Origin of the sequence: Paenibacillus sp. P13VS (genome assembly GCF_015143645.1) — a bacterium.
Lineage (GTDB): Bacteria > Bacillota > Bacilli > Paenibacillales > Paenibacillaceae > Paenibacillus > Paenibacillus xylanilyticus_A.
Window position 1 is genome coordinate 173,015 of the sequence record NZ_WYEV01000002.1, and the last position, 115,343, is coordinate 288,357.

At 46.6% G+C, this 115,343-nt stretch carries 112 protein-coding genes and 1 pseudogene (2 of these 113 running past the window's edge); 6 read left to right on the plus strand and 107 right to left on the minus strand.

Features of this window, described 5'->3' with window-relative positions; genetic code table 11:
* From pnp to GUA98_RS02240, 66 genes and pseudogenes are all read right to left on the minus strand, one after another.
* Positions 1 to 1,189, minus strand: the 5' portion of a protein-coding gene (pnp, locus tag GUA98_RS01915) for a polyribonucleotide nucleotidyltransferase (protein WP_153978031.1). Its footprint begins 914 nt before the window's first position; the window shows 1,189 of its 2,103 coding nt (coding positions 1-1,189); it begins with the start codon at positions 1,187 to 1,189; its stop codon lies off the left edge, out of view.
* Positions 1,190 to 1,416: 227 nt separating this feature from the next.
* A complete protein-coding gene (gene rpsO / locus GUA98_RS01920; protein ID WP_056700672.1) occupies positions 1,417 to 1,686 on the minus strand; it encodes a 30S ribosomal protein S15 in 270 nt (89 codons plus the stop codon).
* 159 nt (positions 1,687 to 1,845) lie between these two features.
* Positions 1,846 to 2,784 (minus strand): bifunctional riboflavin kinase/FAD synthetase, encoded by a 939-nt coding sequence (locus tag GUA98_RS01925; protein WP_193721904.1) that lies wholly within the window; start codon positions 2,782 to 2,784, stop codon positions 1,846 to 1,848.
* 70 nt (positions 2,785 to 2,854) lie between these two features.
* On the minus strand, positions 2,855 to 3,778 hold the full coding sequence (truB, locus tag GUA98_RS01930; RefSeq protein ID WP_193721905.1) for a tRNA pseudouridine(55) synthase TruB: 924 nt from the start codon (positions 3,776 to 3,778) through the stop codon (positions 2,855 to 2,857).
* The gene (locus GUA98_RS01935) at positions 3,772 to 4,749 is read right to left on the minus strand and encodes a DHH family phosphoesterase (RefSeq protein ID WP_193721906.1); all 978 of its coding nucleotides are present in this window, start codon (positions 4,747 to 4,749) and stop codon (positions 3,772 to 3,774) included. Before GUA98_RS01935 ends, truB begins: the two co-directional genes overlap by 7 nt.
* 19 nt (positions 4,750 to 4,768) lie before the next feature.
* Positions 4,769 to 5,128, minus strand: coding sequence for a 30S ribosome-binding factor RbfA (gene rbfA / locus GUA98_RS01940; RefSeq protein ID WP_095358595.1), 360 nt, complete (start codon positions 5,126 to 5,128; stop codon positions 4,769 to 4,771).
* Positions 5,129 to 5,153: 25 nt separating this feature from the next.
* Complete coding sequence (infB, locus tag GUA98_RS01945; RefSeq protein WP_193721907.1) at positions 5,154 to 7,721, minus strand: translation initiation factor IF-2; 2,568 nt, start codon at positions 7,719 to 7,721, stop codon at positions 5,154 to 5,156.
* On the minus strand, positions 7,714 to 8,043 hold the full coding sequence (locus GUA98_RS01950; protein ID WP_170948040.1) for a L7Ae/L30e/S12e/Gadd45 family ribosomal protein: 330 nt from the start codon (positions 8,041 to 8,043) through the stop codon (positions 7,714 to 7,716). Before GUA98_RS01950 ends, infB begins: the two co-directional genes overlap by 8 nt.
* Positions 8,033 to 8,341 (minus strand): RNase P modulator RnpM, encoded by a 309-nt coding sequence (gene rnpM / locus GUA98_RS01955; RefSeq protein ID WP_095287722.1) that lies wholly within the window; start codon positions 8,339 to 8,341, stop codon positions 8,033 to 8,035. The genes GUA98_RS01950 and rnpM overlap by 11 nt, the downstream gene beginning before the upstream one ends.
* A 26-nt stretch (positions 8,342 to 8,367) precedes the next feature.
* Positions 8,368 to 9,465 (minus strand): transcription termination factor NusA, encoded by a 1,098-nt coding sequence (gene nusA, locus GUA98_RS01960; RefSeq protein ID WP_095287723.1) that lies wholly within the window; start codon positions 9,463 to 9,465, stop codon positions 8,368 to 8,370.
* A gap of 123 nt (positions 9,466 to 9,588) precedes the next feature.
* The gene (gene rimP / locus GUA98_RS01965) at positions 9,589 to 10,050 is read right to left on the minus strand and encodes a ribosome maturation factor RimP (RefSeq protein WP_095287724.1); all 462 of its coding nucleotides are present in this window, start codon (positions 10,048 to 10,050) and stop codon (positions 9,589 to 9,591) included.
* A gap of 256 nt (positions 10,051 to 10,306) precedes the next feature.
* Positions 10,307 to 14,629, minus strand: coding sequence for a PolC-type DNA polymerase III (locus tag GUA98_RS01970; RefSeq protein ID WP_193721908.1), 4,323 nt, complete (start codon positions 14,627 to 14,629; stop codon positions 10,307 to 10,309).
* Positions 14,630 to 14,775: 146 nt separating this feature from the next.
* Complete coding sequence (gene proS, locus GUA98_RS01975) at positions 14,776 to 16,230, minus strand: proline--tRNA ligase (protein WP_193721909.1); 1,455 nt, start codon at positions 16,228 to 16,230, stop codon at positions 14,776 to 14,778.
* A gap of 62 nt (positions 16,231 to 16,292) precedes the next feature.
* Positions 16,293 to 17,564: an RIP metalloprotease RseP gene (gene rseP / locus GUA98_RS01980; RefSeq protein ID WP_153978024.1), complete on the minus strand. Its 1,272-nt coding sequence runs from the start codon at positions 17,562 to 17,564 to the stop codon at positions 16,293 to 16,295.
* 113 nt (positions 17,565 to 17,677) lie between these two features.
* On the minus strand, positions 17,678 to 18,817 hold the full coding sequence (locus tag GUA98_RS01985; RefSeq protein ID WP_193721910.1) for a 1-deoxy-D-xylulose-5-phosphate reductoisomerase: 1,140 nt from the start codon (positions 18,815 to 18,817) through the stop codon (positions 17,678 to 17,680).
* A 77-nt stretch (positions 18,818 to 18,894) separates the two neighbouring features.
* Positions 18,895 to 19,689 (minus strand): phosphatidate cytidylyltransferase, encoded by a 795-nt coding sequence (locus tag GUA98_RS01990; RefSeq protein WP_193721911.1) that lies wholly within the window; start codon positions 19,687 to 19,689, stop codon positions 18,895 to 18,897.
* Between the two features lie 16 nt (positions 19,690 to 19,705).
* Positions 19,706 to 20,473 carry an isoprenyl transferase gene (locus GUA98_RS01995; RefSeq protein WP_095358604.1) on the minus strand — a complete coding sequence of 256 codons (768 nt, stop codon included), beginning with the start codon at positions 20,471 to 20,473 and terminating at the stop codon, positions 19,706 to 19,708.
* A gap of 89 nt (positions 20,474 to 20,562) precedes the next feature.
* Positions 20,563 to 21,117 (minus strand): ribosome recycling factor, encoded by a 555-nt coding sequence (gene frr / locus GUA98_RS02000; RefSeq protein ID WP_095287800.1) that lies wholly within the window; start codon positions 21,115 to 21,117, stop codon positions 20,563 to 20,565.
* Positions 21,117 to 21,845: a UMP kinase gene (gene pyrH / locus GUA98_RS02005; RefSeq protein ID WP_095287801.1), complete on the minus strand. Its 729-nt coding sequence runs from the start codon at positions 21,843 to 21,845 to the stop codon at positions 21,117 to 21,119. The genes frr and pyrH overlap by 1 nt, the downstream gene beginning before the upstream one ends.
* Positions 21,846 to 22,074: 229 nt before the next feature.
* Positions 22,075 to 22,725, minus strand: a complete 651-nt coding sequence (gene tsf / locus GUA98_RS02010) for a translation elongation factor Ts (RefSeq protein ID WP_153978021.1) — start codon at positions 22,723 to 22,725, stop codon at positions 22,075 to 22,077.
* A gap of 120 nt (positions 22,726 to 22,845) precedes the next feature.
* A complete protein-coding gene (gene rpsB, locus GUA98_RS02015) occupies positions 22,846 to 23,544 on the minus strand; it encodes a 30S ribosomal protein S2 (RefSeq protein ID WP_047842496.1) in 699 nt (232 codons plus the stop codon).
* Between the two features lie 272 nt (positions 23,545 to 23,816).
* Entirely contained in the window at positions 23,817 to 24,452 is a 636-nt protein-coding gene (locus GUA98_RS02020; protein ID WP_193721912.1) for an endolytic transglycosylase MltG, read from the minus strand.
* A 3-nt stretch (positions 24,453 to 24,455) separates the two neighbouring features.
* Positions 24,456 to 24,965 carry a DUF6115 domain-containing protein gene (locus GUA98_RS02025; RefSeq protein WP_227779355.1) on the minus strand — a complete coding sequence of 170 codons (510 nt, stop codon included), beginning with the start codon at positions 24,963 to 24,965 and terminating at the stop codon, positions 24,456 to 24,458.
* 126 nt (positions 24,966 to 25,091) lie between these two features.
* A complete protein-coding gene (locus tag GUA98_RS02030; protein WP_193721914.1) occupies positions 25,092 to 25,406 on the minus strand; it encodes a hypothetical protein in 315 nt (104 codons plus the stop codon).
* Between the two features lie 50 nt (positions 25,407 to 25,456).
* Positions 25,457 to 26,865, minus strand: a pseudogene (locus GUA98_RS02035) (DUF342 domain-containing protein).
* A gap of 60 nt (positions 26,866 to 26,925) precedes the next feature.
* Positions 26,926 to 27,714, minus strand: a complete 789-nt coding sequence (locus GUA98_RS02040) for a FliA/WhiG family RNA polymerase sigma factor (RefSeq protein WP_095287807.1) — start codon at positions 27,712 to 27,714, stop codon at positions 26,926 to 26,928.
* Between the two features lie 15 nt (positions 27,715 to 27,729).
* The gene (locus GUA98_RS02045) at positions 27,730 to 28,173 is read right to left on the minus strand and encodes a hypothetical protein (RefSeq protein ID WP_193721915.1); all 444 of its coding nucleotides are present in this window, start codon (positions 28,171 to 28,173) and stop codon (positions 27,730 to 27,732) included.
* A 4-nt stretch (positions 28,174 to 28,177) separates the two neighbouring features.
* A complete protein-coding gene (locus GUA98_RS02050; protein WP_095287809.1) occupies positions 28,178 to 28,675 on the minus strand; it encodes a chemotaxis protein CheD in 498 nt (165 codons plus the stop codon).
* Entirely contained in the window at positions 28,668 to 29,288 is a 621-nt protein-coding gene (locus GUA98_RS02055; RefSeq protein WP_095287977.1) for a chemotaxis protein CheC, read from the minus strand. Before GUA98_RS02055 ends, GUA98_RS02050 begins: the two co-directional genes overlap by 8 nt.
* A 9-nt stretch (positions 29,289 to 29,297) precedes the next feature.
* A complete protein-coding gene (locus tag GUA98_RS02060; RefSeq protein WP_095287810.1) occupies positions 29,298 to 29,756 on the minus strand; it encodes a chemotaxis protein CheW in 459 nt (152 codons plus the stop codon).
* Positions 29,757 to 29,792: 36 nt separating this feature from the next.
* Complete coding sequence (locus tag GUA98_RS02065; protein WP_193721916.1) at positions 29,793 to 31,862, minus strand: chemotaxis protein CheA; 2,070 nt, start codon at positions 31,860 to 31,862, stop codon at positions 29,793 to 29,795.
* 33 nt (positions 31,863 to 31,895) lie between these two features.
* Entirely contained in the window at positions 31,896 to 33,308 is a 1,413-nt protein-coding gene (locus GUA98_RS02070) for a protein-glutamate methylesterase/protein-glutamine glutaminase (protein ID WP_193721917.1), read from the minus strand.
* 33 nt (positions 33,309 to 33,341) lie between these two features.
* On the minus strand, positions 33,342 to 34,229 hold the full coding sequence (locus GUA98_RS02075; protein WP_193721918.1) for a MinD/ParA family protein: 888 nt from the start codon (positions 34,227 to 34,229) through the stop codon (positions 33,342 to 33,344).
* Positions 34,226 to 35,578, minus strand: coding sequence for a flagellar biosynthesis protein FlhF (gene flhF, locus GUA98_RS02080; RefSeq protein ID WP_193721919.1), 1,353 nt, complete (start codon positions 35,576 to 35,578; stop codon positions 34,226 to 34,228). Before flhF ends, GUA98_RS02075 begins: the two co-directional genes overlap by 4 nt.
* The gene (gene flhA / locus GUA98_RS02085; RefSeq protein ID WP_193721920.1) at positions 35,575 to 37,608 is read right to left on the minus strand and encodes a flagellar biosynthesis protein FlhA; all 2,034 of its coding nucleotides are present in this window, start codon (positions 37,606 to 37,608) and stop codon (positions 35,575 to 35,577) included. Before flhA ends, flhF begins: the two co-directional genes overlap by 4 nt.
* 24 nt (positions 37,609 to 37,632) lie before the next feature.
* Complete coding sequence (gene flhB / locus GUA98_RS02090; RefSeq protein ID WP_095287816.1) at positions 37,633 to 38,715, minus strand: flagellar biosynthesis protein FlhB; 1,083 nt, start codon at positions 38,713 to 38,715, stop codon at positions 37,633 to 37,635.
* A gap of 23 nt (positions 38,716 to 38,738) precedes the next feature.
* The gene (gene fliR / locus GUA98_RS02095; RefSeq protein WP_127536254.1) at positions 38,739 to 39,527 is read right to left on the minus strand and encodes a flagellar biosynthetic protein FliR; all 789 of its coding nucleotides are present in this window, start codon (positions 39,525 to 39,527) and stop codon (positions 38,739 to 38,741) included.
* A gap of 10 nt (positions 39,528 to 39,537) precedes the next feature.
* The gene (gene fliQ / locus GUA98_RS02100; protein ID WP_111270016.1) at positions 39,538 to 39,807 is read right to left on the minus strand and encodes a flagellar biosynthesis protein FliQ; all 270 of its coding nucleotides are present in this window, start codon (positions 39,805 to 39,807) and stop codon (positions 39,538 to 39,540) included.
* A gap of 25 nt (positions 39,808 to 39,832) precedes the next feature.
* The gene (gene fliP / locus GUA98_RS02105) at positions 39,833 to 40,588 is read right to left on the minus strand and encodes a flagellar type III secretion system pore protein FliP (RefSeq protein WP_095358618.1); all 756 of its coding nucleotides are present in this window, start codon (positions 40,586 to 40,588) and stop codon (positions 39,833 to 39,835) included.
* Positions 40,585 to 41,121: a flagellar biosynthetic protein FliO gene (locus GUA98_RS02110; RefSeq protein ID WP_227779385.1), complete on the minus strand. Its 537-nt coding sequence runs from the start codon at positions 41,119 to 41,121 to the stop codon at positions 40,585 to 40,587. Before GUA98_RS02110 ends, fliP begins: the two co-directional genes overlap by 4 nt.
* A gap of 11 nt (positions 41,122 to 41,132) precedes the next feature.
* The gene (locus tag GUA98_RS02115; protein ID WP_095287820.1) at positions 41,133 to 41,498 is read right to left on the minus strand and encodes a response regulator; all 366 of its coding nucleotides are present in this window, start codon (positions 41,496 to 41,498) and stop codon (positions 41,133 to 41,135) included.
* 28 nt (positions 41,499 to 41,526) lie between these two features.
* Positions 41,527 to 42,795, minus strand: coding sequence for a flagellar motor switch phosphatase FliY (fliY, locus tag GUA98_RS02120; protein ID WP_193721922.1), 1,269 nt, complete (start codon positions 42,793 to 42,795; stop codon positions 41,527 to 41,529).
* A complete protein-coding gene (fliM, locus tag GUA98_RS02125; RefSeq protein ID WP_183520905.1) occupies positions 42,785 to 43,783 on the minus strand; it encodes a flagellar motor switch protein FliM in 999 nt (332 codons plus the stop codon). Before fliM ends, fliY begins: the two co-directional genes overlap by 11 nt.
* Positions 43,784 to 43,818: 35 nt before the next feature.
* Positions 43,819 to 44,280, minus strand: coding sequence for a flagellar basal body-associated FliL family protein (locus tag GUA98_RS02130; protein WP_193721923.1), 462 nt, complete (start codon positions 44,278 to 44,280; stop codon positions 43,819 to 43,821).
* On the minus strand, positions 44,280 to 44,501 hold the full coding sequence (locus GUA98_RS02135) for a flagellar FlbD family protein (protein WP_193721924.1): 222 nt from the start codon (positions 44,499 to 44,501) through the stop codon (positions 44,280 to 44,282). The genes GUA98_RS02130 and GUA98_RS02135 overlap by 1 nt, the downstream gene beginning before the upstream one ends.
* A gap of 68 nt (positions 44,502 to 44,569) precedes the next feature.
* Positions 44,570 to 45,388 carry a flagellar basal body rod protein FlgG gene (flgG, locus tag GUA98_RS02140; RefSeq protein ID WP_193721925.1) on the minus strand — a complete coding sequence of 273 codons (819 nt, stop codon included), beginning with the start codon at positions 45,386 to 45,388 and terminating at the stop codon, positions 44,570 to 44,572.
* Positions 45,389 to 45,469: 81 nt separating this feature from the next.
* A complete protein-coding gene (locus GUA98_RS02145) occupies positions 45,470 to 45,850 on the minus strand; it encodes a TIGR02530 family flagellar biosynthesis protein (protein ID WP_193721926.1) in 381 nt (126 codons plus the stop codon).
* The gene (locus tag GUA98_RS02150; protein WP_193721927.1) at positions 45,847 to 46,389 is read right to left on the minus strand and encodes a flagellar hook capping FlgD N-terminal domain-containing protein; all 543 of its coding nucleotides are present in this window, start codon (positions 46,387 to 46,389) and stop codon (positions 45,847 to 45,849) included. Before GUA98_RS02150 ends, GUA98_RS02145 begins: the two co-directional genes overlap by 4 nt.
* A gap of 20 nt (positions 46,390 to 46,409) precedes the next feature.
* Complete coding sequence (locus GUA98_RS02155; RefSeq protein WP_193721928.1) at positions 46,410 to 47,798, minus strand: flagellar hook-length control protein FliK; 1,389 nt, start codon at positions 47,796 to 47,798, stop codon at positions 46,410 to 46,412.
* Positions 47,799 to 47,833: 35 nt separating this feature from the next.
* Positions 47,834 to 48,772, minus strand: coding sequence for a MotE family protein (locus GUA98_RS02160; protein WP_193721929.1), 939 nt, complete (start codon positions 48,770 to 48,772; stop codon positions 47,834 to 47,836).
* A 44-nt stretch (positions 48,773 to 48,816) separates the two neighbouring features.
* On the minus strand, positions 48,817 to 49,269 hold the full coding sequence (gene fliJ, locus GUA98_RS02165; protein ID WP_193721930.1) for a flagellar export protein FliJ: 453 nt from the start codon (positions 49,267 to 49,269) through the stop codon (positions 48,817 to 48,819).
* An 11-nt stretch (positions 49,270 to 49,280) separates the two neighbouring features.
* On the minus strand, positions 49,281 to 50,600 hold the full coding sequence (fliI, locus tag GUA98_RS02170) for a flagellar protein export ATPase FliI (protein WP_095287830.1): 1,320 nt from the start codon (positions 50,598 to 50,600) through the stop codon (positions 49,281 to 49,283).
* On the minus strand, positions 50,587 to 51,441 hold the full coding sequence (locus GUA98_RS02175; RefSeq protein ID WP_193721931.1) for a FliH/SctL family protein: 855 nt from the start codon (positions 51,439 to 51,441) through the stop codon (positions 50,587 to 50,589). Before GUA98_RS02175 ends, fliI begins: the two co-directional genes overlap by 14 nt.
* Positions 51,434 to 52,450 (minus strand): flagellar motor switch protein FliG, encoded by a 1,017-nt coding sequence (gene fliG / locus GUA98_RS02180; protein WP_095287832.1) that lies wholly within the window; start codon positions 52,448 to 52,450, stop codon positions 51,434 to 51,436. Before fliG ends, GUA98_RS02175 begins: the two co-directional genes overlap by 8 nt.
* A gap of 11 nt (positions 52,451 to 52,461) precedes the next feature.
* A complete protein-coding gene (gene fliF, locus GUA98_RS02185) occupies positions 52,462 to 54,045 on the minus strand; it encodes a flagellar basal-body MS-ring/collar protein FliF (protein ID WP_193721932.1) in 1,584 nt (527 codons plus the stop codon).
* A gap of 147 nt (positions 54,046 to 54,192) precedes the next feature.
* Complete coding sequence (gene fliE, locus GUA98_RS02190) at positions 54,193 to 54,504, minus strand: flagellar hook-basal body complex protein FliE (RefSeq protein ID WP_127536266.1); 312 nt, start codon at positions 54,502 to 54,504, stop codon at positions 54,193 to 54,195.
* A gap of 58 nt (positions 54,505 to 54,562) precedes the next feature.
* Positions 54,563 to 55,012 (minus strand): flagellar basal body rod protein FlgC, encoded by a 450-nt coding sequence (flgC, locus tag GUA98_RS02195; RefSeq protein WP_193721933.1) that lies wholly within the window; start codon positions 55,010 to 55,012, stop codon positions 54,563 to 54,565.
* Between the two features lie 5 nt (positions 55,013 to 55,017).
* On the minus strand, positions 55,018 to 55,425 hold the full coding sequence (gene flgB / locus GUA98_RS02200; RefSeq protein WP_095287836.1) for a flagellar basal body rod protein FlgB: 408 nt from the start codon (positions 55,423 to 55,425) through the stop codon (positions 55,018 to 55,020).
* A 987-nt stretch (positions 55,426 to 56,412) separates the two neighbouring features.
* Positions 56,413 to 57,813: an ATP-dependent protease ATPase subunit HslU gene (gene hslU, locus GUA98_RS02205; RefSeq protein WP_095287837.1), complete on the minus strand. Its 1,401-nt coding sequence runs from the start codon at positions 57,811 to 57,813 to the stop codon at positions 56,413 to 56,415.
* A gap of 130 nt (positions 57,814 to 57,943) precedes the next feature.
* Positions 57,944 to 58,486, minus strand: coding sequence for an ATP-dependent protease subunit HslV (gene hslV / locus GUA98_RS02210; RefSeq protein ID WP_095287838.1), 543 nt, complete (start codon positions 58,484 to 58,486; stop codon positions 57,944 to 57,946).
* A 27-nt stretch (positions 58,487 to 58,513) separates the two neighbouring features.
* Positions 58,514 to 59,857: an FADH(2)-oxidizing methylenetetrahydrofolate--tRNA-(uracil(54)-C(5))-methyltransferase TrmFO gene (gene trmFO, locus GUA98_RS02215; protein WP_415752988.1), complete on the minus strand. Its 1,344-nt coding sequence runs from the start codon at positions 59,855 to 59,857 to the stop codon at positions 58,514 to 58,516.
* 15 nt (positions 59,858 to 59,872) lie between these two features.
* On the minus strand, positions 59,873 to 61,972 hold the full coding sequence (gene topA, locus GUA98_RS02220; protein ID WP_193721935.1) for a type I DNA topoisomerase: 2,100 nt from the start codon (positions 61,970 to 61,972) through the stop codon (positions 59,873 to 59,875).
* 111 nt (positions 61,973 to 62,083) lie between these two features.
* A complete protein-coding gene (gene dprA, locus GUA98_RS02225; RefSeq protein ID WP_193721936.1) occupies positions 62,084 to 63,214 on the minus strand; it encodes a DNA-processing protein DprA in 1,131 nt (376 codons plus the stop codon).
* A 244-nt stretch (positions 63,215 to 63,458) separates the two neighbouring features.
* Positions 63,459 to 64,388 carry a succinate--CoA ligase subunit alpha gene (gene sucD / locus GUA98_RS02230; RefSeq protein ID WP_095287842.1) on the minus strand — a complete coding sequence of 310 codons (930 nt, stop codon included), beginning with the start codon at positions 64,386 to 64,388 and terminating at the stop codon, positions 63,459 to 63,461.
* Between the two features lie 181 nt (positions 64,389 to 64,569).
* Positions 64,570 to 65,730 carry an ADP-forming succinate--CoA ligase subunit beta gene (gene sucC / locus GUA98_RS02235; protein WP_153977988.1) on the minus strand — a complete coding sequence of 387 codons (1,161 nt, stop codon included), beginning with the start codon at positions 65,728 to 65,730 and terminating at the stop codon, positions 64,570 to 64,572.
* Between the two features lie 258 nt (positions 65,731 to 65,988).
* Positions 65,989 to 66,444, minus strand: a complete 456-nt coding sequence (locus GUA98_RS02240; protein WP_095287844.1) for a MarR family winged helix-turn-helix transcriptional regulator — start codon at positions 66,442 to 66,444, stop codon at positions 65,989 to 65,991.
* A 228-nt stretch (positions 66,445 to 66,672) separates the two neighbouring features.
* On the opposite strand from GUA98_RS02240, the gene GUA98_RS02245 reads away from it, so the two are divergent.
* Both GUA98_RS02245 and GUA98_RS02250 read left to right on the plus strand, forming a co-directional pair.
* The gene (locus GUA98_RS02245; RefSeq protein WP_193721937.1) at positions 66,673 to 67,101 is read left to right on the plus strand and encodes an organic hydroperoxide resistance protein; all 429 of its coding nucleotides are present in this window, start codon (positions 66,673 to 66,675) and stop codon (positions 67,099 to 67,101) included.
* A 274-nt stretch (positions 67,102 to 67,375) separates the two neighbouring features.
* Positions 67,376 to 68,980, plus strand: coding sequence for a YifB family Mg chelatase-like AAA ATPase (locus GUA98_RS02250; protein ID WP_193721938.1), 1,605 nt, complete (start codon positions 67,376 to 67,378; stop codon positions 68,978 to 68,980).
* Positions 68,981 to 69,124: 144 nt separating this feature from the next.
* Here the strand turns inward: GUA98_RS02250 and GUA98_RS02255 are convergent, their stop codons facing one another.
* From GUA98_RS02255 to rplS, 8 genes are all read right to left on the minus strand, one after another.
* Positions 69,125 to 69,682 carry a nitroreductase gene (locus tag GUA98_RS02255; protein ID WP_236146737.1) on the minus strand — a complete coding sequence of 186 codons (558 nt, stop codon included), beginning with the start codon at positions 69,680 to 69,682 and terminating at the stop codon, positions 69,125 to 69,127.
* A gap of 258 nt (positions 69,683 to 69,940) precedes the next feature.
* Entirely contained in the window at positions 69,941 to 70,342 is a 402-nt protein-coding gene (locus GUA98_RS02260) for a YraN family protein (RefSeq protein WP_321573825.1), read from the minus strand.
* Positions 70,339 to 70,647, minus strand: a complete 309-nt coding sequence (locus GUA98_RS02265) for an EscU/YscU/HrcU family type III secretion system export apparatus switch protein (protein ID WP_095287847.1) — start codon at positions 70,645 to 70,647, stop codon at positions 70,339 to 70,341. Before GUA98_RS02265 ends, GUA98_RS02260 begins: the two co-directional genes overlap by 4 nt.
* The gene (locus GUA98_RS02270; protein ID WP_193721940.1) at positions 70,644 to 72,716 is read right to left on the minus strand and encodes a DNA ligase; all 2,073 of its coding nucleotides are present in this window, start codon (positions 72,714 to 72,716) and stop codon (positions 70,644 to 70,646) included. Before GUA98_RS02270 ends, GUA98_RS02265 begins: the two co-directional genes overlap by 4 nt.
* A 30-nt stretch (positions 72,717 to 72,746) precedes the next feature.
* Positions 72,747 to 73,445, minus strand: coding sequence for a ribonuclease HII (locus GUA98_RS02275; RefSeq protein WP_193721941.1), 699 nt, complete (start codon positions 73,443 to 73,445; stop codon positions 72,747 to 72,749).
* Between the two features lie 544 nt (positions 73,446 to 73,989).
* On the minus strand, positions 73,990 to 74,853 hold the full coding sequence (gene ylqF / locus GUA98_RS02280) for a ribosome biogenesis GTPase YlqF (RefSeq protein WP_153977982.1): 864 nt from the start codon (positions 74,851 to 74,853) through the stop codon (positions 73,990 to 73,992).
* Positions 74,854 to 75,015: 162 nt separating this feature from the next.
* Positions 75,016 to 75,633, minus strand: coding sequence for a signal peptidase I (gene lepB, locus GUA98_RS02285; RefSeq protein WP_193721942.1), 618 nt, complete (start codon positions 75,631 to 75,633; stop codon positions 75,016 to 75,018).
* A 301-nt stretch (positions 75,634 to 75,934) separates the two neighbouring features.
* Positions 75,935 to 76,276 carry a 50S ribosomal protein L19 gene (gene rplS / locus GUA98_RS02290; protein ID WP_018883527.1) on the minus strand — a complete coding sequence of 114 codons (342 nt, stop codon included), beginning with the start codon at positions 76,274 to 76,276 and terminating at the stop codon, positions 75,935 to 75,937.
* A 307-nt stretch (positions 76,277 to 76,583) separates the two neighbouring features.
* Between rplS and GUA98_RS02295 the strand changes: the two genes are divergently transcribed.
* On the plus strand, positions 76,584 to 77,549 hold the full coding sequence (locus tag GUA98_RS02295; RefSeq protein WP_153977980.1) for a polysaccharide deacetylase family protein: 966 nt from the start codon (positions 76,584 to 76,586) through the stop codon (positions 77,547 to 77,549).
* 3 nt (positions 77,550 to 77,552) lie between these two features.
* On the opposite strand, the gene GUA98_RS02300 is transcribed toward GUA98_RS02295, so the two are convergent.
* The 21 genes from GUA98_RS02300 to GUA98_RS02400 all read right to left on the minus strand — a co-directional run bounded on the left by GUA98_RS02300 (position 77,553) and on the right by GUA98_RS02400 (position 97,278).
* Positions 77,553 to 78,800 carry a hypothetical protein gene (locus GUA98_RS02300; protein ID WP_193721943.1) on the minus strand — a complete coding sequence of 416 codons (1,248 nt, stop codon included), beginning with the start codon at positions 78,798 to 78,800 and terminating at the stop codon, positions 77,553 to 77,555.
* A gap of 148 nt (positions 78,801 to 78,948) precedes the next feature.
* Positions 78,949 to 79,326 (minus strand): VOC family protein, encoded by a 378-nt coding sequence (locus GUA98_RS02305; protein ID WP_193721944.1) that lies wholly within the window; start codon positions 79,324 to 79,326, stop codon positions 78,949 to 78,951.
* A gap of 223 nt (positions 79,327 to 79,549) precedes the next feature.
* Positions 79,550 to 80,323 carry a tRNA (guanosine(37)-N1)-methyltransferase TrmD gene (gene trmD, locus GUA98_RS02310; RefSeq protein ID WP_153977978.1) on the minus strand — a complete coding sequence of 258 codons (774 nt, stop codon included), beginning with the start codon at positions 80,321 to 80,323 and terminating at the stop codon, positions 79,550 to 79,552.
* Position 80,324: 1 nt separating this feature from the next.
* Positions 80,325 to 80,837: a ribosome maturation factor RimM gene (gene rimM / locus GUA98_RS02315; protein WP_095358712.1), complete on the minus strand. Its 513-nt coding sequence runs from the start codon at positions 80,835 to 80,837 to the stop codon at positions 80,325 to 80,327.
* 249 nt (positions 80,838 to 81,086) lie between these two features.
* Positions 81,087 to 81,317, minus strand: a complete 231-nt coding sequence (locus GUA98_RS02320) for a KH domain-containing protein (protein WP_024630185.1) — start codon at positions 81,315 to 81,317, stop codon at positions 81,087 to 81,089.
* 23 nt (positions 81,318 to 81,340) lie between these two features.
* A complete protein-coding gene (gene rpsP, locus GUA98_RS02325; protein WP_024630184.1) occupies positions 81,341 to 81,613 on the minus strand; it encodes a 30S ribosomal protein S16 in 273 nt (90 codons plus the stop codon).
* 54 nt (positions 81,614 to 81,667) lie between these two features.
* Complete coding sequence (ffh, locus tag GUA98_RS02330) at positions 81,668 to 83,044, minus strand: signal recognition particle protein (protein ID WP_024630183.1); 1,377 nt, start codon at positions 83,042 to 83,044, stop codon at positions 81,668 to 81,670.
* Between the two features lie 60 nt (positions 83,045 to 83,104).
* The gene (locus GUA98_RS02335; protein WP_153977977.1) at positions 83,105 to 83,455 is read right to left on the minus strand and encodes a putative DNA-binding protein; all 351 of its coding nucleotides are present in this window, start codon (positions 83,453 to 83,455) and stop codon (positions 83,105 to 83,107) included.
* Between the two features lie 226 nt (positions 83,456 to 83,681).
* Positions 83,682 to 84,329 carry a PAQR family membrane homeostasis protein TrhA gene (trhA, locus tag GUA98_RS02340; RefSeq protein ID WP_193721945.1) on the minus strand — a complete coding sequence of 216 codons (648 nt, stop codon included), beginning with the start codon at positions 84,327 to 84,329 and terminating at the stop codon, positions 83,682 to 83,684.
* Between the two features lie 123 nt (positions 84,330 to 84,452).
* Complete coding sequence (gene ftsY / locus GUA98_RS02345) at positions 84,453 to 85,466, minus strand: signal recognition particle-docking protein FtsY (protein WP_153977975.1); 1,014 nt, start codon at positions 85,464 to 85,466, stop codon at positions 84,453 to 84,455.
* Positions 85,467 to 85,545: 79 nt separating this feature from the next.
* Positions 85,546 to 89,121, minus strand: coding sequence for a chromosome segregation protein SMC (gene smc / locus GUA98_RS02350; protein WP_193721946.1), 3,576 nt, complete (start codon positions 89,119 to 89,121; stop codon positions 85,546 to 85,548).
* 196 nt (positions 89,122 to 89,317) lie between these two features.
* On the minus strand, positions 89,318 to 90,016 hold the full coding sequence (rnc, locus tag GUA98_RS02355; RefSeq protein ID WP_095287860.1) for a ribonuclease III: 699 nt from the start codon (positions 90,014 to 90,016) through the stop codon (positions 89,318 to 89,320).
* Positions 90,017 to 90,029: 13 nt separating this feature from the next.
* On the minus strand, positions 90,030 to 91,268 hold the full coding sequence (gene fabF, locus GUA98_RS02360) for a beta-ketoacyl-ACP synthase II (RefSeq protein ID WP_095287861.1): 1,239 nt from the start codon (positions 91,266 to 91,268) through the stop codon (positions 90,030 to 90,032).
* Between the two features lie 178 nt (positions 91,269 to 91,446).
* Positions 91,447 to 91,680 carry an acyl carrier protein gene (gene acpP, locus GUA98_RS02365; RefSeq protein ID WP_024630176.1) on the minus strand — a complete coding sequence of 78 codons (234 nt, stop codon included), beginning with the start codon at positions 91,678 to 91,680 and terminating at the stop codon, positions 91,447 to 91,449.
* A 152-nt stretch (positions 91,681 to 91,832) separates the two neighbouring features.
* The gene (gene fabG / locus GUA98_RS02370) at positions 91,833 to 92,582 is read right to left on the minus strand and encodes a 3-oxoacyl-[acyl-carrier-protein] reductase (protein WP_095287862.1); all 750 of its coding nucleotides are present in this window, start codon (positions 92,580 to 92,582) and stop codon (positions 91,833 to 91,835) included.
* 37 nt (positions 92,583 to 92,619) lie between these two features.
* Positions 92,620 to 93,552, minus strand: a complete 933-nt coding sequence (fabD, locus tag GUA98_RS02375) for an ACP S-malonyltransferase (RefSeq protein ID WP_153977973.1) — start codon at positions 93,550 to 93,552, stop codon at positions 92,620 to 92,622.
* Positions 93,553 to 93,579: 27 nt separating this feature from the next.
* A complete protein-coding gene (locus GUA98_RS02380; RefSeq protein WP_153977972.1) occupies positions 93,580 to 94,569 on the minus strand; it encodes a beta-ketoacyl-ACP synthase III in 990 nt (329 codons plus the stop codon).
* A gap of 8 nt (positions 94,570 to 94,577) precedes the next feature.
* Entirely contained in the window at positions 94,578 to 95,573 is a 996-nt protein-coding gene (gene plsX / locus GUA98_RS02385) for a phosphate acyltransferase PlsX (RefSeq protein WP_153977971.1), read from the minus strand.
* The gene (fapR, locus tag GUA98_RS02390) at positions 95,570 to 96,118 is read right to left on the minus strand and encodes a transcription factor FapR (protein WP_221192561.1); all 549 of its coding nucleotides are present in this window, start codon (positions 96,116 to 96,118) and stop codon (positions 95,570 to 95,572) included. Before fapR ends, plsX begins: the two co-directional genes overlap by 4 nt.
* A gap of 416 nt (positions 96,119 to 96,534) precedes the next feature.
* Positions 96,535 to 96,708 carry a 50S ribosomal protein L32 gene (gene rpmF / locus GUA98_RS02395; RefSeq protein WP_090923906.1) on the minus strand — a complete coding sequence of 58 codons (174 nt, stop codon included), beginning with the start codon at positions 96,706 to 96,708 and terminating at the stop codon, positions 96,535 to 96,537.
* 63 nt (positions 96,709 to 96,771) lie between these two features.
* On the minus strand, positions 96,772 to 97,278 hold the full coding sequence (locus tag GUA98_RS02400; RefSeq protein ID WP_153977970.1) for a YceD family protein: 507 nt from the start codon (positions 97,276 to 97,278) through the stop codon (positions 96,772 to 96,774).
* Between the two features lie 454 nt (positions 97,279 to 97,732).
* Between GUA98_RS02400 and hmpA the strand changes: the two genes are divergently transcribed.
* Together hmpA and GUA98_RS02410 are read left to right on the plus strand one after the other, a co-directional pair.
* Entirely contained in the window at positions 97,733 to 98,971 is a 1,239-nt protein-coding gene (gene hmpA / locus GUA98_RS02405) for an NO-inducible flavohemoprotein (RefSeq protein ID WP_193721947.1), read from the plus strand.
* Between the two features lie 256 nt (positions 98,972 to 99,227).
* Positions 99,228 to 100,460, plus strand: a complete 1,233-nt coding sequence (locus GUA98_RS02410) for a nucleotidyltransferase (protein ID WP_193721948.1) — start codon at positions 99,228 to 99,230, stop codon at positions 100,458 to 100,460.
* A gap of 158 nt (positions 100,461 to 100,618) precedes the next feature.
* Here GUA98_RS02410 and GUA98_RS02415 read toward each other — a convergent pair whose 3' ends face one another.
* Positions 100,619 to 101,659, minus strand: coding sequence for a SepM family pheromone-processing serine protease (locus GUA98_RS02415; RefSeq protein WP_193721949.1), 1,041 nt, complete (start codon positions 101,657 to 101,659; stop codon positions 100,619 to 100,621).
* 205 nt (positions 101,660 to 101,864) lie between these two features.
* On the opposite strand from GUA98_RS02415, the gene GUA98_RS02420 reads away from it, so the two are divergent.
* Complete coding sequence (locus tag GUA98_RS02420) at positions 101,865 to 103,115, plus strand: nucleoside recognition domain-containing protein (protein WP_193721950.1); 1,251 nt, start codon at positions 101,865 to 101,867, stop codon at positions 103,113 to 103,115.
* Here the strand turns inward: GUA98_RS02420 and coaD are convergent.
* The 11 genes from coaD to GUA98_RS02475 all read right to left on the minus strand — a co-directional run.
* Entirely contained in the window at positions 103,093 to 103,599 is a 507-nt protein-coding gene (coaD, locus tag GUA98_RS02425; protein WP_095358817.1) for a pantetheine-phosphate adenylyltransferase, read from the minus strand. The two genes, GUA98_RS02420 and coaD, sit on opposite strands and share 23 nt — an antisense overlap.
* A gap of 1 nt (position 103,600) precedes the next feature.
* A complete protein-coding gene (rsmD, locus tag GUA98_RS02430) occupies positions 103,601 to 104,209 on the minus strand; it encodes a 16S rRNA (guanine(966)-N(2))-methyltransferase RsmD (RefSeq protein WP_095287869.1) in 609 nt (202 codons plus the stop codon).
* A gap of 280 nt (positions 104,210 to 104,489) precedes the next feature.
* A complete protein-coding gene (locus GUA98_RS02435; RefSeq protein WP_193721951.1) occupies positions 104,490 to 104,822 on the minus strand; it encodes a hypothetical protein in 333 nt (110 codons plus the stop codon).
* 26 nt (positions 104,823 to 104,848) lie between these two features.
* Positions 104,849 to 105,133 (minus strand): hypothetical protein, encoded by a 285-nt coding sequence (locus GUA98_RS02440; RefSeq protein WP_193721952.1) that lies wholly within the window; start codon positions 105,131 to 105,133, stop codon positions 104,849 to 104,851.
* A 106-nt stretch (positions 105,134 to 105,239) separates the two neighbouring features.
* Positions 105,240 to 105,545, minus strand: coding sequence for a hypothetical protein (locus GUA98_RS02445; RefSeq protein ID WP_193721953.1), 306 nt, complete (start codon positions 105,543 to 105,545; stop codon positions 105,240 to 105,242).
* Between the two features lie 158 nt (positions 105,546 to 105,703).
* Positions 105,704 to 108,751, minus strand: coding sequence for a glycoside hydrolase family 2 TIM barrel-domain containing protein (locus GUA98_RS02450; RefSeq protein ID WP_193721954.1), 3,048 nt, complete (start codon positions 108,749 to 108,751; stop codon positions 105,704 to 105,706).
* A 163-nt stretch (positions 108,752 to 108,914) separates the two neighbouring features.
* Positions 108,915 to 109,745 (minus strand): carbohydrate ABC transporter permease, encoded by an 831-nt coding sequence (locus GUA98_RS02455; protein ID WP_153977960.1) that lies wholly within the window; start codon positions 109,743 to 109,745, stop codon positions 108,915 to 108,917.
* Positions 109,738 to 110,625: a carbohydrate ABC transporter permease gene (locus GUA98_RS02460; protein ID WP_095287984.1), complete on the minus strand. Its 888-nt coding sequence runs from the start codon at positions 110,623 to 110,625 to the stop codon at positions 109,738 to 109,740. Before GUA98_RS02460 ends, GUA98_RS02455 begins: the two co-directional genes overlap by 8 nt.
* A gap of 146 nt (positions 110,626 to 110,771) precedes the next feature.
* Positions 110,772 to 112,055 (minus strand): ABC transporter substrate-binding protein, encoded by a 1,284-nt coding sequence (locus tag GUA98_RS02465; protein WP_390582038.1) that lies wholly within the window; start codon positions 112,053 to 112,055, stop codon positions 110,772 to 110,774.
* A 366-nt stretch (positions 112,056 to 112,421) separates the two neighbouring features.
* Entirely contained in the window at positions 112,422 to 114,194 is a 1,773-nt protein-coding gene (locus GUA98_RS02470) for a sensor histidine kinase (RefSeq protein WP_193721955.1), read from the minus strand.
* Positions 114,195 to 114,212: 18 nt separating this feature from the next.
* On the minus strand, positions 114,213 to 115,343 hold the 3' portion of the coding sequence (locus GUA98_RS02475) for a response regulator transcription factor (protein ID WP_193721956.1). 399 nt of this gene lie beyond the right edge of the window; the window shows 1,131 of its 1,530 coding nt (coding positions 400-1,530); its start codon lies off the right edge, out of view; its stop codon occupies positions 114,213 to 114,215.

Genomic DNA, 115,343 nt, shown 5'->3' on the forward strand with positions numbered 1-115,343 from the left:
GGCCCGGAGCACGCAATGGACGAGCTTCACCTACGCTGAATGGCGGGAAGTTGTAATGATGCATGAAGCGTTTGGTTTCTTCCAAGCTGATTCCGTCCAGAATCTGAACATCACCCAATGCACCCAACGTACAAATGCTAAGCGCTTGTGTTTGACCACGTGTGAACAAACCGGAACCATGTGTACGCGGCAGCAATGATGTATCACACTCAATTGGACGAATTTCAGCAAGTCCACGTCCGTCCGGACGAACCTTATCATGAGTGATCAAGCGGCGCACTTCTTCTTTGACGATGTCGTGCAGCACTTCTTTCACGTCTTTGAGCAGTTCTGGAGTTTCGATGTATTGCTCTTCAAAATGAGCAACAGTTTCGTCATTCACTGCATCAATCGCATCTTGACGAGCATGCTTCTCAGCGATTTTAACCGCTTCTACCAAGCGAGCACTCGCATATTCACGTACAGCACTGTTCACTTCAGCATTTACAGCGTGCAGTTTTACAGCCATTTTTTCTTTGCCGGCCACTTGAACCAGTTCTTCAATGACAGCCACAATGTTCTTGATTTCATCATGTCCGAACATGATGGCTTCAAGCATGACTTCTTCCGGAACTTCGTTTGCTTCTGCCTCTACCATCATGATGGCGTCTTTGGTTCCTGCAACAACGAGTTCAATTTCACTGACTTCAAGCTGGGCAATGGTTGGGTTGATAATGAATTCGCCATCAATACGTCCAACTTTTACGCCACCGATTGGCCCGTTGAATGGTACGTCCGAAATGCTCAGTGCAGCCGATGTACCGATCATGGCAGCAATCTGTGGTTCACAGTCCTGATCAACACTCATAACGATATTAAGAACTTGTACATCATTACGGAAACCTTCAGGGAACAATGGACGAATTGGACGGTCTGTCAGACGACTAGCCAGAATGGCTTTCTCGCTTGGTCTTCCTTCCCGTTTAATGAATCCGCCTGGAATTTTACCTACAGCATACAATCTTTCCTCATAGTTCACCGTGAGTGGGAAAAAGTCCAGATCTTTCGGTTCGCTTGATGCGGTAACGGTACACAAAACAACCGTATCTCCGTATGTTACTTTAACAGCAGCATTTGCCTGTTTAGCCAAACGTCCTGTTTCAAGCACAAGCGTTCTTCCACCAAGCTGCATTTCAACACGCTTTTCCATGAAATCCCTCCTTCTAATCGTTCCTAACACAATGGATTCTGCATTTTCTCAGTATTTCCTGCTTGTCCTGCATTCATTAACTTGCAAAACAAAAGCTCCTTGCGGAGCTGTCATCTACAAATATATGGCAACATGTTCATCTACAAAACAACCCGGCTGTAAACTCCGCTTGTCCATAGAGGAACGACGGAAAACAGCCAGGTTGGTTTTGAAAACATGTACGATAATTAACGACGCAATCCGAGTTTCTCGATCAGTGCGCTGTAACGTTTAACATCTTTGTTTTTCACGTAAGCCAAAAGCTTACGACGTTGACCTACCATTTTCAAAAGTCCACGACGTGAGTGGTGGTCTTTCTTATGCGTACGCAAGTGGTCTGTCAAACTTCTGATGTTTTCCGTAAGGATAGCAACTTGCACCTCAGGTGATCCAGTATCGGACTCATGAGTTTTGTGCTCGTCGATCAGTTGTTGTTTACGTTCTTGAGTCAATGCCATCCTATTCACCTCCTTCATTATAATCGCCATTAGCCTCGTTACCGCCGGTGAGAGCGTGCAACCAAGCCAAGGTTGTCTGTTGTCTCAAACGACAACGTAGTACATTATATCATAGTTGCCTAACCAAAGTAAATGTAAACATACATTTTACTCAGAATTTCAACCTAAGAGTCTTGCTGCAGTCAAGGCATCTTCCCGAATCTGGCTGATCAGAGCGTCGATGGAGTCAAACTTGCGTTCTTCCCGAATATAGTGAACCAGTTCTACCTTCAATTCCTCATCATAGAGATGCCCTTCAAAATCAAGCACATGCACTTCAAATGTAGGCTTCATCCCGCTATCGTGGAACGTAGGCTTCACACCGAGGTTCATTACCCCTCGCAACGACTGCTCCCCATGATATACACGTACAGCATACACACCTTTTGCTGGTGCCACATAATGATCTGTCAATTCGAGATTGGCAGTAGGAAAACCAATGGTCCGGCCGCGTTTCTCTCCGTGGATAACGGTTCCTCTGATACTGTACGGACGTCCAAGCCACTGACTTGCCTCATCCATTTCTCCTCGTTTAAGCAAACCCCGAATTAAAGAACTGCTTACCTTCTCCCCATTAAGCAGGAATGGAGGTACAGTTTCTACAGCCATATCGCTGCCGCCGAGCGAGCGAAGCATCTGTTCATTACCGGCTCCCTTGTGACCAAAGCGGAAGTCAAAGCCAACGACCGCTGTTCGTGTCTGAAGCGGAATCAACAGATCATGTACAAACTGCTCCGGTGTCAAATGTGAAAATTCTTCATTAAACTCCACAACATATAACACGTCAACGCCCATCTCTGCCAAGATATCTTCCTTATCTCTCAGGGGCGTCAAATAACCTTCATAATCACCTTTGCGCATGACTTCCTTCGGATGCGGATGGAATGTCATTACCGCTGACTGCATGCCCTTTTCACGAGCAATACGGACAGCTGACAGAATGACGCTTGCATGTCCGAGATGCATTCCGTCAAATTGGCCAATGGCCAGCACCTGGGGTTGTCTACGCAATTCATCGGAAGTTAATGTCTGCGGATACGTTAGCATTACGGTTTTCATACAATCATTCACCTGCATTTCACTTGATAGACCGAGCTTAACATCACATGAACCTAAACTCAAGGCCTCTTTATTCCGGTAAAAAAACCTTAACAGCTCGAACTGTTGGTTTATGTTCATCCCGTTCGAAAATACCGAGAAATGTGCCATCCTGAGCATATAACCGCAGAAGCCCTGGCTGTTCCACGGGCGGCTCCAATAAACGTGCAGACAATTTCTGACCTTGGAGAGCGCCTTTGGTGTTATCCTCTGGAACTTTATGGGCAGGCATGTAGTCAACGGCATCATCTACTGAAATCAGCACTTCAGCCAGTGTACCTGCGGCCATGTGCTGCTCCACATCCTCAAATCGCAAACACCGATCCGCTGTAATTCCCGCAGAAATGGTACGCTCAAGCTGTACCATGGTAGATGGGTATCCCAGTTCTCGGCCGATATCTACGCACAATGTTCGAATATATGTCCCTTTGGAACATAATGCCCGGAAGGAAATATCTGTCGTATCCCCATGCGTTTCGATTCCGGTCAGTTCAATCTCGTAAATCGTAACCTCACGGCTCTTACGCTCCACTGTTTTGCCTTCACGTGCAAGCTCGTACAGACGTTTACCGTCAACTTTTACCGCTGAATACATGGGTGGAACCTGCGAAATTGTACCCTTAAACTGTTTCAGGACCTCAAGCACCTGTTCTTCGGTAACTTGGACTGGATCTTCCGAACGTTCAACAACCTCACCTGTCAGATCCTCCGTGTCCGTAGACAGGCCCAAGCGTAGTGTTGCCAAGTACTCTTTTGGAAGTTCCTGCATGTATTCGACTACCCGTGTGGCCCGTCCGAGGCAGAGCGGAAGTACACCAGTAACTTGTGGGTCCAACGTTCCGGTGTGTCCAATACGCTTCATTTTCAGAATGCGTCGCATTTTGGCAACAACATCATGCGAGGTGAATCCTGCCGGCTTGTATACAGGCAAAATCCCTTCAAGTGGTTTTACCATTGCGCATTCACCTGCTTCAGCACTTTGGCTACAATCTCTTCCAACTCACCTTCTACACGACACCCGGCAGCCAGTACGTGGCCTCCTCCGCCAAATGTCTGTGCAAGCGCAGCAACATCAACTTTACCTGCCGAACGAAGAGACACTTTTACCGCGTTATTGTTGATGACTTTGAAAAAAATCCCCACTTCTACACCTTGAATATTACGGGGATAGTTTACAACGCCTTCGAGATCCTCGTTAGCCGCTCCACAAGCAATCATATCTTCCGGCGTAATAACCACCCAGGCAATTTTTCCATCCGCTGTCATCTGCAGACTCGAAAGCGCCTGATTCAAAATCCGAACTTGGGGAAGCGTAACCTGTTCAAGCAAAATTTGCGCAAGGTACGGTCCATTTACACCATGCTCAAGCAATTTGGATGCTGTTGTCATTACATTGGGACTGGTATTCGCGTACCGGAACCCGCCTGTATCCGTAAGCAGCCCTGTATAGATAGCCGTTGCAGCATCTTGATTCAACGTCACCGGGAACAAGTTTACAAAATCAAACAGGATCTCGGCAGTAGCTGCTGCATCCGGCTTAATGATATTAACCGTTCCATAAGCATCATTGGTGGGATGGTGATCAATATTTAGAATAACAGCATCTTCTTCGAAATAATGGCGAGTTAGGCCCACTCTTGCAAAGTCTGCACAGTCTACACAAATCACTGCTTTATATTTACGCTGCGGTGGTTGTTCGGTCATGTTCACGATTTCGTCTGCATTCCACAAAAAACGCATACGCTGCGGGATCTCACCTTCATTGATCATCGTGAATGTCTTCCCCAGACATGACAGCAGCCAGCCCACTGTTACCGTCGAGCTGACTGCGTCACCGTCCGGCTGTACATGCGACACGACCAGGTAATCATCATGCTCCAGCAGGAATTGCTTTCCTGCCTGAAGCGCCTGTTCATAAGTGTGCATTGCCGTCTCCTTTATGCTGTTACTGGGATTCGTTCTTGTCGGTACCGATGTCGCCAAGCAGCTTCTCAATCCGGCTACCATAAGCGATCGATTCGTCGATCTTGAATATCAATTCAGGTACATGGCGAAGTCTAATTCGCTTGCCCAGCTCGGAACGCAAAAATCCATTTGCTTTATCCAGTGCTTTAAGCGAGTTATCCTTTTGCTCCTGTTCACCGAAGACACTCAGATAAACTTTGGCTTGCGACAAGTCGTTAGTCACGTCGACACCTGTTACGGTAATGAAGCCGATACGTGGATCTTTCAGTTCGGACTGGATGAGCACGCTCAATTCTTTCTTGATCTGCTCGCCCACTCTACCTGTACGAATCTTGGCCATAATTGTTCACCTCATGCTTCCTTGCTTATCGTTGTACCGTCTCCATAACAAAGGCTTCGATAACGTCGCCTTCTTTGAGATCGTTATAGTTATCAAGAGTAATACCACATTCGTAGCCTTGAGCTACTTCTTTGGCATCATCTTTGTAACGTTTCAGTGAATCAAGCTTACCTTCGTAAAGAACAATGCCATCACGAATCAAGCGTGCTTCAGCAGAACGTGTAATTTTACCAGAGGTAACCATACATCCTGCAATGGTACCCACTTTACTGATTTTGAACGTGCTGCGAACTTCAGCATGACCGATAACATTTTCTTTGTAGATCGGATCAAGCATTCCTTTCATCGCCTGTTCAATCTCTTCGATTACGCTATAGATGACACGGTGAAGACGAATGTCTACCTGCTCTTGATCTGCAGTTACTTTCGCCTGATTATCAGGACGAACGTTGAAACCGATCACGATGGCGTTCGATGCCGCTGCCAAGATAATGTCGGATTCAGTAATTGCACCAGCACCGCTATGAATGATCTTCACGCGTACGCCTTCAACCTCGATTTTGGCAAGTGAACCCTTCAATGCTTCAACAGAACCTTGAACGTCACCTTTGATAATGACATTCAGATCTTTGATTTCGCCATCTTTGATGTGTTGGAACAGATCGTCCAGTGTTACGCGTGTGTTAGTACCCAGATCGGATTCACGCTGCGTAATCGCACGTTTATCAGCGATAGAACGAGCTTTACGCTCATCCTCGAATACCATGAACGGATCTCCCGCACCTGGAACTTCAGTCAAACCTGTAATTTCTACAGGAGTAGAAGGTCCAGCTTCTTTCAGACGACGACCTTTGTCGTTCACCATTGCACGAACGCGACCGAAGCAGTTACCTGCTACAAAGGCATCTCCAACTTTCAACGTACCATGCTGTACCAAAATACGGGCAACTGGGCCGCGTCCTTTGTCCAGCTCGGCTTCAATGACTGTACCACGGGCACGTTTGTCCGGGTTCGCTTTGTACTCGTTCACTTCAGCAACGAGCAGGATCATTTCTAACAAACCTTCCAGACCCATTCTTTGTTTCGCCGAAACGTTAACAAAGATGGTATCTCCGCCCCACTCTTCTGGAACGAGTTCATAGTTGGTCAATTCCTGTTTAACTCTGTCCGGATCTGCACCTGGCTTATCGATTTTGTTAACCGCAACGATAATTGGAAGCCCCGCTGCTTTTGCGTGGTTAATAGCCTCGACAGTCTGTGGCATAACGCCGTCATCAGCTGCAACAACGATGATAGTAATATCCGTTACTTGTGCACCACGAGCACGCATCGCGGTAAACGCTTCGTGACCCGGTGTATCCAGGAACGTAATTTTTTTGTTGTTGATTTCTACCTGATACGCACCGATATGCTGCGTGATACCGCCAGCTTCGCCGCCCGTTACATTCGTGGAACGAATGGCATCAAGCAGGGTTGTTTTACCATGGTCAACGTGACCCATAATCGTTACAACTGGAGGACGGGATTGCAGATCTGCAGGATCATCATTTTCTTCGACAGTCTCGAAGCGATCGTCTTCCACCACAATTTTCACTTCAACCTCAACACCGAATTCGCCTGCAAGCAGAAGAATGGTATCGATATCGAGCTCTTGGTTAATTGTAGCCATAACACCCATACCAATGAGTTTCTTGATAACTTCAGAAGCATCTTTGTGAAGCAGCTTCGCTGTTTCACCCACAGTCATATCACCACGTACGATGATTTTCTTAGGTGTGTTATCAATTTTCTCACGTTGCTGGTACTGCTGCTGGTTTCTGTTACGGTTGTTCTTGCCACCACGGTTACCGCGGAAGTTGCCGCCACGGTTGTCATCGTAACGACGTCCTCCGCCGCCACTGTTTGAACGGTTGCCGTTGTTATTACCGGAATTTCCTTGCCCGCCTCTGCGCTGACCTTGACCTTGGTTCTGTCCTTGGCCACCGCTGCGGTTGCCACTATTGCCAGTGTTGCTTGGTCCAGCACTTCTTACTTGACCGCCACCACTGTTGTTCGTACGCTGTCCTGAACCTTGTGGACGTGAAGCTGTGCTGCTTTGTCCGCCTTGCGAAGGTCTGGAGCGATTACCTGTTTGTCCGCCCTGGCTGGAGCCTTGGGAAGAGTTTGTTCTGTTGCGGCTATCTTGGCCGCTGGGTCTTTGGGAGCCGTTGTTATTGTTTGAATTTGGTCTATTGTTCATACCTACCTGCTTTTCCTGTTGTATTTTTGTTTGTACGGGACTACCGGATGAATTACTGTTGTTCGGCGTGTTCGCTCCGCCGGCCGGCTTGTTGCTGTCCACTGTTTTTTCACTGCGCACGGAAGAAGTAGCGACTGATTTTGCCTCGCTGCTCTGTTTGGATGCTGCAGTGGATTTTATATCTTTAAAAAATTGTTCCACCTTACCCACTGAACCATTCTCCATGACGCTCATATGATTGTTTACGGGAATATCCAGTTTTTTAAGAATGGTTATAATTTCTTTGCTGCTCATATTAAGGGACTTCGCATATTCATAAACTCGCAATTTATCCTTGTTTTCCTGTTTACTCAATATACTCCACCTCCGACATTATACCGACTTGCTTGGAGATCATTTTTGCAAACCCACGGTCCGTTACCGCAAGAACAACCCGCGTTTCTTTACCGATACTTGAACCCAGACTATCCCGGTCAAATCCGATCACTAGCGGAACTTTGTAGGTTCCGCATTTGTCGCGAAATTTCTTCTGTGTATTGGCCGAGGCGTCACCCGCAACAATAACCATCTTAGCTTCGGAAGAACGGATCGCCTTGAGCACGATTTCTTCACCTGTCACCAGTTTGCCTGCGCGCATGGAGAGTCCCAGATAAGACAACGCTTTGTTATTCATCATGATCACGCTCCTGCGCTGCGATGAAATCATCTTCAACCGAAGCGAAATCAGCAGCCAATTGCTCGTAAATTTCAGGTGAAACCTTGCCTTTCAACGCCCGATCCAAAGACCGGTTTTTGAGTGCAAGTTTAAAACAGGATTCCTTGCCGCATAAATAAGCGCCACGTCCGGACTTTTTGCCAGTCAAATCGATCAGCACTTCATCCTCTGGCGTTTTAACGATACGGATCAGTTGCTTTTTGGGCATCATTTCTTGGCACGCCACACATTTGCGCAGCGGCACTTTTTTCTGTTTCATACGTTAGCGCCCCCCCGTGCTTTACTTTAATCGACGGAGACGGAATCTTGGTGCATTTCTGAAGAAGAATCTTTTTCTCTGCCGAATTCCTGTTCCGCCTGGCTCTCGCTCTTAATGTCGATTTTCCAGCCGGTCAGCTTCGCTGCCAGGCGGGCATTTTGCCCCTTGATGCCGATAGCCAGGGACAGTTGATAGTCCGGTACGATGACACGGGCCATCTTCTCTTCTTCAAATACTTGAACTTCCAACACTTTGGAAGGACTCAATGCATTAGCCACATATTCGTCTACCTGTTCGGAGTAACGAACGATGTCAATCTTTTCACCGCGCAGCTCACCCACAATGGTCTGCACGCGCATGCCTTTAGGGCCTACACATGATCCAACCGGGTCAACTTCCTCATTGCGGGAATGTACGGCAATTTTGGAGCGGAAGCCAGCTTCACGTGCAACGGAGCGAATCTCAACGACTCCGTCAAAGATTTCAGGAACTTCCAGTTCAAAGAGACGTTTCAATAGACCCGGGTGTGTACGGGACAAGATGATTTGCGGCCCTTTGGTCGTATTCTCGACCTTGGTGATGTATGCCTTAATGCGGTCACCATGAACAAATTTTTCATTCGGCATTAATTCAGTTAACGGTAATGCCGCTTCGATTTTGCCCAGATCGATGTAGATATTGCGCAAATCCTGACGCTGCACCACTCCCGTAACGATATCCTCTTCCTTGTCCACGAAAGCGTTGTAGATCAGGCCGCGTTCGGCTTCACGAATCCGCTGGGTCACTACCTGTTTGGCAGTCTGTGCGGCGATACGTCCGAAATCGCGCGGCGTAACCTCAATCTCCGCAATATCTTCCAGCTGGAAGTGTGGGTTAATTTCACGTGCAGCAGGCAACGAAATTTCAGTGCGTGAATCGAGTACTTCCTCCACGATTAATTTACGTGCATATACACGAATAACTCCAGTGTTGCGGTTCATATCAACACGCACGTTTTGAGCGGTGTTGAAATTACGTTTGTAGCTGGAGATTAATGCCGCCTCAATCGCTTCAAACAGCACATCCTTGCTGATCCCTTTTTCCCGCTCCAATTCATTCATTGCTTCAATAAAATCCATACTCATGAATGTTGATCCCCCTTTCAAACATGGCATCTCATACGTAAAACGGCGAAAGGCTCAAAACTCATGAGCACCTTGCCGTTATCGTGAGATGTGTCTTTTTCAATAATAAAGTGAACAAGGCACTTAAAACAGAATGGCCAAGCGCGCACTGGCTACCTTATCATAAGGAACCGTGTACTGCTTCTTGCCTGCTTCGATCACAAGTTCCCCGTTATCAAAGGAAAGCAATTTACCTTCAAACTCCTTCATTCCATTCACTGCTTCGTAGGTCGTAACAAATACGTTTTTCCCTACGGATTTTGCAACATCCTCCGCTTTTTTCAGTGGACGTTCAGCTCCCGGAGAAGACACTTCAAGGAAATAGACGGTTGGAATCGGATCGTTCTCATCCAGCTTGGCGCTCAGCTGTTCGCTGATCAAGACACAATCATCGATGTCGATGCCACCCTCTTTGTCGACATACACCCGTAAAAACCAGTTGCTGCCTTCTTTGACGTAATCGATGTCAACCAGCTCGAAGCCTTGTTCATTCAAGTAGGGTTGGATCATTTCTTCCACGGTAGATTTAATCTTCGTTGTGCTCAAAACCGATAACCTCCAACTTAGGTTACGCCGACATGTTAAGCCGACAAATTCGTAATACCCAAGATTCTTGTATACCAAAGACTAAAGAGTGGGTTTCCCCACTCTTCAGAAATTCGTACTATCTCGTTCACTTCAGAAATTATAACATAGTCTGGTAATAGTGACAAGTAAGCGATCTTTCAGGTCAATTGCGTACTAATGAAGAAAAAATTACGCAACCTTCTGACAGGTGCTTTTTTGACGGGTTAAGCTTCCATTAAAACAGGGATAATTGATTGCTTTCCGGCAGCCCCCGGAAACAGCCCATCCCCGACAATAGTTCGACAATCGTTTTACTTGCCTTGGATTTTTGCTGAAAGTCTTCAATCGACAGAAACTCACCATGATCTCTTGCCGCCGCAATATTACGTGCTGCATTATCACCGATTCCCGCAAGTGCGGAAAATGGAGGAATCAGTGCATTTCCGTCCACGATAAATTTTGTAGCTTCAGAACGGTACAAATCAATCGGCTTGAGTGAGAATCCACGAGCTGCCATTTCCAGAGCCATTTCAAGCACAGGAAGCATGTTTTTTTCTTTTGGCGGTGCCTGGAATCCCAATTGTTCAATTTCAACAATTTTCCGATAGATCGCATCGTACCCCTGACACACCAGCTCGATGTCAAACTCATCTGCACGAACTGTAAAATAGGTTGCGTAGAATTCAATCGGATGATACAGCTTGAAGAATGCAGTACGAACTGCCGAAATAACATAAGCGGCCGCGTGGGCCTTCGGGAACATGTACTGGATTTTGAGACAAGAGTCAATGTACCATTGTGGCACTTTACAGTTTTTCATCTCATCAATCCACTCCTGAGGCAACCCCCGCCCTTTACGAACACTCTCTGTAATCTTAAAGGCCAGACTTGCGTCCATCCCTGCTTTATAGATGAGGAATAACATGATATCATCCCGGCAACCAATTACCGTTTTAATGTTACATGTACCATTTTTGATCAGTTCTTGTGCGTTTCCAAGCCATACCCCTGTTCCGTGGGACAACCCCGAAATCTGCAATAAATCGGCAAAGGACGACGGCTGGGATTCGACAAGCATTTGACGCACAAACTTCGTCCCCATCTCCGGCACACCAAAGGTTGCAACAGGTGAACGTATCTGTTCAGGAGTTACTCCCAGTGCTTCCGTAGAGTTGAACATGCTCATGACTTTTGGATCATTCATCGGAATGGTGGTTGGATCGACCCCGGTCAGATCCTGCAGCATACGCATCATGGTCGGATCATCGTGTCCTAGGATATCTAGTTTCAACAAGTTCTCTTCAAATGCGTGATAATCAAAGTGCGTTGTTTTCCACTCTGCAGTAACGTCGTCCGCAGGATATTGAACAGGAGTAACATCTTCCACTTCAATATAATCCGGTACAACGACAATGCCCCCGGGATGCTGTCCCGTGCTCCGCTTGACCCCTGTACAACCTGAAGCCAGTCGATTCAATTCTGCTCCGCGCCATTTCTTATGATGCTCTTCCTCATATTTCTTGGCGAAACCAAAGGCTGTTTTCTCGGCAACGGTACCGATGGTGCCAGCCCGAAACACGCTTTTTTCACTAAAGAGTACTTTCGTGTAGTTGTGAGCATGTGGCTGGTAATCACCCGAAAAGTTCAAGTCGATATCGGGAACCTTGTCCCCCTTGAAGCCAAGGAACGTCTCAAACGGTATATCTTGCCCTTCTCCCTTTAGTCTGCCTCCGCAGTCGGGGCATTCCTTCTCTGGAAGGTCGAATCCACTTGGTACACTTCCGTCCAGGAACCATTCGCTGTGTTTACATTCAGAGTTTACACAGATATAGTGAGCCGGAAGCGGATTAACCTCGGAGATGCCAAGGAAGGTTGCGACAACCGATGATCCTACAGATCCCCGGGAGCCTACCAGATAACCATCCTGATTCGATTTTTTAACCAGACGCTCCGAGATCAGATAGTTGGCAGAGAAACCGTATTTGATGATCGGCTGTAGCTCTTTCTCTAGGCGTGCCACGATGACTTCAGGCAGGTCTTCCCCATATATCGACTTTGCCGTATTGTAGCAGGTGTTCCGAATTTCTTCGTCTGCACCTTCCAATATTGGCGTAAACAGTTTGTCCGGGAACAGCTTGATTTCCTCAAAGCGATCAGCAAGCTCTATCGTATTCGTGACGACAACTTCGTAGGCTTTATCCTGACCCAGGAACTGAAATTCCTCCAGCATTTCTGCTGTGGTTCTAAAATGGGCATCCGGTTTGCGCTGATCTTTCAGCGGACTGAAACCGGTAATTCCGTGGATGGTAATATCCCGATAGATTTTGTCCCTCGGCTCCAAATAGTGCACATTGCCTGTAGCAATAACCGGCTTGTTCAATTTGGCTCCGATATCAACTACTTTGCGAACCGCAAGTTTCAGTTCCTCCGGTGTGGCCACAAGTCCCTTGTCCACGAGATGCATATACATCGTGAGAGGTTGGATCTCCAAAATGTCGTAAAACTCGGCGATTTCTTCGGCCTCTTCCAGTGATTTATTCAGAACTGCCTCGAAGAACTCTCCTTTTTCACAACCGGATATAATAACCAGTCCTTCGCGCAAGCCGACCAGTTTGGACTTCGGAATACATGGGACACGCTTAAAGTATTCCGTATGAGACAAGGAGACCAGCTTGTACAAATTCTTCTTGCCGACATCATTCAATGCGTAAATCCCGCAGTGGAATGGACGTGTATTCGACAGATCAACCCCGACGTAATCGTTCAACCGGTCCAGCATGGTTAAGCCTTTTAACTGGGCTGCATCATTCACGAGTCCATTCAGGATTCCAGCAAGGGCAATCGTATCATCAATCGCCCGGTGATGGCTTTCCAGTGCGACTTTGTATTTATCAGCCAGTGTGTTGAGTCGGTGGTTTTTCATTTTTGGATACAAAAGTCGTGCCAATTCCAGCGTATCCAGTACAGGGTTTGGCAGCTCAGGCATGCCCAAATTTTTAAGGGACGCCTGGATAAAGCCCATATCGAATCGTGCATTGTGCGCGACCAGCACACCATCACCCGCAAACGCAACAAAGTCACGAATGACCGGTTCAAGCTCCGGTGCATCTTTGACCATTTCATCCGTAATGTTGGTCAATTGCTGAATGTTGTACGGAATTCGTTCGTGTGGATTTACAAATGTGGCAAACCGGTCGATCTCTTTGCCCTCTTGCACTTTGACCGCAGCAATCTCAATAATCTTGTTCTGTGTAACGGATAGACCCGTCGTCTCGATATCGAATACGATGTAGGTCGCTGTTTTCAGTTCAATTGGCTGTGGTGCCAGAACAACGGCAACGGAATCATTCACTACATTGGCCTCTAGGCCGTATATCATTTTGATGCCGTTTTTCTTCGCTGCTTTGGCTGCCTCCGGATAGACTTGTACTCCACCGTGATCGGTGACGGCAATTGCCGTGTGTCCCCACTCTGCAGCAGTTTTCACATATTTATCGATGGAGGTTACAGCATCCATGGTACTCAAGGTTGAGTGCAGATGGAATTCCACCCGTTTCTCCTGCGCGGTATCTTTTCGTGATGGAGGTGCCTTGATTTCGGTCAGATCCGAAGGAATCATGGCCAGTTCAGGAATTTGCATAAATCGGTCGTACTCTACGCGTCCACGAACCTTGACCCATTTCCCATTGGCCAGAAGGCTCAAGATTTTAACATCCTCTTTTGTCTTCGCAAACATCTTCATCTGCATCGAATCTGTAAAGTCGGTCAGATAGAAGGTAAACAGCGTATTTCCGTTCCGCAGCTCCTTGCGGTCCAGACCAAAGATCGAGCCCTGAAGCGTAATTTTCTTCTCTTCATCCTGAACGTCCTGCATCGGTACAGCTGGCTCTTTGATCTCATAGCCCATCTGCAAGCGTACATCGCCCTGATCCTCGTCTTCCGGAGCTTCCATTTCGGTCACTTCGCTCATCATCTGTTCAATGACCTGTCGCTCCTCAACCTTCTTCTGCGCCTGGAACTGCTCCATCGCTTCCTTATTGCTTCCCACTTCACCGACTTGTAGTTTAATGCGGAGCGGGAGATGAAAATACTTTTCATAGAATGTTGTAATCGCCTGATCAATCTGTTTCTTGCGCGCCAGCTCCATCGATGTAGAATCACTCATGGTCAATTGCAGCAAATCTGCTTCACATTCAAAGGTAGTCCGGTTCATCCATCCATTTACGGATGGGATCTCGCGAGTGACCCATTCCAGAAACAGATTCCAATATTCACTTACAATATCACTTGGCTGCACTTGCTCTGTATACTTAAAACCAAATGTAATTTTGGCGATATGATTCATTTTCTCCTGAATATGCAGGCTAAACGTACGATAAATCGGTGCAGGAACCAACGTATCCTTACTGATCAGGATATGCCATTCCCGGTTGCTGCGATTCGTCTCTACCTGTTCAATCCATCCATCTAAAAAATAGGGATCGGTCAGACCTGCAGGCAGCTCTGCCTGTTTCATCAACAATTCAAACCGTTTTCGTTTCTCCTCGAATCCACTCATCGTGTTCCTCCTTGTACCCCCTTAAAACATGAAAAGCTTCTGCAATCAAAAATGTCCCCGATCCGAACCCGCACCGACTCATTTTATCCGACAGAAGCCTTCCATTACTTACTCATACGGTGAATAGTCCTGATGTTAATGATGACCTAGTAGGCTCTTGCAAACACGACTGTGTTCTTCGCCTTTTCACCACAAGCCAGGCACGTATGCTTTTCTTCCGCAGGCTGGAACGGAATGTTCCGGCTTGTTGCACCTGTTACTTCTCTTACTTTATCTTCGCAAGCTTCGGAGCCGCACCAGCCGGCCAGCGTGAAGCCACGTTTGTTTTCCATCAATTCCTTCATCTCATCGAGCGTATCTACAGAGTAGAAGTTGTCCGACATAAATGTGCGTGCACGTTCCAGCATATCAGATTGAACCTGATTCAGCATATTCTGAATTTCTTCCACCAGATTCGCCTGCTCTACTACTTTTTTCTCACCAGTAATCCGAGACACAAGCACACATACACCATTTTCCATATCGCGAGGACCAATCTCGAGACGAACTGGAACTCCGCGCATCTCGTATTCATTGAATTTCCAGCCTGGACGAACGTCACTGCGGTCATCCATTTTAACACGAATGCCTGCTTTTTTCAGTTCAGCGAACAGTTCGTCCGCACGACCCACAACGGCATCACGCGTTTTTGGCGGTCCAATCGGAATCATCACGACTTGGGTTGGTGCCACTTTTGGAGGAAGTGCCAGACCACGATCATCACCGTGTACCATGATCAGCGCACCGATCAAGCGTGTACTTACGCCCCACGATGTCGTATAAGCATGCTCAAGTACATTTTCACGGCTGAGATACTGAATCTCAAATGCTTTGGCAAAGTTAGTACCCATGAAGTGAGAAGTTCCGGCCTGTACGGCACGTCCATCTTTCATCATCGCTTCGATGGAGTATGTATCCACCGCACCTGCAAATTTCTCTGAAGGCGTTTTTTGACCACTGATAACCGGGATAGCCAAATACTCTTCCACGACTTCGCGATAGATTTCAAGCATGCGCATCGTTTCCTCACGTGCTTCTTCTTCCGTTTCGTGAGCCGTATGACCTTCCTGCCAGAGGAATTCGCTTGTCCGTAGGAAAGGCAATGTTCTTTTCTCCCAACGAACAACGTTAGCCCACTGGTTGATCAGAACAGGCAGATCACGATAGGATTGAATCCATTTGGAATACATGTGACCAATGATGGTTTCGGAAGTTGGACGAATTGCCAGACGTTCTTCCAGCTTTTCACCACCAGCTTCGGTAACCCAAGGCAATTCCGGGTTGAACCCTTCAACATGCTCTTTTTCTTTTTGGAAAAAGCTCTCTGGAATGAACATCGGGAAATACGCGTTGCGATGGCCCGTTTCGCGGAAACGACGATCAAGTTCATCCTTGATATGTTCCCAGATCTCAAATCCATCCGGCTTGAACACAATACATCCGCGAACCGGTGAATAATCCATCAGATCGGCCTTTTTAATAACATCAATGTACCAACGGGAGAAATCCTCGCCCTGTGGTGTGATTTCAGTCACGAATTGTTTATCATTTTCCTTTGACATAAGACTCCAGCGTCCTCCCATAACGACCCGCTCTGCAAATTCAGAGTGTAGTCAAACCATAATTATCCGTTAATTAAACGTAGTATATCATTATATGTTACAGCCAGCATCAGTACAAACAGCATGGCAAAGCCTATAAAGTGAACCATACCTTCACGGTTAGGATCAACAGGGCGTCCTCTTAGCGCTTCAATTCCAAGGAATACCAATCGACTGCCATCCAGCGCAGGTATTGGCAACAGGTTGAAGATTCCAAGGTACAAACTCAAAATAGCAGCCCATCTTGTTAGCTGTTCAATGCCCTGTTTGGCAATCTGACCTGTTACTTCAAATGTACGTACCGGTCCGCCAATGTCGTCCATGTTAAACTGATTAATCAGATGTTTGAAACCTTCAAAGATGACTTTTGTGGTATCCACCATGGCTAAACCTGATACTTTGAACGTTTCTGCAAATCCAACAGATCGGGTTGGCAGTGTTGGCACGATTCCTACCTTACCACCCTCTTGCCCCTCTACAGTACGGGGGGTAATCGTTATATTGAATGTTTCTTCTCCCCGACGCAGGGTCCATTCCATCGGCTTGTCTTTCGACTCAGCAATCATAGCCACCATTTTTTGCGAATCCGTACCTATAGCCGTACCATTGATAGTCTCAATGATATCTCCTTCTTTCAGGTTGGCCTGGTCGGCAGCGCCGCCCTCAAGTACTTCACCGATTTGCAGATTTTTAGGGTTTTCCACCGGAACTCCGGCCATTTGTGCATACACAGCAAACAAGACAAAAGCCAGAATGAAGTTCATCAATGGTCCAGCAAAAATCGCCATCGCCCGTTGTCCAACCGTCTTGCTGCCAAACTGCCGGTCTTTCGGAGCAATTTGTGTTTGTTTACCGCGACTAACGAGCATTGCTTGTGGATGTATGCGGTATTGTTGTACCTCTCCATCAACATCCAATTGCATTTTCAACGCATTCTCCATATCAATGGAGATCACTTCGCCACGTATTACATTTTTACGATTATCCAATTGGTCCAAATAAATCATTTTCACTTGATCATCCGACGGTCTAACCGCAATGGTCTGACCCTCTTGGATTTCTACAAGCTCGGGGTCTTCACCAGCCATACGTGCATATCCGCCAAATGGAAGCAAACGCAATGTAAACTGGGTCTCGTTTCTTTTATATGAGAACAATTTGGGACCAAAACCGATCGCAAATTCCCTTACAAGAATACCGGCGCGTTTGGCAAAATAATAATGCCCCCATTCATGAACCGTCACGATGACAAAGAACATGAGCACCGTTAGAAATACAACTTGTATGGTTTCCAATCCCTATCCATCCTCCTTCACGGCACGAACCGAAGTCTGTCCCTTTAGATTATCATTATTCCAAGGTGCCGCACAAGAGAATCACTTCTTCCATATTTGTGATGAAAAAAGGATTACAGACTAAAAGCATGTTTACGACTTTCCTGGTCACATCTTGCAATTTCTTCGAGATCAGGATTGTCCACATTGCGGTGTGCATCCAGCACGGAAGCAATAATATCCTCTATTTTAAGGAACGAAATCTCTTTGCGCAAGAAGCGTGCTACAGCAACCTCATTCGCGGCATTAAATGCCGTAGTTGCAGTCCCTCCCATTTTACCACACTCATAAGCGAGTCTTAAACAAGGGAACCGTTCCATATCCATCTCACGGAATTGCAGCTTGCCTGCTTGGGCCAAAGATAGTCGCTGTGCTGGTGAAGGCAGCCGGTCCGGATAAGTTAACGCGTACTGAATCGGAACACGCATGTCCGGATTGCCAAGTTGAGCAATGATGCTCGTATCCTCAAATTCAACATAGGAGTGTATGATACTCTCTGGGTGAAGCAGCACGTCAATCTGGTCATAGGTCAACCCGAACAACCAATGAGCCTCTATCACTTCCAAGCCTTTATTCACCATCGTTGCGGAATCAATCGTGATTTTGGAGCCCATCGACCAATTGGGATGCTTCAGTGCATCTTCAACCGTAACATTCTGCAGCTGTTCACGTGAGTAATCGCGGAAAGAACCCCCTGAGGCCGTAAGGGTAATACCTGCTACCCGGTTACGGTTTTCTCCGTTCAAACATTGAAATATCGCAGAGTGCTCGCTATCGATCGGCAGCAGAGAGACACCCTTTTCCACAGCTCGCGCCGTCACAATATGTCCTGCCGTCACCAGTGTTTCCTTATTAGCAAGCCCTATTTGTTTGCCTGCTTCAATGGCAGCCAGTGTTGATTCGAGCCCTACGCTCCCCATAACAGCTGTCACTACAGTATCTGCGTCTGTCCCGGCTGCTACTTCTACCAAGCCCTCTTTTCCATAGAAGAGCTGCGTTCCCGCAGGTAAGTGCGGGGCGACCGTCTCAGCCAATTCTTTGGTTCCTACCGATACCTTTTTTGGCCGATAGCGATTGGCTTGTTCGATTAAAAGTTCAGTATTTCCTCCGGCAGCCAGACCCTCCACCTGAAAAAGGGCAGGATGCATGTCAACGACATCCAATGTTTGAGTTCCAATCGAACCGGTGGATCCGAGAATTGCTATTTTCTTCATGCTGCACCTCATCTTTATTTATCCATTGCGTGCATAATTTCGAATCCATTTGTTATACACGTCTTATGTTCAAAACATTAGTAAGGCAGAAGCATTAGTATATGTACAAATGGAAACACAACAATCCAGCTGTCGCACCGATCCAGAATACCTCCATGCCCAGGAAGAAGGTTGCCGGAATCCTTAATATTGTACACACGTTTGTAAGCGGATTGGATTAGGTCTCCCATTTGGCCGACTACAGCACAGGCGAGGCCAATCCATATTGCTCTCTGCCAAGATAACAAGCCATCCGATAACATCGCAAACACAACAGATGTTACAACAGCAATCACAATACCGCCCAACGCGCCTTCCACTGTTTTGTTAGGACTTATTGATGGCCATAATTTGTTCTTCCCCATAAGCTTCCCAACAAAGTAGGCACCTGCGTCACTGGCCCAGATCGAGCCTAATAATAGGAATGTCCAAAATAGCCCGTGATGAAGATGTCTGGACTCAGCAATATAATAAAAACCGATGCCTATATACAGCACACCCAAAAAGAGCATGGCTATTGTATTCACAGGAATCCTGTTCTTGGTTATCACCGAGGCCGTCATTAAAACAAGCATAACCAGCCAACTAATCTGGAACAGCGTCAGCGGTCTGCCTTCCCACACCATTTCCCATGGAAAGACAAGTGCAAAAACACCTGCATATCCAATCAGGGCTACACCTGAAAAAGGTTGTACCCCCGTCATTTTCACAAATTCATAATAACCGATGAGAGCCATAAGCAGTACCAGGCCATGATACCATGGTCCGCCCAGCATGCAAAAACCCAAAAACAACACACCTGCTACTATCCCTGTCGTTAATCGCTGTTTCAACGGCTTCATCCTCCATCTATTTCAAACCGCCGTAACGCCTTGTTCTGCGCTGATATTCGGCTACTGCTTCAAGCAAGTGCTGTTTGCCAAATTCGGGCCAGTATATATCCGTAAACCATAGCTCGCTATATGCAAGCTGCCAAAGCATAAAATTACTGAGCCTTAATTCTCCACTTGTCCGGATTAATAGATCCGGATCAGGCATATCCACAGTCAACATATGTTTGTCTATGAGCTCAGGTGTAATGTCTTCTGCCGAGAGTTCCCCCGACTGGACCTGCAGCGCAATCTGCTTCACACAGTCCGTCATTTCTCGTCGACTTCCATAATTCATTGCAAAATTCAGTACAAGCCCCGTATTGTGTTCCGTGAGACGAATTGCTTCACGTAGGGCATTAACGGTATGTGAAGGTAACTTCTCTTCCTGCCCCATCATGCGTATGCGGACATTCTTCTCTATAAGTTCATCTAACTCAATCGCCAGAAATTCTTGTGGAAGTCTCATTAGAAAATCCACTTCTTCTTTTGGACGTGTCCAGTTTTCTGTCGAAAAAGCATACATCGTCAGATATTTGATGCCCAGTTCATCCGCCGCGATGGTTGCACGTTTTACTGCCTTCATGCCATTCTGATGCCCAGCTATGCGTGGCAGACCCAGACGTTTGGCCCATCGACCATTCCCGTCCATAATAATAGCAACGTGCTGCGGGATATTATCCTCGGATATAGTCAGCGTTTCCTGCTTTTCAGCCCCATTCCACCACGACCGAACCCGTTTGATCATTCCTGTTCCTCCAAAATCCCTGAAGTTTCTTCACCTGAAGACTAGAAAAAGAGACAAAACCCCACCGTATTGGAGGGGCTGCGCTTGTCTTACACTTCCATAATTTCTTTTTCTTTGGCAGCGAGTACCTTATCGACTTCAGCAATAAACTTGTCGGTCGATTTTTGGATATCGTCCTGATGTCTCCGGGACTCGTCCTCGGAAATCTCTGACTTCTCCATTTTTTTGATATCATCATTCGCATCACGACGAATGTTACGAATCGCAACTTTTCCTTCTTCGCCGAACTTTTTCGTCAGTTTTACGAGTTCTGTTCTGCGCTCCTCCGTAAGTGGCGGAATGGACAAACGAATCATGTTACCATCGTTGGCCGGTGTTAATCCCAGATCCGACTTCATGATCGCACGTTCGATTTCGCCCATAGAAGATTTATCCCATGGCTGAATCATCAGCGTACGGGAATCTGGTGTGCTAATATTCGCGAGTTGATTAAGTGGTGTCATTGCTCCATAGTACTCTACCTGAACCCGGTCCAGCAGAGCTGGAGTTGCACGTCCTGCACGCAAAGTGGCAAGGTCACGACGTAACGCTTGAATTGCTTTATCCATACGTTCTTCGGCATGTTTTTTAACCGCTTCTGGCATTAATCTACACTCCCTTTAACGATTGTTCCGATACGTTCACCCAGAACTACACGTTTGATGTTACCTTGTTCTGTAATGGCAAATACGATCAACGGAATGTTGTTGTCCATACAGAGTGAGGACGCCGTCGAATCCATTACACCAAGATTTTTGTTAAGTACATCGAGGTAAGTCAATTGCTCATATTTCTCAGCTGTACTATCCTTGAACGGATCGGCCGAGTATACGCCATCAACTTTGTTTTTAGCCATCAGGATGACTTCTGCTTCGATCTCCGCTGCGCGCAGTGCTGCTGTTGTATCCGTGGAGAAGAACGGGTTACCTGTACCTGCTGCAAAAATAACGACACGGCCTTTCTCCAGATGACGAATGGCTCTGCGACGGATATATGGCTCTGCAATTTGCTGCATGGCAATTGAAGTCTGTACACGGGTAGGCACTTCAATCTGTTCCAATGCATCTTGCAGTGCTAGCGAGTTCATTACTGTAGCTAGCATTCCCATATAGTCGGCTGTTGCTCGATCGATGCCGTTTTCGCTGCCGGCGATTCCACGCCAGATGTTTCCGCCACCACATACGATGGCAACCTGCACACCAAGTTCAACAACTTCTTTTACCTGCTGAGCAATCGACGAGATCGTCTCTGCATCAATACCATAGCCGTTTTGACCGGATAGGGACTCCCCACTAACCTTTAAGACAACGCGTTTGAATACTGGCTGTTCCAATTGTTCACCCTCCACTTTAAACTTGAGCACCTTCGGTGTTCAATCAACAAAACTTCTCGCGCATGGCCTCCTGCTTAAAAAGAAAGGAACACGACTGTGTTCCACTCTTTTAGAAAAACGTTTAACCGGTTAGGCACTGTTTTCCTGAGATATAAGGGAGCTCTGCTTCGAAGTTTTATCATTCTTATATCTTCGAAAACCAATTTCTGCTTGCCGGTATAAAACCGTCTTATTTGTTCACTTGGGACATAACTTCTTCTACGAAGTTATCTACTTTTTTCTCCAAACCTTCACCCAGCTCGTAACGAACGAAACGACGGATGGAGATGTTCTCACCGATTTGGCTGATTTTTTCGTTCAGCAATTGGGAGATTGTTTTGTCTGGATCTTTAACGAAGGATTGTTCCATCAGGCAGTACTCTTCGTAGTATTTACCGATACGGCCTTCAACCATTTTCTCAACGATTTTTTCTGGTTTGCCTTCGTTCAGTGCTTGAGCTTTCAAGATTTCTTTTTCTTTTTCCAGCTCTTCTGTAGGAACTTCTTCACGAGTTACGAATTTCGGACTAGCTGCAGCGATTTGCATAGCGATGTCTTTAACGAAATCTTTGAATTGGTCTGTTTTACCTACGAAGTCAGTTTCGCAGTTAACTTCTACCAGGACACCGATACGGCCACCAGCGTGGATATAAGATTCTACAGTACCTTCAGTAGCTGCACGTCCTGCTTTGTTTGCAGCTGCGGAAAGACCTTTTTCACGCAGAATTTCAGCCGCTTTTGTGATATCACCATTTGCTTCTTCCAGTGCTTTTTTGCAATCGAGCATACCAGCGCCCGTTTTTTCACGAAGTTCTTTTACTGCACTCGCGTTAACTGCCATTATTAATTCCCTCCAAAATAAGTATTGTACGTACACGTACACTCTAAAAAAAGGGCAGTGAGAGGTTATCCACCTACCAACCACCCTTTTCATTTAGTTCATTCGTTATGTTCGAATCTATTAAGCGGAAGTTTCTTCGCCTTGGTTAGCTTCGATCACGGCATCAGCCATTTTACCTGTCAACAACTTAACAGCGCGGATTGCATCGTCGTTACCTGGGATAACATAATCGATTTCGTCCGGATCGCAGTTTGTATCAACGATACCTACAATTGGGATACCCAATTTGCGAGCTTCAGCAACAGCGATACGCTCTTTGCGTGGATCGATGATGAACAGGGCGCTTGGCAGGCCTTTCATATTTTTAATACCGCCGAGGAATTTCTCCAGACGATCTTTTTCTTTGCGAAGCAAGATAACTTCTTTTTTAGGCAGTACAGCGAATGTACCGTCTTCTTCCCAAGCTTCCAGTTGTTTCAAACGATCAATACGTTTTTGAATGGTTTGGAAGTTAGTCAGAGTACCGCCCAACCAACGTTGGTTAATGTAAAATTGACCAGCGCGTTCAGCTTCTTCTTTAACAGAATCTTGAGCTTGTTTCTTAGTACCCACGAAAAGAATTGTACCATTCTCTCCTGCGATTCCTTTAACGAAGTTGTAAGCCTCTTCGACTTTTTTCACCGTTTTTTGCAAATCGATGATGTAAATTCCGTTTCTTTCAGTGAAGATATAACGATCCATTTTTGGGTTCCAACGACGAGTTTGGTGACCGAAGTGTACCCCAGCTTCGAGAAGCTGCTTCATGGAGATTACTGCCATCTTCACACACCTCCTAATATGGTTTTTATTGTGTCCTCCGCCGGCATCATTTTTCGCCAAGACTCTCCATCAGGAAAGCACCCTCAACAAAATTAGCACATGCGTGTGTTTTAACACCGTTATCTAATATAGCATAACTGTTTGGCTGATGCAACAGTCTTTGAAAGCAAAAATACCTGGTCGCACAACGTTTTTATGTTATGTGAAATCTGCAACTATAATTATTGCCCAATTAGACTATAAAATAAAAGAACCGTCTTGCCTGAGTGTACTCAGCTTGACGGTTCTTGAGTAATTTTGGCGATGATGGATTCGAAGCTTTCCCCTTTTTCAAGTGTGTACGTTCCCACCTGAATCTTGGTGTTGATTCGCTCTGCCTTTCCCGCCTTAATGAAGGCCTGGGCATCATCTACTATGCCAGCTTTCTCGAGATTTCCAGCGACAATCGCCAAACTGTTACCAGAACGCACTCTAAATGTGACTGTTGCCTTTTGAGGCGTATTCGGTGACGATGGCTCCGATGCTTTTGGCTCGCTCACATTATTCGGACTCTCATTGCCACTTGAAGCGGGCTGCTGAGGCTCCGTGGGAGCTTCCGGATCACTTGTATCCTCTGCCTTCTCCGGAGCAGCAGCTGTTTCCCCTTGCATTTCACTGCTCTCCTGTTTCTTCTTTTGTACCCATTCGGCTTCCGTATACAGTTCTTCCTCTGTACCCACAAGCTTCAAATCCATGCTTTTGGCAGCCAACTCCAACTCTTCCTTCGTCAGATCGGCTGCAGTTGCAGCCGGATCCGTTTCCAAACTGCTGTCAGTTAGGGCGTTTTGTCCCACTGTGGCAAGCTGAAGCAGTACTGCTCCAATGATCATGCCTGTTCCAATTCCAATCCATAGGGAGCGCTTGTCCATCTCTTAGCCTTCCTCCCGTTCTGCCAGCTGAAGAATCAGCTGTACTTCTCCACGTTGTATGCCAGTCTGTTTTGCGATCGCATCCACAGATTTGCCTTCACCATACAGATGAAACACTTCTGAATACCGATCTTTAATTGACTCTCGCTCATTGACAGGCTCTTGGCCACTTGGTGTTGGCTCAGCTACTGAAATCTGCTTTGCGGCGTCATCTCTCACGCTGGCCACAAGAGCCTGAGCCTGCAACGCATTGAATTCATCCTTAGAAATATCTGAAACATGATGGGTTTCGGATTGTTTGCTTTTTTCAAGTTCATTGAGACGCTTCTGCAATTCTTCAAGCTGCATTTGCATGCGTTGATCTGCAGCTGCCGCCTCTCCCTTCATTTCAGCAACACGCTGAATAAGGGCATCATTATCACTTTCGATTTCAGCCATATAATGCTCAAGTGTGGATTCCATCTCTTGCACTAATTGTTGGCTCGGTTCTGGCGTCTTATTTTTCTTGGGCATGATGAATGCATATGCAATGGCACAGGCACCTAATATGACAATAATAACCCATGGTGACAAATTGGTTCCTCTCCTTTGGATATCGCCTTCAAAGCTCAAGTCTTCATTTACGTAACACGGAAAGGGTTACAATGACAGATCCACATGCTTTCCTTTGTACGGATGCTCCGCAGGTTTGACTTGCTCTGACATCTGGATCGTCTCCTGCTCCCGAGAACCCCTTTCGTGCTCTTCATTACTAGATTGACCGTCTCGTACACCTGTATGTGCTGTTTCTTCCATCGCTTCACTGCGCTGTCTTGCCTCTTCTGCTTCCTTGGCCGTCTGCACTGCGAGTAAATTCTGGTCCGTAACCGGCCGCTGCTGATATTCGCTCTGATACCGGCCGGCTTCACTTGTTCGTGGTACTGCAATCTGCAACTCTACTGCCTTAAAACTCATACGCTCACCTCACGGTTTCGAATGGTTTTCTATCTGTGCCTGATGCGTACTTAAACGAATGGAGTCATCGTAATGTCCCCGTCATGATAATAAAATGAAATTCTACTCACAGGATCTTTAATAAATTTGGTGTATCTGCCGATAACTATCTTAGAGCCTCCGTAAATCATCTTGAGAATGTCCACCCGGGCTCTGCTCGTATCTTCCAAAACTTTTTCAATTTCGAATATGCGTGACTTCGTTTCCTCATTAAGACGAAGTGCCGACTTCTGTGTAGCCGTAAGCTTAACTCGCATTGCCATTTTGTCAGGACTCAGTTGTCCAGCAGCAGCTAATTGATCCAGCAGTACCAATGCTTTTTCGTTTTGTCCAAGGAATCCATCTGTTCCCTGAGCCCTTTACGCAATTCACTCAGTTCGTTACGCAGTTTGGGTAGAACACCAACTTCAATCGAGGTTACTGTCGACATGCTGTTCCCCACAATTCGTGCTGAAACATTTTCACCGGCTTGAATGGATCCACCAACAATAAGGCCTTTGGTACCGGCACAAATTACGCTCCTGCCTGCACGGATATTGGAATGCATAATGCTTTGGGAGACGAGAACATCTTCACCTGCATCTACGTTACCTTCCTGAATAAAGGTGCATTTGACATTGTGACCCGCCTGAACAAGCCCTTTGTTATATCCGATAATACCGCCAGTGATCTCAACAGAGCCTCCTGCTTCAAGCTCTGCGCCTTCGACACCGCCGACAACGCGAATGTCACCCGCAGCTTTTATTTTAAAACCAGTCAGTACGTTACCGCGTATGACCACCGTACCTACAAAATCAATATTACCGATATTGTAGTCTACATCACCATTTATTTCGTATACCGGGAACACATTCAGTTTGTTCCCTTCCGTTTTGGTCACCAATCCATCCAAGGCCGCATACATGGCAGATCCATCCGGATTAATAACAACATTTTTCCCCACTTTGAATCGTGCGTCTTTCCCTGGTCGAAAAGGAATTTCCTCACCAGTAACAGCCTTACCTACTGAACCATCCACTGGAGGAATGCGCTCGGCAATGATTTGACCTGATTTTACATTATTCAACCGAGTTACTTCTTTGTAATCCACCTTGCCATCTTCCGCTTCCAGAGGCCGCCGTTCACTCGCATCGTCCATACCAACCAATACCTTGATGTACCCGTCTGTTCCAGGAACAGCCGCGATGCCTTCGGCGATCTTCCACTGCGTATTCATATATGTTTCAGGTTGATTCACAAACACGAGCAGTGCCTCACGCAACACCCCATACTTAATGCCCTGACCCGCAATAAACTGTTCCAGTTCATCCAGCGTGCAGGTGAAACCTTCTTCCTGCTTGGAAAACTCAAGGTAGGCCGTACTTTTATCTTCCGATAAAACAACGCTAAGGCATTGTTCCAAAGCAATTCGCTGTGTCAATGCAGTTCTTCCTCCTTTTAAACTTTCCACTCCCCGAAATCCATGTCATCAAGCTTTCTATTAATCTTTGCGCATTAACAGATCCTTCTGTTTTTCGAGCGTTCCACGAAGTCTCAAAATGGCTTTGGAATGCAGCTGAGATATACGCGATGGTGAAAGAGACATCACTTCAGCGATTTCACTAAGCGATAAGTCTTCATAATACAAGAGGGAAACTACCGTTCTCTCTTTAACTGTCAGCTTATCTAGTCCCTGAACCAAAGCATCTTTCAAATAAAACTCGTTCACTTTGTAATCTGGATTTTTGGCCTTTTCATCGACCATTAAAGAAAGACGAGTCTCTGACTCTTCTTCCCGAATCGGGTCTTCAAGAGAGCACAGTGACATTACCGCTACTTCCTGGAGCATATGCTGGAAGTCCTTTGTCGACACGTCTAGATACTGACTCATTTCTTCATCGCTTACTGACCGTAGATAGGTTTGCTCCAGCTGCTGATAAGCATCTTCGATTCGTTTAGCCTTTTCTCGCACGGAACGGGGAACCCAGTCTCCTTGACGCAAACCATCCAGGATCGCTCCACGAACTCGCCATGAGGCGTATGTCTCAAATTGAAGGCCTCGTTCATAGTCGAATTTCTCAAGAGCATCGATTAGTCCCATAACCCCGTTGCTTTCCAGATCATCTTTTGGGACATTTTTAGGTAATCCTACAGCCAAACGACCGGATACATAATTCACGATGTGAAGATATTTTTCAATTAAAGCTTTTTTGGCTTCAAGATCTCCGTGCTCTTTCCACTTTTCCCACAGATCAGCATGGTTCAAATGTGAAGCTTTACGCTCGTCCAATTGCTTTCACCCTCCTTATTTGTCTGTCAGGTGACGAACGGCCTGCGCCAATTCTTCCGGATCCTTGGTCCGGACCAGTTTAGGCGGATCCAATGGGGCGAAACCCGTTGGAGCTTTCGTCTCAGATGGCGGAATCTCTTCCCCAGAGGAGGCGTTCTGTCCATTCTTGAGCAAGTCGTTCAGCTCTTGTCCATCGTCTTCGAGTTTAATGTCAACCTGCGAACCTCTCATTTCTGGACCAATTTGGGGATCATAATCGAAACCCTTACTTCCTGCGGGAGGGGTCAGCAGCAACCCCAGCCCCCAGCGTAAAGCAAAAGCAAGGGCGTACCAGGCTACGAATCCGATTAACCCGCGAATTAAACTGGTCATCAACAAATTGCTGCTGTATGCTACAAAAAAAGTCAGAATAAATCCGACTATGCCTGCTCCAAGATTAATGCGGTAGTTTCCTATCATAGTTTTATAATTCCTTTACACCCATTTGTACACTTCTAATATTTAAAATCCCTGTTTCACAGTCCATTTCAATGGTCCGACCATAATTTCCACCAGTGTCTTCAGCAAGAAGAGGAATATTAAGCTTTTGCAACCATTCCCGGCATGACTCCGCATTCCTCGGCCCAATACGCATGGTATCTCCAGCTCCTGAAAAAGCAAACATCTGAGCACCACCTGCCATTTTGGACACGATACGTGAACGAGATGCACCGAGTTTTAACATCTTTTCTAATAACTCAGGCAACGCCGTATCGGCATATTTAGCTGTGTTCAATTTCCCTTCTCTTGCAATCTCTGAAGAAGGAAGCATCACATGCGCCATTCCAGCCAGCTTCAAATGCGGATCATACATCGTTAACCCCACACAAGAGCCAAGCCCTGTCGTGCGGATTATGCCAGGAAGGTGAGCAATGTTCAAATCCGCCATACCGACTTTAACGACGCTTTTTTCTTCAATCATGATCCAGAGGCACCCCTAAAGATTCAAATATCTTGGCAAATGACAATGGATCGGGAATCAGGAAAAATTGACCTTCCACCTGATCTTCTCCTTCGAAGAACGATGTGTCAATCAAAAGTGCATCGTCTCCCATTTCTCCAAATTGCAGCAGCCCATAGCTGAGTATTGCCCCTGCCATGTCAATGGCAAGTCCGGGAACCGTTGGATACATCGACAGTTTGGTGAAATCTGCAAGTGATGAAAGATAGGATCCAGCCAGAATATTACCGATTTCCGATAACGCAGACTGTTCCATATCCGTAAACATGAGACCTTCCTTCAGATCAAAACCAGCAAGCCGGTTCAGCAGCATTTTGGCGGCTTCCGGGGTCATCATGAAGAACAGATTACCTGGCGCTTCTCCTTCAACACGTAAAAAGACAGTCACCACGATTCGTTCGTCCCCGCCCACTTTTTCAGCTACTTCTTCAAAAGGGAGCATCTGTACTGTCGGCACGCCCATGTCAATCGGTCTATTTAGAAGTTGAGACAACGCCGTTGCGGCGTTGCCTGCTCCAATGTTACCGACCTCTTTGAGCACATCCATTTGGAATCCCTCAAATCGGTTGAACATCTCCACGTGTTAGCCCTCGACACTTTCCAGCTGCACTACTTCGCTTTTATTCAATACTTCATGCAGATTAAGCATGATCAACAAACGCTCATTTTCCAATTTAGCCACTCCGCGCAGATATCTCGCTTTGACTCCACCCACTACTTCCGGCGGGCTGTCAATTGCGCTGCTCTTAATGTCAATTACGTCATTGGCAGCGTCCACGATGAATCCAACCTGCATGTCACCTACAGCTACAATGACAATTCGGGTTTGATCCGTATATTCTGTTTCTGGCAGAGAGAACCGACCACGCAAGTCGATAACAGGGATAACAACCCCACGAAGATTAATAACCCCTTTTACAAAGGAAAATGTCTTAGGAACACGAGTAATTGGCATCATGCGTTCAATCGTCTGAACTTTTTCAACCTCAATACCGTATTCTTCAGATCCTAGTTTAAAGACGATGACTTTCAATTCTTCCATGAATAAAACCTCCCTATAAGTGTAAGGCTTAGTTGCTTATTTAATAAATGCGTTAGGATCGACGATGAGAGCTACTTGTCCATCTCCCAGGATGGTTGCTCCGGAGATTCCTTCAATGGAAGGAAGATAGGTTCCCATGGATTTGAGAACAATCTCGCTCTGTCCGATAAACTCTTCCACGGAAACCGCTGCTAGACGATCTCCTTTACGGATGACAACGATTTCTGTTTCCGACTCATCCTCATCATTGAAATCAGGTACGCCAAACACTTCGTTTAGCGACAAGTACGGAATGAGGGATTCACGGAACGTAATCATTTTATTACCATGAATATTACGAACTTGTTCACGCTGCACAATGGCCGTCTCCACAATGGAGGACAACGGAATCGCATATTTCTCGGAACCAACTCGTACAAGCATTGCTGCGATAATTGACAACGTCAATGGCAGTTGAACCGAGAAATTAGTGCCTTTGCCTGGTGTGGAATGGATGGTTACATTACCGCCAAGCGAAGTGATTTTGGATTTTACAACGTCCAAACCTACTCCGCGACCAGAGATATCCGAGATTTTGTCAGCTGTACTGAAACCAGGAGCGAATAAAAGCTGATTAACTTCATCGTCGCTCATCTTCGCACCCTGCTCTTCCGTCACGACACCGCGTTTAATGGCTGTTTGTAAAAGCTTCTCACGATAAATTCCTTTGCCGTCATCTTCAATCTCAATGAAAACATGATTGCCACTGTGGAAAGCTCGAAGGTTAACTGTACCCATTTCCGGTTTTCCGGCAGCAACACGTTCTGCGATGGATTCGACACCGTGGTCCACAGCGTTACGCAGCAAATGCACCAGTGGGTCACCGATTTCGTCAATGACCGTACGATCCAGTTCGGTTTCTGCACCTGTAATGACCAGGTCAATTTTTTTGTCCAAGGTTTTGGCTAGGTCACGAATCATTCGTGGGAACCGGTTAAATACGGTATCTACAGGTACCATGCGCAGCTTGAGAACGATATTTTGCAGGTCTGAGCTGACTCTGCTAAGATGAGCAACGGTATCGGATAGATCATTATTACCCGTTTCACTTGCCAACTGCTCCAGGCGCGACCGATCAATCAGCAATTCGCTGAATAAATTCATCAGTACATCCAATCGCTCAATATCCACTCGGATCGTACGCGAAGGCGCGGCTGCCTGTTTAGTTGGTGCAGCAGGTTGCTTGGCTGCTGGTTTTTCTTCAGATTTGACCTCAGTTGCGATCTCTTGTGATACGGCTGTTGCTATGGCGACTGTTTCAGCTTCAACTGCAGCTGCAGCCTGATTGGTCATCTGCTGAAGAGTTTCTTGATCCAGCTGAATGACTTTGGCACTTTCTATCTCTGAAATGCTTAAAATGCTTTTTTCAAGTTCCTGCGCTTCTTTGGTTGTTATGTAATACAACGAGAAACTGCGCTCAAACTTCTCCTGCTCAATATCCTGAACCGTAGGGAAAGACTTCACAACTTCACCCGAACGCTCCAAGAGATCAAAGACCATGTAGGCACGTACACCCTTCAGCTGGCTGTCCTCGCTAACAAGCACATCAATGTAGAAAACTCGATGCCCTTCCGCGATAGACTGATCCAGAACAGAATATTGGAATTCGTCCAGATCAACAGCCGATGAAATGCTTTCTACCGGCTTAGCCGTTGTTGTAGCAGCTGGAGTTTCACCACCTGTCCATTCTCCACTTTCAATGGCTTGAAGGGAAGCGACAATTGCGGAAACATCGGCTTTACCTTCTCCACCACTGGTAATATCCTGAACCATGGATTCAAGCGCGTCCAAACTCTTAAATAAAGTATCAAAAATATAGTCCTGCATTTTCAATTTCTCATTACGCACAAGATCTAACACATTCTCCATTTTGTGTGTCAATGATGCCAAATCCTCAAAGCCCATTGTTGCGGCCATACCTTTCAAAGTATGAGCAGAGCGGAAGATGACTTGGACTATACCCAGATCCTCCGGATTGCCTTCGAGTTGAAGCATGTTGTCGTTAAGGGATTGCAGATGATCATTAGACTCATCAATAAACATGGATAAGTATTGGTTCATGTCCATTGTGAGGCACCTCCTCCATGAGTTACACTCCGTTTATTTCACTGCTTGAACAAGTTTTGGGGCGATCTCCTGCAAAGGCAGAAGATGACGTACGCATTGCAGCTCTACAGCAGAACGCGGCATTCCATACACCACACAGGTCTCTTCATTTTCCGCAAAGGTAGACGTTACACCCGCTTCATACAGCTTCTTCATCATTCTCGCTCCATCACTGCCCATACCCGTCAGCAAAACCAAATGCCGCTGAAGCGACGTAAAAGGCAATAACGACTCAAACATCGTATCCACTGAAGGCCGATGGCCATTCACCGGATCCTGCTCCGTAAGCTTCAGGATATACTTTCCATCGGTTGCTTTACTTACGACGATGTGATATCCACCAGGCGCGATATAAGCGGAACCTTTCTTGAGAACCATACCTTCTTCAGCCTCAACGACATGCAGCGGACTGAAGGTATTCAGCCGTTGTGCCAGAGACCTTGTAAAGTTGGGCGGCATGTGCTGCACAATGATGACAGGTGCAGGCAAATCAGCAGGCAATTCCTCAAGCAACGTTTTAAGGGCCCTTGGGCCTCCCGTAGAGCAGCCAATTGCGACAATTTTGTTGAATGTACCATCAGTCCCCGTTACTGCTTTTGGTAATGGTTGACTTGAGGATGCAGCCGTTTGCTCCATTGCCGACCGTATTGGCTCCGCATTCCGCAACTCCTTCGGAGTGTGAAGAGGCTTAATCGGTTTAGGTACCTTAGCCTCTCTTGTATTAGGAACACGATCTGGGCTCTTTCCTGCTTCCAGTTTTTTGTCTGACCGCTCTTTTTTCTGATCCGCCAGCGGCATGTTTCGCTGCAGCACTTTAGGCTGGGGTCGATCACTAGGTTCACTGTTTGGCCGTATAACTGGCTGAACAGGCTCAATCCTTTTTTGAGCAGGTTCTCTGCGAACTTGTGCAGGAGCATCACGCTGTACTCGCTGAGATTGACGCAGGAGATGTTCCTGAATCTCTTTCGTCTGTTTTAAAGACTCCTCGCGCTCTGCTTTTCGCTTGATTTCGTTCATGGCCGCCCGCATCCGCTCGACGAGGGCCTTGCCCACCTGAGCAATATCCTGATCATGTGAAATGGAAGGCTTACGTATAAAATCAAAGGCTCCTGCCTCAAGCGCCATGATGGTTTCCTTCATTCCTTGCTCATTGATACCTGATAGCATAATTACAGGCACCGATGACTTCTGCATGATCGATTTCAGTGCATCCAGCCCATTCATCTCAGGCATTTCTACATCCATCGTAATTACATCAGGCTTTAAATCCACTGCTTTTTCTATTGCTTCCTTGCCGGTTGAAGCCGTTGCCGCAACTTTGAATTCCGGATCAGCTTCAATTAAATCCGTAACAATTTTGCGCATAAAAGCGGAATCATCGACAACCAATACTTGATACACCGCCATGTTTTGTCCACCTCTGTTTCCTTTATTCAAGAATCATGTTGTCTTCCTAAGCCACTTTTTCATAAATCCCCTGATTCCTGTCAAGGTTCCGGCTTCGTTAACCGCTGGTTCAGCCAAATAGCGAAGGGCTAGCCGCTGTATATCTCTGGAAGCCTTTGAATGGGGATAAGCCAAGCTGTAAGGCACTTGTCTCTTCACCGCTTTAACAACATTCGGATCTTCAGAAACATACCCAAGCAGGGGGATATCCGTTTGTAAAAAACGCTTGGCTACTCCTGCTATTTTGTCCGCCACCTGTTCCGACTCCTGTTCATTTTCAACACGGTTAACGACCATCCGAAAAGGTGTAGCATTTTCCTGACCATGCATCACTTTGACCAGTGCATATGCATCTGTTATGGAAGTGGGTTCAGGTGTGGTTATAATCATACATTCGTCAGCTGCACCAATAAACTTCATATTCTCGCGGGAGAGCCCAGCTCCAGTATCAAATATGACATAGTCCATTTCTTGGGCAACCATTTCCACTTGCTCTGCAAAGAATTCCAAATCACGGTCCGACAACGAAAATAACTCTTTCATGCCAGAACCACCGGCAATGTAAGGTAGTCCATTCGCACCAAGCTGAATGATTTCCTGAATGGACTTCTGCCGATACAATAAATGATACAGATTATAGGGAGATGAAGTCCCCATAAGGACATCAATATTAGCCATACCGATATCTGCGTCAAATACGAGTACCTTCCTGCCTAGCGTTTGCAGCGCAAGGGCAAAGTTTAACGTGAAATTGGATTTCCCTACCCCACCTTTGCCGCTGGCAATCGTTAAGATTTTCGAAGAGCGTCCACTGCGCAGGGTTTTGTCCAATGCACTCGGTGCTGACACCAAACTTCGAAGAGAGGCTGCCTGGTCCTTCATTTCGCGAGTTCTCCCAGCAATTGTTTAGTCAATGAAGCCGGATCTGGTTTGAGCAAGTCATCCGGAACATTCTGTCCATTGGTCACATAGGCAAGTTTCAACGGGAAGTGATGCAGCAGATTAATCATTGGACCACAAGTGCCCGTTTCGTCCATCTTGGTGAAAATGATTTTATCCAACCCATACTTGCTGAAATGTTCGGTAATTTCAAACATGTCCGCGCTTTTGGATGTCATGCTCATGACGAGAAAGGTTTCACTGTTCTCTACTGGTGCAAGCAGGCTTTGCAACTCCGAAACAAGCAACTCGTTTCTATAATTTCTTCCAGCCGTATCCATGAAGATCAGGTCACAATCCTGCAAACGTGATATGGCTCGTTGTGTATCTCCTGGAGACTGTACAACCTCAAGTGGAACATTCAAAATGGAAGCGTAGGTTCTAAGTTGTTCTACTGCTGATATACGGTACGTATCCGATGTAATGAATCCCACTTTCCGATGATGCTTAAACATCTGCTCAGCAGCCAGTTTGGCTATGGTTGTTGTTTTCCCCACACCTGTGGGTCCAGCAACATAAACAATACGAGTGCCAGGCAATATCCCCGCATCGATACGTTCCTCCAGGAACGTTAAAATCTGTTGCTGAACGGATTGAACAATCTCATTTTCGTCCAGCTCTTTCGCATTTAACTGGCTCTGAACCGTTTCGAACCATGACTCAAAAACTTCCGTCCGCACCTCTTGATTACTCAGTCTCTCTTTAAGAAAAAGAAACTCTTCAGGTACAGGGTCAGCCAATTCATTCTGTCTAGATAATTGAGTCATCATCTTTTTAAGTTCTTTCAGTTCAGACATCAGTTCTTGTTGGCCCTGTTTGTTTGGTTCCTGCACGGCAGACGATGAACCCGAAAAATCCGCCCCTTCCGGTCGCGGTTTATGATCCGTGTTTGACTCAAATTTACCGCGCCCTCTAACTGAATCATTGTTCATCGATTCAGCATGAGCAGCGGTTTCCTTACGTTTTTCATCGGCGTATTGTTCAACAACCTGGGCTGCTGATTCCGATTCACTCGCTTCGTTCACAAATGAACGGGCCGTCTGCCTGTACGCTTCAGGAACATACGAACGAGGCACTGACGCAACTTGGTTCTGTATCTGCTTCTTGGCTTCTTTTTTATCTTCCGCTTCAACCGCAGCTACAACTTCAATTCTCTTTTTGCGAAACATTCCCATCATTCCGCCCACCTTAATTTCTTTGGTGGACAGAATGACAGCGTTACCTCCCAAGTCTTTCCGAATTTGAAGCATAGCTTCGGGCATGGTCTCAACAATATATTGTTTTACTCTCATAAGTTCACCACTCCGACACTTTGGATTTCAACATTCGGTTCCAACTCACTATAAGAAAGCACCGGTATGTCCTGCATGGTACGTTCAATGACTTGACGCAGGTACATACGAATGGTTGGAGAAGTTAATACGACAGGTTGTTGACCTGATTGGATTAATCGATTGACCTGCTCGGTCAATTTTTGATACACACTTTGTGTAGACGCAGGATCCAGTGCAAGGTAACTTCCTTGATCGGATTGTTGTACACTTTCGGCAATTTTCTTTTCCAATCCAGGCCCAACGGTAATCACTCTCAGTGTTTCACCTTTTTGGGAGAACTGTTGGGTAATTTGACGGGAAAGCGATTGTCTTACGTACTCTGTCAGAACATCCGGGTCTTTGGTATACGTCCCGTAGTCAGCCAGTGTCTCGAAGATTGTAACCATATCCCGGATGGAGATTTTCTCGCGCAGAAGTTTTGCCAGCACTTTCTGTACGTCCCCAATGCCCAAAATCGATGGAATCAGTTCATCGACAAGTGCAGCATAGTTCTCTCTGAGATTGTCCACAAGCGCCTTCGTCTCTTGTCTGCCAAGAAGCTCATGTGCGTGTTTCTTAATCAGTTCCGTCAGATGGGTAGCCACTACGGATGGCGGATCCACAACCGTGTAACCAGCAAGCTCAGCTCGATCTTTGGTCACTTCGTCAATCCATAGAGCCGGAAGACCAAAAGCCGGTTCCGTAGTTTCAATTCCTGTCACAGATTCTTCCTCGTACCCAGGACTCATAGCCAGATAATGATTCAGCAGCAATTCACCGCCACCCACCACATTACCCTTGATCTTAATGACATACTCATTAGGTCTCAATTGGATATTGTCTCGAATCCGAATGACAGGGACAACGAGCCCTAATTCAAGCGCACATTGCCTACGTATCATAATAATCCGATCCAGTAGATCTCCACCCTGCTGGTTATCAGCCAGAGGAATCAAACCGTAACCAAACTCGAACTCGATTGGATCTACCTGAAGCAAGTTAATTACACTTTCTGGGCTTCTAACCTCTTCGATCTGTTGTTCCTCCTCCATCTGTTCTTCTGCCTCTTGTTTGGATTTCAGCGTATTTTGCATCCTCCATGCGGCAAAAGCCAGTATACCTGCCAAAGGTATGGTCGTAATGGCGTGAATTGGAGTGAAGAAACCAAGCATTGCTATTACAAAAGCTACAATATATATGAGCGTCGGGTATGTAAACAACTGCCCCGTAATATCATCTGCCAAGTTACCTTCGGATGACGCTCTAGTGACGATAAGACCCGCTGCTGTAGAAATCAAAAGTGCAGGAATCTGACTGACCAATCCATCCCCGATTGTTAATACAGAATAGGTGGACAACGCATCTGCAAACGAGAGACCATGTACGGTCATACCGATAATAAATCCACCGATGAGATTGATCAGCAAGATGATAATACTCGCGATCGCATCTCCCTTTACGAATTTACTCGCACCGTCCATTGCACCGTAGAAGTCAGCCTCTCGCTCAATTTTGGAACGACGTTCACGGGCCTGTTGTTCATTGATCAAGCCTGCATTTAAGTCCGCATCAATACTCATCTGTTTACCAGGCATCGCATCGAGTGTAAACCGTGCTGCAACTTCAGCTACACGTTCTGAACCCTTGGTGATAACGATAAACTGAACAACGACCAGTATGAGGAAGACGATAAAACCAATAGCAATTTGACCGCCTGCGATCCAGCTACCAAAGGTGGCTACGACAGACCCGGCGTCTCCTTCTCCAAGGATCAGCTTTGTTGTTGAAATATTTAACGCTAAGCGAAACAGTGTAGTAATCAACAATAAAGCCGGAAAGATGGAGAATTGCAACGCTTCCTTGCTGTTCATCGCTACGAGCAATATCATCAATGCAAGTGAAATGTTGACAACAAGCAGCATGTCCAACAACCAGGTTGGGATCGGGAGAATCATCATCAACACAATGCCAATGATACCCGCAAGGACAGCAATATCTTTTGTTTTCAATGAATGTACGGCCTCCGATCCCTTTTATTTCGTTCTGCCCTTTAATTTATATACATAAGCCAGCACTTCGGCTACCGCTTGAAACAAATCAGCCGGTATGGCGTCGCCAATCTCGGCCCTCTGGAACAATGCCCGTGCCAGCGGCTTGTTTTCCATTGTAATGACACCGTGCTCTTTGGCAATCTCCCTGATGCGCAAGGCGACGTAATCCTGACCTTTGGCAATAATCTGAGGTGCTTCCATCTCAGACCCTTCATACTTCAGCGCTACTGCGAAGTGCGTCGGGTTTGTGATGATCACATCTGCATTTGGAACCTCCTGCATCATGCGCTGTACAGCCATGCGACGCTGACGTTCCCTGATTTTACCCTTGATCAGTGGGTCACCCTCCATTTTTTTGTACTCGTCCTTGATGTCCTGTTTGGACATTCGAATGTTTTTCTCGTAATCATATTTCTGATACATATAGTCGAACACTGCGAGTACCATTAAGGCCACAGCAATTTTGACACCCAGATTGAGGGTGATTGAAGCCGAAAAATGTAATATGGCATCCAAAGAAAAATGAGAAAGTGAAGCAATATCCGATTGATAACTTGTAATCGTGCTGTAGACAAGATAACCGATAATCGACATTTTCAAGATGGATTTTGCAAACTCCACTAATGAACGGAGTGAGAAAATGTTTTTGAAACCTTTGATTGGATCAAGCTTCTCAAGCTTTGGCTTCAATCCTTCACCCACAAGCAGAAAACCAACCTGCATATAATTGACGATCAAGGCAACAACCGCAGCACCGATCAGTACGGGTGCCAGCAGCAGCATAACTTCAATGCCGTAGCGCATCATAAGGGCCATTACATTCTCGCCGGTAATCTCCAAGCTCAGCCGATTCATAAAGATATCTGTAAATAACCGAACAATGCGTTCTTTGTAAAAATCACTGAATACCATCATGATTAAAAAGGTGAACAGGAGAATGGATGCTCCGGAGATCTCCATACTTTTAACAACCTGTCCCTTTTTGCGTGTATCCTGCCTTTTTTTCGGGGTGGCTTTCTCCGTCTTCTCCCCTGCGAATAACTGAAGGTCAAGCTGAAATTTCATTTAAATCCTGTCCTCCGTTTCCTTTAGCCCGGCCTTTGTCCGATCGTTCCAAGCAACTTTTCCATAGATCTAAACATCGCTTCGAACAATTGGCTAAATACAAAGGCGAAGCTCGGAACCATCAAAAGCAATATGGCGATTCCCACCAGGACCTTTAACGGCATACCGACAGCAAACACATTGAATTGAGGAGCAGTTTTAGCCAAGAAACCCAATCCCACATCCGTCAAAAACAAAGCCACTACAATGGGTGCGGACATTTGGAAGGCAAGCATAAAGGCCTCACCTAACGTACGAACGAGAAACTCAGCAATACTACCGTCGGCCAATCGTATGAAAAAGGCATTGGATAAGGGTATCCAGCGATAGCTGTACACAATGGCGTCCAAAAGGTAGTGGTGTCCATTCATCGTCAGGAAAAGCAGCATAGCAAAAGCATATTTGAAATTACCTGTCAGCGGTGCAGAAGCACCAGTCATCGGATCAAATACATTCGCCATACCAAAACCAATCTGAAGGTCAATGAATGTTCCCGCCGTCTGCACGGCTGTCATAATCAGATAGGCTACGAAACCTAGCAGCAATCCTATTAATATCTCCCGGATAATCAACAGAATGTAACTTAGATCAGTAGGCACTTCCTGATTCATGCCATAAACGACATAAACCGTTAATGTTACAAATGCCGAAAGACCAACCTTAATGGAATTCGGCACATTTCGAGCTGAGAATACTGGAGCTGTTACAAAAAATGATGCAATTCGACAAAACATAAGCAGAGCGACAGGAAAACTTTGCAACAATGTCTCCATGTGCGAAAGCCTACCCTATATATCTGTATAAATTATCGAGAATGTTATACGTAAAATCTACCAAAATATTTAAGATCCAAGGTCCGAATAAGAGCACTGCCAAAAGTACGGCAATAATTTTCGGTACAAAGGCTAATGTCTGCTCCTGAATTTGGGTCGTTGCTTGAAATATACTGATAATGAGACCTACAACTAGAGCAAGTATAAGCATGGGTGCGCTGGCCAGCAGCGACGTATATACTGCTTTCCCGGCCAGACCTATAATAAATTCTGAAGTCATGACCGTCCTCCTTCAACTTTCCTGCTCATGTGTTAAAGCTCAGCAGCAGTGACTTCACTACAAGATACCAACCGTCCACAAGGACAAATAGCAATATCTTAAAAGGTAATGAGATCATGACCGGTGGTAGCATCATCATCCCCATAGCCATGAGAGTACTTGCAACCACAATGTCTATGACTAGAAACGGAATGAAAATCATGAATCCCATCTGGAATGCTGTCTTTAATTCACTGATTGCATACGCTGGCACCATGACAGTGATCGGTATGTCTTGATATGTTTCTGGTTTTTCGGTCTGATTATATTTCATAAAAAGCAGTAAATCTTTCTCCCTTGTGTGGGAGAACATAAATTTCTTAATTGGATCTTGTGCCTTTTCAAGCGCTTCCGTTTGCGTAATGTCTCCTTTGAGATAAGGCTGAAGAGCTACCTGATTAATGGAAGACAGCGTCGGTGACATGATAAACAGTGTCAGGAAGAGCGCTAAACCGACAAGCACCTGATTGGGTGGCATTTGCTGCGTCCCCAAGGATGTCCGTATAAAACCGAGAACGATAACAATTCGGGTGAAGCTGGTCATTAACACCAGTATTGCGGGCGCTATACTTAACACCGTAATTAACAGTATTATGGAAAGAGAACTTGTACTTGGTGTTCCCCCATCTCCGCTTCCGATTTGGATATCGATGTTCGGTATCGGTTCGGCAAAGGCAACCGTCACAGATGCCAGGCTGATAAGCCCCATCAAACAACATGCTAGCCAAATCTTTTTCTTCATGAATCCCTCGACCGATCTGTAGTATTGTCTTCTTCCAGGAGCTTGTCCATCTTTTCCTTTCGGTTAGGCATCTGCCGCAGCTTCGACTCGAATAGCTCGTGAAAAGAGGCAGTATCCTCAAGTTCCATTTCCCTTGGTGGTTCTTTCTTACGCAAGCGGGATGCCAGCTTGTTGATTAAAGGTGAACGGCTTCCCTGTTGTGAAGAAGCTTCTCTCTCAAATGATTCAACAATTCTCTGTGCCTCATCCAAATCTGAAATTTTGTCTAGCAATTGTATATTTTCGCCAACACCGACTAGATAAACATTGCCACCAATTTCTATAATCTGAAGTGACTTGTTCGGTCCCAGCCCCACACCACCTAAAATGCGGACTGTACCACTTCGGAACCACTGCTGATTCCGTTTGTTCAAAAAGCGGAGCAGGTAGACGATAAGGACCAGGATGACGGCCAGGACGACAATCACCCATACAAGCTGAAAATAATAGTTGGTCCCAATGTCAGCTCCTCCAGGAGTATCACCCTGCGCCATCATCATGTGTCTTAAACTCCCAGCGTTTTACTGATCGCTTCGATGACTCGGTCAGACTGGAATGGCTTAACGATGAAATCTTTGGCACCAGCCTGAATCGCATCAATTACCATCGCTTGTTGTCCCATAGCTGAACACATAATGACTTTAGCGTTCGCATCGATTTTTTTGATTTCTTTCAGTGCTGCAATACCATCCATCTCAGGCATGGTAATATCCATCGTGATCAGATCAGGACGAAGTTCCTTAAATTTCTCAATTGCTTGTGCTCCATCCTGAGCCTCGCCAACGACCTCATATCCGTTTTTGGACAAAATGTCCCGGATCATCATTCTCATAAATGCAGCGTCGTCCACGACTAAAATTCGGTTTGCCATCTTGATTCAAGTCCTCCCTAAATTGTGCTTATTGTAATTTCTGAATTCGGTCCCATTGGCTTACGATATCTATAACACGAACACCAAAGTTTTCATCGATAACGACGACTTCTCCCTTAGCGATCAGTTTGTTATTGACCAAAATATCGACAGGTTCGCCGGCCAGTTTATCCAGCTCGACAATTGAACCTTGTGAGAGTTCCAATATATCCTTAATTTGCTTCTGGGTCCTTCCTAATTCTACGGTGACTTTAAGGGGAATGTCCATCAATAAATTCAAATTATTTTCGTCCACCTGACCGTAAGCCCCATTTTGCAAATTGGCGAACTGGACGGGTTGTACATTCACATTCCTGTTTGGCATACCGCCGTAGTGTTGTGGTGCACCATACGGTTGCTGTGGTGGCATCCCGTAAGGCTGTTGTGGCGGCATTCCTTGCGGCATCCCCATTGGTGCCTGTCCATATCCATTATAGTCTGGAGCAGGCTGTTGAGGCGCCTGTGGAGGCATTTGCTGTTGAACCGGTGGTTGCTCCGGCGCCACAGGTGGAGCTGCCGCTACTGGTGCTGCATGCGATGGTGTTGTCACTGGCGCATTAGCCGTTGATTCTTGTGCTCCGCCGATCAACATATCCACCATGTGTTTGGCGAAATCAACAGGCAAAAGCTGCATCAGATTGGAGTCAATCAGATCACCAATCAGGAGGCGAAACGATACTTGAATCAATGTTTCGTCGTGCGGCAGACTGCTTACACCCTCGCCACTTTCCATATTGAGAATATCAATGCCTGGCGGAGAGATATTCACAAATCGGTTGAAAATCGTAGACATGGAGGTTGCTGATGAACCCATCATTTGATTCATGGCTTCCTGCACTGCACTAATATGGATCTCATTCAGCTCTTCATCCGCAGGATTGCCTTCGCCTCCAAGCATCAGATCAGCAATGACTTGTGCATCGCGCTTTTTGATAACTAGTGAATTGATCCCTTCAAATCCATCCACATAATTGACATGTACTGCAACATGTGGCTTGGGAAACGCTTCTTCGAATTGCGAACGGCTGATAATGGATACCTTCGGTGTTGTAATATCTACTTTTAATCCCAGTAGCGTGGACAGTGCTGTCGCTGCGCTACCAAACGTAATATTACCGATCTCCCCCAATGCATCTTGTTCCAGTTCAGTCAAAAAGTCATCAACTGTTTTTTCAGCAGGTTCCGTGCTACCCATCGATTCGGATTGCCGGAGCAAAGCATCGATTTCTTCCTGGGACAAATAATCCTTACTCGTCAAATTCTTCAACTCCTTCGGTGACAATCTTATCTATTTGTACAGCCACACGGTCTTTTATCGTTCCCGGACTGCCCATATACTTCAACCTGTCGCCCACTTTGATGGATAACCCCTCATCAACCGGTTTGTTCAACGTTATGACATCGCCGACCGAAAGGCCAAGGAATTCCGAGATCGAAATTCTGGATTCACCCAGTTCCGCAACAACTGGCAATTTGGCTTTGTTCACACGTTCTCTAAGGGCATCGTATTCTTCCGGGGCTCTTGTTTTCTTCTCTGAAACAAACCACTGATGTGTCGACAGCCTTGACATAATAGGTTCAAGAACGACATGCGGGATACACAAATTGATCATGCCCGTAGTGTCACCGATTTTGGTGCTCAGCGAGATCAAGGCAATCGTTTCGTTGGGTGATACGATCTGCATAAACTGTGGATTCGTCTCCAGTGCTTCCATTCTCGGCGATATGTCTAGCACTGTCTTCCATGCTTCCTGCAAACTTTCGAACGCTCGGCTGAAGATTCGCTCCATAATTGTCGTTTCTATTTCAGTCATTGAAGCTATTTTAGTCGGCGCACTTCCCGTACCACCCAGCAATCGATCCAACATCGCATAACCAACATTGGGGTGAACTTCCATGACCATTCGACCTTGTAATGGTTCTGCTTCAAATATGTTTAATATCGTCATTTTAGGGATTGAACGGATAAATTCATCATAAGGCAGCTGTTCCACCTGAACGACATTAATTTGAACAAAGGTCCGCAATTGGGCTGAAAAATAAGTGGTGAGAAAACGAGCAAAGTTTTCGTGAATTCTGGTCAAGCTTCGAATATGATCCTTAGAAAATCTGACTGCCCTTTTAAAATCATATGATCTAATTTTCTTCTGAGTTTCTTCCTTTTTTAGTTCTTCAGCATCCATCTCACCTGAGGAGAGTGCTGCTAATAGGGCATCTATCTCATTTTGTGATAATACATCCACCATGTTCTCACCCCCTTACCATTGTACAGCGCGCTCTATTACATCGATGCCATTAAAAAATAAGTAAAGTTCGTACTACTCAGCTTTGGTTCTGGCAAGGCCTCATTGATCAGTTTTGTAAGCTTTTCATTAAACTGCGACCGCCCCTTGGCTGTCTTTAGTTCATCTGGCTGTGCATCCGCAAAAGTCTGAACAATGATTGGTTTCACAGTAATCTCTTTTATTTTCTCAAAGTCTTCCTTGGCTTTAGCATCAGTCATTTTGAAAGCCAAGTTTACTTGTACGATGTGATTAGTGTCAGCCAAATTGGTCTTAATGTCTGTTATTTCAGAAGTAACTTCGACAATTTCGTCAGCTGTCATCTTCTTGGCTTCAGCAGCCAAAGCTACATCTTGATCGGCTTTGTTTCCCGGTTGTCCTTGCATAAATACAAACACAACCACCACAATGAGTGTAATGGCAAGCAAAATCGTTGCCACCCAAGGCATCATCTTCTTCATCAGGATTCCTCCGTTTGCTGCACTTTGATAGTGGCTGCCTGAACCCCGATTTCACGGTTGTAATCTTTGATTTTGGAAATGACTTCATCTGCTCTTTCAAGAACAATCAGTCTCTTACCAGTTACCAGAGTAATATACGTATCCGGCGTTTCTTCTACAATCTCTACCATCAGCGCATTTAACCACATAGGAGAACCATTTAACCGCGTCACCGAAATCATGCTAAGCCCCCTCTCGATCAATGTGGAGGAGCTAGCTCCTCCACGCATTAAAACTTACTAATCAGCTATTAACGTTTCAGGTTAACAACTTCCTGAAGCACTTCATCGGATGTTGTGATGATCCGTGAGTTCGCCTGGAAACCACGTTGAGCGACGATCATCTCCGTAAATTCACCTGTTAGATCCACATTGGACATTTCCAGTTGGCCTGCAATGATTGAACCAGTCCCATCTTCAGCACTATTAGCTGTTAAAGGTTCAAGCGCACCATCCGGATTGGCATTTGCAGTCATTCGGTACAAGTTTCCACCAATTTTCTCAAGCCCCTCTGGATTAACTACTTTACCGATTCCAATCTGTGGACCTGGCTCGATTGTGCCGTCAGCCATTGTCTGGTTAATCGTTCCATCCTGTCCGATTGTGAATGAAACAACATCATCAGGAATTGTAATATTACCACCACCACTGTCTACTACGAAAAGACCGTCTGAAGTCACCAGGTTGCGTGCTGCGTCAACATGAAAATCACCTGCACGAGTAAGGTAGGGGATTTCTTGATCTTCGCTCAAACGAACCAGGAAAAAGCCATCTCCATTAATTCGTAAATCTGTTGGATTGTTTGTTGTCATAGGACTTCCTGCGAGATGCAATGTATCTATAGAACCAACAGACACACCTAATCCGATTTGCTTGGCATTTACACCACCAGTTGGAGTATCAGTCGGTGCAGTGACACCAGAAGTAGTTTGACTCATAATATCTTTGAACATAACACGACTTCCCTTGAAGCCAACGGTGTTTACGTTTGCGATATTATTACCAATAACATCCAGCTTCGTTTGAAAACCCCGCATCCCGGAAACGCCAGAGTACATCGATTTCAACATAATTATAAATCCTCCCAGCCATAATTTGGTTACCGCATCAGTCGGTCAGCGGTGTTCCGGCTCCCGAGAAGGGCCAGCCGGTTATGATATGATTACTGCACTATCAATCTGTGTAAAAACGTTATCCTTCATGCTTTCGCTATCCATCGCTGTGACTACAGTTCGATTTTTAACATTTACGATAAAGGCCATATCCTGCATCAGGATCAGAGATTCTTTTGCACCTTTGGCCGCAGCCTTGTCGAGTGCAATTCCAATCTGCTGCATTTGTTCGATTTTCAGCTCAATCCCCCGCTGTTCCAATCTTTTGGCAGCATGGTTGCTAAGCTTCAACAGATTGTCCTCAAGCACTTGGGCAAAAGGTCGTTCAGGAGCTGTTGTTTCAGTCTGTTTAGCACGATTAAGCAAATTAGGTGTTACCGGGCCTGTATATAGTTGTCCTACCGTTATTCGTTCACTCATAACGTGTTCCCACTATCCTGAACAGCTGTTCCAGCTTCCTCGCTTTCATTCACTGGTGCTGAAGCATCTGCAGTACTCTGAGCCTGGGTTTCTTCCTCTTCAATTGGAGCAGGATTCGAAACCTGAATAATTTCATTCAACTCAATCTCGTCGTCGCCCACTTTAGCGTACTGTACACCATCCCGTACAATGATTGAATCTACAATCCCCTGACGAAGGGTTCCGCTGTCCTCTTTATTAGAAGAAAGCCAGCTAATTTCTCGTCCAATCATGCTTGAAACCGCACCAAGTGACTGATTGAGCGTTTTGAGTTGCGATGAGATGTTAACAAGCTGTTCAACCGAACTGAACTGCGCCATTTGAGCAATAAATTCCTTATCCTCCATAGGCTGCATTGGATCCTGATTTTGAAGTTGGGTGATTAGTATCTTAAGAAACTGATCCTTCCCTAACTCCTTGGTAGCTGCACTAGTTGTGGCCGTGTTCGAAGCCGAGTAGTTCGGCCATGTATTATTAGTAGAAACAATTTCAGTAGCCAATATTTTCACCTCATTTCTTATTAAGCTTTAGCAGTAAACGAGCCTCCTTGGAAGTCGTTTCCTTCCTCATTTTCACTGCGCCAATTTCGCAGTTCTTCCTGCAGGGTTGCCGTAGTTATTGCATCCTCTGTTTGCTCTTCACGTTCCCGTGAACGGCGCTGATCCTGCGAGTTATTTCCTTGCTGACGTCCATCGTCATGATACATTTCTGAACCAAGGGAACTGCTCTGAGTGACTTCGATTCTCACCACTTGTATACCTTGGGATTGAAGCGAGGTACGAAGCTGTGTCATTTGCTGTTCAAGCATATCCTTCGCCATCGCATGTTCAGTCATAAAGCGTGCAACCAATTGTCCGTTCTGCAAGGTAATCTGTACATCCAGCTTACCCAGATGTTCTGGTCGAAGTGAGATCGTAGCTTCTGAAAAGCCTTTTTGCTGCACGATATCCAGCTTATTCACCACAAATTGCGTCATTTCCTTGGCAAACTGTGATGCCTGCATTACAGGTTCAGCTGGCTTAGCTACCGTTGTGCCCGACGTACGCAGGGATAACTCACCGGCTGTAATCACTTTCGAATGATCCATTTCTCCACCTTCAATTGCAGTCGACGAAGTGTTCACATCTGTTTCACCTGTCACTTTAAGCTCTTTGGTAGAAGACAGAATCGCAGTCAATTCTTTCTCCGTAGTTGGAGTAGCTTTGGTTTGCACACCTTGATCCTTTAATGAATCCATGGAATCAACGATCGTTTTAAGTTCTGTCCAACCTTTATTGTTACTCAGATCAACTCCAGCCTCCTGCAGCTGATTCTGGAGGGTTTGAAGCAACTGCTTAAACTCAGCTGTATTTTTGGCTATAGGACTATCTGGTTCAGTCATAGTTGCAACCAACTGAGTAAGCACATCCTGCAGCACAAAGCGAACTGCAGCTGGGTGTTCAGTGAGATCCATCACCGCAGTAGCGTTAACGGTTGTCGGCGCATTTAATGTTCCATCCGCTTTTTCTGTCCCATCCGATTTTTCCGTTTCAACGGAAGCACCGTTTAATTGGGCATACAGCTGTTGAATCAGATTTTGCATTTCTGCCAGTAATGTCGGGTCATTCTCCAGAACTTCATCTAGCGAATCCAAGCCACCAAACAACGAATCCAGAACAGCTGTAAGAGACGTTTCTTCCCCTTCTTCACTAGTTGCTAGGGTTATAGCTAACGGATTAACCGTTAAACCTCCAGCAGTAGCCGAGTTGTTTTCTTCCGAAGTGTTACTATTCAATGACTGTGCCAGTGTCTGCAAAAATCCACCATCCGTCCCTGTAACCCCACCTTTAGACTGCGTTCCAGACGAAGTTTGCGCTGCTCCTGCTGTCTTTGATGTGGATACTGAGGTCATTTGGTATACGATTGACATTTGTTTCACCTCCTTTCGGATGAAGAGCGTTCTACCTACTTATTTCCCATTAACCGGTTTAAGATTTTCGCTGTTTCAGCTGAATTCTCTGTAGACATATTTTCAAGTAATTGTGAGCGTGTAGCATCGTCTACCGAGTTTAAAATGGTCAACGTTTTATCTGGACTGAGTTTATACGTCTCTAGCAGCAATTTTGCGCCGCTTGAGGCTGACATTGAAGAGAACGTTTGGCTAAGCTGGGTTTTGTCCAGGTTTTTCGAATTGGTAGTAGACGTCGTTGTGGTCGCAGCCGTTTCTTTCTTCAATCTGGATTGCAACGCATCGAGTGCCAGATCTCCGGATGGTTTTGCATCCTTCATCATCATCGTGACATCTGCCGCCGTTTTCGGATCCATTTTCTCCAACACTTTCGTACGGGCAGTCGACTGCATCGCACTCAGAAGAAGCACCATTTCTTCATTAGTCATGTTCTGTAAAATAGGTGCCGCTTTGCTTGGACTCATATCCGCATACATTTTGGCCAAATCCTTAATCTGTTTCTGATAATCAGACTCGCTCTCCGGAACCTCAGCGGCTGCAGCTTCCGCTGCTTTTTCCGTTTCATCCAATTTCGTTTGCAGATCACTTGCCTTTTTTGCTTCAGTCGTAGCAGCCTCTTTTGCTGCCTGAAGCTCTGTTTCTTTAGCCGCTACCTGTGACTTCAACTTTTCAATTGTCGCTTCAGCACTTTCCACTTGCTTTTCGCTTTCGTCCAGCTTTTCCTTTTCTGGATCCAGTACAGGATCAGGCACCCAATCCTTGACTACCGGAATTTTGTTAGCTAGTTCAAGCATGTTATTGCGTATATCTACATTAAATAAGGTGAGCAGCACACCGAGCAGTACGACGGTGAAGACAATGGGGATCGAAATCATTAGAAACTTTTCCCAACCGCTACCTGATTCTTTCTCGATATCTGTGTCTTTAACAGCCATTATTTCATTCCTCCTTCACGAGACAACTTCGCTTGCGAAGCCCATCAGATTGCGCGTCCGGCCTTTGCAGCGAAGCGTACAGTAGCCATCTCGTCCAGATCGTTCTGTTCCCGGAGGAGCATCTCCTGCTGAAATTTGATTTTGGCTTTGTCTCTCGCTTCAAGCCACACTTTTTCATCAACCATCTTACCGTTCAAGAACGTCTGATTTCGCTGCACATTGACCTGAGCGTGTTTAACATCCGTATTCTTTTTGGTGATACACTCATCCAGGTGATACACGTATCGCTGCATTTCTTGCAGGCTGGATACAGAAGCAGTGCTCTCCGTTGCGGATTGAATGACACTAATCAGTTCGTTTTTATCATTCATAAGTTGTAAAAGGTGTTCTTCTTCTGTTTGAAGTTTGCCGATTGCTGTGGATAACATCCACTCCGCTTGTGTTTTTTCATTGCTCTTCAGGTCAACTACCTTTTGGAAATGATATCGAAATTTCATCGTTTAACCTTTCATCTCCTTGCAAATTCAAGAATCAAACGTTCCTGCACTTCACTCAGTGTTACTTTTTCATCCACTTTTTGCTTGGTAAAGTTCCATATGCTTTCGATCTGATCCATCGCTTCATCAATAGCAGCATTCGACCCTCTTTGATAAGCCCCAATGTTGATCAGATCTTCCGATTCCTTGTACACGGCCATCAATCGCTTCATATTATTAACGGCTTCCAGCTGCTCTTCAGGCGCGATATCTTTCATGACACGACTTATGCTCGCTAACACATCGATTGCAGGGAAATGTCCTTTGTTCGCGATGGATCGATTCAGCACAATGTGACCGTCCAGAATCCCCCTGACCGCATCTGCTATCGGTTCATTCATATCGTCACCATCAACGAGTACCGTGTAAAATGCTGTTATGGAACCGGTTGGTCCAGTTCCCGCACGTTCCAGCAATTTAGGCAAACTCGCAAATACGGAAGGTGTGTAACCTCTCATCGCTGGGGGTTCACCCACAGCAAGTCCAACTTCCCTTTGAGCCATGGCATAACGAGTAACGGAATCCATCATCAACATGACATTCATGCCTCTGTCCCTGAAATATTCCGCTATCGTGGTGGCAATGACTGCCCCCTTAATTCGAATTAATGCCGGTTGATCTGAAGTTGCGACTATAACGACCGAACGCTCCAGCCCTTCCGGCCCAAGATCACGTTCAATAAAATCACGAACCTCACGTCCCCGTTCACCTACAAGGGCTATAACATTCACATCTGCGGCCGTATTACGGGCAATCATGCCCATCAATGTACTTTTACCAACACCCGATCCGGCAAAAATACCCACCCGCTGACCTTTACCAACAGTCAACAGACCATCAATTGCTCTAACGCCTACACCCATAGTTTCCAGTACACGCGGTCGTTCCATCGGATTCACAGGTTTATTCGATGTAGAGAACATCGGCATCCTTGAAGGCAGCAGCGATCCATCCAGAGGTTGACCAAGTCCATCAAGCACTTTGCCCAGCAACTCTGAACCCACCTGAACTCCAAGCGGCTTCCCGGTACCTACGACATCGCACCCCGGACCAATCGATTGCAATTCACCCAAAGGCATCAGCAGCACCTTGTTATCCCGGAAACCAACGACTTCTGCTTGAATCGGCTTCTCCGATTTCCCGGGGTAGATGTAGCATACGTCACCGATGCTTGCGTCAGGACCTTCGGATTCAACCATCAGCCCGATAACCTGTGTGACCTTACCATTAACCCGAACAGGATCAAATTGGCGTAAGTGCTCCATGTAACGCTGTGAACTAAGAACCTTCATGTTGATTTTTTCGCCCCTCATCCTCAAGTGCTATGCGGACCAGTTCTTTTTTTATTTCAGAAAGTTGTGTATCAATACGGGCATCCACGCTTCCAAAAGACGAGCGAATGACACACCCTTTGTCTTTTACCGTTGCATCCGGCAATATTTGAAGTTCGGCTTGTGAGTCGATGGATAAAGACAACTCTTCACGCGCAGCTTGTACAAAAGCAAACTGTTCTGGAGCTACACACAAGGCAATCATTCCTTGTTCACGTTTCCTTGCGAGGTTCTGCCGGATCAATTCGAGAGTATGCTCTGGTTCAACAGTGAGCTGCTTATCAATAACCTTCTCTGCAATTCCGCATGCCAGCTCTACAAGGAAAGGCTCTGCTTCCTGAATAATTTGATCTTTTGCTACATAAGCCTCTTGCAGTACTTCCTGGGCTTCTTTCATCATCTGTTCGATCTGCACTTGGAGATCCAGTTCAGCTTGTACTTTGCCTTCATCAAAACCCTGCTGAAAACCTTGTGAGCGCATCGCTTCAATTAAATGTTCATCCTGCTGACGCTGTTCTTGCCACCAGCTATCGATCTGCTCACGGGCTTCTTTAAGCATGCGTTCCGCTTCCTCGGAAGCTTCACGTACCTGCTTTTCTGCAAACTCCTTGGCATCCTCCAGCATCTCCGCAGTCAGACGTTTAGTTTCTTCGTCTACACGAGCCTGTAATGCCTCTGTCTCTGCACCTTCTACTCCACTATCTGTTCCTTCAGCTTCAGGACCACCATAATGATGATGATTTTCAAGGCGTTTGCGGTCATCAACCGGCACATACTGGAAAGATTTGATCAAATTAGACAATGATATCATCTCCTCCGCCGCGAGCGATAATGATCTCACCAGCTTCTTCCAGTCTACGGATCGTTCCTACGATACGAGTCTGGGCTTCCTCCACATCACGCAACCGAACAGGTCCCATGAATTCCATTTCTTCCTTGAATGTCTCGGACATCCGTTTGGACATGTTGCGGAACACTGCATCGCGAACTTCCTCGCTCGCCACTTTGAGTGCAAGCTGCAAGTCTGCGTTGTCGATATCGCGGATGATACGTTGAATAGAACGATCGTCCACGTTGACAATATCTTCGAATACAAACATGCGTTTTTTGATTTCTTCCGCAAGTTCCGGATCCTGAATTTCCAGAGAATCCAAAATGGTACGCTCCGTACCCCGGTCGACTCCATTCAAAATCTGTACGATCGACTCGATGCCGCCAGCGTTTGTATAATCCTGTGTAACCGTTGACGACAACTTTTGTTCCAATACACGTTCCACCTGAGAGATAACCTCAGGGGATGTGCTGTCCATGACAGCGACTCTTCGTGCAACATCAGCCTGCTTCTCCTGAGGCAGTGAGGATAGAATTGCTGCTGCCTGCTCGAATTGCAGGTAGGATAGTACCAAGGCAATCGTCTGTGGACTTTCGTTTTGAATAAAGTTTAATATTTGGTTTGGATCCGCTTTGCGTGCAAAGTCAAATGGTCTCACCTGCAGCGTAGCTGTCAAACGATTAATAACTTCAAGTGCTTTTTGCGATCCAAGTGCTTTCTCCAATATTTCTCTTGCGTAAGTAATACCGCCCTGAGAGATGTATTCCTGAGCCAGACAGATCTGGTGAAACTCCGCCATAATCATATCTTTTTCGGAAGCATCCACTTTGCGAACATTGGCAATCTCCAATGTTAATTGTTCAATCTCCTCATCACGCAGATGTTTGAAGATTTGCGCCGACACTTCCGGACCTAGTGTAATCAACAAAATTGCTGCTTTTTGTCTTCCAGTCAAACCTTGACTGCTTGCCTTTGCCAATACGTCCACCTCTATTCGTCAGCCAGCCACGTACGCAGCAGATTGACGAATTCGTCCGGCTTTTTCTTCGCCAAACTCTCCAATTGTTTGCGCACTTGGCTTTCGTTCGTTACACTGTCCAACGTAATGGACGGGAACTCTGTTGCTACTGGGAGAGGAATCTCTTCTTCTTCCTCTTCGTTTTGTTTGCGTCGACGGCGTACGAGGAGGATAACGACTGCTGCGATTAACGCGGCCACCAATGCTCCTACGCCCCACATCATACCTGTTGATAGCTGGAATCCTGTTTCTGCAGCGGCTGCAGTCTGGAAACCTTGGGATATAACCGAAACTTTCTTGGTCAGATCAGCGTCTGTAATTACATTACCTGAATCTGCAAGTGAAGCACGAACGATATTCACCAATATATTTTCAATTGCATCCTGGACAGGTTGTTGTAATTCTGTTTGTCCTTCAGGTGGTTCAACAGCTACGTTAATGGTTAAATCTTTTACAGTATAAGGACTAGAAATGATATCTTTGGCAATTCGATTGACTTCATAGTTTACAGTGCTTGATGATTCCTCAGAAGTAGAATTCCCCGTTGCATCCGCTGAAGGATACCCAGGAACTTCTTCTTGACCGGTACCTGCGACACCGCCTGTTGGAGTACTTGCACCTGTATAACTCTTTTGAATCTCCTGGACACTGATTTCGATGCCCTTCATGTTCTCTTCATCCACTGGTGTAACCAGATTCTCTTTGCTTGTCACTTTATCGAAGTTAAGCTTGGAAGCAACGAGTACATTTACTTTGTCTTCGCCTACGATTTGAGACAGAAACTGTTTTACATTGTTGCGTACGTCATTTTCGAACTTCTTCTGCAAAGCCATGTTTTCCTGCACTTCGGAAGATAATCCACCACTGCCTCCACGGGCAGTTGGAATCAACTCGGCTTCATCTGTGTTGGTGATCGTAATGTTTTCAATCGGCAGGTTGGGAATAGCCGTTTTCACCAAGTTAAAGTATCCATCCACCGCTGCCTGATTCGGATGATATCCCGGTTTAAACTGCAACGCTACGGAAGCGGATGCTTTGTCTTGCTCTTCCAGGCCGGCAAAGATATTATCTTTTGGCATATTGACCAAGACTTTTGCATCTTGAATACCCTGCATGCGCTGGAGTAACTGTTCGACTTCTCCGTTAATGGCATTGTTGTACTTAACATCGAATTCCTTGTCTGTCATCCCGATCGGCGATGAAGAATCCTCAAATGATTTATACCCCAATGAACCATTCTGAATAATCCCTTGTGATCCTATGTTGACTTTTGCAAGTGCAACGTCCGTGCTCGGTACCGATATGGTTTTCCCGTCTGCGCTTAATTTGTAGGGGATATTGGATGAATCCAGGTAGTTAATGACTCCTGCTGAGTCACTGGAATTCAAATCAGTAAATGCCACTTCATATTCTGTTTTGGACAGCTGCATAGTTAGTACAACCGCTGCCAGAATTAAAAATAAAAAGGTGGAAACCAGTAATACTTTCTGTTTTTTGCTGAAGCTATTCCAATACTGGGTTACTTTATCCCTGTACTGGGCGATTCTCTCATTCACTCTGTCACCCCATCCGAAACTTTGCTTAGTCTGTCCCGAGCCATCAAAGTACTTCTATTACCAAAGTACAAGATTTGCCTCAGGAGCAGCATCGCAGCTGCTTGTTGTAATGATCAGCGCTGGTATCGAAGCGCAATCATGCTCTTTTTACATTTGCGTACGCATAATCTCTTGATACGCTTCGACTACTTTGTTCCGGACTTGCGACGTGAGTTGCAGACTCAACAGGGCCTGTTCTGAAGCGATCATTACCTGATCCACGTTCACATTACCCAATAGAAACTGATTGGACATTTCATGTGCCTGAGTCTCCTGTGTTGCCACGGACCCTAATGCCTCTTGTAAGTATGTACCGAAGCTCTGAATGGTTTCGGCTGGTGTTGATGTTTTGCTAACGGAAGCATTTTGCATCTGCAACGGTTGAACTACCTGTGTGTTAAACATGTTGTTCTGAATCATCAATGTCTCCCCTTTATCCCATTATTCATGTTAAAAACCTCATTGACATTACCGTAATCTATCTTCCGATCTCTAAAGCTTTTGTTATCATTGCTTTGGTTGAATTTAGCGCCGTTACGTTGGCCTCGTAGGACCGAGAAGCTGATATCATGTCAACCATCTCTTTCGCAATATCCACATTTGGCATATACACATACCCTTCAGCGTTGGCATCTGGATGAGAAGGATCATATACAGGTTTCAGAGGAGATTGATCTTCACGAATCTCAGATACTCTAACTCCCTCACCCGAGGACTTATTCCCCATCTGATTCTGGAGGATACTGCTAAACGAAGCTTTGTTTGGTTCGAGAACTACCATTTTTCTTTTGTAGGGAACGGCTTCGCCATTCGATACACTGGCGCGAGTCGTCTCAGCATTAGCGATGTTTGAAGATATTACGTCCATCCTCAAGCGTTGGGCTGTCAGGGCCGATGAGCTAATGTTAAAACTGTTACTGATATTCACCTAAGTTATCTCCCTTCCACTCCAACACGCATCATTTTAATTTGTTCATTCACTTGTTGAATATAAGCGTTGTAACGCAACTGGTTCTCCGCCAGAAGGCTCATTTCTTTGTCGATATCGACATTATTCTGGTTATTATTCATGGATGTCGAATGATCCATTGTTACTACAGGTGTAGGAACGGAAGAGGAAGGTCCTATGACAAAATGCCTTGAGTCCGTTACTTTTCCCTTCAGAACTGGCATATCTCCATCCGTTTGCTGCTTTAAAATTTCTTCAAAAGATACGTCAGAACGCTTGTAGTACGGGGTGTCCGCATTCGCAATGTTGTCTGCAATCGTTTGTTGTCTAGTGTTGGACGCATCGAGTGCACCTTGTAATCTTTTAAAGCTAATATCATTCAAAAGATTCACGATTTCCCTCCTCTCCTTAGAAATTATGGAAAAAAATTCAATCTTTTTCCTTTAAATTCGCTTATGTTTTTCGACAAAAACATTCGCCTTTTCGCGTTTTTCTAGGACTTAAGTAGAATTAACTCTGATGTTGTCGTATAACATAAGTTTCTTCGAGATTGGCATTTATTACAATAAGAAAAAAGCCCTATCTTTTCTGAAAGAGAGGGCTTTTTGTGTATTTTCTGCAAATTATGAATTTTTTCGCAAATGTTGAGGCCCAAAACAAATTGGAGTTCACATCTACAAAACACACACTTAAACATTCTTAAAATTTATATCAGGAACTTCCATCTCATTCCTACCTTCACTTCATCAGCTTCATTTACAATTGGGAAAATCTCTCTTAATTGTGTTAGCAATATTTGCCGTTGCAACAAGGTTTTTATTCATCATAATTTCAGAAGGAAGCATTCAATATATTAAATAATAGACAAGCAGGTCTTCTAGCTTTAATTGTTTACCCTGATATAACACAACACTTTCTTAACAATTAAAAATCCCGTTATACTTGGAAGTCAACGAAAATATTTTACTGCAGCAGCGTATTACTCCGATCGACTTTTTGCGCATTTGCGCAAGTTTTGTCGGTAAGGTAATTAAACCGATAACCAGACTTGGATAAAACAGACAACCTTATATTGGAATCTATTCCACCCGTAAACATGATCTTTTTCGGATTCGTATGACCCCGGATCCTGACAACTGCGGCACAAGTCCTATTTTTTACTACTCTAAATGTAACTTCAATCTTTTTATCGGCTTTTCTGTGAAAATTCATTAGTCGTGAACAAAAAAAGGCAGCATTCATCTGCCATAAAGATAAGCAATCACCAACCGATCAGGATTATTCCTTCAACAGTAGTTCATCTTATTTCTATTAAACAGTGAATACCACCATTAAACTTCAATATAATCAAGTTCTTCTGAATACTTTGAAAAGTCTTATTACAGAATATATTGACTCAGGTCACGATCCTGAGCAATATCGTTCAGTTTCTCTCGCACATACTCCGGAGTAATCACCATTCGCTCCAGCGTGAGCTCAGGCGCCTCATAGGACAGATCCTCAAGGAGTTTCTCAAGAATAGTATGCAGACGCCTAGCGCCAATATTCTCCGTATTTTGGTTTACGGATTCAGCAAGCTTGGCAATCTCACGAATAGCCTCATCCGAGAATTCGATTTCAATATTTTCAGTACGCAGCAAGTCGACATATTGTTTTGTCAACGCATTTTGAGGTTCGGTCAAGATCGATACGAATTCCTCCAGAGATAGGCTATTCAGCTCAACCCGAATTGGGAAACGTCCTTGAAGCTCGGGGATCAGATCCGAAGGTTTCGCCACATGGAACGCTCCGGCCGCCATAAACAGAATATAATCGGTTTTGACAGGTCCGTACTTGGTCATCACAGTAGAACCTTCCACGATAGGCAAAATGTCCCGCTGTACCCCTTCACGAGATACATCCGGTCCGCTGCCACGTCCCTGGCTGGCCACCTTGTCAATTTCGTCAATAAAAATGATACCCGTCTGTTCAGCTCTGCGAATGGACTCTTGCGTAACGTCATCCATATCAATCAGCTTGCTCGCTTCTTCCTGGATCAGAACTTTACGAGCTTCTTTGATTGCCAGCTTGCGTTTTTTGGTACGTCGCGGCAGCAGGCTTCCAAACATCTCCTGCATATTCATGCCCATCTGGTCATTTCCCTGCCCTGCAAACATATCCATCATATTCGGAGCTGTATCCTCAACATCAATCTCGATAATGTCTTCTTCCAGTTTACCGGATAACAAGTCGAATTTGATCTTGCGACGCCGCTCTGCGACATTGGTGTCAGGTTCTGGTTCTTCCTGCTCGGGCGTATTGTTTCCGTTATTGCCAAATATCATTTCAAACGGGTTACGTTGATTTTTGGACTTGGATTGGGAAGGAGCCAGGATATGTACGATACGTTCATTGGCAGCTTCTTCAGCCTTGTCTTTTACCTTTTCGGTGCGTTCCAGCTTAACCATCCGCATGGACGTTTCAATCAGGTCACGGATCATGGATTCAACATCACGACCAACATAACCCACTTCCGTGAATTTCGTTGCCTCTACCTTAACAAAAGGGGCTCCCACCAGTTTAGCCAGACGGCGGGCAATTTCCGTTTTACCAACACCTGTCGGTCCAATCATCAATATGTTTTTAGGGACAATATCATCCTGCGTATGCTCTGGCAAAAGGCTGCGGCGATATCGATTGCGTAAGGCAACCGCCACCGATTTTTTGGCCTGTTTCTGACCCACAATATACTTATCAAGCTCTGCAACGATTTGTCTTGGTGTTAACGCTTGTGTTTGCATTTCGCTTCCCTCCTACCAGTCTACTTAAAAATCCTGCATAGAAATATGTTATCAAAATTAGGGATAACCCCGCAAATTGATAGGAATAGCCCTAACGGCCATGCTCTATGTTTCAGTTTGCGGGGTTATCTTACAGTTCTTCTACAATGATATTATTGTTGGTATACACACATAACTCTGCTGCAACCTGCAGCGACTCACGGGCAATGTCCTTGGCTTCCAGGTTAGTTGCATGACGTTTTAATGCACGTGCAGCAGACAGAGCGAAGTTCCCACCAGAACCGATCGCAATGACATCATCATCCGGCTCAATGATTTCGCCTCCGCCAGAGATGAGCAGCATTCCTGTCTTATCCATAACGATAAGAAGCGCTTCGAGCTTGCGCAGAATGCGATCCTGCCGCCAGTCCTTGGCAAGCTCCACCGCGGCACGCTGCAGATTGCCATGATGCTCTTCCAGCTTACCCTCAAACTTCTCGAATAGTGTAATGGCATCCGCTACTGAACCGGCAAAACCAGCCACAACCTGTCCGCGGTATAGACGTCTTACTTTTTTGGCCGTATTTTTCATCACAACGCTTTGTCCCATGGTCACCTGACCATCTCCGGCAATCGCTGCCTTGCCATTATGACGAACTGCACAGATCGTTGTAGCATGAAATGACATATCCATGATTCAGCCTCCTCCCACGAAACTAATTTATACGCCTCCCGGAACGGTTAGACCTTCTGCAGCTGCAAAACGGGCAATTCCATCCAGTGCGCGCTGTGCAAGAGCTTCATTTTTTTCTTTTTTGTTACGGATCTTCGTTTCCAGTTTTGGCAGCAAGCCAAAGTTTGCATTCATCGGTTGGAAGTGTTTGAAGTCAGCCGTAGTAATATACTGTGCCATACTGCCTAGCGTTGTCTCTACTGGCAGTACTACAAGTTCCTGTCCAAGCGCCGCTTTGGCTGCATTCATCCCCGCAATCAGACCTGAAGCAGCAGATTCAACATACCCTTCAACACCTGTCATTTGTCCTGCAAAGAACAGATTTGGACGTTCCTTGAATTGATACGTCGGACGCAGCAATTTGGGAGAATTAATGAACGTATTGCGGTGCATAACACCATAACGTACAAACTCCGCATTTTCCAGGCCAGGGATTAGCGAGAATACCCGTTTCTGCTCTCCCCATTTCAGATGTGTCTGGAATCCAACCAGGTTATACAGGGTTCCTGCTGCGTTATCCTGTCTGAGCTGTACTACTGCGTGTGGTAATTCCCCTGTATGCGGGTTAATGAGACCAACAGGTTTCATCGGACCAAACAGAGCCGTTTGTTTTCCTCGCTTCATCATGACTTCAATCGGCATGCAGCCTTCGAAGTAAATTTCCTTTTCAAACTCTTTTAATTGGGCAACCTCTGCCGTAATCAGAGCATCATAGAAAATATCAAACTCTTCTTCTGTCATCGGACAGTTTAGGTAGGCTGCCTCCCCTTTATCATAACGAGATGCAAGGTACACCTTGTTCATGTCAATGGAGTCTTTTTCAATAATCGGAGCAGCTGCGTCGTAGAAATAGAAGTATTCCTCGCCCATCAGCGCCTTGATTTGTTCGGATAATGCTGGCGAAGTCAGTGGACCGGTTGCAACAACAACGATACCGTCCTCTGGCAGGGAGGTCAGTTCTTCGTTGACTACCTCGATGAGTGGATGCTGATGAAGCGTGGAAGTAATCTCTCCCGAGAATCCATCGCGGTCAACAGCAAGTGCTCCTCCCGCTGGAACTGCATTTCGATCGGCTGCACCCAGTACCAGGGAGTTCAGCATTCTCATTTCTTCTTTCAGCACACCAACTGCATTGGTCAAACCGTTGGCACGCAGCGAATTGCTGCACACCAGTTCTGCAAATTTATCGGTATGATGAGCCGGTGTTTTTACAACCGGTCTCATCTCATATAGTTTTACACGTACACCGCGACTTGCAATTTGCCAAGCGGCTTCAGTTCCTGCCAGCCCGGCTCCAATTACCGTTACTACCTGTTCATTCGTCAAAATCATTTACCCCCATATATGCTAATCCGCTGTTTCTTCTTCCGGTTCCTCTACCGGTTCCTGATGATCACAGGATGTACATTGCAAACGCGTCCCCTGCTTGTTTCGTTTCTCAACCATGAGAGAACCACAACTTGGACAAGGTTTGGACGACGGTTTATCCCACGAGACGAAATCACACTCTGGATACTTGTCGCAGCCATAGAAGATACGTCCTTTTTTACTACGACGTTCAACCACATGCCCTTCCTTACATTTCGGACAAGTTACGCCAATATCCTTAATAATCGGTTTGGTATTCCGGCAGTCCGGAAATCCGGAGCACGCAAGAAACTTGCCGAACCGACCCAGTTTGTATACAAGCGGCTTGCCGCATTTCTCGCAGATTTCGTCCGAGACCTCATCTTCAATCTCAATCTCTTTCATTTCTTCTTCTGCGAATTCGAGTCTTTTCTCAAATGATTCGTAAAATTCAGCAAGCACTTTGACCCAGTCTTCCGAGCCTTCTTCCACATGGTCAAGATCACCTTCCATATTGGCAGTGAACTCTACATTCAGAATTTCAGGGAAAAACTCCTCCATCTGCTCGATGACCAGTTCTCCAAGCTCAGTCGGCATGAATTTTTTCTCTTCGATTGCCACATATCCACGCTTCTGAATGGTCTCCAGGGTTGGTGCATATGTACTTGGACGCCCTATGCCCAGCTCTTCCAGCGTACGTACAAGTCTTGCTTCCGTATACCGGGGCGGCGGTTGAGTGAAGTGCTGTTTCGGTTCAATCTCCTGCTTCTCTAACCGATCTCCATTTTTTAGTGGAGGCAGCAAACGATCTTCTTCCGTGGTACCATCATCGTTCCCTTCCACATATACCTTCATGAAGCCCTGGAAGCGAACCTTGGAGCCTGCTGCACGGAAAATGGTATCTCCAGCTGCGATATCCACAGAGAGTGTATCGAGGACAGCAGAGGACATTTGGCTAGCCACGAAGCGCTCCCATACCAGTTTATACAGTCTGAACTGATCACGGCTCATAAATGATTTGATGGAATCGGGATCACGCAAAATGGATGTTGGACGAATAGCTTCGTGAGCATCCTGCGCATTGGCAGCCTTCTTGGAATAGTTTCTTGGCGTCTCAGGTGCAAAAGCTTCACCGTACTTGCTAACAATATATTCTTTGGCTTCTTCCTGAGCTGATGCCGCAATCCGAGTGGAGTCTGTACGCATATACGTAATTAGACCCACTGTGCCTTCTTTTCCGAGGTCTACGCCCTCATAGAGCTGTTGAGCAACCGACATCGTTTTGGAAGCCCTGAAATTCAATTTCCGTGCAGCCTCCTGCTGCAAAGAACTTGTCGTAAACGGAGCGGATGGATTCCGGCTGCGTTCTTTCTCTTTCACTTCTTTGACGGTAAAATCCGCATTCTCAATTTGTTTCAAGATTGCTTGTACTTCGGCTTCGCTTCCGAGTTCAGTTTTTGCACCATTCAATTGATGGAACTTCGCTTCAAACGGGTTGCCGTCAGCAGTCAGCCTCGCTGTAATGCTCCAGTATTCTTCTGGAATAAAGTCATCGATTTCATTTTCGCGATCCAAAATGATTTTGACTGCCACCGACTGTACACGTCCAGCGGACAATCCTTTTTTGACTTTCTTCCATAATAAAGGACTGATTTTATATCCGACAAGCCGATCCAGAATTCGTCTGGCCTGCTGTGCATTAACCAAGTCCATGTTAATTTTGCGTGGTGTTTTGAACGCATCCTTGACTGCCTGCTTCGTAATTTCGTTGAAGACAACTCGGCAATCCTCCGTGTCATCCAGTTCAAGTGCATGAGCCAAGTGCCATGCAATAGCCTCGCCTTCGCGATCCGGGTCAGCTGCGAGGTACACTTTTTTCACTTTCTTTCGTGCATCCTTCAGTTCTTTCAAAATCGAACCTTTGCCGCGGATCGTAATATATTTCGGATTAAAATCATTCTCCACCTCAACGCCGATCTGACTTTTCGGCAAATCGCGCACATGTCCCATCGAAGCCTTCACGATGAACTTGCTGCCTAAATATTTGCCGATTGTCTTCGCCTTTGAGGGCGACTCCACGATTACGAGTGAATCCGCCATAGGTTCATCCTCCTCTCAGTCATGAAACTGCTTGTTCCTTTTTATCCTTGTCAGCAATTAAATAACTTCCGTTAATAATCTATTTTCACATGCCGCGTAGTCACAGCATTGTCATACCCTTGCATATTTGGTTCCAGGTAATTGGCTAATCTGTTTTTTTATGATTAAAGATAACAGAACTGAATGCAAATGTCCAAAATCCCAACCGAGCTGCTCTACAAGTTGATCCAAAGATCTTTCGTCCTGCTCCAGCAGGGAGATGATCCTTCTCTCATCAGATGAGAGACTCACCTTAGGAAACATATCCGGGTGACTACCTGCTCCCTTTTCTGGGGAACGTCCTCTATTGTAAGGAAGTTGTTCGGGATTTGGCAAGTCCATTCGGTACTCTTCAAGCAGATCGTCCGCGCAGGTGACCAATTTTGCCCCCTGACGGATCAGATTATGTGACCCTCGACTCTTGGGTGATGTAATGGGGCCCGGAACAGCAAATACATCTCTTCCTGCCTCCAGCGCTGCATCTGCAGTAATAAGTGAGCCGCTTCGAATATCCGCTTCTACAACCAGCGTTCCAAGTGTCAAACCGGCAATTATTCGATTACGCTCCGGAAATAGTCCTTGATGAGCACGGGTGCCTGGTGGATATTCCGACAGCAATAGACCTGTTTCAGCAATTTGCTCAGCTAGTTTTTTGTTCTCAGGTGGGTAGATCTTATCAATTCCTGTGCCAAAAACGGCAATGGTTTTACCTTTTGCGCGAAGAGCAGCCTCATGACAAGTGCTATCGATACCACGGGCAAGACCACTTACTATGGTCAACCCTGCATGACAAAATTCTGTTGTCAGCTTCTCGCCTACTTTGCGACCATATACTGTTGGCATACGAGTTCCTACCATGGCAATTGCCTTTGTATGTAACAAATTCATATCCCCACGGCCGTACATAACCCAAGGTGCCTGAACGGTTTCCTTCATTAATATGGGGTAATCTTCATCCAGATAGGTAATAACCTGAATTCCTTGTTTATAAACGGCTTCACGCCTTTGCTCAATCCAGTCTGCATCGAAAGTATTCACGAGCCTGGTGGCCTGATCTTTACGCAGCCCGGCTTGAACCCAATCTCCTTCGTCATAATGAAGCAAATCCGGAAGGTTGTGCCCCCCTATCATTAATTTCGAGATCGTTTTCTTCCCAATACCATCCATTTCATGCAAACCAAACAGAATCAAGCTTTTCTCCATACTGTAAGCCTCCCAAGTGGGAAGAACACTTCCCTCATATTGTGTAGGTTGTGACGACAGAATGCAAGCGTTTACTTTAAAGAGAGCAATTCAGCTCTCCCATTTGGTAAGTAATTCAACGCAAAAAAAGCAACCTTTCACCCCGTTTAAGGGCAAAAGGTTGCTTACCTTTTCCGTATCACAATAGTCGGTTACAAGAGTAATAACATCTCCGCACCGTTTCTACTATTATAATGGAAAAGAATTAATGTGTCGTGCACAAATTTAAAATACCGCGCTCTTCCAGTACACTTACAAGTGTGGAGCCCATCTCGGCAGGCGTAGGCGCAACTTTGATACCGCAGGACTCAAGCTTCGCGATTTTTTCCTTGGCTGTACCTTTACCTCCAGAGATAATGGCACCAGCATGACCCATGCGTTTGCCTGGAGGCGCAGTAACACCACCAATAAATCCAACAACCGGTTTGGTCATATTGTCGCGAACCCACTCTGCAGCGTCTTCCTCTGCTGTACCACCGATCTCCCCGATCATGATGACAGCATGAGTCTGAGGATCTTCATTGAAACGTTTGAGGATATCAATGAATTCGGAACCTTTAACCGGGTCTCCCCCGATTCCTACCGCTGAAGACTGTCCAATGCCACGTGTAGTCAGTTGATGAACAGCTTCATACGTGAGCGTTCCGCTACGGGAAACGACGCCAACATGTCCAGCCATGTGGATATAGCCTGGCATGATCCCGATTTTACATTCACCCGGTGTAATAACACCAGGACAGTTCGGTCCGATCAATACCGTCTTTTTGCCTTCCATGAAACGGTCTACCTTCACCATATCAAGGACAGGGATGCCTTCTGTAATACAGATTACAAGATCAAGCTCTGCGTCAACAGCTTCCATGATGGAATCCGCTGCGAATGCAGGTGGCACATAAATAACACTCGCTGTTGCACCTGTAGCTTCCTTCGCTTCTTGTACCGTATTAAATACCGGAAGACTAACAACTTTGCCATCTTCCAGCGTGATATCAACATTAGTCCCGCCTTTGCCTGGTGTTACACCGCCTACCATTTGGGTTCCGTAATCCAATGCGCCCTTCGTGTGGAACATTCCCGTTGAACCCGTAATGCCTTGCGTAATGACTTTTGTATTTTTATCGATCAAAATACTCACGTTGCTTCACATCCTTACGGTTATTTTTCAAGTTCCGGACAGCTCCGGCACTAAGAAAGCAATTTATATCATTCGATTCCATCGCTGGCGGGAACATGAATTAGACGACTGAAGCATTCCGATATAATTCATGAAGATTGCGACCGCTCTTTGGATTGATATAAATGGCCCAGGAATGAACTTATTTTACGAGGGCAACGATTTTTTGTGCACCGTCAGCCATGGAATCAGCAGGTACAATATTCAGGCCGGATTCACCCAAAATTTGTTTGCCAAGTTCCACGTTCGTTCCTTCAAGACGAACAACCAGCGGTTTAGTGAGGCCAAGCTGCTTCGCTGCTTCAACCACACCATTTGCAATGACATCACAGCGCATGATTCCGCCGAAAATGTTAACGAAGATGCCCGCCACTTTGGCGTCAGACAGAATGATTTTAAAAGCTTCTGTTACTTTCTCCGTTGTTGCACCGCCCCCAACATCAAGGAAGTTGGCCGGGTCTCCACCGTAGTATTTGATGATATCCATCGTAGCCATCGCAAGTCCCGCACCGTTAACCATACAGCCGATGTTGCCATCAAGTGCTATGTAGCTGAGGTCGTATTTGGAAGCCTCGATTTCTTTTTCGTCTTCTTCATCCAAGTCGCGAAGTTCCAAAATATCCTTGTGACGGAACAATGCGTTGGAATCAAAATTCAGTTTCGCATCCAGTGCGATAACGTTTCCATCTCCAGTAACAACAAGAGGGTTGATCTCGGCAATGGAGCAATCTTTTTCCACAAATGCAGTGTACAATGCAAGCATAAATTTGACCGCTTTGTTCACCAATTCATTCGGAATATTAATGCTGTAGGCCAATTTACGTGCTTGGAACACTTGTAATCCAATAGCAGGGTCAATAATTTCTTTGAAAATTTTCTCAGGAGTAGCTTCAGCCACTTCTTCGATCTCCGTACCGCCTTCTTCGGATGCCATCATCACGACACGGCCCGTTGCACGGTCAACTACAACACCCACGTAGTACTCTTTGCGGATATCGCAGCCTTCTTCGATCAAAAGACGTTTGACTTCCTTGCCTTCCGGTCCGGTCTGGTGTGTCACCAATACTTTTCCCAAAATTTCGGAAGCATACGCTCTAACTTCGTCTGCGCTCTTCGCTACCTTTACGCCGCCGGCTTTTCCCCGGCCACCTGCGTGAATTTGCGCTTTGACTACAGTCACCGGACTGCCCAGTGCCTCTGCGGCCGCAACCGCTTCATCGACTGTATAAGCAACCTTCCCATTAGGAACGGCAACTCCATACTGTTTCAGTACTTCTTTTCCTTGATATTCATGGATATTCATTCTCGAATCCTCCTATCAACATGACTGCAACAAGGCGGGTTGGTTGACTACCAAAAGACAAATGTTGACTATTTTCACTTAAACCCAATTCATTGTAACACGTTTTTAAAACGCTTTCCTTAAAAAAGTAATGGTTAATAGACAGCTTTTTGATATGGATATCATCCCATATTGTGAATGCTTGGATATTAATGGAAAAAACCTCAGACTAATATGTCTAAGGTTTCTCCTTTTCGTTATATCAAGATTATTTCCAGGTTATTTTCTAGCTTCTTTCATATTCGTTTCATGTACCTTCTGAAGAAGCCCTTTAAACTGACCAAGCAGCGATTCAAATTCCGTACTGCTCAGGCAAGCATCCCCCTGAATAGAATCCGGAATGGACAGAGCCTTATTGCGAAGCTCCTTACCTGAATCAGTTAACGTAATAAGCACTTTACGCTCATCCTGTGCAGAACGTTCACGATGAATGAGTCCGGCAGATTGCAGGCGTTTTAATAGCGGTGTCAACGTTCCCGAATCCAAGTAGAGCGCCTCTCCGATTTCTTTAACCGTGCATTCCTCTCGCTCCCACAATACCATCATGACCAAATACTGCGAGTAGGTGACACCCAGAACCTCGAGATATGGCTGGTACATCTTCGTGATTTCACGTGAACAAGCATATATGGCAAAGCATAATTGGTTATCCAGCTTCAAAGCATCCGTTTGCATAATATTAATCCCACCTGCCTATTGTACATTTAATTTCTTATAGAAAGCTCTGTGTTAAGCCTGTCTTCTGCATGCTTATTTGCACAACCTAAAAACTCTCTCTCTATATATTATCACAAATTAGAAAAAAAACAGAATAATTGAGCACAAGGGATTTTACTTTTCTATCTTATTGTGTTAAATTAAATTGTATAAAATATAATTGTGAACATGAAGGAGCGAATTGACATGATAACTATTCAACAAAAAATGTATGAAACTACAGTAAAAGCAGTTGGCGGACGTAATGGTTATGTAGAATCCTCTAGTCCGGAACTTCGTTTAGATGTTCGCACACCGAAAGAAATGGGCGGTGCAGGTGGTGAAGGTACCAACCCAGAGCAACTGTTTGCAGCAGGTTATGCAGCTTGTTTTGATAGTGCACTAAATATGGTTGCTCGCATGCAAAAAATCAAGTTAGAAGGTACTGAAGTCACAGCTACCGTTCATTTCGGAAAAGTGGAAGACGGAGGCTTTGGCATCGCGGCAACACTTGACGTTCTTGCAAAAGGCGTAGACAAGGCTACAGCTGAGAAGCTGGTAGAAGCAGCTCATCAAGCCTGCCCGTACTCCCGTGCAACACGCGGCAATATTGATGTTGAACTAAACGTACTTTAATTCAATTCGTAAAACAGCTTCATTTCCTCTACCTTGAGGCGGTTAGTATTATTAACGTTATACCCTATTCAGACAATGATTTTCTGATGATATCCATGAGAGTTGATTAATAAAATTCAGAATTCAGGGTTAGCATTGCAGCGATGATGAAGACAGGTTGACGCCCTGATTTCTTTTATATACAATGCTTATTAGAAGCTGAGGAAGCACCTTAATTCGCACACTGGCCCGCATTATGCGCAGCCAAGGACGAAGTGAGGTGTTTCTTTTTATTATGTACGGAAAATTATATAGCGCATGTTTATATGGGATTGACGGGGTACTAATCGAAGTGGAAACGGATTTATCCAATGGATTGCCCCAAACTTCCATTATCGGCTTGCCGGATTCGGCCATTCGTGAAGCAGTAGAGCGTGTTCGTGCTGCTGTCAAAAATTGCGGTTATCAATATCCATTACAACGGATTACGATTAATCTAGCCCCTGCTGACCTGCGTAAAGAAGGCTCTTCATTTGATCTTGCCATTGCCGTAGCTTTGCTAATGACTAGTGGGCAGCTCGTGCTGCCATCCCAGGAAAGAACACTTTTACTCGGCGAACTCGCTTTGGATGGCTCAGTTCGATCCGTACCAGGTGTACTTGCCATGGTGGATCTGGCTAAGCGTCAAGGCTTCACTTCCGTTCTCCTCCCCGTTGATAATCTGGCAGAAGCTTCGTTAATTAGCGGTATTAACGTATATGGAATTAGTCATCTAAGAGACATTGCGCCAGATAAGCCTGATTCCCAGACAAAAGATGGGGTCTTGTCCAAAGCGGGAACGGTTGTTTTGAATAACTTCGCTCACCTTATGAAACCAGCTGCATCTGAACAGGGTCTCTCCAACCCCAATGCCAATACTCTTATTCCGGCTTCGTTAAGCGATGACTACAGTGACGTCCTAGGCCAACATCATGTGAAGCGTGCACTGATGATTGCCGCAGCCGGGATGCATAATATATTGCTAGTGGGTCCACCAGGGACTGGCAAAACGATGCTGATCAAACGTCTGCCCACTATTCTCCCTCCGTTATCCGAGGAAGAATCACTTGAAGTTACCAAAGTGCTAAGTGCTGCTGGGAAACTGAAAGAAACGTCCAACGGTTTGGTTACGGAACGCCCCTTCCGGTCACCACATCATACGATATCCACATCCGGCCTAATTGGTGGGAGCGGTATTCCGAAGCCGGGTGAAGTCAGCCTTGCACACCGCGGTATTCTGTTCCTTGATGAGCTTCCTGAGTTTCATCGTCAAGTGCTTGAAGTTTTACGGCAGCCGCTGGAGGATCATACGGTCACCATAAGCCGGGCAAGAGCTGCTTTTACGTTTCCTGCACAGTTTATGCTTGCATGCTCCATGAATCCCTGCCCGTGCGGGTATTTGTCCGCTCAATCCGAGGGTCAGCGCTGTATCTGCAGCCCTTCCCGCGTTGCAGCTTATCGGGCCAAAATCTCAGGTCCTTTGCTGGATCGGATAGATTTACAGGTCGAGGTTCCTCCACCTGGCGAATGGCGAAAGGCAGCACCTTCCCCCACTTCTGCCGAGATGCAAGCCAAAGTTGTCCACGCTCATCATATCCAGGCTAAGCGTTATGCGAGCAGCTCTGTGCGATGGAATAGTCAGTTATCCGGAAGACTGCTCCGCCGAACTGCACGTCTTCCTGCGGAAGCCGAGCATCTGCTCCAGAACACACTACAGGCCCTTAACTTAAGCATGCGTGCTCACGATCGCATTATCAAGATGGCACAGACGATTGCTGATCTGGATCATAACGGCGAAATTTTAACGGCTCATGTGGCTGAGGCGATTCAGTATCGGCAGTTGGATCTGAATTTGTTTTAGACCCTTAGCAACTCCAGCTCATAACATATAAATTCACTTTAATGACAATCACTAAAAAAACCGTTCAAGTTATCTCCCTCATTTCACTGAAAGGAGACCTTGAACGGTTTATTGGTTAAGACACGGACAGGGCATTCTATTTACTCAATCAAAAAGGGTAAGTTTGTCTTTGGCCGGTGTACGTTCTTTCGCAGAAGGAATGACCTCCGGATAACCCATGTAGACCATACCGACAATTTTCTCGCCAGCCTCAATCCCCAGTGGTTTGCGGAATTTCGGTGCATACAGGAAAGGCTTGGTTACCCAAAAGGTTCCAATATCTTCACTCCATGCAGCCAGCATAAAGTTCTGCACCAGTGCACTTACTGCAGCAAAGTCCTCATCCCATATATTTTGTCTTGGATCCTCTTCCAGAACCACAAGCATGATCGATGGTACCTGCATAACATTGGCTGAAAATTTGTTATCTTCGCCCATCTCTGCTTCAATCGCTTCTGCAAGCTTCTTCCGCCCGTCTCCGGTAAATAACAAAAATCTCCAAGGCTCACGCAATTTATGGTTTGGTGCCCAGACTGCCGTATCTAACAGCTCGATAATCTGTTCTGTAGGCACAGCTTCTTTCTTAAACTTTTTAACGGTACGCCGGTTTTGAATGGCACTTCTTACTTCATTGACTGTACCAATATGTGTAGATTTGGTCACTGAACTTACCTCCCTATGGAAAATTCTCCATCACAGCAAATTCCCATTGCGCTGTTAACGGACTTTTATAATAAATAAAATGCAATACGCTTGGTTACATTCTTGATTATACAACGAACCGTTCTTCAGATTCAAAGGACGCCCATGGAATGAGTTTTGGCTATGTTTTACACAAAAAAGGTGTTTCTAAAATTTGAATTCACGAGAGAATCCATTCATTCTAGACAACACCATGTTTAACTGATTCAGTTTATTAATTCAGAACGCATTTTCAATGTGCTCAACAGTTACAATCTGACCTGCCGGATCAAGCATCACAGCAACCACATCAAAACGAATTTGTAATTCTCTCCCTCTTGATTGTTGCAAATATACGGCAGCCGTGGAACGAACCTGCTGCATCTTACGGAGATCTACCGATTCCTGCGGTGTACCATACTTCCCTGCTCCACTACGGCTTCGTACCTCGACAAAGACAAGCAAGTCACCATGTGAAGCGATAATATCAATCTCACCACGGCGGCAACGCCAGTTTTGTTCAATTATTTGATAACCTTGCTCACGCAGCCACCTGCAAGCCGCTTCTTCACCCAACTTGCCTTTTTGCTGACGCGTAAGTTTGGGAGTAGAGTTATGTCCAGATCCAGGTGAATGGCTCACCATGTATCCTCTCCCTCACTTCCGGAAGCGAGGCGGTCTGCTCGGTAAATATAGGTTAACACCTCAGCCACCAGTTGATAGAGCTCTGCCGGAATTTGCTCGTCCAAGTCAAGCTTGGACAAAACCTCCACCAGTGCAGCATCCTCCTGAACAGGAACTCCGTTTTCCTTAGCTTTATCAAGGATAGCTTCCGCGACTTTACCGCGGCCTTTGGCCACGACGACCGGCGCTTCACTTTCGCCGGGTACATATTTTAAGGCAACAGCCTTTTTGGAAAGAAGATCTGGCTGCGGCTCATCTTTCATACTCGCATATCCACCCCTTTGTAGCGATCAGGACTGTAGTCGGACGCATTTATTTTACGTTCGGCACCCGGCTCCTGGCCAACTGGCCAGGGCTCTGTCTTAAAGGTTAATAATTGATAGCCCAGCTTGTCCAGCGCCTCTTGAATCACTTCCCGTCCGCTATCCAGAAGCGGACCCATGCACTCCCGATCATTGAGAACCCGAAGGCTGACAATATTGTTGACGACATGCACATCTACCAGTGTTGGTCCGAGACTTTTCATGTCCAGATCAAACCACAACCTGCAATTGGATGCATCCAGTTCACCGCGCTGGCCACGCCGGGATTGTATCTGTACCGAAGCCGTTTCTTCTCCATTGGGTCCGGTAATCGGGATGAACCAGTGCATCTGGGCAAAGGTAGAGCCCCGGTCTGTTGTCAGCAGCAACTGCTGACCCGTCAGATATTGCACAGCCTGCCCGGCGGCTTCCTTCAGGGCCGCCGGGGCACTGTCGCTGCTGGCAAGCTGCAGCAGCAAGCCCTTCAGCGAGTCCGCGGGGCCCGGACTCGCCGCCTCACCCACGCGCGCCTGCGCAGCCGCGCCGTGCACTGCATGCTGCTCGTGCTCCGCACCGAGCAGCTTCAGCACGCGCCCCACCCACGGGTCCCCCTCGTGGGTGACAGGCGCGTGCTGTGCGGCAGCGCCCGCAGGTGCTGCCGCATTTCCCCCAGCCGGCTGCGCATCAGCGCCGGCTGGTACAGGCTGCGGCACGCCTCCGGCAGCCGCAGCCGCCTGGCCGCCCGCAGGTGCAGGGGCGGCCTGTGCTGCCGCACCAGGCTGTGCCGGTGCGGCAGTGGACGCGCTGCGCAGCGCGTCCAGCAGGGCCAGCAGCTTCGGCGCCAGCTGCGCCGCCGTTGGTGCTGCTGCCCCTGTTTGCGCTGCTGCGGGCGAAGCACTCGCAGCTGCGGGCGAAGCACTCGCAGCTGCGGGCGTCTCCGCGCGGCCATCTGGTCGCCCAGCCGCGCTTCCTTCCTGCTGGCCGGCAATCCCTCGTCCAGCTGCTACATCCGCTGCCGCCCCAGGTATACCCGGGCGGCCCGCTTCCGTGGAGCGCCGGCTCTCTCCAGGGATTCCCGTCCCCGCCTGAATGCCTTGCCCAGCTTTTCCAGCCATTTCCGCTTGTCCGTCTCCAGATTTTATCCCAGCCTCAGGATGCCCTGTGCCTGTGGTGGTTTGCACACCACCTCGCACGTCTGTCGCTTCGCCGCTGTTTGACATCAGAACAGCTCCTGTTCCAGCTCCTGCCGGCGTTGTTGTAGCCCCCTGCGGCAATGGTGCCGTTTGGCCAGAGGTTCCCGCCTGACGTCCTCCTGCCTGAGACATTCCCGAATCATCCGTTTGCTGCCCTAAGGGTGCTGTTATAGGCAAACCACCCGACGCTGACAGCTTTGGTGTGGCTGCCTGTTCGCCCATGACCACGGTTTTGCCCGCATTCTGAGTAAGAAATGTTTCCAGCTGCTCCGTTAACCCATTTAGCAGCTGATGAAGGGGTGGACCAAATACCGTCTGATGCAATCCTTTTACCGTTTCCGCCGTAATCGGCAGACCACGCTGAAAAGCAATCCCCGTTGCCTGCACCCACTCTTCCACAGGTACCTGAGCTGGTTTGACAGTCATCATACTTTGAACCATGGCCACATTATCCTTCGTAAGCGGCACACCACTGTGCTGCATAGCAAGCAGTAGTTCCCGATTTCCCTTGGTATCCGGTAAACCTACCTCTTGAAGCAGATTATTCAAGGATGCTTGCGGCAATTCAGACAAATTGCCGGCCAGCGGCTTCATAACGGTCACACCATTCTCTCCAGGCGGCTGCACTTGAAGTAGTGTGGTTTCCCCTGGGCGAAGTGGTGTCTCGAGCTTGGCACGTACCTGTACGCCCTGAATTTGCAGAACAGCCTCTCCACCATCCTCTGAGACACTTACGACAGATCCACGTACAACTTGACCCTCCTTAAGCTCCAGCGGCTTGGCATTCCCCGGCTTGCTGTCCCCCAGGAGACCACGAATCATCGAGCTAATATTCACAGTTCTCTCCCTCCTTCCTGTACGTCTTGGTTAAAATAAAGTATGCTGCTCGCCTAGCAGATTGCCGAGAAAGCTCCGTCTGTGCATCGGTGTGGCTCCAAGAGCCATGATCTGTTCGCGATGAAACTTTGTTGCATATCCCTTATGTATCGACAGACCATACTCCGGATATAACGTCTCCCATTCCTCCTTGCAGAGCCGATCGCGGGTTACCTTCGCAATGATGGATGCTGCTGCGATGGACTGGCTGTTGGCATCGCCTTTGATAATGGAGATCTGAGGTACATTTACGTCCACTTTTTCGGCATCAACCAATAGATAGTCAGGTACACCATCCAGGGCCTCCACGGCACGCTTCATTGCCAGTCTGGTAGCCTGTTTAATATTGAGACGATCAATCGTTTTTGCATCCGCAAAACCAACACCTACGGACAAAGCCTTTTCCATGATAACGTCATACAGAGCTTCACGCTTCTTCTCTGTTAGTTTTTTGGAATCATTAACACCTTCCAGTATCAGATCACGAGGTAATATGACAGCAGCGGCCACCACATCTCCGAATAGACATCCCCTGCCCACCTCATCAATGCCTGCAATTCGCTCAAAACCACTCTCCCAATACTCCCTCTCATGAATCAGCAGATCACGAGGTTCAATCTCTGCTTTTTTCTTCTTGGATTTAGAAGGTTCCATTGGTATCAGTTCATTCATTTCATTATGTTCAGTCATTGCTTTCATCTCCTCTACCCACGCAAGCTTTAACATGTTTCTCTCTATAAGTCATCCATGTCTCGTGTCCCTAAGCACGGCTCGGGAAGTCCCAATTTTTTGACACGCTAATATGTTCAGTCCAAGTAAATTACTTACTCTCTTGATCACACCCTGAACGTGGTACTTTGTTATAGACGCAGATTCTAGCTCTTTGTTTTCAAATTAGCAAAAATTACTTCGTCTTCATTAGCACCGTGATATGCATATATAATAATAAGAGTTTGTTTCTTCATTTATCGGTATCTGAAGATTTAAATTGAAGATATCCTGTGGTCAACCAGGCCAATTGCCTGAACTCTCATCATAGCACGATTTTTACACCTCAGATATATACACAAGACTATCTCATCCTTTCCTATTTGTGGTCATCTTTCATTCCTGTTTTATATTCGCTGCTCTATCATAAGTTCGTTATTTTTTGTATAAATGAAAAAAGCGACCGCTCCCGGTAATCCGGTAACGGCCGCTTCTTTCGGCTCAATATTGCATATGCAAATTCCTTTTAATATGGAGCTTCCATAGAGAAGCGTCCCATCTTGCCTGCACGCAATTCACGCAGAAAAGCACGCGATGCTTTTTCCAGGTCCACACGCCCACCGCTAACAATACAGCCCCGTTTACGACCAACCTGTTCCATGATGGCTATAACGCTATCCGAATCATCTGCATCCTTGGAGAACTCCTGAAGCTCATAGCGTTCCTCCAGAGCATCCCAGTAGTAGCGCATCAGGTAGCTGATTGCAAAGAAGGCGATATCCTCGGCATTAAGGATCTCTTCCTTAATGGCTCCTGTGACCGCAAGCCGATAACCTACGTTCTGGTCCTCGAATTTGGGCCACAAAATACCAGGCGTATCGAGCAGCTCCATCTCTTTACCTACTTTAATCCATTGCTGACCCTTCGTTACACCAGGGCGATCTCCCGTCGCTGCAATATTTCGTCCAGCAAGCCGGTTAATCAATGTGGATTTCCCTACGTTGGGAATACCTACAATGAGCGCACGAACGGCACGCGGGTTAATACCCTTCGCCAGCTGACGGTCAATTTTCTCTTTGAGCAGCAACCGGGCCTGTGCCGGAATGTCTTTTACGTTGGTCCCTGTGGATGCATCCACAGGGAACGCAGTAATTCCTTCATTTTTGAAATAGGCAATCCATTCCTGTGTCACCTTGGCATCCGCAAGATCAGACTTGTTTAACAAAATCATGCGAGGTTTACCCTGTAAAATTTCATCAATCATCGGATTTCGGCTGGAGACAGGCAGACGGGCATCCAGCAGTTCGATGACCACGTCAATCAGCTTTAACTTATCCTGAATCTGGCGTCTGGCCCGGGTCATGTGACCTGGAAACCATTGTATCGTCACCTTGTCTTCACCTCATTATTTAATGATATATAAGCTAAAGCTACAATTCATTTGATCCCTTTGTTGGCAAAACACATTTCCGGTCACGGGTATCCCCATTCTTATTTTGCCCTCTCTGGTATGGAGTAAACGATATATTTAGCTTATATATCCTGAACTTGATTAGTGGTTAATCCACTTGATATCACCGATCGGCCAGAAAATAACATCTGCACGTCCTACGATATCCTCTAGAGACACGTAACCAATCATTCGGCTATCCGTACTGTTCGGACGATTGTCGCCCATTACAAACACATGCCCTTCTGGCACCTTGCCATCCGGGAATTGCTCATTCGGGAAGTCCTTCACATTATAGGTTCCGCCATTCGCTTCGGCTGCGTCAATCGCTCCCTGAATGTAGGTCTCATTCACTTTCTCCCCGTTTACCATAACCGTATCCCCAGTCACCTGAACAGTATCACCCGCTACAGCAATGACACGTTTGATGAAATCACGTCCTTCTGAAGGAACATGGAATACGATAACCTCTCCGCGCTGTGGTTCCCGGATATCGTACAGGATTTCATTTACGATCACACGTTCACCTGTATGGAAATTCGGCTGCATGGAAGGTCCGTCCACGACAAACGGTTTGAATAATAACCATCGAATTAAAATAACGAGCACCAATGCGATCACAATCGCTTTGAGCCATTCGACAATCTCATTTTTGGCTTTTTTGGATCGACTGCCCTTCTCTTCGGCAGAATTGTCCTGGTGTTGAACGTCCTGTTCCATTATTGATCTTCCTCTCTTCACGGTACATGTTATAGCAGTTTACACATCCAGCTTTTCACATCATTCATTTCATTGAATTCATGCAAAATTCTCTAAATCAGTTATGTACTTCTACACGAGCATTTTCATTTTAGTACAAATGATCCGCATATTACCTATGCTCTAACTGATTACACAAGCCTCCCGGACTCTCACGCGTGTGCCGCCATACCATTTTACTCGGAAGTGTACCTCCGGTTCAACTTTTCCCGGACAAAAACGAAAAGGGCTTGTCTCCAAGCCCTCTCCGGTATCCGTTATATTAACGAATTTCTTTAATTCTCGCTGCTTTACCGCGTAGTTCACGAAGATAATAAAGCTTCGCACGACGCACTTTACCACGGCGAGCCACATCGATTTTATCGATTTTAGGGGAATGAAGCGGGAAAGTTCTTTCCACACCTACACCGTAAGAAATTTTACGAACTGTAAAAGTCTCACTGATTCCACCACCACGGCGCTTGATCACAACACCTTCGAACAATTGGATACGCTCACGAGTTCCCTCGATAACCTTAACGTGCACTTTCAAAGTGTCACCAGGACGAAAACTCGGAATATCTTTGCGAAGTTGTTCTTGAGTAATCGCTTGAACGATATTCATCTATGACTCCCTCCTTCCGTACAGGCGTTCATACTTCTTCCGGAGAACTCCCTGTCTCCTTCATTATCCATAGAGGACCGCCGTATTCCACACAACAGAATTATTGTACCATGCCCTATATCAAAACACAAGGAAAAATAAACATAATATCACAAACAACTCATCTACCTGAAGTCAACCACATTACGGAAAAAATAATGTAACTTTCTGTCAAGAATGTTCGTCTATGATATAGCTTGGTAGAATACTGAATACCTGTCTGAATTGCACTAAGAAATGAAATTGTATAAGGAGAAACAACCGAACTATGAAACATTGGAAAAGATTTACCCTTGCTTCACTAGCTGCAGTCACTTGCATCATTACGCTGTATGCCTATGCTGTTAATCATCCGACAAATGCACTATCACACAAAGCATGCACATCCTGGGACATGGTCAAGCGTAAAGCGTTCCTGATGTCACACACGGACTACTCAAGCAAGACCGGTCTGAATCTGGCTACCTTTCAAGTTGCGCCTGGTACAGCTACCGAAGTTCCTGTACTCATGTATCACTACATACAGCCCAAAGTGAATAATCACGAAACAGGTAACAAGTCCATTATTAATCTTGAGGATTTCGAAGACAATATGAAGTACTTGCATGATGAAGGGTACAATACGATTACATTGGAGCAGTTGGAAGACTACGTAAATGGTCTGATCTCACTACCCAAGAAGTCCATTGTCATCACTTTTGATGACGGATATCAGAACAATTATACACTTGCCTATCCCGTGCTCAAAAAATATAATTTTCATGCTTCTCTCTTTGTCATCGGCAGCAAGATTCAGGATCAACCAGCTGATTTTGATCCCGCCAAAAAAACGTTTATCTCCGAACCGGAGATGAAGGCTGCAGCAGATGTATTTGAGTTTAACAGCCACACCTATAACTTGCACCACAAGGGGTTTATGCGCTGCGGTGAGAGCGTGCCTGTAGGACTTGATACAAGCCTGCTGAACGATGATATCAGGATGATGAAGGAAAAGGGAATCGACACGCCCTATTTGGCATATCCTTTCGGTTACACCAGCACGCAGATGATTTATCAGCTGCAGCAAAATGGGTATCGCATGGCTTTCTCGGTTCGCTCAGGTTTTGTTCATCCGGGAGATAACCCGATGAAGCTCCCAAGACTAACGGTGACCACCGGAACGGATTTAGCCAAGTTGCTTAACCCGGAGGCAGATCAGTCAGATATACTCCCTCTGGTCGACATTAGTCAATAGTAATTAAATCAACACTTCTCCGCCAGGATATAGAGTCGAGCTGTACAGTCTTTTGGACTGTGGCTCGGCTTTTTTTGAGGCCCACGGAGTCAGTTCAATCTTGGAGCTGGAATACAGGACAGCTTCATTCGCATCATAGATGATGATCTGTTCCTTCCCGGTCTGACAGAGATCCGCATGTACGGCATATCCTTCTTTTTCGAATACTGCAACCGATTGCATCTGTCCATCTACCAAAGAAGGCAGTACCCCTCCGCCTCTGCGATAAGCTAATATATAATCCAGTCCACTATCATCCCAGTCCCGTACAGGCTCTATAATCGTCAGCCAGCCACGTGTCGTGCGATCTTCCTTCCAGAGTTCTTTCCCCTCGTAATCCAGCAAAAACATTCCGTCTTTTCCATGCTCATCACCGCGAATGATACGATCAAGACCAGCGATCTGCAAACCGGGCAGCCCGTCGCAAAACTTTCCTAACGCGATGTGCTGCGATTCAATAGAATCGGCATAGCGCCATATCTCGTGGCCGTAACGGTCCATCATTACCGTTACACTGCCGCCGATAACTATTTCAACATGACCATCTCCGTTCACATCTCCAAACCAGATACAATCGGCATGATCGTCCAGATCAGTGCAAGACCATAGCAATGTTCCGTCATGATCAAGCATGTCATAGCCTGCCATTACCTCATCCTTCCCATCTGCATCAATATCGTATACCCATGGGAAATGTCCTACATTGCCTTCGTGCTTCCATAGAAGATTGAAATCATGATCAAGGGCCCATAAGGTTTTATACCGATCTTTGAGTAGGACATCCAGCTTCTGTTCATCTCCGGTCAGATTCGCAAGAATAATGCAGTCATGTGCCTCGTCACCCGGTAAAGAATGTGTTCTTTTAATATCTCCGGTTTTACCGTCCAAAATCAAAAACTGCTTACCCATAATACAAATGACTTCAATGTTCCCGTCTCCATCCCAATCCGCAATTTGAGCGGGGTAATCCGATCCAGGACCACCAGCATCCGGATCAGGCTTTCCCACTTGCCAGAGGAGCTCTCCATCCAGATCATATGCGGTCAGACAGGATACCTGGTGCGGAACATAACGGTCATCGATTCCGCCGTCAGCTTGAACCAGCAGTAACTCTAATCGTCCATCCCCATTCAGATCCCCGAGAAGCATTTTGCACCGTTCCCCGGCTTTACTTATATCTATTCTGCCGATCTCGTAAGGCTGATGATTCATCATCTTCCTCCTCCGTTTAATCGTTATAGATTGCTCACCCTAAATTTAACATAAAGATCTCATCTGTTTTTGATAGCTCTTGTTCTGAATTCCTGAAAAAATAAACATTCACATGGTTTACTCTGCAGGATATGAACGCTGCCTCATCTTATTTAGTCCATTCCAAAAATTCCAACCTATTGCCAAAAGGATCGTGAACATAGAAGCGTTTTACTCCTTCATCCGTTCTCGCATCATCATCTATGATATGAACCTGTTTGCTGCTTAAATGTTCCTTAAGTAAGTCTAGGTTCTGAACGTGAAATGCCGGATGAGCTTTGGTAGCGGGCACAAAATCTTTTTGTACTCCGATATGAACCTGATGCGTTCCACATAGAAACCATACGCCACCACGTTTTTTTAGAGCTTCAGGTTTCGGAATTTCTGTCCATCCCATAAGGTTATGAAAAAAACTCCGTACCTCCGCTTCGCATCCTTCTGGTGCCGCAAGTTGGACATGATCCAGACCATAAAAGCTATAATTCATTTCAGTAACCCCTCCAAGTTTCATTTAGTGAAACAACGTTTCATAATTACATTTTATAATAGTTTGCTTATTTAATCCATATTTTTACATTTTCGAACATCACGAAATTTCCACCCTATACTTCCACAACAACAAAAAAGACCAACCTCATTACCTAAGGGTGGCCTGTATATCTTGTAATCATAGCAATGCTACTTACCATGCGATCTTAAAATATGTGCAGCTACTCGGAAGTCCGTTCCATCTCAGAACGAAGTTTATCGAGCCATAGCCGTTCTTTTTCGGTCAATTCAGCAGTATCCAGCATATCCGGTCTGCGCTCCAACGTACGAATCAGAGATTGTTCTCTGCGCCATGCATCAATATTCAGATGATGTCCAGATAACAGCACATCCGGTACCTTCATGCCTCTGAATTCAGGCGGTCGTGTATAATGCGGATATTCGAGCAGCCCTGTGCTGAACGAATCCGTCACAGCACTCGTCTCGTTTCCGAGTACACCCGGGATCAGACGAGCAACACTGTCAATGGCAACCATTGCAGGCAGCTCACCTCCGGTTAATACATAATCTCCAATGGATAATTCGTCGGTGACGAGAAATTCGCGAATACGCTCATCATAGCCTTCATAATGTCCACAGATAAAAATCAGATGATCTTCTTGTACCAGCTCTTCTGCTTTTTTCTGTGTAAACGTCTCACCTTGCGGACACATTAGAATAATGCGAGGAGGTTTGCTCGATGCTGCGGCTGACTCTTCGCTGTGCTTTTCAAGAACATCCTCTACAGCAGCAAAGATCGGATCAGGCTTTAATACCATCCCTCCGCCTCCGCCATAAGGTGTATCATCAACCGTATTATGTTTATTCGTAGCGTAGTCCCGGAAGTTTACTGCATTCAGTGACACGAGCCCCTTCGTCTGAGCTTTGCCAAGAATGCTTGTCCCGAATACACCTTCGAACATTTCTGGAAATAACGTTAGTACATCTACTCTCATGTTACAGCAATCCTTCCATCAGATGAACCTTTACCAGTTTCTCATTCACATCGACATCAAGCACTACATCGTCAATAACGGGTAACAGAATTTCCTTGCCTGCCGCCGTTTTAACAACCCATACGTCGTTGGCTCCAGGTGTAAGAATCTCGGAGATGGTTCCCAGGTTCTCACCTTCTTCAGTCACAACAGTACATCCAACGATTTGGTGGAAGTAATACTCATTCTCCTCCAGCTCAGCCAAGTTCTCTTTGGAAACTTTGGCTATACCGCCTTTGAACTTTTCCACTTCATTAATGTTTCCGTATTCCTTCAATCGGACGATATACATATTTTTATGCAAGCGCGCGGATTCCACATGAACCAGCACAGGGTGGTTGTCGGGTGTAAACAAATACAGCTCCGCATTTTTTGCAAAACGTACTTCCGGGAAATCGGTTAAAGGCATGATTTTCAACTCACCACGAATTCCGTGTGTATTGACGATTTTACCTACATTCATAAACTCTGCCATACGTTCCTCCTGCATTTCATTCAATATTGTTCGTAGTTATGATCTTCCTACAGTCGTTCCGGTAATAGATCGTTATCCAATCGCTATAATCCTCTAATCTTAAATTTCATGATTCAAAGGTTAAAATTCAGTGATAAAGGCAAGCGTGAGCGTGATTCATGTTTGACGAGCTAGTCAATCATAGTATTTAAGTTTCAGCATGCACGAAAAGGGGCTAGGACATGCATCCTAACCCCCTTTCGTATATCTTTAAGATATGATATCGACGGTAACCCGTTTATCCATCTTAACTGCTGCTGATGTGACGACCGTACGAAGAGATTTTGCGATTCGCCCTTGTTTACCAATAACCTTCCCGACATCGTCAGGATGAACAGTTAACTCGTAAACGACAAGCCGGTCTTTCTCAACCGTCCGAACCGCCACATCTTCCGGATGATCGACCAAAGCCTTAGCAATTATGCTTACTAATTCTTCCATAGATGACCCTCCGAATCAGCACCTTATTTAGTCAATTTAGACTCGTGGAACTTCTTCATCACGCCCGCTTTGCTCAGCAAGTTGCGGACAGTGTCGGATGCTTGCGCACCGTTTTGAAGCCATTGCAATGCTTTATCTTCATCGATCTTAACAACAGCCGGTTGTTCAACCGGGTTGTAGTAACCGATCTCCTCGATAAAACGACCGTCACGTGGGGAACGGGAATCCGATACCACTACGCGGTAGAAAGGAGCTTTGTGAGCACCCATACGTTTCAGACGAATACGAACTGCCATTTGAAAATTCACCTCCTTCAATGAAATCTGTATATTCCTCAGCAACCCTTGTAATCAACGGAAAGGAAACTTCATTCCTTTACCAAGACCCTTCAGCTGCTTCATTGCCTTGTTCTTGCCGCCTTTAGGTCCCATCATATCCGAGAACTGTTTCATCATGCGGCGCATTTCATCAAACTGCTTGATTAGACGATTAACCTCAGCCAGAGATGTACCACTACCTGTAGCAATACGTTTCCGGCGACTATGATTGATCATGTCGGGGTTGCGCTTCTCCTCGGTAGTCATGGAGTACACAATCGCTTCAATCCGGCCCATTTGCTTGTCGTCCACTTTCAAGTCCTTGGCTTGCTTCATCTTGCCCATGCCGGGAATCATATCCATGATCTGATCGATAGGTCCCAGCTTCTTCACCTGATCCATTTGCTCCAGGAAATCCTCGAACGTAAATTCTGCATTACGCATTTTGCGTTCCATTTCCTTGGCTTTTTCGGTGTCAATGTTGGATTGTGCTTTCTCAATCAGGGAAAGCATATCCCCCATGCCGAGGATCCGTGAAGCCATCCGTTCCGGATGGAAAGGTTCAAGAGCATCGAGCTTCTCGCCGAGTGACGCAAACTTGATCGGGCAGCCAGTGACTGCTTTTACCGAAAGGGCAGCACCACCGCGCGTATCGCCATCCAGTTTGGTCAAAACGACTCCGGTCAAGTCAAGCTGCTGGTTAAAGTGTTCCGCCACATTAACAGCATCCTGACCTGTCATACTATCGACCACAAGCAGGACTTCGTCCGGATTCACTACGCTGTGAATCTGGCGCAGCTCTTCCATCAGTTCCTCATCTACATGCAAACGTCCCGCGGTATCGATGATGACATAGTCATTGCCGTTATCCTTGGCATGCTGCAGACCCTGACGTGCGATCTCTACCGGGCTTGTCTGATCTCCCAATGTAAACACCGGAGCCTTGATCTGCTCACCCAGTACTTGCAATTGCTTGATCGCTGCCGGACGATAGATATCCCCCGCGACCAGCAATGGTCGGCTGTTCTGCTTCTGCAGCATTTTAGCGAGCTTACCGGATGTCGTGGTTTTACCAGCACCCTGCAAACCGACCATCATCAGCACCGTAGGCGGCTTGTTCGCTTTAGCCAGTTTCGACTGGCTTCCACCCATCAAGTCCGTCAGTTCCTTGTTTACGATGTCGATGATGACCATGCCTGGCGTGAAGCTTTCCATAACTTCCTTGCCGACAGCTTTCTCTTTCACCTTGGCGATGAATTCCTTGACCACTTTGAAGTTTACATCCGCTTCGAGCAATGCCAGACGTACCTCACGCATAGCTTCGGCAACATCTTCATCCGACACCTTGCCCTTGCCGCGCAGCTTGCTGAACACATTCTGCAATCGGGTCGTTAATCCTTCAAATGCCATGATCCCACCTCCTTAAGCTGTAATACTGTTTTTAGAACCGATACGTTCCATCCCATTTCCTCATTCCCGGAGCTGGTGAACAATATCGTTTATTTGTTTGTTGTTATCAATGGAGACGCCTGCGCGTTCCAGTGCATTTTGCAATTCTTCAAGATTGCGGCTGCGTCGCTCGTGCTTCTCCAGCAAGCCCAGCTTGCTTTCGTAATTTTCCAGCACCTGCTCAGCACGCTTGATATGCTCATATACCGCCTGGCGGCTGATCTCAAACTCGGCTGCAATTTCACCAAGCGAGAAATCATCATGAAAGTAATATTTCAGAAATGTTTGCTGTTTCTCAGTAAGCAAACGTTCATAGAAAGCAAACAGCAAGTTAATCCGGTTTGTCTTCTCAAGCCGGTTTTCTTGACTCATATCAGGGCACTCCCTTCGTCAAGGAAAAACACTTTACACTCTTGCAACGTTCCTAATAATACCGAAAACAAATCAGGATGTCAAGCAAAAATACTTGTCACGAAAAAAACATCTATTTGAAGCATCCAAAACATTGATTTGTGGCTTTTTTCTTCATATCCAACACCTCCAAAACGAACAAAAAACGAATACGTCTCCGTTGAGAAGTCGATTCGTTTTTACGTTTCTATCTGAGCGGCGTAAGGTACAACAGAACGGCAAAGAAATGAAGAATACTGCCAGCGAGCACAAATACATGCCAGATCGCATGATGGTATGGAAAGCCGCGCCATACATAAAATAGTGTCCCAAGTGTATACATCAGACCACCTGCAACCAAGAGGACTATTCCTCCAGAAGGGATCGCCGCAACGAGCGGTTGCCAGGCAATGACGATAAGCCAGCCCATGGCAATGTAGAAGATCGTGGACATAAACAGGAATTTTTTCGTAAAGAAGGCTTTGAAAATCACTCCTGCGATTACAATGCCCCAGATGACTCCGAACAGACTCCATCCGAGCGTGCCGCGAACAGCTACAAACAAGAATGGCGTGTACGTACCTGCAATAAACAAATAGATCGAGGAATGGTCAAAAAACTCGAACAGATCCTTGGCCTTGCCTTCTTTCAATGCATGAACCATTGTCGAATTCGTATAAAGAAGCAGCATCGTGATCCCGTAGATCGTGAAACTGACGACATGCCAGACTGTACCTTTCATACTCGAAAAAACAATCAACAGCACCAGTGCTGCAACGCTGAGCGCAGCGCCGATTCCATGAGTCACTGCATTAGCGACTTCTTCACGGCGGGAATAGGTGTAGGTATTGGCCATATCAACCGTCCTTTCTAACCCTATTAAGATATCTACATTCTTCCATTATACACCTATTGCCGGTGACTTAACATGTATGTACACGCTCATCAACGGCAATAGGGCTTATCATTTTATCAACTTTTAGGTATTCGCTTCTTCTTCCTCTGTGCCTTGAGCTGGCTGCTCCTGAATCAATCCGGCAAACAAGGCATGTACAAATTGCTCGGAATCGAATGGCTGCAGGTCGTCAATTTTCTCACCAAGACCTACCATCTTCACTGGCAGATCCAGTTCCTGACGAATGGCAACAACAATACCACCTTTCGCCGTACCATCCAGCTTCGTCAGCACGAGTCCAGTCACGCCGCTTTTCTCCCCAAACAGTTTGGCCTGGTTCAATGCATTCTGTCCAGTTGTTGCGTCGAGAACCATCAATACTTCGTGCGGAGCTTCCGGGATTTCACGCTGAATAACACGATAGATCTTGTTAAGCTCCTCCATGAGATTGGATTTGTTCTGCAGACGACCTGCCGTATCGCAAAGCAAAACATCAGCTCCACGCTGTTTCGCTGCTTGCACAGCATCATACATAACCGCAGCCGGATCAGATCCCGCCTGCTGCTTGATGACTTCAACGCCGGCACGCTGTCCCCATACCTCGAGCTGCTCAATTGCACCGGCACGGAAGGTATCACCAGCAGCCATAATGACTTTTTTGCCCTCCTGTTTGAAACGATGTGCCAGCTTGCCGATCGTTGTTGTTTTACCTACGCCGTTGACACCGACAAACAGAATAACGGTAATGCCATCCGGATTCATCTTCAATTCGTTATTTTGTTCACCGCGCAGGAGGTCTGTCAATTTCTCGGACAATACAGGCTGCAATTCAGCCGCGTCTTCAATTTTGCGTTTTTTGACCTCAACACGCAGGTCTTCGATCAGGTTCATGACGGTATTGACCCCAACGTCTGCTCCAATCAGGATTTCTTCCAATTCCTCATAGAATTCCTCATCGATCTTTTTGCGGCGAATAACGAGATCCGATACTTTCTCCACAAGCCCTTTACGAGTCTTCTCCAGTCCATCCTTGAACTGTTTTGTTACCGACTCCGTTTTGCTTGCAATGCTGTCTCTCAGCTTCTTAAAGAAACTCATAAAGCCCCTCCATCGTGTACGTAATCTTAGTGCTGTTTATTTAATTAACAAGTTCCTGATGCATATAGAATTGATTTCTTTAAGCACTGGCTATTTCGGCTTCCTCATCTTCCAGTCTAACCGAAACGAGCTTCGATACTCCGCCCTCTTCCATGGTGACACCATATAGTACATCCGCTTCTTCCATTGTGCCCTTCCGGTGAGTAACAACGATAAACTGTGTCTGTTCGGAGAATTCCCGCAAATACTGGGCGAAACGTACCACATTGGCCTCATCCAGCGCTGCTTCGACTTCATCGAGCACACAGAACGGTACTGGCTTCACGTGCAGGATGGCGAATAGCAGCGCCATGGCCGTTAATGCGCGTTCTCCGCCAGATAAGAGCTGCAGGTTTTGCAGTTTTTTGCCTGGCGGCTGGGCAACAATATCAATTCCGGTTTCCAGAAGCCGTTCCGAGTCCATCAGAACCAGATCCGCACGACCACCGCCAAATAGCTTGGTAAATACCGTACCGAACTCACGGCGGATTGCATCAAACGTTGTCTTGAAACGTTTAGCCATCTCATCTTCCATCTCACGGATGACTTGATACAACGTCGTTTTAGCTTCCACCAGATCATTTTTCTGCTCATTCAGGAACTCGTAACGTTCGTTAACCCGCTGGAATTCTTCAATCGCGCCAAGATTGACTTCACCCAGAGCAGAGATGCTGCGCTTAAGCTTCTGTACTTCTGCCTGGGTGCTCTCTACATCTTCAGGTACGGGGTATCGCTCTTTCGCCAGCTCATATCCAAGTTCATAGTCGTCCATCAGTTTACGCAGAATGTTTTCGAGTTCAACATCAAGCCTGTTTACGGAAATTTCCGTTTGACGCATCTGTTCTTCTACCGCTTTTAACTGTGTACGCTGTTCCTTCGTTTCACTCTCCGCAAGTTCAAGCTTCTTCGACAGCTCACTTCGTGCAGCACGCTTGAAATCCAGCTGCTCGGAGGCTTCCGTTTTCTTCAGCTTGAACTGGTTCAGATCTTCAATCTGTTTGACGCTTTCCACCTGCGTTTTCTTCATGTCTGCTTCCATGGAAGCCAGCAGTGTCCGGTTTTGACGTAAATCTTTGACCAGCGACTCCACTTCCCGCTCCAATCGGCGCAGCTGCTCCTCATTCGAGAACCGTTCCTGATCCAGCTTACCCTCTCTGACTTTCAGTTCGGTCAACTGGCTCTGCAGCTCTTCCTTCGCAGACTCATTCGCTTTGCGGGCAAACTCTGCAGCATGAATGGCACGGTGAGTTGCCTTCTCTTCCTCTTCCAGCTGCTCCAGCTTCTGCACAGCTGCTTCGCGTGCCGTATCCATCTCTTTGATTTCTTCGGTAAATCCGCTTTTCTCCTGGCCAGCCACCGCAACCTGTTCCAACACGTGACGCAGCTCGTGCTCAACCTGTTTCATTTCCATCGATGCCTGCTGTTCGGCATTTCGTGTATCATCACCCGATTGACGCAGCTCATCCAGCTTGTCCTGGCATTGCTCCAACTGGGTTTTCACATCGTCAACACTGCGGTGCAGCTTCACAATCTGGTTTTCGGTATCCAAAATATCCTGGTCCAGTTGGTCCAGCTGCCGTTTCCGGCTGAGCAGACTTACATTTTTCTTGTGCTGGCTTCCCCCTGTCATGGAACCGCCCGCATTGACTACATCCCCTTCAAGGGTCACAACGCGGAAACGGTACTGACAGCGTGCCGCGATTTTATTGGCGTATTCCAGCGTTTCGGCAATGATGACATTCCCGAGCAGGCTTCCAATGATATTCGCGTAACGGGAATCGAAGTGTACAAGATCCGCACCAATTCCTACGAAACCATCCATGCCTTCAATCATGGAACGCTCACTGGAACCAACGGTACGTGGACGAATGACATCAAGCGGCAGGAATGTGGCCCTACCGAGCTGACGCTGCTTCAGGAATGCAATGGCCTGTCTGGAGACCGACTCGTTTTCCATAACGACATGCTGAAGTGCAGCACCCATTGCCGTTTCCACAGCCAATTCGATTTTTTCAGGAACTTTAACCAGCTCCGCCACGGCTCCAAGTACACCACTAAGCGTACCTTTGCGAGAAGCTTTGAGGACTTCTTTGACCCCAAGCATAAATCCGTCAAAATCATCCTGCATCTCTTTCATCGTATCCCGGCGGGATACCTGAGCTTCGCGCTTCTGTTCCCATTTCCGAACCGTACTGCGACTCTCTTCCAGCAGCTTTTGCAAAGATTGCAGTCGTTCACTTTCAGTTATATATCCGCCGCGCAAGTCACTGATTTCTTTACCCAAGCGGACTACTTTTTTCTCAATCTCGGCTTTTCGAGCTTCGAGCGTTTGCTTCTGCTCTTCCCACTTGCCGGATTCCTCGGATGCACGGTTCATGCGACGTTCAAGCGACTCTTTCTGCTGATCGGCGTACCGGATCTCGTTGCGCGTCTGAGCCATCTGGTTCATCAATTCCAGCAAATTACCCTTAAGGCTCTCTTCCTGCTGCTGACTGATACCGCCCGTAACGCCAATGAGCTTCGCCTCTTCTTCAGACAGACGGTTTCGCACGTCACCCAGTTCCTGCTCCAGCTTGCCAAACTTCTCGCGTAATGCAAGCAGCTCAGCCTCACGTTCCCGATGTCGTTCTTCACTCGCAGCAAGTGTAACCGTGAGCTGCTCATGATTGGTTTGCAGATGACGAGAACGTTCTTTGAGCAATTCGCCCAGACCTTCACTTTTCTCCGTGGCTTCACTGAACTGCAACAAGGCAGATTGCAGCTCTTCTGTCTCCGATTCCAGAATTCGCAGTGCATTCCGGTCGCTTTCCAGCTTGGCATCATGTGTGGAAACAATGGCGGCAAGACCAACTTCTTCTTCTTTTAGCGACTGTAACCGTTCATTCGCCTTGCTCCAGGACGCATGAATCTGTTCGATCTGGTAGACATACATGGAGATTTCCTTCGACTTGAGCTGTCCACGCAATTCCTTGTAGTGAATCGCTTTTTCCGACTGCTCTCTCAGCGGGCCAATCTGGTCCTCCAGCTCTGTAACCAAATCGTGAATCCGCAGCAAGTTCTGCTCCGTCTCGTCCAGCTTGCGTGTGGCATCCCGCTTACGGGATTTATACTTCACAATACCGGATGCCTCTTCAAAGATACCCCTGCGATCTTCAGAACGAGTACTCAAAATTTCCTCGATACGACCCTGTCCGATAATGGAGTACGCTTCCTTACCGATCCCGGTATCCATAAACAATTCCGTTATATCTTTCAGCCGACAGGACTGTTTGTTAATAAAATATTCACTGTCTCCGCTGCGATGTACACGACGTGTTACTGTCACTTCACCAAAATCAAGGGCAAGCGCGTGATCTTCATTATCCAGCGTTAACGACACTTCACCGTAATTGACGGCTTTTCTTGCATCACTGCCAGCAAAAATGATGTCTTCCATTTTGCCGCCCCGTAGTGATTTGGCACTTTGTTCCCCGAGCACCCAGCGAATCCCGTCTGAAATATTACTCTTGCCACTTCCGTTCGGACCCACTACAGCCGTAATGCCGCGAACGAATTCCATCTCTGTTTTGTCGGCGAATGACTTGAATCCACCCAGTTCAATTCGTTTCAGAAACATAGGGTATCCCGTCACCTCCTCTTGCTTATTTCATGTGCTCCTTCAGCGCTGAACTTGGATTAGGAATGAATCTTTTTTCCCCATCCTCTCTTTACAAAAAAAAGAGCAAAAAGCAGTCCGGCCGATAATTTCCGCCGGGGCGGACCCGAGGGGCTGCTCTTTGCTCTTCGTTTGTCTATGCGCTACCCGGTAAAGCTCAGGCCTCCGGAAGCTTCAATCGATCAAGCGCTGCGGATGCAGCCTGCTGCTCGGCTTCCTTTTTGGAACGTCCTGTACCTCTGCCAAGCCGTTCTTGACCCATATGGACCTCCGAGACAAACTCACGTTCATGGGCAGGGCCCCGTTCTTCGACGATCCGATACTCAAGAGCTCCCATATTGTGATGCTGAGTGAGTTCCTGTAGTTCCGTCTTGTAATCGCTCATCTGAAGCTTGCCGCCCAGTACGATCAACGGAAAAACATGCTGGTCCAGAAACGTTCTGACTGGCTCCAGTCCCTGATCCAGATACAATGCACCGATGAAGGATTCAAACACATCAGCCAGCAAAGCCGGCCGTGTTCGTCCTCCCGTCAGTTCCTCACCTTTACCAAGAAGTACATACTGACCAAAACCAAGTGCTTCTGCAAATTTGACGAGGGAAGGCTCGCAGACAATAGATGCCCGCAGCTTCGTTAATTCACCTTCCGGACGGTTAGGATACAAATGATACAAGTATTCCGATACAGTCAACTCAAGCACCGCATCGCCCAAGAACTCCAGACGTTCGTTATCCTGGTGCTGACTGAATCGGTGTTCGTTTACATAGGAAGCATGGGTAAACGCTTGTTTTAGAAGCTGCCTGTTGTCAAATTTGATTTGAAGTTTGTGTTGTAACTGCTTCAGATCTTCACTCAAACGAACTAGCCCCTTATGCTTCAAATTTTTTGAGGATAATGGTAGCATTGTGACCGCCAAATCCAAACGAGTTGGACATGACTACGTTCACGTTGGTTTCACGCGGAACATTCGGAACATAATCCAGATCACATTCCGGATCCTGATTTTCCAAATTGATCGTAGGTGCGAGTGTCTGATGAGTCAGAGACAGTCCGCAGATTACGGCTTCCACGCCACCAGCTGCACCCAGCATGTGACCTGTCATGGATTTAGTGGAGCTTACTGCAAGCTTGTACGCGTGATCACCAAATGCCTTTTTGATTGCCAGCGTTTCGGATCGGTCACCCACAGGAGTTGATGTACCGTGTGCGTTGATGTAGTCCACTTCTTCCGGTTCAATTCCGGCATTGCGAAGAGCCATCTTCATGCAGCGTGCTGCTCCATCCGGATCCGGCTCAGTCATATGATGAGCATCGCCAGTCAGACCGTAACCGATCACTTCACCATAGATACGTGCACCACGTTTTTGAGCATGCTCCAAGGATTCCAGAATCAGAATACCTGCTCCTTCACCCATAACGAATCCGTCACGTCCTGTATCGAAAGGACGGCTTGCCTTAGCCGGCTCGTCATTGCGTGTAGACATCGCGCGCATTGCACAGAAACCAGCCAGACCCGTTGGTCTGATTGTCGCTTCCGCACCACCGCAGATCATCGCGTCTGCATCACCATTTGCAATCATCTTGAAAGAGTCCCCGATGGAATGCGTTCCTGTAGCGCAGGCTGTTACTACGTTGGTGTTCGGACCTTTAGCTCCGAGAGAAATCGACATTTGGCCAGAAGCCATATTAGAGATCATCATAGGGATGAAGAATGGGCTAACCCGTTTTGGACCTTTTTGCAGCAATGCATTGTGCTGGTCCTCCCAAGTTCCCAATCCGCCAATACCTGAACCGATAGATACGCCAAAGCGCTCGGCTTCGATGTTCTCATTAATTTTCAAGCCACTGTCTTCAACAGCTTTGAAACCAGCTGCTACAGCAAATTGAACAAAACGGTCCATTTTGCGAGCATCCTTGCGATCCATATATTCATCCGGGTTGAAATCCTTAATTTCGGCAGCAATTTGTGTCGTGTATTCACTCACATCAAAGGCCTCAATCTGAGAGATTCCGGACTTGCCTGCCATTAAACTTCCCCAGAACGTTTCCAAATCTTTTCCGAGCGATGTCATTACGCCCATTCCGGTAATTACTACTCTTTGTTTCAAACCGACTCACCTCTATATCGACTGCTTGCGCAATTATTTTGTGGGAATATCCGCAAGCGGATGCTCACCCATCCCGATTCGAAAATCAAGCTGGATCAGCATCGCTGCGGAATGAGAAAAACCAATGAATGATGAGAAGTCCCGCCTGTTCGAAAACAGGTGCGGGACTGAATTGACTTTAGGTATGAGATTGTATGTAGTTTACAACTTCACCTACGGTCGTGATTTTTTCTGCATCTTCATCAGAGATTTCCAAATCGAATTCATCTTCCAATTCCATGACCAATTCTACTACATCCAAAGAATCAGCACCCAAATCTTCTTTGAAAGATGCTTCAAGTGTAACTTCAGCTTCGTCTGCGCCCAAGCGGTCGACGACGATGCGTTTTACACGCTCCAATACATCGGACATCCGGTTCACCTCCTCCTTGGTATTATACGAGAATCGCAGGCAAAATGCCATAGAAGACATATGCGGCTCCCGGCCGGGGAATCCGGCCTTTTTCCGGCATTTCGGATCGTCCAGCGCCTGTTCCCCGACTATTAATTTAAGTCCGGGATGTTTTACATGTACATGCCGCCATCGACGTGCAATGTCTGCCCTGTCATATACGATGAAGCTCCCGATGCCAGGAATGTAACAACTCCGGCAATTTCATCCGGCTGACCCAGTCGGGACAGTGGAATGCCACTCAGCATACCATCTACGAGTTCCTGTGACAATTCCTTGGTCATATCCGTCTCAATGAACCCCGGTGCTACACAGTTAACCGTGATGCCACGGGAAGCCAGCTCTCGAGCCGACGCCTTAGTCAGACCGATGACCCCTGCCTTTGCAGCAACGTAGTTGGCTTGTCCGGCATTACCCAGAACACCAACCACAGAAGAGATATTGATAATTCTGCCCGAGCGTTGTTTCATCATTGGACGAGTAACGGCTTTGAGGCAGTTAAATACCCCTTTGAGATTGGTCTCAATAACCTGATCAAACTCTTCCTCTTTCATGCGCATGATCAGATTATCACGTGTAATCCCTGCATTGTTAATCAGAATGTCAACATTGCCCCAGGCTTCAAGAGTAGTCTTGACCATTTGTTCAGCTTCATCCATTACTCCAACATTGGCCTGAATGGTGATGGCCTGAACTCCCTTGGCACGAATCTCTTCCGCCACTTCTTCAGCAGCAGCCTGACTGCCTGCATAGTTTACGGCTACATTCGCACCAGCTTCAGCCAGAGCAAGTGCAATGCTGCGGCCAATTCCGCGAGATGCCCCTGTAACCAGTGCGTTTTTACCTTCTAACGGTTTAGACAACCTAATTCCTCCTTTCTCCAAATAACCTGTCATTTAATCACTTTAATGCAGCTGCAGTAGCTTCAAGCGTTTCAAGACTGTTCACATTGTACAATTTTACGGATTTATCTGTTTTTTTAATCAATCCGGTCAATACACTTCCAGAACCAATCTCAACGAAGGTATCTACACCTTGCTCAATAAGCCATGTCACACTGTCTTCCCATAAAACCGGAGAATAGACCTGTTCCGTCAACAATTGCTGAACCTGTCCATTTTCCACAGGTCTTGCTGTCACATTAGCGACTACAGGAACCTTGGCTGGCGAGAATGTTACAGTCTCCAATTTCTCTGCCAGTTTCCCAGCAGCCTCCTTCATCAATGAGGAATGAAAAGGACCGCTAACTTCCAGTGGAATAGCACGCTTGCCGCCAGCTTCCTTCACCCGTTCCGCTACAGCAGCCACACCTTCCTTGACACCGGAAATAACAATTTGACCCGGACAGTTCATATTAGCAAGTTCAACCGCGTGACCCGTTTCGGATACGTCCCGGCAAAGCACCCCCAGCGCTTCCCGATCCGCACCCAGAACTGCAGCCATTGCTCCCTGCCCTCCTGGTACTGCTTGCTCCATATACTGACCACGTGCCCGTACAATGCTCACGGCGTCAGCAAATGTCAGCACGCCCGCTGCAACGAGCGCACTGTATTCACCCAGACTGTGTCCAGCCGTATAGTCGGGCTCAATCCCTTTTTCTTTAAAAGCCTCAAGCAATGCAATACTCGCAGTGAGCAGAGCCGGTTGTGTATTTGATGTCTGTTTCAACTCAGTCTCTGGTCCTTCAAACACGAGATTGCTCAGCGAGAAGCCCAGCACATCATCGGCTGTACGGAATATTTCTGCTGCCGCAGGCACAGACTCATACGCGTCCTTGGCCATGCCTACAGCCTGTGATCCCTGTCCGGGAAATACAAATGCGATTTTGCTCATTAGATTTATCTCTCCCAGCTATCTAATTTACCAAACGAGTACAGATGCACCCCAAGTCAGTCCGCCACCGAACCCAACCATCAAGATGGTGTCGCCGGCTTTCATGCGGCCCTCTTCTGCTGCCTCCACCAAGGCAAGCGGAATGGATGCTGCCGAAGTATTGGCGTATTTGTCTACGTTGACAACCACTTTTTCTTCTGGAAGCTCAAGTCGCTGCATAGCGGATTGAATGATACGAATATTTGCCTGATGAGGAACAAACAGATCCACGTCCGTGCGCTCCAACTCCGCTTTACGCAGAACTTCATCTGTTGCTGTACCCATTACACGCACCGCAAATTTGAACACTTCACGGCCATTCATGTAAATGTAGTGTTTTTTATTCTCAACCGTCTCTGCGGATGCAGGCAGACGGGAACCGCCGCCCTCTAGTTGAAGCAGGCCGCCACCAGCACCTTCCGCTCCAAGGTCAAACGATTTGAATCCGCGACCTTCAGGAACTTCACCAATAACGACCGCGCCCGCTCCGTCACCGAACAATACGCATGTGTTGCGGTCTGTATAGTCCGTGATCCGGGATAGACAATCCGCGCCAATAACAAGCGCGTTGTTGTACATGCCGCTTTGGATAAAGCTGGTTGCTGTTGCCAGGCCATATACAAATCCTGAACATGCAGCGGACAAATCAAACGCCGCAGCGCCTTTAGCGCCGAGCTTATCCTGCAAAATGCAGGCCGTAGACGGAAATGCCGAGTCTGGCGTAATTGTGGCTACGATGATCAGATCCAGATCACTGCCTGTCATTCCAGCAGATTCAAGCGCCTTCATCGCTGCTTCGTATGCCAGGTCCGAAGTGGCCTGATCCGGAGCTGCGATATGACGTTCCTTGATTCCAGTGCGGCTAACGATCCATTCGTCATTGGTATCTACCATTTTCTCAAGGTCACTGTTGGTCAAAATTTTCTCCGGTACATATTTCCCTGTACCAATAACCCCTACCGGGCGCAAATTATTCATGTCGTCACTCACTTCCCGCTAATTTCCTTAGATATGCTTTCCACCAATTGGTTCTGCACTGCAATTCTAGCTTGGCGTACAGCGTTTTTGATCGCATTGCCATCCGCTGATCCATGACTCTTCACTACCAGTCTGCTCAACCCGAGAAGCGGCGCACCGCCATGCTCGGTATAATCCAGTTTCCGTTTCAGTCCGCGCAGCTCAGGCATCAGCACCGCTGCAGCCAGTTTGCTTTTGAACGAAGATGAGAACTGTTCCTTAAGCAATGCAAAGATGGCACCTGCTGTGCCTTCCAGCGATTTCAGCAATATGTTACCGGCAAATCCGTCACAGACAAGCACGTCGCATGCACCTGTAAGTACATCGCGAGCTTCCACATTACCAACAAATCGAATCGGAAGCTGCTCCAGCAGCGGATATGCGTGCTTCGTTAGTTCGTTCCCTTTGCCCGGCTCCGTTCCGACATTGAGCAATCCCACGCGGGGTGAGTCGACTCCTTGTACTTTCTGACGATATAAGCTGCCCATAAGTCCATATTGTGCCAAATGTTCGGGCTTGGCATCCATGTTGGCACCCAGGTCAAGCGCAAGCACGCCAACATCATCAATTGTTGGAATCATCGGGGCAAGTGCCGGCCGTTCAATACCTTCCATGCGGCCCACCACGAGCAGGCCGGTTGTCATAAGCGCTCCGGTATTTCCTGCAGAGATCATGGCATCCGCTTCGCCTTCCTTAAGCATGCGGCCCGCGACCACCATGGAAGCATCCTTTTTGCGACGAACAGCCTTAACAGGCTCGTCATCCGAACCGATCACTTCCGAAGCATGACGGACTGACAGGTTAGCCGGCTTGATCGCTGACTGATTCAAAAGTGGTTCCAGCTTGGCTTCATCGCCAACAAGCACGATCTGTGTATCTGCCCATTCCGTGGCGGCAGCTATTGCACCTTCTACCGTTGCCTGGGGTGCATGATCGCCTCCCATGGCATCTATGACGATTTTCATTCCAGATGACCTCCCTCTAGGCTGTCGTCTCCACCCGAACGGTAGATGACAAAGTTGCCTTGAAACACCATTTCCTCACCTACATAGGTGAACACTTCAACTTTTGCTTTACCCTTTTGACCCGAGATCGATCTCACATACGCTTTCGCAATACATTTCTCGGCCAGATGAACCGAACGAACAAATCGAATATCGGCCGAAGCCGTCAATGCAATCTCGTCATTAATGACAGCGACGGCCAGGGAGTTAGCCTGGGCAAATACATAGTGACCACGAGCAATTCCTGTTCTCGAAAATACATGCTCTTCCTTGATCTCAAACAAGGAGATTCCACTTTTGTCCAGCTGCAAATCTACAATATCACCGATAATCTCATGCAGAGGCAGCGAGCGTACCTGGTCATACGAACGCTCTGCCATCAGTTTCATTCGTTCACGAAGCTCAGGAATTCCCAGCTCCAGACGGTCGAGGCGAATCGTTTGAATACTCACCTTCAATTGGCGCGTAAGTTCCTGATCCGTCACAAACGGATTGTCTTCGATCATTTTGGTCAATTGCTGCTGCCTCTGTCTCTTCGGTACACGTTCGATGCCTGACACCCCCCGCTGTATCGTATAAGAAAGCGTCCCCTGCAGGTCCGTTCTATCATTTCACTTCGTTCTCTATAATGGAGCCTCTGATCTTCAGAGGTCATTCAACATACGAATTCATGGTTCTTCTCTATGTAACCCCAAATCTTAGAACCTGGTACTAAAGCATAGTATATCTCATCCTGTGTCAAAAAGAAAGACTGGGCGGGCAAAAACCACTCTCTGCTAAACAGCCGCTCTCCTGCATTCTACGAATCTTTCTTCTTGAAACAATCAACCGAAGTCATCCCGGCCCTTAACACAAACATGAATTTGAACATTCAAAAAAAGTAGTACCTCATCGAAATGAAGTACTACTTGATGTCTAACTATTATTGAGAGATGATCTCTCTTGCTTTGTACGTTCCGCACACTTTGCACACGTGGTGAGCAAGCTTCAATTCGCCGCATTGTTCACATTTCACCATGCCCGGTACAGCCAATTTAAAGTGAGTGCGACGTTTGTCGCGACGCGTCTTGGACGTTCTCCGTTGAGGTACTGCCATTATTCCCACCTCCTTATCAAAATCAACCTTTGCAGGTAGTTGTTACACTAGATTTTCATTTGCTCATTTAAAAAAATCCTTGAGCCCTGCAAGCCGCGGGTCGATAACTTCGTTATCGCAACCGCAGTCACCCTCGTTCAGCTCATGGCCACACTTTGGACATAGCCCTTTGCATGTATCGCTGCATAGCGGTATAAACGGTAGGTGCAGCAGAAAAGCTTCCTCGGCATATAGCTTCAGATCGATGTCCTCTCCATCCACATAGACAGTATCATCTTCTTCAGGCAAGTCCTCCGGCTGTTCTCCCTGCTTGAATTGCTCATGAAAATCAATATGAAGATGTTCACTAATCGGCTTGAGACAACGTGAGCACAACATGTCCACTCCTGCTGACACTTTGCCATGAACATCCACCACGCCCCCCGTTGCTTGTTCTGCAGATAAATCCGCAGTCAGCGGGGTAACGGCTGTGATATCTTGTCGGTTAGAAATCAGTTCCTGAATATCCCACTGTTCATTGAACTGCAGGGGTCGGTCACTGATAGCCACTTTGCGAAATGGCAATAACATTTCCCATCACTCCAAACGAAACCAATTTCATAATTCATGTTAAATGCTATACGGCAGTTATACAGATCAAGTCTGATCATTATGCACTTCATATCTTGACTGTATGTATTCTGACGATTCATCGTTAAAAGTATTATGAAATTGACTTAACAAACAAAAATCATTATACCGATTTTCCAAGACGTTTGTCAACACTTTTAACTTTACACCCTTTTGGAAAAGAAAGATACCCGAACGATAAAAACACTCTTCCGCATTATAAACTTTCTCTCCGCCATACGACAAGCTAATCCTTTTACTTGCTTGACGGACACATTTCCTTAATTATTCGTGTGATGTAGATCACACGTCCCCCTTTAGACCCTATCTATACTTGCTATGTGCCACGCATAATAGATACATGGCGCAAGGGTACCCATCTAAATTGTAAATCCATTTATGGGAGGAAAAATCCATGTTAAGCGAAAATACAATTCGAGTGATCAAATCCACCGTACCTGTACTGGAAGTTCACGGCGAAGCCATTACCAGCCATTTCTATAAAACGATGTTTGCACATCATCCCGAACTGCTGAATATTTTCAATCACGCTAACCAAAAACAGGGACGGCAGCAGGCCGCTCTTGCCAACATGGTATACGCCGCTGCCCTTCATATTGATAATCTCGCCGCAGTCCTGCCAGCCGTGCGCCAAGTCGCGCATAAACACCGCAGCCTCGGCATCGCCCCGGAACAATACGAAATCGTGGGCACGTATTTGCTGAAAGCGATCAAGGATGTGCTGGGTGATGCTGCGACCGAGGAGATTATTGCTGCGTGGGCAGACGCCTACAATGTCATTGCTGGTGTCTTTATCGGATTAGAGAAGGACCTGTACACAGCGAGCGAGAACCAAAACGGCGGCTGGGAAGGATTCCGATCATTCCGGGTTGCTAGAAAGGTGAAGGAAAGCGACCTGATTACTTCCTTTTATCTAATGCCAACGGACGGCAAGCCCATAGCCACATTTCTACCTGGACAGTATATCAGCCTCCGGATGAAACCCGAGGGGAATGCATATGCCCAAATTAGACAGTACAGCCTTTCGGAAGCTCCAGGAAAACCGTATTATCGCATTTCCGTTAAACGTGAGAGTGCTCGGATGGAACGACCGGATGGTGTTATATCGACATATCTGCATGATCATATCACAGAAGGAAGCTTGGTCGAATTGTCTGCTCCTGCGGGCGATTTCACACTGAACACGGAGGATTCACGCAATGTCGTATTATTAAGTGGTGGCGTTGGGCTCACTCCGATGATCAGCATGTTGAACACGCTGGTTGACAGTCATGTCCAGCGTTCCGTCACTTTTGTTCATGCTGCCCTGAATGGCGAAGTTCATGCTTTTCGAGATCATGTAAATACATTGGCTGAACAGCATGAGAACATACAGGCATTTTATTGTTATGCACAACCGAACCCAGATGACCGCGAGCAATCGCGTTTTCACAGAGAGGGTTATATTGACGCAGCCTGGCTGTCACAGCTGATCCGCGAGCCCCTGGAATCCGAATACTATTTGACCGGTTCTGTCCCCTTTATGCAGACGATGTATGCGGCCCTGGGCGAGATTGGCGTTTCACCTGAGAATATTCATTATGAGTTCTTTGGACCCAAAACAAACCTGATTCCTGCATCGGAAGCCATTTAATTTATCTCCAGAAGTAATAATAATGGACCATCCATGACTCCCCTGAAAGCACGGACCGTATTCATCTGAATGCGACACCGTGCTTTTTTGGCGTTTTCTTAACGCTTTTATTTGAATAACGACGCTCGTATCCCCTATTATTAAGCAAGACGTTTCTGCTCGGTGAAGCAGTAATAACATTAAACGACCCATTCGAACAAAATCCCCATTCAGGTATTGTACATACATAACCTTGTTATTGAAAGGAGTGCACGTGATGAAAGCTGTAGGTGTAATTGTTGAATATAATCCGCTGCATAACGGACATGTCTATCACTTAAATGAGGCCAGACGGCTAAGCGGAGCAGATGCCCTTGTGGCCGTCATGAGCGGCCCTTTTCTCCAGCGCGGGGAACCCGCCATTGTGGGCAAAAGGGCTCGTACGGAGATGGCGCTGCACGCAGGCGCCGATCTGGTGATTGAGCTGCCGGTTGCCTATGCGGTACAACCGGCGGAATGGTTTGCCTTCGGTGCGGTTTCGCTGCTGCACCGCACCGGGGTTGTGGACTCGCTCTGCTTCGGCAGCGAGTCCGGCGACCTGGACAGCCTGCAGCGCATTGCGCGCGTGCTGGCTGTGGAGCCCGCAGGGCTGCGCGAGGACATCGCGCGCCGCCTGCGGGAAGGCGCCAGCTACCCCGCCGCATACACTGGCGCGGCGGCAGCGCTGGCGCCCGGCGGCGTGAGCGAAGTTGCCGCCGCCGAACTGCTCGGGCAGCCCAACAATTCGCTTGGGCTGCACTACCTGATCGCGCTGGAACGACTCGGCAGCGCGATCCAGCCCTTGACGACGGCACGCACCGGTGCCGCGTATCATGAGGCGACGCCCGGACCGGGGGCGATCGCCAGTGCAACAGCCGTCCGCCGCCTGCTGATGGCGGACGGCCCCCAGGCCGCCGCGCCGTATGTGCCGGCGGCAACACTTGCCATTCTGCAGCGCGAATGGCAAGCAGGGCGCGCTCCCGTGCACTGGGAGCGCTTCGCCCAGCCGCTGCTGCACACCGCGGCGACCCGCCGTGCCTCCGAGCTGGCAAATGTCGCCGAAGTCACGGAAGGATTGGAGCACAGGCTGCTCCGCACACTGGCCCAGCTTCCGGAGCCAACGGTCGAATCGCTGCTGGATGCACTCAAAACCAAGCGGTACACGCGCACCAAGCTGCAGCGAATGTTGACCCATATTCTGTTGAATCATGCCAAGGCTGAATTTACCCCGGACAAGCTTGCGGAAGGACCTGGTTATCTTCGTGTCCTTGGATTCAATTCACGGGGACAAAGTCTCTTGAAACAGATGAAAACGGCCTCGTCCCTGCCTGTTGTGCTGAAACCGTCTGCCTTTACTCACAATCAGCTGGAGCTTGATGTGCAGGCACAAGCAGCATATGCCCTCTCTTATGAGCAGACGGACACACGGACCATGTACAGCGACTATTATGAGCCGCCAGTTCTTTGCTAAATATTGTATTGTAAATAAATTGTTCATAAATGTTCTTATCCAAAAATCCCCTATGCCGTGTCGTTTATTCAAACGATCGCATAGGGGATTTCAATTGGTCTGCTCATTCTTTCCTTGATAACGCGCTTGCTCCTAATCACATTATCCATATCAAGCTTTTATGATTTGGCGGATAGTGTTTTTAGATAAGCGAGGGCATCATCTACCGTATTCACAGGAACCAGCTTCATTTTAGTGCCAATCTGTTCGGCTTTGGCTTCAGCTTCCTGATAATTCTGTTTTGGAACGAAGAAAATCTCCGCCTCTTTTCGATCCGCAGCAACGATTTTATGCACCACACCACCAATGGGACCGACTACGCCTTCTTTGGTGATCGTGCCCGTGCCCGCAATTCGGTGACCTTGGGTAAGATCCCCGGGAGTAAGCTGATTATAAATTTCCAGGGTAAACATCAATCCGGCGGAAGGACCGCCAACCTGAGTATCCGTAAACGTAATTTGTTTATTCGAATCTTCGGGTTTTACTTTCTGTACGGTTCCAATCATTACACCCAACCCAGGCCGGGTAGCACCCGTTTTGTTGTCTTTTACTTCAATCAGCTTCACATCACGGCTAATCGTCTCGCCTTCGCGTTCCAATTGCATTTCTACCGTATCTCCCACTTTTTTATCCTTCAACTGGGCCGATAATACGGTGTTATCCGGTGTAGCTGTGCCATTCACGCCGAGGATAATGTCGCCAGGAGCAATATCTCCTTGGGGTTTCGGATCCTCCGATAAACCAAACACGAAGATATGTTCAGGAACGATGGAATACTTAACCCCCGCCTGCTCGTAAGCCGCTTCCATGGCGGAAGATTGGGAATCGCTCATGAACCATACCTGTTCGGCAGAGTACTCTGCTTCCGTTTTTCCTTGCAGGCGGTCTTCCTTTTTGTCAATCTGCATATTTCGGTTAAACAAGGACGTACCCAGCAAAAACACATTGGCATACGTTGCCGACACCGTCGTCATCATGAATACACCACGTTCTTCCTGGTCCCCATCCTTAACCGTAACCATTGGTTTTACTTCATCCGCGCTGCCAGGCATATAGATGATGTATGGCGTTGGCATATACACTGCAACATAGACAACCAGAGCCACCACGATCACAAAGATCGAAGCTCTGAAGCCGCCAGATTTTCGAATCCGATTCATCGCATGAGCCCCCGTTCTTTGCGTTTCTTCTATAATTATAAGTCTAACATCCTCAATCTCACGCATACAATGGTACAGGCCGGATAGGCCGCAGTATTCTGTCGCTTGTCCGGTCAAGGCCGAAGCGTCCCCTGGACGTCATTCGGCCGTCCAATCCGATTACTGCAGCCGAATGAATCGGCGCTATTTCATATGAGGTGAAACGATGACAATGCAGACCGAGGTTACAGGATCCAACCCGATTAGGTCGGTACTACTTAGTACCGGCGCTTTGTTACTGGTCGTCGCTGTAGTTGTATCTCCAAAAGATGCCTTCGATGCCTCCATTCAAGGATTGGACATCTGGTGGAAAATTATCTTCCCGGCAATGCTCCCATTTTTGATGCTGTCGCAAATGCTCACTGCATTTGGTTTTACAGACGCTCTCGGCGTCTTGCTGGGACCACTGATGCAGCGTTGGTTTCGCCTCCCCGGCGAAGCAGGACTAGCCCTTGCGGTCGGCATGTGCGGAGGATTTCCTGCTGGGGCGGACACAGCGTCCCGTTTGGTTCGGGATCAACAAATAACCGGCAAACAGGCCATTATTCTGGTCGCTGCAGCTCATTTCACCAATCCGATGATGATCATTTTGGTCATAGGTGCCGCTTTTCTTCACCAGCCTGCTGCCGGATACTTTCTACTTATGATTCATTGGCTCAGTGGATGGATTGCTGCAATCATTGCCATTCGTTTCAATCGCAGTCATCACAAACAGTCCACTACAGTCAGTCCCCCCAAGCACAGCCAGCACCAGGGGCTTTGGTTTCAAATGATGAACGCAGCCCGTGAAGCCCAGGCCCGAGATGGCCGCGGGTTCGGCAAACTGCTGGGTGACACCGTGTCTCATGCGGTTCAGACGCTAATGATGACTGGTGGTTACATCATCGGTTTTGCCGTGTTCATACGACTTCTGGGCCTATACATCACACCCGGCAGTTCGGCTGCCCTCTGGCCTTCTGTATTGGAAGTGCATTTGGGCACATACCATTTAAGTCAAACGCCATGGGCTCCCTTACTTACGATTTCCCTCATAGCTGCGGTTCTTGGTTGGGGTGGACTGTGCTCCCATTTACAAGTCTCAGCTGTGATGAAATCCGCCGGAATGGCAGGCAAAAGCATGATCTATTTTGCTGCTGTACGTTTCCTTCATGCATTGACTGCCTTTTCATTAAGTGTTTTCCTCTGGATACCCTTCAGCCGCTATAGTGCAGAGGTATGGGCTCCGTTCTGGCCTTCTGCAGGCGCGGATGAGACAACTCTGCTGCCGCTGCAATCCCAGCTTGAAGGCAGCACCGCTGCGGCAGAGATTTTATGGAGCAGCTTCCCGGCAGTCTGTATCGGACTTGCGATCATTCTTGCCGTTATGATCAGCCTGTCGGGCTTGACCCACTGGTTTAACCGCCGTTTTTCTCGCTGATTTTCCGGCGTAGTGCCGTTTCCACTTCCGGGGACACCAGATCGGTTACATCTCCATGGTAATGAGCAATTTCCTTGACGATACTGGAGCTCAAATACGAATATTTCGGATTGGTCATCATAAAGATGGTTTCCGCATCCGGGTTCAGCTTGCTGTTGGTGGAAGCAAGCTGCAGCTCATATTCGAAATCAGTCACGGAGCGTATGCCACGAACGATGACCTGAGCTTCCTTTTGCCGAACATAATTGGCTGTCAGATCACGGAAGCTATCCACTTCCACATTAGACAGATGGCCTGTAACTTCCGTAATGAGCGCTTTGCGCTCTTCCACCGTGAACAGTGGATTTTTGCTCATATTATTCAGTACAGCCACGATGACGCGGTCAAATTGCTTGGACGCCCTGGCGATAATGTCCAGATGGCCCATTGTTACAGGATCAAAACTCCCGGGATATACGGCAATCCGTTCCTGCCTGTGTATCATTTCAGTCATGAGGAGCCTCCTCTTCTGCTATGCTGTTTTCTCCATCATTCGATGCCTCAGGTGCATAATCATAGATGGACACAGCTGTCTCCCCATACACAGCCTTGCGCGTTTGTTCAAACGGGCCGAATTGCTCAGGGTAACTATATTTGGATTCATATTCAAGCACGATCGTCGCTTCCGGTTTAAGCAGTTCAAGCTCATGCATCGTAAGCATCAGCTCATCCCCGTTTTTCATCCGGTAAGGCGGATCGAGAAACACCAGATCAAATTGTGTCGTTCGCTTGGCAAGCGCCTTTAACGCACGACCTGCATCATTACGGTATATAGCTGCCTGATCCTCCAGCTTGGTTGCCTTCAGATTGGCGCGGATCACTTCAATACTTTTGGATTCCAAATCAACAAAAACAGCCTTGTCCATGCCGCGGCTCAGCGCCTCAATTCCGAGACCACCACTACCCGCAAACAAATCCAATGCTGTACCGCCCTCAAAATAAGGGCCAATCATGCTAAACAGCGCTTCCTTCACCTTGTCGGTGGTCGGACGTGTTCCATTGCCAGGAACAGCCTTCAGCGGTCTGCCTTTCGCACTCCCGGATACCACTCTCACTGATGAGTCACCTTTTCTCTCTATGTAAGTTTATTGATACAGCTATCGTACCACACTCGGGTTCAGTTTGAAAAATAGTCTGTCTTCAATCATTTCAAAAAATTGTTGACCCGTTGTTGACGCATATGTATAAAAAGGAAACATTTCGGCCATTCTATAATTATCGACATCACAAGTGTCGTAGACAACCGCGGAGAAGACTTACGTTTCCCCATAAGCTCTTCGTCCGGTTTCTCCTCTCCCATGAAAAATAGGCCCTCGAAAGAGGGCCTGTTTTTATTTACTTTCTATGATGTATGGAAACTGGAAACCATTCATTACGACTGTATGCATAAAAGGAATGACTTAACTCAACCCGTTGTCTTCGTTTACTGAACTCTTTGTAACGGTCCTCGCTGACCGTCATGTCAAAATAAATCACCTGCTCCTTTTTGGCATATCTGACCGAAGACTTTCGTTCATATTCTTCCGGCAGGCAGCGAAAAACAAAAAACAGCTCGATATCACATGCCGGATACTTCATTTCAGCTTGTTCGAAAACAGGTTGTAATTCGTCAGATAAGGAGGCGACGTATGTTGACCCGGACGTATCGGATGTTTTGCCCATTTTCACAGTAACCTAGCTCCTTGATTTTTTGATTATTCATGGTTCTCCATCTCCCGGTATTTCCGATTGGAGCGCCGCAAGTTAACCATGGAGACCAGCAGAAGAACTACCGGTATGAATAGATTCCAATTCTGCTTAACAATCATCACAATACCGAAGAACGCTATCCCCAGCCAAACCAGAATTTCAATAGACTCAGCCTTGGTTAGCGTAAGCTTAAACGCTTTTTTGGAGATGAGACGAACGAGGTAATACACGAGTACAGCATAGAACACACCCATAGCCAGGATTGCGACTAGAGCAATTAACATTTCCATGAACATGCTCCTCTCACCTCCAAATTGGTTTACCTTAATTTCCTTTATCCATATAAGATAAAGTGTATCTCAACTTAGACTCCAAGACATATTTTGCGTTTCAATGTTATTTCTCTTCCGTAATAACCGTTGCGTTGTAGATCACAACACGTTTTCCGTTCAGATCAAATAACACTTTATTGCCATATTCCGTATCCTGCACATCGATTTTCCCCTCATAGGTCTGAATCAATTCCCCAGAGTTACTGTACACTTTAACGATCCGCTCCAGCCCCCCGGAGTTGTTGGATCTCATCGTTTTCAGCGCCCGCTCACCCGAAGCCGTATTGAAATACCAGATAAAACACCCCACCAAGATGCCGAGTACAGCCAGTACGGTAACCCACACACCTGCTTTTGCCTTTCTGCTCATAATGAAGCCCCTCCCTTTGTTCCATGTTCCCGTATAGTACGAAGTAGCTTCGATAGCGGTTTCACCAAATGCAGTTCCTTACTTTCTTCCCACAATAAAAAAACAGAGGCCTCCGATACACGGAGACCCCTGTTCTACATTTATTTAGGATATGACTTTTACAGTGAACGAATGACAAATTCAAATTCAAGTTCGCTGTCCGAGGCAATGCGATATTCCGGATGAACCGGTGCACCCCAGCTATCATCACCGCCAACACCCATCTGTTTGCCAGCTACAGTAACCACTGTATAATGCACTGGCGGCAGCTCGTATACATGCTGCGCGTTTTCCAGTTCGAATGCCGTATATGGCGATACGTTCAGCTCAACTGGAGCTGCAGAAGCCTCAATTTTGAAGCCGCGACCTGCATCATCCGTCAGTTTCGCCCAGCGTACTCCTGTGCGGTTGCCCGATTCCTGTGGTACCAGGTATGGCGCAACCGTATCCGCCACTTTACTGCCATGAATACCCAGGCGAGCTCCAAATGCACGATCCGCATAGTTTTCTTCTGGACCCATAGCCAGCCATTCCACGTTGCCATATTCCGGTGACGTTTTGAAAGACAAGGCATGAATCGGAAGGTCAGGCAAGCCTGCTGTACCTTTGTAGGCGTTATGAACATGCACGCTTCCATCAGCACGCACAGTATAAGCCACTTTTACCTGTACATCTGCAGAAATGTTGAGCTTGTACGTGAACTCAATGCGATATTGATCCGGTTTCTGTTCTGCCTTCCACTCCATACATCTTGGCAGCAGACTAGCGGCATACCACGCACCCAGTTCGAAGCCCATGGCAGTCCCTTTATCATTATCCGTCGTTGCCCGCCAGAACAATGGTGCAGGAGGCTGAGCAATCGTCTCACGGCCGGACAGTTTGAGGGATACCAACGTTCCGAAGGCTTTGGAGAACAGCACGTGCGTTTGACCTACACGGACACCAATATTCACATCCCCTTCAACCACCTGAATATCACTTGTCAGATTCAGATCCTCTGCAGCGGTTGCAGCAGAATCTTGTGTGAAGATAAATTGGCCAAATGCAACTTCGTCTCCTTTATCCGCCCAGAGGGTAGCCTCTTTGAGAACAAACGCAGTATTAACTGCATATTCTCCACCAGCCAGAGTATCTGCATCCAGCGGAAGACTTACTGTTTTCTCGCTTTGTGCTGGTACATTGACTTCCAACGTTCCGCGCAGCACTTCATGTCCTTCACGTTCCAGGCTGTACACCAGTTCCAATGCTGATGTATCTGCGAACAGGTTGCCGTTTACGATTTTGACCCCTTCACGATCCGGGAACAGCTTGATATTTTGATAAAGGTACTTCACTTCCTGCATTTTGGCCGTTACTTTGCGATCCGCATGCACGATGCCGTTCCCACAGAACGAGTAGTCCGAAGGACGATCGCCAAAATCTCCACCGTATGCGAGGTATTCCTTGCCGTAACGATCTTTCTTGTAAATGGATTGATCAATGTAATCCCAGATGAATCCACCCTGATACATCGGGTATTTGTCTTCCAATTCCGTATATTTGTGCATGCCACCGATGGAGTTACCCATGGCGTGCATGTACTCACAGCTGATGTAAGGCTTGGTCGGATTCGCATTCAGGAATTCCTCAATGTCTGCTGGCTTGGCATACATGCGGCTCTCCATATCACTTGTTTCATTAAAACGACGATCATGGAAAACTCCCTCATAATGCACCAGACGCGTTGGGTCAGCTGATTTGAAGTATTGGGACACTTTATAGATAACTTCACCACCATGTGACTCGTTACCACAGGACCAGATCAGAATGGACGGGTGGTTTTTGTCACGCTCCACCATGGATACAGCCCGGTCCATGACAATGTCATGCCACTCTGGTTTGTCTCCAGGAATGACCCAGGAAGGCTCTACGGCGCCAAGCTTTTGCCAGGAACCATGTGTCTCCAGGTTCATCTCATCAATAACATACAATCCGTATTCATCGCATAATTCATACCACAGACTTTGATTCGGATAATGTGATGTACGAACCGCATTCATATTGTTCTGTTTAATGGTACGCACATCCCAGAGCATGTCCTCTTTGGTAATGGCACGGCCACGGCGCGGGTTGAACTCGTGACGGTTAACTCCTTTGAATACAATGCGTTTACCGTTGATATGCATCACTTTATCGATCATTTCAAATTTGCGGAAACCAACGGACTGGGGAACCACTTCAACCAGCTGACCTGCAGCATCATATACACGGATGTATAAACGATACAAATACGGTATTTCCGCACTCCACAGGTTTACCTTGCCGAACTCTTCCCGAAGACTAACCAGACCATTCGTAACTTCCACACCACCAAATGTTCTCAAGATGTTCCCTTCAGCATCACGCAGCTCAGCTTCAACTCGTGCTCCCGCAGCAGCTTGACCTTCCAGCTTCAGATCGAGGTTCAGCGTGCCGTTGGTATAAGATGGGTCCAGATCCGTTACCACACGCAGATCACGGATATGTGCTGCTGGTACTGTATAGAGATATACATCTCTGAAAATGCCGGAGAAGCGCCAGAAATCCTGGTCTTCCAGCCAGCTGCCCGTGCTGCGTTGATATACTTCCACAGCCAGTTTGTTCTCTCCATCCTGAAGGAACGGTGTCAGATCGAAGTCCGATGGAGTGAAGCTATCTTCACCGTATCCCACGAACTGTCCATTAAGCCACACATAGAATGCGGATTCCACTCCCTGAAAGGAAATGAATACCGGATTGTTCTGCCATCCTGATGGCAGGTGGAACGTCCGAATGTAGCTTCCAACTGCATTTTTGTCCTGTGGCAGTGCTGGAGGACGCAGTTCGTTCAGTCCATCCCAAGGGTATTGTGTATTTACATATTGAATTTGGCCATATCCTTGAAGCTGAATGTGACCAGGCACTTCGATGTCATCCCAGCCTTCACTGGAGTAATCCGATTGATAGAACAGCTCCGGCCGACAATCCGGACGAATGGCATAATTGAATTTCCAGGTTCCGTTCAGGTCATAACGCATTTTCATGGTTCCTGCAGCCTGAGCTTCCTCCATAGTGCTGTAATAACGATGATCCGAGTAAGCGTTTAGACGGTTGACCTCAAAAACGCTTACATTTCCCAGCCAGTTGATATCTGCTTGTGTTGCTTTCATCGGCTCTCTCTCCCTCTAGTGCGAAATGTATAGTATGAATTATTCAAGATTCAAACCTGTATTTCCTCTTCCAATAACAAACAGAAAGACAGAGGTACACCATTGCTGGTGTCCTCTGCGTTTTTTTCTACATCAGTCTTTTCAGATGACATCCACTATTCCTTTATTTCACAGAACCAACCATACCAGCGACAAAGTGTTTCTGCATAATGAAGAACACTAATGCTGTAGGCAGCGTGGCGATGACAATCGCTGTCATGATCACCCCATAATCCGGCGAGTAACTGGAGCCGAGATTAGAGATCAGCAATGGAATCGTTTGTTGATCTGGTGTCTGCAGCACAACGAGTGGCCACAGGTAGTTATTCCAGCTGCTCATGAATGTAATGATCGCTGCTGCCGCATATGTTGTTTTCATTGTAGGCATGTAGATCTTCAGGAAGATACCCAGTTCGCTAAGACCATCGATCCGGCCTGCTTCCAGCATCTCTTTCGGGAACATTTTGGTGTTCTGACGGAAGAAGAAGATCAGGAAAGCTGTTGTGATGGTTGGCAAAATCACTGCGGCCATCGTATTGATCCCCATAAACGGTGCAATTCCCGAGATCGTTGCGAACATCCGATAGAGTGGTACCATCAAGGCTGCGAATGGAATCATCATGGAAAGCAGCAGGATGTTGAAGACGATGTCACGTGATTTCGTCCGGTACACTTCAAAGCCGTAACCAGCCATGGATCCAATCAACAGGGCAAGCACTGTTGAAATAATGGACACAATGGCCGAGTTGCCCAGTGCCTGTACCAGATTGGTCGTATCCAGCAGCTTTGTGAAGTTATCCATGAAAGCCGAGCCGGGTAACAATCTGCCTTTGGTGACATCTACCGAAGCATTCGTGGAGCTGACGAGCATCCAGAAAAATGGGAAGATCGATATGAAGGCCACAAGGGACAGGAATACATAGGTGAAAATGCGTTTCACTTTGTTCTTAGCCATTTTTATCACCTGCCACTTTAAACTGGATGATGGACAAAACAATAATCATCAGCACGATGGAATACGAAACGGTTGCCGCATATCCGAAGTCCGGTGAATATTTGAACGAAAGGTTATAGATGTATTGCGAGATGGACATCGTTGCATTACCCGGTCCACCCTTGGTGATGTTCATGATCTCATCAAAGATTTGCAAGGTACCAATCGTTGATGTAATGGATGTGAACAGAATAATCGGTTTAAGCAATGGTACTGTAATTTTGAAAAATTGAGTAAATGCATTCGCTCCATCAATACGCGCTGCTTCATAGATCGATTGGTCAATATTTTGCAGAGAAGACAGATAGAAAATCATGTTATATCCGGTCCAACGCCAAGTAACGGCGATTATGATCGTAATTTTAGCCCAGAACGGGTCGGTGATCCATTGAATCGGTTCAGCAATGACATGCAGATTCATCAGGAATTGATTGACCATTCCATCTGCAGAGAACAAATACTTGAATACAACAGAGTAGGCAACCAGTGAGGTTACACAAGGCAAAAAGATTGCAGTACGGAAAAAGCTGCGGAAGCGCAGTGTGCTGTCATTCAACAGAACGGAAATGAACAATCCGAGAATGATCATGACAGGGACTTGAATGATCAGATACAAAAATGTATTCGATACGGCTGTGCGGAATGTTGTATCAATAAACAACCTTTTATAGTTATCGAGCCCCGTAAATTCAAGATTGGCACCCACGCCAGACTTGAAAGATAAGAGCAGTGCCTGCAGCATCGGATAAAAGTAGAATGCAACGATCCCGATGACAGCGAGGGAAATAAAAGCCCATCCAGTCAAATTATTTTTCTTTTGGAGACTGTCTCCTGTATTCATGGCTTTCACAGTATGGCTCCTCTCTCTCCATGCAACATGGATAGAACCCATGGAGCCTTCCACCATGTCCGGTCGGCAGTGTGCTTCGCCAGACGGTGGAACGGCTCCGATGCTTCCTTGGGTTCTATAAGTTACCGTGGATCATCTTAGTTTAATTGAGCTTCAGCTTGTTTTTGTGCATCAGCCAGAACGTCGTCGATCGCTTTGCCGTTCAGGAAGTTTTGCATTTCAACAACCAGAATGTCCTCGATTGCATATGTGTTAACACCGTAGTTTACGCTAGGGATTTCTTCAGTCCATTTTGCGAAGTCTGCAAAGATTTTTTGTCCACCGAAGAACTCATCTGCTTTGTCAAATGCTTCACCTTCAGTAGCCGGTTTGTATGTTCCGATTGCGCCGATACCGTTAAGCAGATCTTGATACAATTGTTTGTCAGAACCAAACGTGCTGCCCAGGAAGTCTGCTGCTTGATCTGCACCAGGAACATTGTTCATGACATACCAGGAGCTGCCTCCAAGGTTGGATGCATGTACAGAGTTTGGTTGACCAGCCATTTTAGGAAGAGGAGCTACAGCCCATTGACCGGATTGGGATGCTTCTTGACGAACGGATGGTGTAATCCAGTTACCTGTTGGGATCGTGGCTACGTCACCATTGTTGAATGCTGCTACGAACTGGCTCCAGTCGGAGTTCAGTTTAACCACATTGGCATCCATCATTGCTTTGTAAGTAACAAATGCTTCTTTCAGTGCTTCATTGCCAGCCAGGTTAGGTGTTTTTCCATCTTCTTTGGAGTACCATGAACCTGCGGATTGAATCATCATACGAATCAGACCCAGGTCATTCGGATCCAGAGTGATCAGATCTTTACCTGTTTTTGCTTTAACATCTTTACCGATTTGGATGTAGTCATCCCACGTGATGTCTTGCAGATCTTCAGCTTTGTAACCAGCTTGCTCCAGCAGGTCTGTTCTGTAGTAGAGACCCGTTACACCAGAGTCAAATGGAACACCGTATTGTTTGCCGTCATAAGCTGTCGGTCCCAATTTGTAATCGGCGAAGTCAGAAGCCGTGAAGTTGGAAGACAGATCCTTGAAGGCATCTGGGTAAGCATTCAGGAAGCTTTGTGCACGGTAGTCTTCAATCAGTACGATGTTTGGAAGACCGTTGCTTGTTCCCGAGTTCAAACCTGTGTTGAGTTTTTGGATAATATCATTTTGTGCGTATTCAACAACGTTGATTTTTACATCAGGATGATCTTTAGCGTAAGCTTCTTTTGCTGTATTCAATGCAGCAATGTTGAACGATGGGTCCCATGCCCAGATCGTAATCTCATTGGATGCTTTCTCACCCTCGCTAGCCGTGTTGCCTCCTCCTCCGGAAGAACATGCGGACAACAGCAGGACAGTAACGAGCATCAATACCCACATTTTTTTCAAATCATTCAACTCCCCTTCAACCTCTTTGTGTGTAATTTGTTTGCGTTTTCTGAAAGCGGTTGCTTTCGATGTATTCATCTTATCATTCCCAAATCGGCATTCGTTAGTAATAATTTTGTACGGATTTGTCATCTTATTGCCACAATGAAAACCTTTACAGAAACCGTTTGCATTAAATTTGTTTTTTGGTAATTCCTTTTGATTTTGGAGTAAATCGAGCCAAAAATTTTACCATTAAAGCAAAAACACCGCTTTCATTTATCAAAATAAAAAAAGCCCTTCGTGTAGAGAACTCTCCACAGAAAGACTTTTGATCCATGTTAGTTTATAAACTCGTATTGCATCTGTGCCATTTCTTCAGCTTGTAATGAGCGGAAGTGTAACCGTCACTCTTGTCCCCTCGCCTGGGGTACTCATAATCGTCACACCATAAGGGGCACCATACAGCAGTTCAATCCGGTCATGTACATTACGAATACCAATGCCGCTAAACAGCTGCCGATTATTTTTGGGATTAGGTAATGATTCGCCCATTGCAAACCCTTCAATACCATCTCCGTTATCCATGATCTCGCAGATGAGCGTTTCCCCTGCCCGTGAGACGAGAACATGAATGGTGCCGGTCTCTTTGCGGTTAAAGGCGTGGAAGAAGGCATTTTCAATAAACGGTTGGATGACAAGTTTGGGTACATGGTAGTGATTACAGTCGGGTGCTACATAGAAGGCCGCTTTGATTCGTCCACCATAACGGACATGATTGATGAAGACATAGTTCCTCAGGTTCTCCACTTCCTGCTCTACCGTGACCGTCTCGCTTACATCACTGATCGTATTTTGCAGTAAGGCAATCAATGCATTAATCGTCTCTGCTGCCCGATCCTTGTTCCCCTGCTGCACGAGTACCTTAACCGAAGCCAGGGTATTATACAGAAAATGAGGATTGATCTGGCTTTGTAATGCCGCAAGTTCTGCATTGCGCTGTTCCCGCTGGGTCAATACGAGCTGATCCACATAGTCATGAAGCTCATCAAGCATGTAATTGTACGCATGACCAAGCTGCCTGCTCTCATAACTTCCACTAACCGGAATGTAGTTATCGAGATCGCTTTTTGTAATATTGGACATTTGCTTCACGAGCCTGCGCAGCGACTTGGTAATCTGATTGGTGATTAGAAACACCAGTACAAGCGCCCCAGCCACAATGGCGGCACAAATCAAGGCAATGGTTTTGAGATCAAGCAATTGTCCCACAGCCTGATCCTTATCAACCACATTAATAATATAGAAACGGTAAAAAGGCAGATATTCGGACAAGACTACGCTGTCCTGCTCCATTACCTTTGCGTTTATACCATTATTATCGCTCTTCGTGGCCATTTGTCTGGCGTAAGATAGAAGATCCAGCTGCTTCGTACCAATCCATTCTTCCCGGTTGGAAGACACAATTTCCCCGTTTTCATTGAGAATGACCACATCGTTGCCTCTGCTCGTGAAACTGCTGTAGAACTGACGGAATACACTCTCTTTGATGGTTACATAAAGCGTTCCGTAAATCCGGCTCTGGGTCCGATCCGCCAATGCTTTGGTAGCTGAGATCATCTGCTGCGTGCCAACGTCGGTGTCCGTTTGGTAATCGTCAAACATCAACCGATTCGGTGTCTTCACAGCGTCGATCGTAATCGGCAGTTCTCTCAATTCCTCCAGCGACATCCTCAGGTGGGACCGATCCGTAGAATAGGTGCGCCCATTAATTCCGCTGATCGTAATGCCGACCTCATAAGATTCCATAATGGACTGGATACGGTCCATCGATTCCCTCATATTATAATAGGACTTGGCCATCGTGAGAGAGTCCCCCTCTCCCTCCGACAGATAGCCGCGAATTGCCCCGCTTTGGCTTACGTTGTTGGAGACGGCCGCAATCGCATCATTAAAGGATTCGAAGGTGGTTTTAATCTGACTAAGCACCTTGGAGTTGGTGATGCTAAATGTCTCGGTAAACAGCTTCGTCGACATATGGACGGTAGTCCATAAAATAAGTACGGAAACGAGAACGATGCTTATCACCATGACGAGAAACAGCTTGGGAAACAATCCGAGACGTGATAATCCGTTCATCCATTTCTTCATGATCTTTTCCTTCTGACTTTATGCCCAGAATTTCCGACGATATCGGCTTGGTGACAGTCCGGTAAATTTTTTGAACACTTTGCAGAAATAGCTGTGATCCGAATAGCCTACCATGCTGCTGATTTCGGAAATGGTAACATCATCCGATCGCAAGAGTTCTTCTGCCTTCTCAATGCGAATTTTGTTCAGATATTCGTTGAATCCTTCTTTTTTATGTGACGAAAAATAACTGGATAGATACGATGGATTAAAATGAAAATGCTTCGCAACTTCAGCGAGACCGAGCGGTTGATCAAAATGCTCATGCATATATTCAAGCAGCATCTTCATATTCGGGTCACTGCGTTTTCCTCCATCACCAGCCGTGCATTCTTCCACTTCAAGCATGAACTGATCAAGCACCTGCATGGCTTCATTCAGACTTGAAGCTCCGTCCACGTTTTTGAAATAAGTATATTTGCTCTCTTCCAGTGCCGAAGATTGTACGTCCATATCCGCAAGGGTAATCGTTACGTTGAAAATCAGATTGCCCAAAAAGGATTTGATCTCGAACACATCCGCAATGTAGTCACGTCCCAGGGTAAGGGCATGCTCTTTCAGATACTCCCTGGCTGACTCGGTACGATTCCGCTTCACGTGCTGCAAAAACATATTCACATTAAACTGGTAACCTGCCGTATGCAGAGGTGGAAGTTCGCTGAAGACAAGAATTGAACGATCCTCATAATAAAAACGATATTCCATGAGTTTAATGAGTTGATTACGGTACACTTCACCCATCTGGTCAAAAGATGTAAAGCTGTCACTTAAAACCCAGCTGGGTTCTTTGATGCCTGCTCCATTTTCAACGGCCATCTCTTTGATCCGCCCGACCATCCATTCCTCTTTGGCAGGGTCTACATTCAGAAGGAATATAGGCATTTCACTCTCCACCGGTACCATGGCACATTCCACATCGGCAAGATAATTCAGCAGCTTGTTTTCGGTATCCTTCTGGCCCAAGTGCGAATGCTTCCCGGAAACAAGGAGGCGAAAACAATGATGTGGAAACGTGTCCCTGACCATAGCCATATCTTTTTCGTCTTCCAATGCAAAACCGGACAGCATCTTCTCCATAAACTGTCCCAGCTTCCACCCTTCATTTGACGG

Coding starts and splice junctions, on each gene's coding strand:
- rbfA (WP_095358595.1), bottom strand. CDS start 5,128: ATGGCCAAGATTCGTACAGGTAGAGTGGGCGAGCAGATCAAGAAAGAA.
- fliQ (WP_111270016.1), bottom strand. CDS start 39,807: ATGACTTCAGAATTTATTATAGGTCTGGCCGGGAAAGCAGTATATACG.
- GUA98_RS02450 (WP_193721954.1), bottom strand. CDS start 108,751: ATGAAAGCAACACAAGCAGATATCAACTGGCTGGGAAATGTAAGCGTT.
- GUA98_RS02320 (WP_024630185.1), bottom strand. CDS start 81,317: ATGGAAGAATTAGTAAGCATAATTGCTAAGGCTTTGGTCGATCATCCG.
- fabD (WP_153977973.1), bottom strand. CDS start 93,552: ATGAGCAAAATCGCATTTGTATTTCCCGGACAGGGATCACAGGCTGTA.
- sucC (WP_153977988.1), bottom strand. CDS start 65,730: ATGAATATCCATGAATATCAAGGAAAAGAAGTACTGAAACAGTATGGA.
- GUA98_RS02075 (WP_193721918.1), bottom strand. CDS start 34,229: ATGAAGGACCAGGCAGCCTCTCTTCGAAGTTTGGTGTCAGCACCGAGT.
- GUA98_RS02160 (WP_193721929.1), bottom strand. CDS start 48,772: ATGGCTGTTAAAGACACAGATATCGAGAAAGAATCAGGTAGCGGTTGG.
- GUA98_RS02115 (WP_095287820.1), bottom strand. CDS start 41,498: ATGGCAAACCGAATTTTAGTCGTGGACGACGCTGCATTTATGAGAATG.
- trmFO (WP_415752988.1), bottom strand. CDS start 59,857: ATGATTTTGACGAATGAACAGGTAGTAACGGTAATTGGAGCCGGGCTG.
- fliI (WP_095287830.1), bottom strand. CDS start 50,600: ATGAAGGTTCTTAGTTCACAGCGTTACATGGAGCACTTACGCCAATTT.
- coaD (WP_095358817.1), bottom strand. CDS start 103,599: ATGATACACAGGCAGGAACGGATTGCCGTATATCCCGGGAGTTTTGAT.
- GUA98_RS02025 (WP_227779355.1), bottom strand. CDS start 24,965: ATGCCCAAGAAAAATAAGACGCCAGAACCGAGCCAACAATTAGTGCAA.
- rpsP (WP_024630184.1), bottom strand. CDS start 81,613: ATGGCAGTTCGTATTCGTCTGAAACGTATGGGTGCTCACAAAGCTCCT.
- flhF (WP_193721919.1), bottom strand. CDS start 35,578: ATGAGAGTAAAACAATATATTGTTGAGACCATGCCCGAAGCTATGCTT.
- GUA98_RS02250 (WP_193721938.1), top strand. CDS start 67,376: ATGTACGGAAAATTATATAGCGCATGTTTATATGGGATTGACGGGGTA.
- fliM (WP_183520905.1), bottom strand. CDS start 43,783: ATGGTGGATGTATTATCACAAAATGAGATAGATGCCCTATTAGCAGCA.
- rnpM (WP_095287722.1), bottom strand. CDS start 8,341: ATGAAACAGAAAAAAGTGCCGCTGCGCAAATGTGTGGCGTGCCAAGAA.
- GUA98_RS02305 (WP_193721944.1), bottom strand. CDS start 79,326: ATGAATTATAGCTTTTATGGTCTGGATCATGTCCAACTTGCGGCACCA.
- GUA98_RS02470 (WP_193721955.1), bottom strand. CDS start 114,194: ATGAAGAAATGGATGAACGGATTATCACGTCTCGGATTGTTTCCCAAG.
- tsf (WP_153978021.1), bottom strand. CDS start 22,725: ATGGCAGTTAACGCGAGTGCAGTAAAAGAACTTCGTGAAAAAACGGGC.
- fliJ (WP_193721930.1), bottom strand. CDS start 49,269: ATGAAATTTCGATATCATTTCCAAAAGGTAGTTGACCTGAAGAGCAAT.
- ftsY (WP_153977975.1), bottom strand. CDS start 85,466: ATGAGTTTCTTTAAGAAGCTGAGAGACAGCATTGCAAGCAAAACGGAG.
- GUA98_RS02300 (WP_193721943.1), bottom strand. CDS start 78,800: ATGAATCATCAGCCTTACGAGATCGGCAGAATAGATATAAGTAAAGCC.
- GUA98_RS02400 (WP_153977970.1), bottom strand. CDS start 97,278: ATGTTATTGCCATTTCGCAAAGTGGCTATCAGTGACCGACCCCTGCAG.
- fapR (WP_221192561.1), bottom strand. CDS start 96,118: ATGATCGAAGACAATCCGTTTGTGACGGATCAGGAACTTACGCGCCAA.
- GUA98_RS02275 (WP_193721941.1), bottom strand. CDS start 73,445: ATGACTGAACATAATGAAATGAATGAACTGATACCAATGGAACCTTCT.
- GUA98_RS01925 (WP_193721904.1), bottom strand. CDS start 2,784: ATGAAAACCGTAATGCTAACGTATCCGCAGACATTAACTTCCGATGAA.
- truB (WP_193721905.1), bottom strand. CDS start 3,778: ATGGTAAAACCACTTGAAGGGATTTTGCCTGTATACAAGCCGGCAGGA.
- ffh (WP_024630183.1), bottom strand. CDS start 83,044: ATGGCATTTGAAGGATTAACGACCCGATTGCAGAATGTGTTCAGCAAG.
- GUA98_RS01970 (WP_193721908.1), bottom strand. CDS start 14,629: ATGAGTGGATTCGAGGAGAAACGAAAACGGTTTGAATTGTTGATGAAA.
- GUA98_RS02335 (WP_153977977.1), bottom strand. CDS start 83,455: ATGAGTCAAGAAAACCGGCTTGAGAAGACAAACCGGATTAACTTGCTG.
- GUA98_RS01985 (WP_193721910.1), bottom strand. CDS start 18,817: ATGAAGAAAATAGCAATTCTCGGATCCACCGGTTCGATTGGAACTCAA.
- proS (WP_193721909.1), bottom strand. CDS start 16,230: ATGTCAAAGGAAAATGATAAACAATTCGTGACTGAAATCACACCACAG.
- hslV (WP_095287838.1), bottom strand. CDS start 58,486: ATGGATATGTCATTTCATGCTACAACGATCTGTGCAGTTCGTCATAAT.
- GUA98_RS02465 (WP_390582038.1), bottom strand. CDS start 112,055: ATGTGGGTATTGATGCTCGTTACTGTCCTGCTGTTGTCCGCATGTTCT.
- flhB (WP_095287816.1), bottom strand. CDS start 38,715: ATGAAATTTCAGCTTGACCTTCAGTTATTCGCAGGGGAGAAGACGGAG.
- fliR (WP_127536254.1), bottom strand. CDS start 39,527: ATGGAGACATTGTTGCAAAGTTTTCCTGTCGCTCTGCTTATGTTTTGT.
- rimM (WP_095358712.1), bottom strand. CDS start 80,837: ATGGCAGAGTTTATGAATGTAGGTAAAATCGTCAATACACACGGAATT.
- GUA98_RS02295 (WP_153977980.1), top strand. CDS start 76,584: ATGAAACATTGGAAAAGATTTACCCTTGCTTCACTAGCTGCAGTCACT.
- trmD (WP_153977978.1), bottom strand. CDS start 80,323: ATGAGAGTAGATGTACTAACGTTATTTCCAGAAATGTTCGAAGGTGTA.
- GUA98_RS02445 (WP_193721953.1), bottom strand. CDS start 105,545: ATGAGCAGAAAGGCAAAAGCAGGTGTGTGGGTTACCGTACTGGCTGTA.
- GUA98_RS02455 (WP_153977960.1), bottom strand. CDS start 109,745: ATGGCTAAGAACAAAGTGAAACGCATTTTCACCTATGTATTCCTGTCC.
- rpsB (WP_047842496.1), bottom strand. CDS start 23,544: ATGGCAGTAATCTCCATGAAGCAGCTTCTCGAAGCTGGGGTACACTTC.
- lepB (WP_193721942.1), bottom strand. CDS start 75,633: ATGGAACAGGACGTTCAACACCAGGACAATTCTGCCGAAGAGAAGGGC.
- GUA98_RS02420 (WP_193721950.1), top strand. CDS start 101,865: ATGACAATGCAGACCGAGGTTACAGGATCCAACCCGATTAGGTCGGTA.
- GUA98_RS01995 (WP_095358604.1), bottom strand. CDS start 20,473: ATGATCAAACGGGTTCGGTCGTGGTGGAATGGGGCTGAAAAGCAGGAA.
- fliP (WP_095358618.1), bottom strand. CDS start 40,588: ATGAAGAAAAAGATTTGGCTAGCATGTTGTTTGATGGGGCTTATCAGC.
- GUA98_RS02110 (WP_227779385.1), bottom strand. CDS start 41,121: ATGGCGCAGGGTGATACTCCTGGAGGAGCTGACATTGGGACCAACTAT.
- hmpA (WP_193721947.1), top strand. CDS start 97,733: ATGTTAAGCGAAAATACAATTCGAGTGATCAAATCCACCGTACCTGTA.
- smc (WP_193721946.1), bottom strand. CDS start 89,121: ATGTTTCTGAAACGAATTGAACTGGGTGGATTCAAGTCATTCGCCGAC.
- GUA98_RS02245 (WP_193721937.1), top strand. CDS start 66,673: ATGATAACTATTCAACAAAAAATGTATGAAACTACAGTAAAAGCAGTT.
- GUA98_RS01950 (WP_170948040.1), bottom strand. CDS start 8,043: ATGATGAATAACAAAGCGTTGTCTTATCTGGGACTCTCCATGCGCGCA.
- GUA98_RS02130 (WP_193721923.1), bottom strand. CDS start 44,280: ATGAAGAAGATGATGCCTTGGGTGGCAACGATTTTGCTTGCCATTACA.
- acpP (WP_024630176.1), bottom strand. CDS start 91,680: ATGTCCGATGTATTGGAGCGTGTAAAACGCATCGTCGTCGACCGCTTG.
- GUA98_RS02415 (WP_193721949.1), bottom strand. CDS start 101,659: ATGAATCGGATTCGAAAATCTGGCGGCTTCAGAGCTTCGATCTTTGTG.
- GUA98_RS02030 (WP_193721914.1), bottom strand. CDS start 25,406: ATGAGTTTTAAGGCAGTAGAGTTGCAGATTGCAGTACCACGAACAAGT.
- topA (WP_193721935.1), bottom strand. CDS start 61,972: ATGGCGGATTCACTCGTAATCGTGGAGTCGCCCTCAAAGGCGAAGACA.
- frr (WP_095287800.1), bottom strand. CDS start 21,117: ATGCCAGAAGCGGTTAAAAAACATGCCGAAGAACGTATGGATAAAGCA.
- GUA98_RS02145 (WP_193721926.1), bottom strand. CDS start 45,850: ATGAGTGAACGAATAACGGTAGGACAACTATATACAGGCCCGGTAACA.
- nusA (WP_095287723.1), bottom strand. CDS start 9,465: ATGAGTATGGATTTTATTGAAGCAATGAATGAATTGGAGCGGGAAAAA.
- GUA98_RS02240 (WP_095287844.1), bottom strand. CDS start 66,444: ATGCAAACGGATGCTTTGAAGCTGGATAACCAATTATGCTTTGCCATA.
- fliE (WP_127536266.1), bottom strand. CDS start 54,504: ATGATTCAGAACAACATGTTTAACACACAGGTAGTTCAACCGTTGCAG.
- GUA98_RS02135 (WP_193721924.1), bottom strand. CDS start 44,501: ATGATTTCGGTGACGCGGTTAAATGGTTCTCCTATGTGGTTAAATGCG.
- GUA98_RS02055 (WP_095287977.1), bottom strand. CDS start 29,288: ATGTTCAACCGATTTGAGGGATTCCAAATGGATGTGCTCAAAGAGGTC.
- GUA98_RS02265 (WP_095287847.1), bottom strand. CDS start 70,647: ATGAAAGATGAGCCGCAGCCAGATCTTCTTTCCAAAAAGGCTGTTGCC.
- trhA (WP_193721945.1), bottom strand. CDS start 84,329: ATGGCCAATACCTACACCTATTCCCGCCGTGAAGAAGTCGCTAATGCA.
- GUA98_RS02065 (WP_193721916.1), bottom strand. CDS start 31,862: ATGGACATGAACCAATACTTATCCATGTTTATTGATGAGTCTAATGAT.
- GUA98_RS02045 (WP_193721915.1), bottom strand. CDS start 28,173: ATGATAGGAAACTACCGCATTAATCTTGGAGCAGGCATAGTCGGATTT.
- GUA98_RS02460 (WP_095287984.1), bottom strand. CDS start 110,625: ATGAATACAGGAGACAGTCTCCAAAAGAAAAATAATTTGACTGGATGG.
- dprA (WP_193721936.1), bottom strand. CDS start 63,214: ATGGAGAAAAGCTTGATTCTGTTTGGTTTGCATGAAATGGATGGTATT.
- rpsO (WP_056700672.1), bottom strand. CDS start 1,686: ATGGCATTGACTCAAGAACGTAAACAACAACTGATCGACGAGCACAAA.
- GUA98_RS02060 (WP_095287810.1), bottom strand. CDS start 29,756: ATGGAAGAATTGAAAGTCATCGTCTTTAAACTAGGATCTGAAGAATAC.
- hslU (WP_095287837.1), bottom strand. CDS start 57,813: ATGCAAACACAAGCGTTAACACCAAGACAAATCGTTGCAGAGCTTGAT.
- GUA98_RS02070 (WP_193721917.1), bottom strand. CDS start 33,308: ATGGCGGTGTATCAAGTATTGGTTGTCGATGATTCCGCTTTTATGCGC.
- flgG (WP_193721925.1), bottom strand. CDS start 45,388: ATGTTGAAATCGATGTACTCTGGCGTTTCCGGGATGCGGGGTTTTCAA.
- GUA98_RS02050 (WP_095287809.1), bottom strand. CDS start 28,675: ATGATTGAAGAAAAAAGCGTCGTTAAAGTCGGTATGGCGGATTTGAAC.
- GUA98_RS02440 (WP_193721952.1), bottom strand. CDS start 105,133: ATGGAAATGTTAATTGCTCTAGTCGCAATCCTGGCTATGGGTGTGTTC.
- plsX (WP_153977971.1), bottom strand. CDS start 95,573: ATGAAAATCGTCATAGATGCCATGGGAGGCGATCATGCACCCCAGGCA.
- GUA98_RS02155 (WP_193721928.1), bottom strand. CDS start 47,798: ATGTCAATCGTATACCAAATGACCTCAGTATCCACATCAAAGACAGCA.
- GUA98_RS02020 (WP_193721912.1), bottom strand. CDS start 24,452: ATGGACAAGCGCTCCCTATGGATTGGAATTGGAACAGGCATGATCATT.
- GUA98_RS02380 (WP_153977972.1), bottom strand. CDS start 94,569: ATGAATAATTTGCGCCCGGTAGGGGTTATTGGTACAGGGAAATATGTA.
- rplS (WP_018883527.1), bottom strand. CDS start 76,276: ATGAATATCGTTCAAGCGATTACTCAAGAACAACTTCGCAAAGATATT.
- GUA98_RS01935 (WP_193721906.1), bottom strand. CDS start 4,749: ATGCACACTTATGAACAGGCGCTTCAGGCAGGAAAGCAATTCCTGCTG.
- GUA98_RS02410 (WP_193721948.1), top strand. CDS start 99,228: ATGAAAGCTGTAGGTGTAATTGTTGAATATAATCCGCTGCATAACGGA.
- rpmF (WP_090923906.1), bottom strand. CDS start 96,708: ATGGCAGTACCTCAACGGAGAACGTCCAAGACGCGTCGCGACAAACGT.